This window comes from Shewanella sp. BF02_Schw (assembly GCF_014596695.2).
Lineage (GTDB): Bacteria > Pseudomonadota > Gammaproteobacteria > Enterobacterales > Shewanellaceae > Shewanella.
The window spans coordinates 1,672,471-1,787,813 of sequence record NZ_JABKAW020000001.1 but is presented as its reverse complement, the minus strand read 5'-3'; the positions used below and the strand labels follow the sequence as shown (position 1 = coordinate 1,787,813).

Genomic DNA, 115,343 nt, shown 5'->3' with positions numbered 1-115,343 from the left:
ATGCTAAAACGGTGTAAATGTTAGCGCTTAGGCGTTAACGGTTTGGTGTCGATATTTGAAATAGCAGTTACTAAAAAGGGCTTAGCAATAAATTGCTAAGCCCTTTTTATTACTTCATGAAGCGTAAAACTTATCGGAGGAAGAAACCTCTAGTAAATTACTTAGCTAACGTGGCAAGAACCACTTCATGGTGATCTTTGGTTTTGAATTTATTCAACACATGGCTGATTTTGCCATCAGTACCGACGATAAAACTTAAGCGATGAATGCCATCGTAAATTTTACCCATAAATTTTTTCTCTCCCCATACGCCAAAACCATCAGCAACCGCATGGTCTTCATCACTGAGTAACGTGAAGTTGAGTTGTTGTTTGTCGGCAAATTTGGCCAGTTTAGCCACAGGATCTGGGCTAATGCCGAATACTGTTACCTTCAAACCATCAAGTTGTGTTTTGATATCGCGCAGGCCTTGTGCTTGCACTGTGCAACCAGGAGTTGATGCTTTAGGGTAGAAATACACTAGCACAGGACCTTTAGACAAGGTGTCTTGCAGTGATACCGCTTCACCTGCTTGATTTTGCAGAGTAAAATTTGGTGCAGTATCACCAACGTTTAATGTGTTCATGATTGATCCTTTATCAGATAAATACAGATATTACGTTATCAGCACGTACAAGGTTCACATCAACGAGAGGTGAACTGAGTAGTTATGGCGCGGCAATACCCTGCATGCGCTTGATGCTGCACTCTAGAGACATAGACTCGGCCAGTTCATGAATACCTTGTTCAAGCTTCAATAGGTTGATTTTATCAGGGATATTGATTGCTAATAAAATAGACTGAGTTTTAAGACTATCATTGTCATCCGCATGGGAGCGCACAGCTGCTAAGTCGAGGCCTCTTTCGGCCAAAAACTGGGTAATGCTCTTCATGGTTCCGCGTTGGTCTTCACCATTGAATATCACTTCAATACGAGACACAAAGTTTTTTGGGGTATGTTTGGACGTTCGCTTCATGACCGTCATGAGTTCAAGTTCTACACTCAGCACAGGCAATAAGCTTTCAATTTTTGTTATAGCTGACCAGGAGCCAGATATCATCATAATTAGGGTAAATTCATTACCAAATAATGCCATACGACTGTCGACTATATCGCAATCACAATCACTTGCTAAACGCGCTAAACGACTCACTAATCCTGGGCGGTCTGCGCCCATTGCCGTAACGACCAGATAATTGGTCATGGATTTTCCTCACTTTTTGATATCTTAGAGCGAAAACTTATGCCGAAGCATGTCAGTTTTGGTGCGGGTGCTAATGCTATCATTTTTCACTAAAACACCTCAATATAGTAACCTATATCACTCACATAAATGTGATTATTTTTTAGCGCTATGGCTTCAAAGATGCTAGGTTACGCTGCATTAAATAGCATAAATGACTTATTTCAGATTATGGTTACCGTAGAGCTTGTCATTAGTGGTTGGCATCAGTAACATAGCGAATCCTGAAACCGTGGGGAAGATAGATGATAAACGGAAGCATCGTAGCCTTAATCACACCAATGAATAGTGATGGCACAGTAGATTATGCAAGTCTTGAAAGGCTTGTTGAGTTCCATATTGAACAAGGTACTGATGCCATTGTCGCGGTCGGTACTACAGGCGAGTCTGCAACTCTGCCTATGACAGAGCATGCTGCTGTTGTTAGCCAAACTGTTAAGTTTGCATCAGGTCGTATTCCTGTGATTGGTGGTAATGGCGCCAATGCCACTGCAGAAGCGATTGAGTTAACCAAATCAATGCAAAAATCGGGTGTTGTTGCCATGCTTGGCGTGACTCCTTATTACAATAAACCGTCGCCTAAGGGATTAATTGCCCATTATACGGCGGTTGCTGCAAGTACTGATATTCCTCAAATTCTTTATAATGTACCAGGCCGTACTGCTGTTGATATGAAACCAGAAACTGTGGCTGAATTATCAAGTGTCAGTAATATTATTGGTGTAAAAGAAGCCACCGGTGATTTAAGCCGTGTTGCGCGTTTACGTGAACTTTGTGGTGAAGACTTTTTACTTTATAGCGGCGATGATGCCACAGCACGTGAGTTTTTATTGCTGGGCGGTAATGGCGTGATTTCAGTGGCAAATAATATTGTTCCACATGCGTTTAAAGCCATGTGTGATGCTGCATTAGCCAAAAATGCACAATTAGCTGAATCAATCGATCAACCATTAACGGGTATTTATCGCTCGTTATTTTGTGAAGCCAACCCAATTCCAGTGAAATGGGCTGTTCATCGAATGGGTTTGATAGCTAATGGTCATATTCGTTTACCTTTAACTGAACTTTCTGAGCAGTTTCATGGTCTGTTAATAGAAACAATGAAACAAGCTCATATTGAGGTAAAATAAATTCATGTTAAAGAAAGTCACTCCGTTACTCCTTGTTGCAGCTGTATCAGCTTGCAGTACGCCATTAGATCGCCGTCAGGCCAATGGTAATGATGATTTCGTTAATGCTGAAACTACGCCATTATTGACGATCCCACAGGGCTTGAATACGCCTACTTATAGCAAAGAATATGACATACCTGCTGTTGGTAATAACGTTAACAAGCAGCTTGTAGGCAAGAATCTTGATATCCGTGCGCCATTGCAAGTATTGCCAATGGCTGAAGGCACACACATCGAAGAAAGCAGTGATAGTATTCGTGTGGTGATTGAATCGATTGAAAGTACTACTGATTTAAAACAAGAAATTTTTGATGTCATTGACGGTTATCTAAGCAAAAATAACATCGCTGTTCGTAGCGAAGACCTTAGCGCTGGTTTTATTGAAACAGATTGGATTGAAAATGATGAAATCATTGAATCTAATTGGTGGGGCAGTGACAAGGTTTATCAACTGCGTCAGCGTTATCGTTACCAAGTTGATGTGAAACCACATGGCCGTTCTGGTTCTGTGTCGATTGATTTAGTTGAGCATCAAGAGTTTTACGATGATAAAGATCAGAAAATTTTATTAAGCGGTGAAGACAAACGTCGTTATACCACTGATATGCTAAATAATGCTATTGCTTATATGAGCATTAAACGTGATCAATCTATCCGTGCTGCACGAATTGAGCAAAGCCTTGGTATTAAAGTTGATTTAGTCACTAACGCTACTGAATCTGCTTATTGGTTAGCCGAAGCAAACTATAAGTCGGTATGGGATCGTTTACGCCTAGTATTACCGGAAATGGGTTTTGATGTTGTTGATACTGATAACAGCAAAGGCCTGTTTTATATTAATTTAGAAGAAAGCGGTGGTTTCTGGAGCTCTTTGTGGAGCGAAGAAAAATTGTCATTGAAAAAAGGCAATTATCGTTTACTGCTTAAAGAAACTGATGATGCTAATCAGACTAAAATATTACTGCATGATGTAGAAGACAAACCGTTATCGGATGAGTCTATTACCGAAGTGTACAAAATTATCTCTGATCTAATGCAAGAAGACCGTAAAGTCCGTTAAGGTCTATGGTTTGGTAATTAAGCAGGAAAGAGACGCATCAAGCGTCTCTTTTTATTTTGTTCATTTGTAAGTTACCATTTTTATTCGATTCAATAGGACGCTATTCAGCACCTATCAACCCAGTTTGAATTATCCATTTCAAGTAGTATCCCTAACATACAGGCTTTATTGTTGAGCAATAACAATATTAGGCAGTACAAATTTATAGCCGTTATCCCTGGCAACATATGCCCCGATTGAATCTGAAGCCAAACACGATTTGTCACAGCATGTGTCGAACAGTTTGGATTTTCATTGTTTAAATATTCAAATAATGCGTATAAATAACCAAATATGCATAAATTACGCTAAAAATGTGAATAAAATGCATATTTACCAAGGGTGAACTATTTGTTTAATCTGTTCGTAATTTGTAAGCAAAAGTAAAACAACTTGATGTGGATTTATTGCTAAGTACAATCACATTAAATAGAAAATCATATATATAATTCATGCAACCTTTGATGGTTACGGACTCGAAATGAAAAAGATAATCGTACTGATCGCCATAGTGCTAGCTGCACTGTCGGCTTACTATTTACTGTCTCCTAAAGAAGCGATAGTTCAACGTCCAAGGCCCATACCTAATGTTGTGGTTGCCAAGGTGGCGATTATGCCTATTCGTGATGAAGTCGAAGCATTGGGTACGGGTAAAGCCTATGAGTCTATTATCGTTACATCCAAAATCACTGAAATTGTCACTAGTATTAATTTCAACGATGGCGATTTAGTTGAAAAAGGGGCGTTATTAGTACAACTGAGAAATGATGAACATAAAGCAAAAGTAGCCGTAACCGAAATTAAGTTAGTTGAAAATCTACGTGAATTAGATCGTATTCGTACATTGGTCACCAGCAAAACGATTGCTGAATTAGAGCGTGATCGCTTACAAAGTTTAATTGATACCACTCGTGCAGAAGTTGCGCAGGCTAAAGCTGCGCTAGAAGACCGCGCAATTAAAGCACCATTTTCAGGTAAATTAGGTTTACGCCAAGTGAGTGTGGGTAGCTTAGTGACCCCAGGTGAGCAAATTAGTACCCTAGACGATGTGAGTAAAATTAAATTAGATTTTTCTGTGCCAGAGCGTTTTATTCAAGAATTACAACCAGGAAAACTCGTTGAAGCCAAAGCGGTTGCGTATCCCGACCAGATATTTAAAGGCGTTGTTACTTCGATTGATAGCCGCGTTAACCCAGATACTCGAGCGGTAGTGGTACGCGCGGTAATGCCTAATGATGATTTTAAGATACTGCCCGGCATGTTGATGAAAGTGCGCCTTATTAAGCAAAGTCGTGAAGCATTACTATTACCTGAAGCCGCAATTATTCCTATTCAAAATAAGCATTTTGTTTATGTAGTAAATGCTGAAAATGTTGTTGAACAGCAGCAGGTAACTTTAGGCAGCCGGACTCGTGGCTGGGTTGAAATAACCGACGGGCTTAAGGTTGATCAACAAGTGATTATTCGCGGTATTTTAAAAGTTCGACCAGGAGATAAAGTTCAAGTTGAGCAAGCGGAAAACTTTAAGTTTGCGCAAGTAGAAGGCATGGAGACGTCAGCATGATATTAACTGACTTATCGGTTAAACGGCCTGTTTTTGCATCTGTTATTAGTATCTTATTGATTGTTTTAGGCTTGGTATCATTCGATAAATTACCCTTGCGGGAATATCCAAATATCGATCCGCCAATTGTGTCGGTCGAGACCAGTTACCGTGGCGCCAGTGCTTCTGTGGTTGAAAGTCGAATCACTCAACTTATCGAAGACCGGATAAGTGGTGTTGAAGGCATCCGTCATATAAGTTCGTCAAGCAGTGATGGCCGTTCAAGCGTTACCATTGAATTTGATATTAATCGAGATATCGAAGCCGCGACCAATGATGTTCGTGATCGTATTTCAGGTTTATTAGAACAGCTTCCTGAAGAAGCTGATGCTCCCTCAATTTACAAAGCTAACGGCAGTGATGAAGTCATTATGTGGCTCAATTTGGTGTCCGACCAAATGGATATCTTGCAGCTGACTGATTACGCAAATCGTTATTTAGTAGATAGATTTTCAGTTATCGATGGCGTGTCAACGTTACGTTTAGGTGGCGGCAAAGTGTATGCGCTGCGAATTTGGATCGATCGCCAAGCATTAGCATCGCGCAACCTAACGGTATCTGATGTCGAAGCTGCATTACGTTCTGAAAACGTTGAGTTACCAGCGGGTTCTATTGAATCCAAAGAACGTCATTTTACCGTGCGTCTGGACAGGGTATTTAAAACGGCGGAAGATTTTTCTAACTTGGTGATCATGCAGGGCGATGATGGTTATTTAGTTAAATTAAGCGATGTTGCCAAGGTAGAAATCGGCTCCGAGGAAGAGCGGATTATTTTCCGAGGTAACAAAGAGGCAATGATTGGTTTAGGGGTCAGTAAGCAATCTACCGCTAACACCCTTGAAGTGGCACGCGCTGCTAATGCGTTGGTAGACAAACTTAACCCCACATTGCCAGCAGGCATGGAGATTAAACGCTCATACGACAGCTCGGTGTTTATTGAAGCTTCTATTGATGAGGTTTATCAAACACTGTTTATCGCCATGGTGTTAGTGATTATTGTTATTTACTTGTTTTTAGGCTCGGTGAGGGCGATGTTAATTCCAGCCATCACTGTGCCCGTATCCTTAATGGGGACGTTTATAGTGCTATATGCACTAGGGTATACCATCAACTTACTGACCCTATTAGCGATGATCCTGGCGATTGGTATGGTGGTTGATGATGCCATTGTGATGTTAGAGAATATTCATCGACGGATTGAAGAAGGTGATTCTCCGCTTAAAGCAGCCTTTCTAGGTGCGCGTGAAGTGGGCTTTGCCATTGTGGCAACGACTTTGGTACTGGTAGCTGTATTTATGCCTATTACCTTCTTAGAGGGCGATTTAGGCAAGCTGTTTAAAGAATTTGCGGTCACCATGAGTGCGGCTGTGATTTTTTCCAGTATTGTGGCGTTAACATTAAGCCCGATGATGTGCTCAAAGTTATTAAAGCCTGCAACACAAGATCCTTGGCTGGTTAAACAAATCGATAAAATGATGAGCAAGATATCGGGCTGGTATTTGATAAGCTTGCAAGCAGGGGTTAAGCGACCTATATTAGTGTCATTAATCGTATTAATCTCGTTTGCATTAAGTGGTTTTTTATTGAATAAAATCCCTCAAGAATTTGCTCCACAAGAAGACCGTGGCTCGATGTTTTTAATGGTCAATGGACCTCAAGGTGCCAGCTTTGAATACATCGAAAAATACATGGATGAAGTTGAAGGCCGCTTAATGCCTTTGGTTGAAAGTGGCGATATTAAGCGCTTATTGATCCGCGCTCCTCGTGGCTTTGGCACCGCATCAGACTTTTCTAACGGTATGGCTATTATCGTTTTGGAAGATTGGGCTGAACGTCGCAGTGCCAATGAAATTATTGTCGATATCCGTAATCGTCTATCAGATTTAGCCGGTATTCGTGCATTCCCGATAATGCGCCAAGCCTTTGGTCGCGGTGTGGGTAAACCAGTGCAGTTTGTGATTGGTGGCCCAAGCTACGAAGAACTGGCTGATTGGCGTGACATTATGCTCGAGAAAGCCAAAGAAAATCATAAACTCATTGGTTTAGATCACGATTACCAAGAAACCAAGCCTCAGTTAAGAGTGGTGATTGACCGTGAACGTGCAGCAGATTTAGGGGTATCAATTGCGCATATTGGCCGAACATTAGAGTCGGTGCTTGGATCGCGCTTGGTGACAACCTTTATGCGCGATGGTGAAGAGTATGATGTGATTGTCGAAGGTAATCGTGACAATCAAAGTACTGCTACGGATATGCAGAATCTTTACGTTCGTTCGGATCGTTCGCAAGAACTGATCCCGTTATCGAACTTAGTCTCGATTGAAGAGTTTGCCGATGCCAGCTCGTTAAATCGTTACAATCGTATGCGTGCTATTACCTTAGAGGCCAATTTGGCCGATGATTATACTCTGGGTGAAGCGTTAGATTATCTCAATGATCTTGCTACAACTTATTTGCCTGCAGAAGCGGTGATAAGTTATAAAGGGCCATCGTTAGATTACCAAGAGTCGGGTAACTCGATGAACTTTGTCTTTTTACTCGCATTAGGTATTGTATTTTTGGTGCTTGCAGCTCAGTTTGAAAGCTATATTCATCCTATGGTGATCATGTTAACCGTTCCGTTAGCAACGTTAGGGGCGTTAATTGGGTTATGGTTTACCGGCCAGAGTATTAATATTTACAGTCAAATTGGCATTATCATGCTGGTTGGTTTGGCGGCTAAAAACGGCATTTTAATCGTTGAGTTTGCCAATCAATTACGAGACCGTGGTGTTGAATTCCAACAAGCGATTTTGCAGGCTTCGACTCAACGATTACGACCTATTCTAATGACCGGTATTACGACTGCGGCTGGGGCTATTCCATTAGTGTTATCCAGTGGTGCAGGGGCTGAAACTCGTTTTGTTATTGGAGTCGTGGTGTTATCAGGCATTTTACTGGCAACCTTCTTTACCTTAATCGTTATTCCTGTTGCTTATAGCTTGTTTGCTCGTAATAGTAGCTCACCAGAAGCGGTCGCTAAGCAGTTAGAGATAGAGTTAAAAGAAGGCTAATCACGTTTAACATTGATTCGTAATCCTTGATTCGTAATCACTGATACAACCTGAAATCAGGATATATAAAAAAGCCAGTAATTGAAGTGACTGGCTTTTTTGTTTCAATTATTTACGAGGAGCAAACTTGGCTTTATCGAGGCATTTAAACTGAAAACGGAATGGCAGCGCTGGAGTTAATTACTAATGGAATAAGTATTATTATGCCGTTTCATCTAGCAGTGCAAAGTTCAAAGTGCAAAGTACCGTTTAGCCAACTACCTAAGGGCGCAGAATAAGGCAGGTCGCTGTAGCGGTAGCGAGTAACTTACCTGCTTCAGTGGTTAAAGTGCCTTCAGATATGCCTAACGATTTTGATAAGTTCATTAAGCTCCCTTTGGCGATCAATCGCTGGTTTTGTGGCACAGGCCGAACCATTTTAATGTTCAAATCAATGGTTGAATAACTGACACCTGCTGGGAGTGATGAATGAACCGCGCAGGCTGTTACTGTGTCCATGACTGTCGCTGCAAAGCCACCGTGTACGCCGCCCATCGGGTTTAAATGACGATCATCTGCATGGGCTTCAAACGTTACTGCGCCTTCACTGACCTCGATAGCTTTCATCGGTATGGTTTGCGTTATTGACGGGGCAGGTATGTCGCCATTAAGCATGGCTTGCATCAGTTGTAATCCGGTGAGTTGTTTCATTATTATCCTTGATCGATAGCATCAATTTTTAGCGATAAAAAAGGGTAAAGCTTGCGCTTTACCCTTTTTATTTTAGGTTTTAACCTAGCAGCTAGGCTGCTTTTTCTTGCTTAGCTTTAGGTGCTAGTTGCGCACGAAGCTCATCGGTATCGAAATCATCAACGTTAATTGATTTTAAGCGACCAATTTCAGCTCGTTCAAGTAAAGCGATTTCGCTGTCGCTTAACACACCAAGCGCTTTACCTTCAGCAGCAACTTTATCTAACCACATAAATGGCAGACGCTTACCCGCAGCTTTACAGACTTTGTCGTACAGTGGCTCTGCGGCAAGGATATCTTTAAACGTTTGTTCTTGGATACCTACAGCATTGAACTCAGATGCAGTCCAGAACTGGCCTTTACCTAAACGGTCACGACTAGCACAAGGAGTTTGCATTATCTTAGCCACTTTGTGATCTAATACATCACTAGGGCGCTTAATTGGACGACCGAATGGGAAGATAACGGCGCGAAGTGCAATGCCTAAACCCATTGGGAAGTTGTTCAGTAAGTCATCTAACGAATCTTGTAACTTGTACAACGAATCTTCAACAGCCCATTGAACTAAAGGTAAATCTTCAGTTAAACGACCATCATCTTCATAACGTTTTAGCGTTGCAGAAGTCAGGTATAGCTGGCTCAACAAATCACCTAAACGAGCAGAAATACGTTCTTTACGTTTTAGGTTTCCACCCAGTGTAGCCATCGCTAAGTCAGATAATAATGCTAAGTTAGCACTGAAACGGTTCATCTGTTGATAGTAACGCTTGGTTTTATCTGAGTAAGGGCTATTCGAGAAACGAGATGAGGTTATGCCCATCCAGAAGCTACGAATGAAGTTAGACGTTGCAAAGCCAATATGACCAAAGATAGCCGCGTCGAAGTTAGCTAAACCACGATTTGCATCAGTATCAAAAGCTGACTCCATTTCGGCCAATACATACGGATGACAGCGAATTGCGCCTTGTCCATAAATGATCATTGAGCGAGTTAGAATATTTGCACCTTCTACAGTAATCGCAATCGGTGCAGCTTGATAGCCACGGCCTAAGTAGTTATTCGGCCCTAGACACACACCTTTACCACCGTGTATGTCCATTGCATCAATAACACACTTTTGCATTCTGTCGGTTAAGTGGAATTTAACGATAGCTGAAACAACCGATGGCTTTTCACCTAAATCGATAGCGGTAGTGGTTAATGTTGCCACTGCATCCATTAGATAAGCATTACCGCCTAAACGTGCCATTGGCTCTTCGATGCCTTCTAACTTACCGATAGGTAATTTAAATTGACGACGAATACGTGCATAAGCACCGGTAGCAACAGCGGCCGTTTTAACGCCACCAGCTGAGTTTGACGGTAAGGTAATACCACGACCTACAGATAGACACTCAACCAACATTCTCCAACCTTGACCAGCCATTTCTGGACCACCAATAATGAAGCTTAATGGTACAAACACTTCGTTACCGCGTGTTGGACCATTTTGGAACATACAGTTCAATGGGAAGTGACGACGTCCAGTTTCAACACCTGGAATGTCAGTAGGAATAAGCGCACAAGTAATGCCTAATTCTTCTTTATCACCTAGTAGGTGATCAGGGTCGCGTAGTTTAAACGCAAGCCCAAGTACGGTAGCAACAGGTGCTAAGGTAATGTAGCGCTTGTTCCACGTTAGCTTCATACCAAGAACTTCTTCGCCTTGGAATTCACCTTTACATACAACACCGAAATCTGGGATTGAGCCAGCATCACTGCCTGCTTCAGGGCTAGTAAGTGCAAAACATGGCACTTCTAAACCTTGAGCTAAACGAGGTAGGTAATGATCTTGCTGCTCTTTAGTACCATAGTGCTGTAATAACTCACCAGGGCCTAACGAGTTAGGAACACCGACTGTTGAGGCAAGTTCGCTACTCACACCAGCAAGTTTCTGTAATACACAAGATTGAGCATAAGCAGAATATTCTAAACCGCCATACTTCTTCTTAATGATCATCGCGAAGAAACCGTTATCTTTTAAGAATTGCCATACATCTTGTGGCAAGTCACCTAGCACATGCGACACTTCGTGTTGATTGAGCATTTTACATACTTCTTCAACCGGTCCGTCTATGAATGCTTGCTCATCAGCAGTTAAACGCGCTTTAGGATAGTTGTGTAATTTGCTCCAGTTAGGGTTACCTGCAAATAAATCTGCTTCCCACCACGTTGTACCTGCTTCAATGGCTTCTTTTTCAGTAGAAGACATCTCTGGCATGATACCGCGATACACTTTTATCAGTGGACGACTGATAAAATTCTGTCTGAATGATTTGATGTTTAGTGGCAGTGCAATGACAAGGAAAACAATCCATGTTATTACACTAATAATGTCCAAAGTGCTACCGACAACTAACACAATCGCCGCAGCAATTGTTGTAGATAATAACGATACCCGCAGGTATGCCATGGCGCCGAGCACAAAGATCATCGCGATGATCCAAAGTAGGGTGGTCAATGTACTTCTCCTTAAAGCTATTTATGTAGACAAAATAGCTTATTTATTATTGATCTCATTCACAAGAATGAACGTGGTCAGACCTGTGTCTCGTAAAAGTTAACCTTATGGGGCCTCGAATACAAGTGTTTTTCAAACAATTGTTTAAATATTTGTGTGTCTGAAATGTTCCACTCAATTAGCTTAGTAGTTACAATACGTTCTTCAAAAGTGTTTAGCTCAATATAGCAACATAAAAGGCAAGGCTAATGTGTGAATTACTGGCGATGAGTGCCAATGTGCCAACGGATATTGTTTTTAGTTTTACCGGCTTAGCTGAACGCGGTGGCGTTACTGGTCCTCATGTTGATGGCTGGGGAATTACTTTCTATGAAGGTAAAGGTAACCGTACTTTTAAAGATGCTTGTCCTAGCAGTAAGTCACATATTGCCGAACTTATTAAGTCATATCCGATTAAAAGTGAAATCGTGATAAGTCATATTCGCCAAGCTAATCGAGGTTGTGTGTCCTTGGTCAATACTCACCCATTTAGTCGTGAGCTATGGGGCCGTTATTGGACTTATGCGCACAATGGCCAATTAACCGATTATCAATCCACTTTTTCAGTGTCACGTTTTCAGCCTGTTGGCGATACTGACAGTGAACTGGCTTTTTGCTGGATATTGGAATCAGTGGTTAATAAGTTTGGCGAGTATGAACCTGAAAACATGAATGAAGTGTTTCAGTATATAAGCCTGCTCGCAGATGAAATAAGACAATTAGGTGTGTTTAATATGTTGTTGAGCAATGGCATAGACTTAATGACCTATTGCACTAACAACCTATGTCACATCACTCGCCGTGCTCCATTTGGACAAGCTACCTTGATTGATACCAATGTAGTTATCGATTTTAGTCAAGAAACCACGCCAAATGACGTGGTGACTGTGATTGCGACTAGACCATTAACCAATAATGAAAATTGGGTTGTTTTACAACCAGGTGAGTGGAAGTTGTTCCGTAAAGGCGAGTTAATCAACAGCTAGCTGTTTTATTTCATCTAATTCAGACTCACTAATGCCAGCGTCATTTTCAGCTTCAGAGACTAGTTCATCCACAGTAGTTGAAGCTTCAGGCTTAGGACCGTCGATGACGACGGGCGTCATGGGAGGCAATGGTTTTTCGAATTGGTAGCTGGCTAGCTGAATATCGAGCTGTTTGCTGCCTTTTGAAAAGTGGCTCAAACGAACGGGTAGGTAAGCTAAATCAGGCGCCATCCAGAAAAATGTTTGTCTTTTGGTACTGTCACGCACCACTTCAACTTTGACGGTATCGTAAGTACCACTTTTTATGGTGACTTTTTCTTTGCCGATGACTCTAAATTGATAATCATCGACTTCTTTTTCTTTAACCATTTTATAATCTAATGGTCGTATGTTGGCCGCTAGATCCATTCTGAATTGTAATTGAACCATTAACGGATCAAACACCTTTTCTTCATATGGTAGCTTTAATGCTTCTTGCTTATAAATGGTATGAATAAATTTCTGTGCTTTAGCAAAAGCAGTCTGTTCAGTGTAATCACTGCCAGTACCAGTGCGTTCTTGTATGTATCGAAATGGCACTAATTTACCATTTTCAAGGGTGAATTCGCTGGTAAGATGACGTTGATCAGACAGCATTAATAAACTGACATCGCTGTCGAAATGATAGCTGTAAAAGCCACTGTCGGTTGCGGGTAAACGATAATTTGCTTCACCTAGTTCGAAGCTGCCATAAAACACATTATATTTAGCACTGTGGGCTGTTAATGGCGATAAGATAGCAGCTTGTTGGATTGCATCTAATGAAGCCGGGACATTAATTTGCTCGAGTTTTTCTGTAATCATAGCCGTTTCTGACACAGCCAATTTAGCCGTAGACTCAGTATCTGCAGTGAGTTGTTGAATGTCAGTTGCCTGTACGAAAAACACCGGACAGGTGGACAACATCAGAGTGAATAAGCGAGTTAATTTATTGACCAATGTATAATTACCTTAAAGTTTAGAATTCTGAATAAGCTAAGATTAAAACGGTAATGTCATTACCAGGGTGGCTAGATCGGGTTTCCATTGATATTGAGACAACGAAACCTTGCCTATGTTCACTGTGATACCTTCTAATCTTAGTAATTCTTGCTGTGTTTGAAAAGGTTCGGTATTTTTTGCAAAGGAAATCTTACCTTGACTATTGATAACCCTATGCCATGGGAGCCCAAGTGTTTCAGGCGCTAATTTCAATGCTCTAGAGACATAACGTGCTCGACCAGGTAACCCTGCTAAATCAGCAACAATCCCATAAGGTAGCACAGTGCCTTGAGGGATAATATTTACAATAAACCATATTCGCTCCATTGGCGTCAGTTTAGTCATGTGCTCCCATATAACGTCTTCAAGCAGAGTTTAGTGGTGTATTAGCAACAGATAATAGAAAAATTGCGGCCATAGTACAACCGTAATTTTATGAGATATGATTTTACGTTTAACAGTTATAAAACGGTGAGATAAATACATAAAAAATGGCTGAATGCGCCACCAAGTACAAAAAAATGCCAAATGGCATGATTAAACGGAATGCGTTTTCCAACATAAAAAATCACCCCTAGACTATAAAATAAACCGCCAGCAAGCAGTAAGCTTAAGCCTAAATCGCTCATGTGAGTTTTTAAATCGCCCATTACAGTGACGCATAACCAACCCATTACTAAATAAAGCACTACGCTAAATGCTTTAAAGCGACCGATAAACAATGTTTTAAAGATAACCCCGCCCAAAGCTAAAGACCAAATAGCAGTAAGTACCACCGTGGCTTGTGTGCTTTGTAAACTGATTAGCATCATTGGCGTGTAGGTGCCGGCAATTAACGTGTAAATAGCACAGTGATCTGCCATTTTATAGCGTTTACGCCACAGTGCACTTTTACTTGAGTGATATAATGTAGAGGCAAGAAACAATGCGATTATGCTAATGCCATAAATTGCCACACCAGTAATTTGCACTAAGGTTAAATGATCGGGGGCTTTTATCAGCATTAACATTAAGCCGATGATGCCAGCAATAACACCTAATGCATGTGAAAGGGCATTAGCTTTTTCTTCTGCTTGGCAGTAATCTGATCCGCTCGATACCGCAACTGTTTGCTGAGATGCCAAAGTGTTTGATAATGAATTCATAATATCCTGTAAATCACGCTGATTGGATTTTGAGCAAGGTTAGTCTATCAGCCTCAAAACCAAATAGCTATATTCAGGTGAACACGTGTAAGCTGAAAATATTGTCCATATTTGGGTTACTGATAATTTTATTTTAACGTTTGATTGGGTAAACGTTTATTAATCCAATTCAAACATTAACAGCACAAATAAGGTGCTACTCAATGACGTTGTTGACGTTATACTTAGCCCATCATTCTTGGTGAATTAGTCTTTATGTCTGAAAAAAAACCACAGTCCAGTTCGCTTCAATCTGCGATAACCAATAGCGCTGATCCACGTTGGGATAACAAACTATCACAGCAAGTTGATAGTGCGAGTATTGACAGTGCGAGTATTGAATTTGATAAAGGCGTGACACCTTTTGTTGAGACAGAAGATGAAGTGGTAGATGAAAAACAATTACAACATCATCAACAACAAGTCGCTGATGAAATTCAGTTGCAGTTAACTGGCGCGATGGGATCCGTATCAGATAATAGTGAATTTTTATTGCAGCCCAATCAACCAATCATTAGTGGCAATGCTTGGCAACGTTTTGTGGCTTCAGTGAGTAACAGTCGTTACACCACATTGGTCGTGATTTTAATACATGTGTTCGTTATCACTATCGCGTTGATATTTGGTCGAGTTGATATTAGTGGTATGACAGAAGTCACGGTGACTGATGAACAGACAACAAAACCATTACCTCCGTTAAAAAGTTATCTTATTACTCAAGCTGAATACGATAAGTTAGTTGAACGAGCTCAATCAAATACAGCAATCCAAGATATTGAATCTGAATCAGAAAAAGTTCCTGAATCAGGGATGTCTAAGGAAATGGATGGGCCAGAGATTGAGTCTGAGTCAGCAGAGCCTATAATAAATTAATTCCACATACTGTTTGTCCAGTATGTACAATCAGTATGTGCAATCAGCGTTAAAATAAACACCGTTTGCGTGTAGCGTTAAGGTAAATTGTGGTATTTAAAGCGGTGGGCAATCGTTGACCAGCATAACGCACACAAGATGCCACAAATGAGACCCACCAGATGTGATTCAGTGGCAACTCTGGCATTAATTAACTGGGTGATACTGTTTGTCGCGCCAAATATCTGCTCGTATCCAACCTTAATGATAACACCAAGCAGCAGTAAATAACCTGAACGGTAACCCTTGTGGATATCCATTACTGCACCAAAAGCAAATAATCCATGCAACAAACCACTTAACCCAACATAGGCTTTTAAACTAGGATAAAACAAATATAAACCAATACCTTCCAAAATACACAAACTGATAAACAGCAATGTAAATTTGCCTGGATGACGCTTGTAATGGACTTCATGTAAAAACACAATTACCCATAATCCTGCCAAATTCATCAGTAAATGCCATAAATTAGTATGTAACAGGTTACCGGTGATTAATCGCCATATTTGTCCATCAGTAATGGCGTCATATTGATAACTTAAATACTGATCAATGGGCAAAAATGCAGGCGTTGGTATATCTGCCGCAAAAAGCCCAATACAAATAAGACTTATGGCAACGACAAAGTGATAAAGCCCAACAGTGTTTGATTTATGATTTAGCAAAATATCCTCTTTTCGCACCGTCAAAACAAGCCAATTTAATTTATCTAAAGACACTAAACTTAACTGTAGCGCAAAATTAACGCATGGCGTTAACCTGTGTGTATGTTGGTGTCGTCATCAAAATAGCGCTGCCGCCGAGTTGCATTAATCCGTTGCAGTTAGTGACAGCATGTTATCGATACTATTATAGCTTACTGTTTAATGAGTCCATCACTGATTGACTATTTTGCAAGTAATCATCTAGGCCACGTTGACGTAATACACAAGCGGGGCAATCACCACAACCTTTACCAATAATGCCGTTATAGCAAGTTAACGTTTGATGTTGCACTAAAGCTAATTGCTGATATTTATCAGCCAGCGCCCAGGTTTCAGCTTTATTAAGCCACATTAATGGAGTAATTATCTTGAGGGGTTTATCCATTCCTAGCGCTAATGAGTTTTGCATTGATTGAACAAATTCATTACGACAATCTGGATAGCCAGAAAAGTCGGTCTCACACACGCCGGTAATAATAGCATCGCAACCCAATTGATAAGCGTAGATGCCTGCTAAGGTTAAAAATAAAATATTACGTCCAGGCACAAAAGTATTCGGCAAGCCATTATTCATCAACTCATGTGATACCGGTATAGCATCACGTGTTAATGCTGAAATGGCTAACTCGTTTAATAAGGTGGTGTCCATGACTTTATGGCTAGCTAGTTTCAACTCTGTTGCTAAAGATTTTGCCACTTCGATTTCTTGACGATGGCGTTGACCATAATCAAATGTGATCCCATGCACTTCATCATATTGAGATAAAGCCTGGATAAGGCAAGTAGTTGAATCTTGACCGCCACTGAAAACAACAAGGGCTTTAGTTGGGGTATTTTGCTTTGCATCTGACATGGATATACTCTTAACGTACTGAACTGACTCGCAAGATCGGTGTGATCAACGCCTAGTGGTTCAGGTAAATAGAATTGATATGTTACCTAAGCCAGGCCCAACTGCAAAGCTGTAGGTGTAAATACTTGCAGCTAACGCTAAAATACTCTATAAATGCCGCCCCGTTATAAGCCAGGTAGCCAATACTTGTCAGCAGAAGTAAGGTAAACAATGAAATATCCCGTTAACGAAGTATTTGAAACAATACAAGGTGAGGGCACATATACTGGTGTTCCTGCACTGTTCGTTCGCTTGCAGGGTTGTCCTGTAGGTTGTGCATGGTGTGATACTAAGCAAACGTGGGATGTGTTACCCGAAAATAAAGTGACTGCCGAGCAAGTGATTCAAGTTGATGGCACTATCGGCAGATGGGCTGATCATACTGGTCACACATTAGTGCAAGCATTCCAAGATAAAGGCTTTACTGCTAAGCACATTGTGCTAACCGGTGGTGAGCCGTGTTTGTACGATTTAACAGAATTAACCACGATTTTTATTGAGGCTGGTTATCAGGTACAAATAGAAACCAGTGGTACTTTTGAGGTGAAATGTCATACAGATGTTTGGGTGACTGTATCACCTAAAATCAATATGAAAGGTGGCTATAAGGTACTCGAACAAGCATTAAATCGTGCTAATGAAATTAAGCATCCGATCGCCACTGAACACCATATTGAAGAGTTAGATGAATTATTGCTGAATATTGATGTCACTGATAAAACCATTTGCTTACAACCTATTAGCCAAAAGGCGCGCGCAACAGAACTTGCCATGAAGGTGTGTATTAGCCGTAACTGGCGTTTATCGATTCAAACCCATAAGTATTTGAATATAGACTAAAGTGTTTCTTAGTGAAAATTAAGATTATATCCAGTGGTGAAACGAAAAAGCCGTTGAATCTATATTCAACGGCTTTTTAATTTCAACAGGTTAACCAAGTAAACCAGATTGATTAAACGCGATGAGTTTTTCTCGGTAGTGTTCGAAACAGCCTATATTGTCTTCTATCCATTGCGGGTTGTAATAGGTATCGAGATAGCGCTCACCCGCATCACAAATTAAGGTCACAATAGAGCCTGTTTGACCTTCATTACGCATTTGTGTTGCCAGCAACAACGCCCCATATAAGTTGGTGCCAGTAGATGCACCCGTTTTACGCCCTATGAGTTGTTCTAACCACTGAATCGTTGCGATAGAGGCGGCATCAGGGATCTTAATCATGCAGTCAACAACACCAGCAATAAATGACGGTTCAACACGTGGCCGGCCAATTCCTTCTATTTTACTGCTCTTATCGCTAATAATGCTCGCATCACCACTGTGAAAGTAATCGTAGAATACCGAGTTTTCCGGATCGACTACGCACAGTTGCGTCTGTTGTTGTTGATAACGAATATAGCGACCAATAGTTGCGCTAGTGCCACCGGTACCTGGGCTCATGACAATCCAACTTGGAATAGGATGAGGCTCTTTTTCCATTTGGTTAAAGATTGAATCAGCAATATTGTTATTACCCCGCCAATCGGTGGCGCGTTCAGCATAAGTGAATTGGTCCATATAATGGCCTTGCAACTCAGCGGCTAATTTTTCTGATTCAGCATACATTTGACTGCCATTATCGACAAAGTGACATCGTGCACCGTAAAACTCTATTTGTTGAATCTTCTTTTTTGCGGTCGTTTTTGGCATGACAGCGAAAAACGGTAATCCGAGTAATCTTGCAAAATAGGCTTCAGAAACAGCGGTACTGCCAGATGAAGATTCAATAATGGGCGTGTCTTTTTTTATCCAGCCATTACATAACGCATATAGAAACAGTGATCGAGCTAAGCGATGTTTCAAGCTACCTGTTGGATGAGTACTTTCATCTTTTAAATAAATGTCTATTCCAACAAGTTGTGGAAGATCTAATTTTATTAGATGGGTGTCTGCAGACCGTTGAAAATCGGCTTCTATTTTTGCGATGGCCTGATTGACCCAAGTAGATGACATGCAATGATACTCGTTATTCCAAAAAGGAATAAATAATAACTAAAATATAAAGTTAAGAGTAGTGTTTATCGACATAAGCAAACATATTTAATTAAAAATAGCAGACGAAAGACAGTACCGGAGAATCAACAGATGACAGCACGAGGTAATACAGAAAATAAATAGGTAAGGAATATCAATAAATTGTAACACTGAGATAGGGTAAAACAGAAAGTATTAACGAGACAAAAAATGACAGGAGGAATGATTCTAGCACTTGAACTGATGGTGTTTTTATTGTTATCTGGATTAAAATACAATTAACAATCGCAAAATAACAATCGCAAAATGTAAAATGGTGGAGGGAGAAGGATTCGAACCTTCGAAGGCTGAGCCGTCAGATTTACAGTCTGATCCCTTTGGCCACTCGGGTACCCCTCCACAGCAAGATAAATAGGAATAAAAGAAAGATGGTGGAGGGAGAAGGATTCGAACCTTCGAAGGCTGAGCCGTCAGATTTACAGTCTGATCCCTTTGGCCACTCGGGAACCCCTCCACATATTTTCTTTTTTTCTTACTCTCTTTTTACATTCTAACTCTTTACATCTTTAACACTTTTAGATTTGAACTTTGAAGCAACGCAAATGGTGGAGGGAGAAGGATTCGAACCTTCGAAGGCTGAGCCGTCAGATTTACAGTCTGATCCCTTTGGCCACTCGGGAACCCCTCCTCAATTGCGGTCGCCATAGTAGTCAGAAACCTTTTATATGTAAAGTGGATAATTGAATATTTTACTAAAGTTTATGACTGTTTGGTCGATAAAATAGCATCGAGCAGTGGTAGTGATGTTTTTATATGCAAATTGAGTCAACATTAGTCAATGAGTTACAAATAGGGAGCCGATTAAACGTTGCGATTGAAAACAATCGTCGTGGTGAATTTGGTTTGCTATTGGCTATGTTGTCAGTTGATGCTCGCGATATGGCTCAATTTCAGTTAGATAATGATGTAGAAAGCACACAAAAACTGCGACAACAATTTTCTGTACCTCAACCCCAGTTATTAGTAGATGATATTTCTATTCACCCAGACACTATTGATAACGCGATGTTATTTCAGCAGCAAGGCGCACGGCAGTTTCAACTACAACAAGCATTGACACCTGAAGCGCTAGTGATAAGAGGCGCTCAATCTGATGCGATGGTTGAAGTATTAAGTAACTGTGATTACTTAACTAAGCATAAAGCGATTAATGCTTACCAACAACACACCCCATTAGAAGATATGCATTTTTTAGAACAACTCAGCACGCAACGTAAAATATCTAATACGTTATCTTTACAACTGGCTTAACTGCTGAGATTTCAGGCTAAAATCCTGAGACTATGATTTAATTTTGATAATTGTGAGCATGGCAAATAAAAGCTTGCCAAAACTCAGTTATATTTGCCATTTGACGTGGTTCAAACAGATGGGGTGACATAATGATTAAGCAAATTAAACAGCAGCAAGGAAATGTCAGTGACAGTTGTACTGAATGCGGCAGTTATGTAGATATTGGCGCTGTTGTGGAAGCAGAAGATACGTTATTACTGCTTAGCTTTGTAGGAGACGATGCCTTATTGCAAGCTCAATCTATGCTGCAAGTGGCTCAAGAGCGTTTTCCTGAAACTAAAGCGGACATTATTGATGAAGATAGCACTATTTCTTTAAAGCTTGATTTTGCGTTCAGCGTAGAGAAAATGATTTTTCAACTTGAAAATCAACTGTAGATTTCAGTCGTTTGTATTAGAAATATACACTGTCATATAATTGATGTTAAACACATTTTGTGGGAGTGGGTTTAGCGTGTCAACAATCCAAATAAAGCGTAACAATATATTAGTAAAGGATTGCTGTTTTTGAGTATCGCGTGTAATCTGCTTTACTTAACAAAAAGTATAGTAGCGCATGATAATGTAACGTTATTCATAGCTTTAACGCGAACTTCACTCCCTATGTATTATTGTAACATTATCACTCAAATTCTGATTTTAAGAACTAATAATAACAAGTGTACTGATTAATAATGTAAAAATTTAGGGTTATGAAGCCATTTTTCGGGATGTAAATGAATCGAAAAGAGCAACAGCACTTATTGGAATTAATTGTAAATTCCAGTGCTAAACAACAAGGTGATTTCACAAAAACTGCAGAGTTAGTGTGTCAACTGCTGCGTGAGTATTTCGCTGCGTCATTTGTATCCGTGTGGACTCTCGTAAGTCAATCTGCGAATGATGATTTTACTGCTGATGATGAAGACAATTTTACTTGTCAGCATACTCTAGTAGCCAGTAAGATTGATGAAACATTGAGTCATTTATCTCACCTGAGACACATCACAATAGATCCTCAATATTTTAATGAATTACGATCTCACCGTTATATTTTATCCTCTGATAACTCGCACATAAATCTCGTTGAAACATTTTCAGATTACTACCAACATCATAATATTGTCACCAGTATCGATATTGCCATCCGAATTAATGGACATATTGAAGGTGTGTTATCGGTTGAAAGCTGTGAAAAGGTCAATTGGATAAAATCTGATATTCAGTTTGCTATTCAATGTGCTGACCAATTAGCTTTGACGCTAGCGACTCGTTATACCTATGATAGCAATGAACAAATTTACTTATTGCGCAATGCAACCGAGCAATCCGAACATGTCGTGATGCTGGTGAATACCGATAGTCTAATCATCGAGTATGTTAATAGTGCCCATGAGAAAATGACAGGGTTGCCACGGGAAACTGTTGAGCACCATAGTGCATCGAGTCTCGATATTTTTAGAAATACCCCACAATTACTTGACCATGTAATCAGTAAATTACGTAATAGTGAGATTGTTAAAGGTAACCTTAAGCTCGCGCGGATTGATGGCAGTGAATATTGGTTAAATTACCATATTACCCCGTTTGTAACGGAGCAGGGTAAGCATTATGCGTTAGTGTCTAGTTATGATAATTCGGCAGAATATTTACACAAAGCGGAATTAGAGCGTTTAGCATGGCATTGTTCTTTAACAGGCTTGCACAATCGTAGTCATTTTACTCCTCAATTAGATCGTGCCACTGCTGGGATACTGATTCTGATTGATTTATTAGGCTTCAAGCGCTTTAACGATACCCATGGTCATGTTCAAGGCGATAGCCTTTTAATCGAAATCGCACGGCGCTTAAAACACTTTGCTGTATCTGTTAATGCTATTGATGTTGCCAGAATAGGTAGCGATGAATTTGCTGTGTTATTGCCACCCGTGCACTCTGGAACCGATATTGAACAAATGATCAGCCGGCTATATATGAACCTAGCTGCGCCATCGGTTATCTCGCGTGAGAAAGTTGAGCCCAAACCGGCGCTTGCAGTGGTTGATATTAAGTCTGTTGTTGGGATGTTTGCCCCGTTATCTTGTGCCGATATTACCTTGCAACATGCAAAAAAGAAAAATGGTGCACATTACCAGTTTTTTAATGAAGCACTACTTGAAACGTTTACCACCAACGCTGAAATAGAGCGTGATTTACATAGTGCTATTCGTGGCCGAGAATTTGAGTTGTATTATCAACCCTTAATGGATTTACAACATAATCAGTATATTGGCGCTGAAGCATTAATCCGTTGGAATCACCCTAAAAAAGGCGTGTTATATCCAGGTGCGTTTATCGAAATCGCAGAACAAACCGGGTTGATTAACCAAATTGGCGAATGGGTATTAGAAACGGCCTGTAAGCAACTGAATTTATGGCAGCATAAAAACGTCAATATTACGATGCATGTGAATGTTGCTGCGAGGCAATTTTTTAGTGGAAACTTGTACGAACAAGTTTGGCGCTTAATCACCCGTTATCGTATCAAGCCTAAAACGTTAATTCTTGAAATCACTGAAACTGAACTCATGGGTGACATTCGCTATGCTATCAATCTATGCCATGAGTTGGCAGAGTTAGGCGTCGGTTTAGCGATTGATGACTTTGGGACGGGTTACAGTTCAATGAAGTACTTAAAGCAATTTCCGATATCTAAATTAAAAATTGATCGCTCGTTTATCATGGATATATCTTCTAGCCACGAAAGTCGTGAGATTGTCAGTGCGATTATCGCGATGGCAAAAGCATTGAATATTTCGTTAACTGCTGAAGGGGTTGAAACTAAAGAGCAAGAGGAGTTTTTAACATTAAGTGCTTGTCATCATGCACAAGGATTTTTGTATAGCCCTGCAATCCGTGTTAATGATTTTGCTTTGTTTATTAATGCCCATGAGTCTAAACCGCAGAAGTTAGTATTAATGAGCAATTCATTGGTTTAGTCAGCGTATTCCTTGTTATGCGAATCGGACTTTACTGATGACGATTAAGATTGTGCAACTCGCATCGATTGCTATTTCGTCTCTATTGTTAATTAGTGCCCATTTAAATAATGGTTTTTACGATTGCTCAGTATCTACATCGTCACTCTGCACCAGTATTTATTATCAATAATAAGGGCTAAGCATTATCTATTGATGTTAACTCATGCGCTTAGCACAACATTGTTTAAACTTTTTTCCGCTGTAACAGATACAAGCATCATTTCTGCCGGGTAAACGAGTTTGCATTTGCTGTCCATCGGTGTAAAACCATAAGCCATCTTTTTTGATAAATGACGAACATTCATAAACCGCATCAATATGCTTATTTTCAATAAACCACGCTTTAAATGTCACTTCACCACAGTCAGCCTGTTGATTCGATGATAATACCTGTAAACCTAACCACTGAGTTTTACCTAGGGCAAGCTGTTGTTCAGTCAAACCGTGTAAATAGTCTGGATGATGCGTGGCAATCAAGTAGCTAAACTGACGTAATACAAAAGCACTATAGCGAGAGCGCATTAAACGCTCTGGTATCTCTGCTACAACAAGACCGGCATGATAGGCTTCACAGCACTGGTAGTAGGGCAAACTACTGCCACACGGACAAGATGCCTGCTTTATCGCGGATAAATCACTATTGTTCATTAGGTAATTCTTTTGACGTGGCAGCGATAAATTGTCGGCCGTAATAAAGATTCGGTACTGGTTTAGCGTCATAGTAAAAATGTGGCGCGGCGTGAGTGTTAGAGTCGACACTAATTTTCAACTGTTGTTTACTGTCTTTGGTAAACACAGTCACAAATTTACCGGCAAACTCACTGACCGGTTCGCCAGATTCTTTTCCTGGATGAAAACGGACTAAATAATAACCGATGTCAGTTGCGCTATTTGGCTCGCTATAACGTACAAGTACACGAAAATCGACTTCAAGTTTAGCGTTCTTACGCTTAATTTTATTAAAAAATCGGCTATACAGATTGAGGATATTTTCTTTACCGCTAATAATTCCTCTGTCTTGTGTTTCAGAAATATAAACTGCATCGTCAGTATATATGTTTTCCATAGCGGCTAAATCGAGTTGTTCAAAAGCGTTAGTCAATTTTGTAAAATTGGCATTCAAAACCTGATGAGGGATCGATTCAGTGGCATAAACATTCGAACTGCTAACGCACAGGCTCACTGCAAGAAGCAGTGAAGATAGCCATGGCGTATTCAAAATGGTCAATATTCTTATCAAGGAATTATTCTCTTTTTATCTAATGTAAATCAATAATGGCAAGCGATACCTTTAGCACAACTATAAATTATTGAGCAACTTTGCTAAAGGATAGAATCTTTACAAAGTATGTAGGAGGTGACATATGTCGTTAAGTGATGACGAATTATTTTTACAAGAAATGGCCGATGTGACCCCTCTTAAATATGAACATCAACCACAAACCACCCAAATATGGCTTAATCCATTAAGTTTAACAGATGCGCAACTGGCAAAGCGAGCGGCAGCTGAGCAACATGAGTTGTTACAGTTATTACCCACTGAGGCTTATTTATTTGCACCCCTTAAGCCAGACGATGTGGTTAGTTATAAAATGGATGGCATCCAAGACCAAGTATTTAAACAACTTAGTCTTGGAAAATACCGTTTTCAAACCGTATTAGACTTACATGAATATCGGCTTTTACAGGCTCGTGAAAGCTTACTTAATTGTGTGTTAAGTGCTTATGAGCGCGGCGAACGTAACATACTGGTTATCCATGGAAAGGGGTATAAAAGTAAACCTTATCCAGGATTGCTTAAATCCGCAGTCTGTCATTGGTTACGCTTTATTGACCCCGTAATTGCATACCATTCGGCTACTAAACAGAGTGGTGGCGTTGGCGCTGTATTTGTGATGCTAAAAAAATCACAGCAAAAAAAGATTGAAAATAGTGAGCTGAATAGAAAAGGTCACGGTTTTAGGTAGGTTTTAAGCTGATTAATTATCGGTATAAATAAAAAGGACGCCAATTTATATTGGAGTCCTGTTTAAGAGTGAATTAATTAGATGATAAAATGCGAGTTTCTGAGTGACCATTTATTTGAGTCAGCTACTGATTCAGCCCTATTATTTATTAATTCAACTAATTGCTATAACCCTTTAGTACAGATCATTAGTACAATTGGTCATCACTAGCGTTACCAGCCACACTGACGATTAGCTTGGGTATTTTGCTCATCTAACCACACTTGCAAAGGTGCAAAGTAATCTAATACTGCCTTGGCATCCATTTTATCGGAACCCGTCACTACACTCAGTGCTTCCGGCCAAGGTTTGCTGGCGCCCATTTCGAGCATTTCATTCAACTTAGCCCCCGCTTCTTTATTTCCATAAATGCTACAGCGATGAACTGGGCCGGTATCACCTGCAATATCACACAGTGCTTTGTGGAATTGGAACTGCAAAACATGCGCTAAGAAATAACGCGTATAGGGAACATTACCAGGAACATGGTATTTAGCACCAGGGTCGAAGTCGGCTTCAGTACGTTCAATTGGCGCTTTAACACCTTGGTACTTTTCACGTAAGTCCCACCAGGCTTGGTTATATTGCTCCGGTTTAATGGTGCCGTTAAATACTTGCCAGCGCCATTGGTCGATCATCAAACCGAAAGGCATAAAGGCAATTTTATCTAATGCTTGCTTTAACAATAAGCCGATGTCTTTTGACGCATCGGGTACGGTTTCGAGCAAGCCAATTTTTTGCAAATATTTAGGCGTAATCGATAAGGCAATCGTGTCACCAATGGCTTCATGGAAACCATCGTTGGCAGAGTTTTTAAAGATAAATGGCTGATTTTTATAAGCACGTTGATAAAAGTTATGGCCTAATTCGTGATGAATAACGCTAAAGTCTTCAGCATTTTTCTGAATGCACATCTTGATCCGAAGATCATCTTGGTCATCTAAATCCCATGCAGATGCATGACACACCACATCACGGTCTTGAGGTTGAACAAACATTGAGCGAGTCCAGAATGTTTCTGGTAATGCACCAAAGCCAAGTGAAGTGAAAAAGCCTTCAGCTTGTTTGACCATTTTTGTTTCATCGTAGCCATTCTGGGCTAACAATTCGGTAACGTTGTAACCTGGGTCTGCATCTTTAGGTGCGACACTATTATAAATCGTGCCCCATTGCTGAGCCCACATATTGCCCAATAAATGTGCAGGGATAGGGCCTGTTTTAGGTGCAACGTCGTCACCGTATTGCTCATTTAGTTCACCACGAACATAACAATGTAATGAATCATATAGAGGCTTAATTTGTGCCCATAGACGATCTAATTCGGTAGAGAATGCTTCTGGCTCCATGTCATACTGACTTCGCCATAATTCAGATAAGTCGGCGTAACCTAAATCTTGTGCACCTTGATTAGCTAATTCGACTTCACGTTCAAATAGTGGACGCATTGGTTTGGCTATTTCACGCCAACCTTTCCAAGCTTCTAAAAGCACTGCAGGGTCTTTCGACTCTGCCATTATATTGGAAAGCTCTGGTTGAGTGAGGCAGCGACCGTCGGCAAAGCAGTATTTGCCTTTACCATATAAACCGTTAAGTTCAGATGCGATGCTGGCAAGTTCTGCGTTTTTAGCTGGGTCTAGAGGGGCTGGTAAAACAAGGCTACTGCGTAAGCTGTTAAGTTTTCTGGCATTAACAGCATCAAGCTCTACATTGGCATATTTCGCCGCTTCAGTTGCATAGCGCACAGATGTTGAGGTGACTTTTCCACCCATAGCGGCAGACAACGCCGCGGTGTCATCAGTGATAAAATTGGAATAAATCCATTCAGCCCGATTAGCTTCAATTGATAAATTGGCTAAATCGGCTTCAGCTCTATTGACAAAATCGATAGCCGCAGCGGTATCTATCTTTTCAGTAGGTATCTGAGTGGTCGCATTCGTGTCGCTACAGGCACTTAAGCCTAATGCTATTGAAACAATAAGTGCAATTTGAGACGGTCGTTTTAAAGGCAAGTTCATGTTGTGTGCATCCTTGTTTTTATTATCGGCATCAGTGTACCGAAAAACAGCATGTATTGCATATTAGTTAACAATCTGGTGTGGTTGTTACGATTTTTGTTATTTGTCTTAATAAAGAAAGCTGACAATTTCGATTGACATCTGTGCGCTCAATGATTAATTTAAACGGGTGTTTAAATTAACTTGGGTCTGGGAATGGCAAGCCGTACTGATACAAAAACAAGAATACTCGATGCAGCTGAAAAGTTGTTTGCTGAAAGAGGTTTTTCTGAAACGTCGTTACGACTGATCACCAGCAAAGCTGAAGTCAATTTGGCATCTGTTAATTACCATTTTGGTTCAAAAAAAGAATTAATTCGAGCTGTGTTAGCAAGATACTTAGATGTCTTTATGCCAAGCGCCGCGGTAGAGATTAAACGTATACATCATGCGCCTGAGAATGCGTCACTAAACGAGATTTTTTCTGCTTTAATTAAACCGTTACTTGAACTCAATAAAGTACGCAACGGTGGCACGATTATTTTCTTGCAGCTGTTAGGTCGCGGTTATATTGAAAGCCAAGGTCATTTGCGCTGGTTTATTACCACGCATTATGGTGAGCATTTAGCGACGTTTGTACAAGCGGTATCCGCCAGTGCACCTCACATACCTGCAGCAGAAATGTTTTGGCGTTTGCACTTCACTTTAGGGACTATTGTGTTCACTATGGCTTCTGCAGATGCATTAAATGAAATTGCCACAGCAGATTATGGTGAACATAACAATATTGAAGCCATTATCCGTAAAGTAATCCCCTACATGGCAGCAGGCGTTGCTGTCCCTGTGTTAACAAACTAAGAAGGTATAAAATGAGTATCGTCATATTGCTAGTTATAGCGATCATTGTCCTCTTTGGCGTGCGTAATATCAGGATGCAATTTATTACGCGTCCAGTATTTTCGTTTTTCAAAAAAGTATTGCCTCCTTTGTCGAGTACCGAGAAAGAAGCAATGGAAGCGGGTGATGTTTGGTGGGAAGGTGAGTTATTCCGCGGAAAGCCAAACTGGAATACCTTACACAGCTACGGTAAACCAACGTTAAGCGCTGAAGAACAAGACTTTATTGATAATCAAGTTCAAACCGCATTAACCATGATCGACGATTTTGATATCGTCCATAATCGCAAAGATCTTCCGCCAGAGTTATGGCAATACTTTAAAGAACAAGGTTTCTTTGCGTTAATCATTCCTAAAAAGTACGGTGGACGCGAGTTTTCTGCTTATGCAAACTCAACGATTGTAGCCAAAATAGCCACGCGTAGTGTCAGTGCTGCCGTGACCGTAATGGTACCTAACTCTTTAGGCCCTGGAGAGTTGTTGACCCATTATGGCACTCAAGAGCAAAAGGAGCGTTGGTTACCTTCACTTGCTGTTGGTAAAGACATTCCCTGTTTTGCGCTCACGGGCCCAGAAGCGGGCAGTGATGCTGGTGCGATACCCGATATCGGTGTTGTTTGCCTGCGCGAATTTGAAGGCGAAGAGACATTAGGTTTAAGCCTAACGTGGAACAAACGCTATATTACCTTAGCACCAGTTGCTACCGTGCTCGGTTTAGCGTTCCAAATGCGCGATCCGGACGGTTTACTCGGTGACGTTAAAAACATAGGCATTACGTGTGCGTTGATCCCAACTGACCATAAAGGTGTTGAGATTGGTCGTCGTCATAACCCATTAATGATGGCGTTTATGAACGGTACAACAAGTGGTGAAGATGTATTTATTCCATTAGATTGGATTATTGGTGGACCACAGTTTGCCGGTAAAGGCTGGCGTATGCTGGTTGAATGCTTATCTGCAGGACGTGGTATCTCATTACCTGCTCTGGCAACCGCATCAGGCCATGTCTGTACCAAAACGACCACAGCCTACAGTTACGTTCGTCAGCAGTTTGGTATGCCTATTGGTCTTTTTGAAGGCGTACAAGAAGCGATGGCGCGTATCATCGCCAATACTTACCAGCTGGAAGCTGCACGACGTTTAACCACACAAGGTATCGACTTAAAAGTTAAACCTTCAGTGGTGACTGCAATTGCAAAATACCACATGACAGAGCTAGGCCGTGATGTGTTAGAAGATGCGATGGACATTCAATCAGGTAAAGGTATTCAATTAGGGCCTAAAAACTATTTAGGTCATGCTTATATGGCAACACCTATTTCAATTACGGTAGAAGGTGCAAACATTCTTACTCGTTCATTGATGATTTTTGGTCAAGGTGCAACCCGTTGTCATCCATATGTTTTGGCTGAAATGGAAGCCGCAGCAATGGAAGATGAAACTTCTGCATTAGATCGTTTTGATTCTTTGTTGCTAGGTCACATTGGTTATGCGATGGGTAATGCATTACGTTCATTTGGTAGTGCATTAACAGGCAGCCGTTTTGCCAGTGCACCAGTGAGTGGCCCAACGCAGCAGTATTATCGTGACATGACGCGTATCTCTTCGTCACTGGCCATTATGACTGATTTATCGATGTTAATTATGGGCGGGGACCTTAAGCGTAAAGAAATGCTTTCTGCGCGTATGGGGGATGTGCTAAGTCAGTTATATCTTGCATCTGCAACGTTAAAACTGTTTGAAGACAATGGTCGTCAGCAAGATGATTTACCGGCAGTACATTATGTTATGACTGAGCGTTTACATTTAGCGGCTAAAGCGCTTAATGACGCGATTCGTAATTTCCCGAGTAAAATTGCTGCGGTATTACTACGAGTATTGATTTTCCCATTAGGTAACCACTTCAATGCACCAAGTGATAAATATGCAGTTGATTTAGTCAAAGGTATGCTTAAGCCTGGACCTGCTCGTGATCGCATTACTTTCCTTTGTGGAGAGTTTGAAGGTGACACTAGTGGTATTGCTGAAGTTGAAAATGCGTTCTTAGCTAAATATGCAGCGAAAGATTTGTATAAGAAACTTAAGAAGGCACAACGTAGTGGCCATATAAAATCTAAGCTTCCTATGCTTGAGTTATTTGACGTGGCGTTAGAGAAAGACATTATCACTGAAGCTGAGCATAAACAGCTTGTTGAGGCGGACGTATTACGTTTAGCTGCTATCAACGTGAATGACTTTGAGAAACTATAATCTCAGTTGATTAATTTGATATAGATCTTTGAAACAAATTGGCCCTGACTTTGTCGGGGCTTTTTTTATCCATCACGTTCTGGGGGGAAGCTGTTAAGCGAACAAGCGAATAAGCGAACAAGCGAACAAGCGAACAAGCGAACAAGCGAACAAGCGAACAAGCGAATAAGCGAATAAGCGAATAAGCGAATAAGCGAATAAGCGAACAAGCGAACAAGCGAATAAGCGAATAAGCGAATAAGCGAATAAGCGAATAAGCGAATAAGCGAATAAGCGGTTGCAACGTTTAACGTCACTTTATTGCGCTATGTCGCAAGAGCTCAAAAATAACGGATAAAAAAGCCAATCCGAAGATTGGCTTTATTATTAACGAGTGTATATCACTGCATGTACGTTAGTGAATGTTACTCGTTATGCTCGGCTTGATTAAGCAACGATCAACACTTTGCAAGTGTTAGTGCCACCGATGGTTTCCATCGCGTCACCTTTAGTCATCAGTACCATATCACCACTGACTAAATAACCTCTGTTCACCATGCAATTTAATGCTTCTTTAGCTAGCTCATCGGCAGGGTATGCAGTTGAGTCAAACTCAATTGGTTGTACACCACGGTACATTGCCATGCTGGCTAATGTCTTTTGATGACGAGATAATGCAAAAATAGGTAAACCAGAGCTAATACGTGACATTAATTTAGCTGTCGCGCCAGATTCTGTTAACGAAATAATCGCTTTAACGCCAGGTAAATGGTTAGCCGCATACATGGTTGAAAGGGCAATCGTTTCTTCAACAGAAGAGAAGCGTTGATCCATGCGGTGCTTAGACACATTGACACTTGGGTGTAATTCAGCGCCTAAACAAACGTTAGCCATTGCCATAACGGTTTCTTCAGGGAAGTCACCAGCGGCAGTTTCTGCTGAAAGCATTACCGCATCAGTACCGTCTAACACTGCGTTAGCCACGTCCATTACTTCTGCACGTGTTGGCATTGGGCTGGTAATCATCGACTCCATCATTTGGGTCGCAGTGATCACAGCTTTGTTGAGTTGACGCGAGCGTTCAATTAGGCGTTTTTGTACGGCAACAAGTGCAGCATCACCAATTTCGACACCCAAATCACCACGAGCAACCATGACTACATCTGATGCGCGGATAACATCATCCATTGCTTCATCGCTTTCAACGGCTTCAGCACGTTCAACTTTAGCGACAATTAGCGCTTTACTGCCGGCTTCAAGTGCTAACGCACGTGCTAGATCAAGATCAGCACCAGTACGTGGGAATGATACGGCTAAGAAATCAACATCAATTAAGGCTGCAGTTTTAATATCTGCCATGTCTTTTTCAGTTAGGGCCGGAGCGGTTAAGCCGCCACCTTTCTTATTAATGCCTTTGTTATTAGATAACGGGCCAGCTACAGTAACCGTTGTGAAGACTTTGTGGCCTTCAACACGGTCAACTCTTAACTGCACTCGACCATCATCAAGCATTAGTATATCGCCAATGACTACATCATTAGGCAATTGCTTGTAATCAATACCAACTTGTTTATCATCGCCTTCGCCTTTTGCTAAGTCAGCATCAAGAATAAAGCTATCACCTAAGTTAAGTTTGATTTTTTGGTTATCTTTGAAGGTAGAAATACGTATTTTAGGACCTTGTAAGTCACCTAAAATAGCGACATGCTTGCCCAATTCTTTAGCGATTCTACGTGTATCTGTAGCACGTTTTAAATGATCTTCTGGTGAACCATGTGAGAAGTTAAGTCTAACAACGTTAGCTCCTGCGGCGATAATTTTACGCAAATTGTCATCGCGGTCAGTTGCTGGTCCAAGTGTAGTAACGATTTTAGTTCTGCGGAACATAAGATACTCCGTTAATGATAAGAAAGATTTTTTGTTAAATTGAATTTGGTTATTTAAAGTACTTAAACAATCTTAGCACTTAAATGATGTAACTATATTAACAGACATTCTGGGAAAATGTAGTAAAGTTACCAACAAAATGATCGTTTTTAATATGTAATTTATGTGACAGATTAGCGATTTTTATAATAAAAAAGGCCAAACAGACTAAACCGTTTGGCCTTAAGAACAATATTTGATAGCTGTCGATGAGATTTTACGCGATCAAACATAACTGAATTGTGTAATTATTTACCAGTTATCTTGAAAGCTTCATGCAAAATTATCACTTTATAGAGTATAGACTCTATCTTTATGCAGCCTAAAACAAACAATTTACGCAGTTAAATAATCCATAAGATATGTTTATTTAACCGCCCATCAATTTAGATGGTTAAATCCTTGTTCACACGAGATTCTTTCAACACTTCTTTTACACGTTTTAAATTATCACGGAAACGAGGGCCGCGGCGTAAGGTAAAGCCTGTTGCCAACACATCTATAGTAACCAATTGCGCTAAGCGCGATGCCATCGGTAAATACATGTCGGTGTCTTCGGGCACTTCCATCGTTACAGGCAATGTACACTCATAAGACAATGGTGAGTTACGGGCGGTAATACCAATCACAGCAGCGCCGTTTTCACGTGCAATACGAGCTATTTCAATCAGTGATTTAGTCCGGCCAGTATGCGAAATCAATACGACTACGTCGCCTTCATTACAGTTAATACAGCTCATTCGCTGCATTAACACGTCATCGAAGCATATTACTGGTACATTAAAACGAAAGAACTTGTTTTGCGCATCGTGGGCTACAGACGCTGATGCACCAAGGCCAAAAAACGAAATAGTCTTGGCTTGAGTGAGAATATCGACTGCTTTATTTATCGCTGATGTATCTAAACTTTGACGGGCAGTATCGAGCGATGCCATTGAAGATTCGAAGATTTTTGTTGTGTACGACTCAGGCGTATCATCTTCTTCAACATGTCGACTAACATAAGGTGTACCGTTAGCAAGACTTTGAGCCAAATGTAACTTAAAATCAGGGAACCCTTTTGTGTCTAATCGACGACAAAATCGGTTAACAGTTGGTTCACTAACATCAGCCATTTTGGCTAATGTGGCAATACTTGAATGTATAGCTGTTTGCGGTGAGGCTAATATGACTTCGGCAACTTTACGTTCCGATTTACTAAATTGGGTAAGGCTTTTTTGAACCTTTTCAAGGGTATTCATAAGCAAGCATCCGCTAAAAAGTAGCTAAAAGTAGGTAAAAGTAGGTAATGTAATTTTATATCATAACTTACAGGAATTACGTGATTTAAGTTATTTATTTACCTTTGACAGTAATCTGTAGTTATTTTTCAAGACATAGATCACGGTTGAATGGTTCTCAAGCCTTGTAATTGGTAGAAAATCATAGCAGATAATAGATACACATGACTAGATTAACAACAATAGAATAAATGCAAATTAAAGATGCAATATTTAAATTCTGTTGTTATATTACAACAAAAGTGTGCTTTTATTCATCGACCGAATTCGAACATGACACACACATATTATTAGGAGAGCTTTCAGCAATGGGCAAATCAATTGGAGCCAAGGCTTGCGACTTCGTACTTTTCGGTACAAAAGGCGATTTAGCTAGGCGTAAATTATTACCTTCTCTATATCAGCTAGATAAAGCAGAATTACTTGATAAAGAAACCAAGGTAATCGGTGTAGCAAAAGACGCATTCACTCAAGAAGAGTTTATCGCCCTCGTTACTAAAGCACTAAATACATTTGTTAAAGACGAACTTTGCCCAACAACGTTAGCGCGCTTCCTCAGTCGTTGTCATTATATCGGTACTAATTTTACAGATCCTGAAGGCTACAGTGCCTTCCACGATTTACTTGAACCAAGTAAACGCGTCATGGTGAACTACTTCGCGACACCTCCTTCGATTTTCGGTGCCATCTGCCGTTGTTTACATGCACAAGACCTTATTCAATCTGATACCCGTGTTGTGCTGGAAAAGCCAATTGGTACCGATTTAGAATCATCGCATGTGATTAATGACCAAGTTGCCGAGTTCTTTAATGAGAACCAGGTTTACCGCATAGACCATTACTTAGGTAAAGAAACAGTACAAAACTTGATTGCTTTGCGTTTTGCTAACTCATTGTTTGCCTCTAAGTGGGATAATCGCACGATTGATCATGTCCAGATTACTGTAGCTGAAGAAGTGGGTATTGAAGGGCGCTGGGGCTACTTTGATGGCGCAGGCCAAATGCGTGACATGATCCAAAACCATTTACTACAAGTGTTAACTTTGGTTGCGATGGATCCTCCAGTCAATTTAGACGCTGACAGTATTCGTGATGAAAAAGTAAAAGTACTCAAGTCACTGCGTCCAATTAACCAAGACAATGTGTATGAAAATACCGTTCGTGGTCAATACAGTGCGGGTTTCTTAAAAGGCTCGCCTGTTCCTGGTTATCTCGAAGAAGAAGATGCCAATACACAATCAAATACCGAAACCTTTGTGGCACTTCGTGTTGATATTGATAATTGGCGTTGGGCTGGTGTGCCATTCTATTTACGTAGTGGCAAGCGTATGCCGTTCAAGAGCAGTGAAATTGTGGTGTATTTTAAAAACCCACCGCATAACTTGTACCGAGCAAGCTTACGTAATCTGCCACCAAACAAATTGACCATCCGCTTACAACCTCATGAAGGGGTTGAAATTCAGATGATGAACAAAGTTCCTGGTCTTGAGCAAAAGCAACGTCTACAAACGACCAAGCTTGATTTAAGTTTCAGTGACACTTTTAAAAACGAACGTATTGCAGATGCATATGAACGTTTGTTATTAGAAGCGATGCTTGGTAATCAAGCGCTGTTTGTGCGTCGTGATGAAGTTGAGCAAGCGTGGAAATGGGTCGATGGCATCATTCAGTCTTGGGAACAAAGTGGCGAAAGGCCTAAGCCTTATCCTTGTGGAACATGGGGACCTGTGGCATCGGTTGCATTGATAACCAAAGATGGTCGTTCTTGGGACGAGTAGGGAGCTTACATGATTAAAGATACTGTATTTAAATCGTTCGACACTCCAGCTGATTTAGACGCTAAATTAGCCGACAAAATTGCGAAGCAATTACAAGATGCTGTCGACACTCGTGGCAAAGCCAGCTTAGTGGTATCGGGTGGTTCAACACCGTTGAAATTATTTGAGCTATTAAGCCATAAACTCGTCGACTGGAGTGATGTTTATATCACTTTGGCTGATGAGCGTTGGGTTGGCGCTGATGAAAAAGATTCAAATGAAAGATTGGTTCGCGAGCATTTATTGCAAAACCGCGCTGCCAGTGGAAAGTTTCGTGGTTTAAAAAATATGTTCGCAACCCCTGAAGCCGGTTGCGATATGACCAGCGAATCATTGGCTAATTTCCCGCGTCCTTTTGATGTGGTGATATTGGGGATGGGTACTGATGGGCATACTTGTTCGTGGTTCCCTTGCAGCGCAGAACTTGATAATGCATTAACCACTAAAGCTTTGTGTGTTGCGGTCAATCCGACTACGGCTCCACATGCACGTATCACTTTGTCTAAAGATGCCATTTTAAATAGTCGTCAGATTTATTTGCATCTTGTCGGAGAACCAAAATTAACTGTTTATCATCAGGCTCTTGAGAATGATGATGTTACCCAAATGCCCATTAGAGCCGTATTAGCGCAGCGTAAAACGCCCGTTGATGTGTTCTATAGCGCGTAAGGAGTTTTACCATGCACTCAGTAGTACAAGCCGTCACCGATAGAATTATCGCACGCAGTAAACAGTCTCGTTCAACGTATTTAACGGCCTTAAACGATGCCAAAGCCAAAGGTGTTCATCGTAGCGCCCTAAGTTGTGGCAATTTGGCTCATGGATTCGCGGCCTGTCAGCCAGCGGACAAAGACTCTTTACGTCAACTGACGAAAGCCAATATTGGTATCGTAACCGCATTTAACGACATGTTGTCAGCGCATCAGCCCTACGAAACCTATCCAAATATGCTTAAGCAAGCATGTGTGGACGTAGGCAGTGTGGCGCAGGTTGCTGCCGGTGTTCCTGCTATGTGTGACGGCGTGACCCAAGGTCAGCCGGGCATGGAGTTAAGTCTACTGAGTCGTGAAGTCATTGCGATGTCTACTGCGATAGGTTTATCGCACAACATGTTTGATGGCGCGTTATTGCTGGGTATTTGCGACAAAATCGTCCCGGGTTTATTAATTGGCGCGTTAAGTTTTGGTCATTTGCCGATGTTATTTGTGCCTGCTGGGCCAATGAAGTCGGGTATTCCAAACAAAGAAAAAGCACGTATTCGTCAACAATTTGCTCAAGGGCAAGTTGATCGTGCTGTACTGCTTGAAGCTGAAGCTAAGTCATATCATAGCGCTGGCACTTGTACTTTCTATGGTACGGCTAACTCTAACCAGTTAATGCTTGAAATTATGGGCTTACAATTACCTGGTTCATCGTTTGTTAATCCTGACGATCCATTACGTGATGAATTGAGCAAAATGGCTGCTAAACAAGTTTGTCGTTTAACGTCAATGGGCACTCAGTACACACCAATTGGTGAAGTGGTATCTGAAAAGTCAGTAGTGAACGGCATTGTGGGTATTCTTGCGACAGGTGGTTCAACTAACTTAACCATGCACATTGTCGCAGCAGCTCGCGCCGCTGGCATTATCGTTAATTGGGATGATTTTTCTGATTTATCTGATGCAGTACCATTATTAGCCCGCGTATATCCAAATGGTCATGCCGATATTAATCACTTCCACGCTGCTGGCGGCATGGCATTGTTGATTAAAGAGTTACTTGATGGCGGTTTATTGCATGAAGATGTCAATACCGTTGCTGGTTACGGCTTGCGTCGTTATACCCAAGAACCTCGTTTGCTTGATGGCGAACTTAAGTGGGTTGATGGTGTGACGGAAAGCTTAGACAAAGAAGTATTAACCCACCTTGCTACACCGTTTCAAAGCAATGGCGGCTTGAAATTATTGAAAGGTAATTTAGGCCGTGCGGTGATTAAAGTGTCTGCAGTACCTGATAATAATCGTGTGATTGAAGGTCCTGCGATTGTGATTGATGATCAAAACAAACTCGACGCACTATTTCAGGCAGGCGAGCTTGACAGAGATTGTGTTGTGGTTGTTCGAGGTCAAGGCCCTAAAGCTAATGGTATGCCTGAGCTTCATAAGCTCACACCTTATTTAGGCACCTTACAAGACAAAGGTTTCAAAGTGGCGTTGGTCACCGATGGCCGTATGTCTGGAGCCTCTGGTAAGGTTCCTGCTGCAATTCATTTAACCCCAGAAGCACTTGATGGTGGTCTGATTGCCAAAGTTGAAAACGGCGATGTGATTCGTGTTGATGCGACAACGGGTGAATTAACCCTGTTTGTAGACGAGAAAACACTTGCAAGTCGAACTGCAGGTAAAGTGGATTTGCATCATTCAAGTTATGGCATGGGCCGTGAATTGTTTGGCGCGCTTCGACGTAGTTTAAGCAGCCCTGAAACAGGTGCTCGCAGTACTAACGCTATTGATGAATTATATTAAAAATAAAAGGAAGTCGGTAATATGATTGAGCCTAATAACTGGTTGCTTCAACCACATGACGTGTTTAAACGCAGCCCGGTAGTTCCGGTCATGGTCATTAATAAAATTGAACATGCTGTGCCTTTAGCAAAAGCCTTAGTGGCTGGCGGAATTAGTGTTTTAGAAGTTACTTTACGTACTCCTTGTGCGTTAGAAGCGATTGCTAAAATTGCTAAAGAAGTGCCTGAAGCATTGGTAGGCGCAGGGACTATTTTAAATGAAGCTCAGCTAAACCAAGCGGTTGCTGCTGGTTCACAGTTTATTATCACTCCTGGTGCAACGGTTGATTTACTAAAAGCCGCCAAGAAAGGTACTGTGCCATTGATCCCCGGTGTGGCTAGTATTTCTGAGATCATGGTGGGTATGGAGTTGGGTTACACTCACTTCAAGTTTTTCCCAGCAGAAGCTTCTGGTGGCGTCAATGCACTGAAATCATTCTCTGGCCCATTGTCTGATATTCGTTTCTGTCCAACAGGCGGTATTAGCCCTGCGACTTATAAAGATTACTTAGCACTATCAAATGTTGATTGTATTGGCGGTAGCTGGATAGCACCGACTGATGCAGTAGACAACGAAGAGTGGGATCGCATTACCCAACTGTGTAAAGAAGCACTTGCTGCACTGTAATCTCTTTATTGTGTGATGATTCAAAAACCAGCATCTGCTGGTTTTTTTATATGTATTTACTGGTGTTTTATTAGAAACCGTATAATGTTTAGCACATTGATGCCGCTTACTAAAATACTCACTAATCACTAATCACTAATCACTAATGACTATGATATGTGAGATAAACTTTTCATAGCAGCACCATTCATCGCGATTCCATAAAATGATGATGAATGATTTAACACAAATTTATTGATGCTTTAAGTCGATAACAAAGCAAGTTCATTCATATTAAGAGGTATTCTCCATGCTTTATGATTTAACGGTTGTACAATTTAGTAAAATGCTTAATAACCTAAGTGCAATCCTTGTCAAAGGTGAAAGCTTTGCAGAAGCTAAAAAAATTGAAATGTCGGTGTTACTTAATTCACGTTTAGCGCCTGATCAATTTAACTTAACTCGCCAAGTGCAAATTGCGTGCGATACAGCCAAATTAGCCGTAGCGCGTTTAACTGGCCAAGAAGATAGTGCGCCAAAACATGAAGATAATGAGACGACATTAGCGGAGTTACAAACTCGTATCGCTTCTGTTGTCGATTATTTAGCCACATTTACAGCCGAAGACTTTGCTGGTGCAGAAACGCGTAAAATTACTCATCGTCGTTGGGAAGATAAATATCTTACTGGGCGTGATTTCGCTTTTGAACATGCCATTCCTAATATTTATTTCCATGTGACCACTACCTATGCAATTTTGCGTCATAATGGTGTTGAAGTGGGCAAAAAAGACTACTTAGGTGCAATGCCATTTAAGTCGTAACCAACAAAACACTTATCCATTGATAGCACCATTTTATATGGCTAGAATAAAACCAGCATTAGCTGGTTTTTTGTTATCTACCTAAAAATGAATCTACCACAGTCAGGTATTTATCGTCAGTCATGACACCTTGGAGCCACAAAGCGGTTAATCGACCTAAGCCTGAAATAGACAATATCGATCCGCCATTAAGCTTGTTATCCCACATTATGTTTCTATCATGATAATAATGTCTTTATAGACCTACAGCATTCAGTGACCGGAGTGAGTATGAAAACAATCGGTATGATAGGTGGTATGAGTTGGGAGTCGACACTCAATTACTACAAAGCCATTAATCAAGGCGTGAAGTCTGCCCTAGGCGGACTGCATTCAGCCAAGATTTGTTTATACAGTGTTGATTTTGCTGAAATAGAAACCCTACAACATAAGGGGTTGTGGAATGACACTGCTATTCACTTATCGACTGCAGCGAAAGCGGTTGAAGCTGGCGGGGCAGATTTTTTGTTGATTTGTACCAATACCATGCACAAAGTGGCTGATGAGATCCAAGCACAAATCTCTATACCCATTTTGCATATTGCTGATGCCACTGCTGAGGTGTTGTTAGCCGATGGGATCAGTAAAGTCGGCCTACTCGGCACGCGCTTTACCATGGAACAGGACTTTTATAAGCAGCGGATAAGCGATAACTATCCCATTGAAGTACTAGTACCTTCATCAGACGAGCAAACATTAATCCATGACGTGATATATCAAGAGTTATGTCTGGGCACGATTAATCCGCAATCACGGCAATGCTATCTTGGTATTATTGATAAATTATATGCACAAGGAGCTGAGGCGGTAATTTTAGGTTGTACTGAAATAGCCTTGCTAGTGCAGCAGCAACATACCCATGTTCCTTTGTATGATACGACTCAAATACATGCAAATAAGGCCGTTATGCTGGCATTAGCTCAGTAGACAGTTTTCGAGATAATCAACAGATTGTAAACGACACTTTGCTCCGCTAGCCGTGTTGATTTGAAACAGACTCGTTTTCGGATGCATGTTTAAGACATAAAAAACGCCTTACAATATGGTAAGGCGTAATGTTAAAAGCTTACTGCTTATTATCGAATCGACTAGTCTTTATAAGCTCGGCCATAGAAGCTGTCTAATAACACTTGTTTTAGCTCTTTAATCAACGGGTAACGTGGATTGGCGCCAGTACACTGATCATCAAATGCATCTTCAGCCAGTTCATCCAGTTTGGCGATAAAATCTGCCTCATTAACGCCAGCATCTTGAATTGATGCAGGAATACCAATAGTTGTTTTTAGCTGTTCGATTTTCTCAATCAGTTTTTCAACTTTTTGAGCATCCGTTTTACCGCCTAGCTTTAAATAATCTGCAATGGCCGCATAACGACATAAGGCTTTAGGGCGGTCGTATTGACTAAATGCTGCTTGCTTGGTTGGCATATCTGTCGCGTTAAAGCGGATCACGTTAGAGATTAATAATGCATTAGCCAAACCATGAGCTAAGTGAAACTCAGCACCTAATTTGTGCGCCATTGAGTGACAAACGCCTAAGAATGCATTGGCAAAAGCAATACCGGCTATGGTGGCACCATTATGGACTTTTTCACGAGCAACGGGTGCTTTAGCACCAAATTCATAAGAGTCCGGTAGGTACTTAAATAATAGGTCTAATGCCTGCAGTGCTTGGCCATCACTGTATTCGTTTGCCATCACGCTCACATAAGCTTCTAACGCATGTGTGACAGCATCAATACCACCAAAAGCGGTCAGTGATTTTGGCATGTCCATGACTAAGTTAGGATCGACAATCGCCATATTTGGGGTTAATTGATAGTCCGCAATAGGGTATTTCTTTCCGGTTACTTCATCGGTTACCACGGCAAAAGGAGTCACTTCTGATCCAGTACCTGAGGTTGTCGGAATGGCAACCATTTGAGCTTTAACGCCCATCTTAGGAAATTTATAAATACGTTTGCGAATGTCCATGAAACGCAGCGCTAGATCGGCAAAATCAACTTCAGGATGTTCGTACATAACCCAAATTATTTTAGCAGCATCCATTGGCGAACCACCGCCTAATGCAATAATCACATCAGGTTGGAAGCTTTGCGCAACTTTAGCGCCTTGGCGCACAATGGCTAAGGTTGGGTCAGCTTCTACTTCATAAAAAATTTCGGTTTCAAGCCCCTGTGCTTTAAGGATTTTTAAGGTTTCATTACAGTAACCGTTATTAAATAAAAACTTGTCAGTAATGATCAGCGCACGTTTTTTATCACTTAACTCTTCAAGTGCTATTGGTAAGCTACCGCGACGGAAATAAATAGATGATGGAAGCTTATGCCACAACATGTTTTCAGCCCTCTTAGCGACCATTTTTTTATTGATTAAGTGACTTGGTCCGACGTTCTCAGAAATTGAATTACCGCCCCATGAACCACAACCTAGTGTTAATGATGGGGCTAACTTGAAGTTATATAAGTCACCAATACCACCTTGAGAAGCAGGAGTGTTAATCAAAATACGGGCTGTTTTCATTCTAAAACCAAAGGCTTTAACGCGCTCATCCTGGGTGTCTTGATTGGTATATAAACCAGATGTATGACCAATACCGCCCAAGGTAACTAAGGCTTCCGCTTTGTCCATTGCCTCATTAAAGTCTTTTGCTTTATACATCCCTAATAACGGAGATAATTTCTCGTGAGCAAAGGCTTCAGCATCATCAATATCAGTCACTTCACCAATAAGTACTTTGGTGGTACTAGGCACTTCAAAACCTGCCATTGCGGCTATCGCAACAGCACTCTGGCCAACGATATCGGCGTTAAGGCCACCGTTTTTAAGGATGACACTTTGCATTGCCGCAGTTTCCGCTTTAGACAGAATATGACCACCGTGACTGATAAAACGCTCTTTAACTTGCTTATAAATGCTGTCGACTACAATCACCGCTTGTTCAGAAGCACATACCACACCATTGTCAAAGGTCTTTGACATTAATATAGAGCTTACCGCGCGTTTGATGTCTGCTGTTTCATCGATAACAATAGGTGTATTGCCTGCGCCAACACCAATGGCTGGTTTACCTGATGAATATGCTGCTTTAACCATGCCTGGTCCACCGGTGGCTAAAATCAGGTTAACTTTTGCATGAGTCATTAACTGATTAGACAATGCCACGCTTGGTTGGTCAATCCAGCCAATAATATCTTTAGGTGCACCTGCTGCAACTGCGGCATCTAATACAATTTTAGCCGCTGTAGTCGTTGAGTTTTTAGCTCTTGGGTGTGGTGAGAAAATAATGCCATTACGGGTTTTTAAGCTAATAAGCGCTTTAAAAATAGCAGTAGAAGTAGGGTTAGTTGTGGGGACAATACCGCAAATAATTCCTACCGGCTCTGCAATAGTAATGGTACCGAAGGTTAAGTCCTCAGATAAAATACCGCAGGTTTTTTCATCTTTGTATTTGTTATAAATGTATTCAGATGCGAAGTGGTTTTTAATCACTTTATCTTCTAATACACCCATGCCGGTTTCGGTTACGGCCATTTTTGCTAGAGATATGCGTGCATCTGCTGCAGCTAAAGCAGCCGCTCTAAAGATAGTATCGACTTTTTCTTGGCTAAAGTTTGCAAACTCGGCTTGAGCTTTGGCAACGCGCTCAACTAATAAATCAAGCTCTTGTGTATTGGTAACTGTCATAGTGGTTTCCTTTAAAAATATTCAACAAATCAGTTTTGCAAAATATTCTTTGTAAATAAAATTACAACTTTAATGCTCTATTTGCTGTGATGATGACCACAAATGCATAACGGGATGTAATTTTATTACAGTAATAGCTTGTTTTATGAACGCTATATTTTGTTGAATATTTAACTTCCGTTTGTCTAGGCATGTAAACATCACCCAAATTGGCATTAATTCATAACTAAGACCTGTTTTTAGCACCAAAGTAATGCATATATTGCGTGTTCATTCTTTATCTTGTCGCTTACCTTTAGTACGATTTTCAACTAGAAAAGCGATAATTTACAATTGTTTTACAATAGAAATAGTCTGTTTTTTGAACTTTTACATTGATGAAATAACAAATTGAATCAACTATGTTGAAAATATTCTATTGAATTTAAATAATATTTTATAATTGGGTTGCATGTATAAGCAATCGCTAAAGCTTGTTTTGCTTATTTAATTAGAGAATTGTGATTGACATCAATATTTATAAGAGGGAATATGCTCACTACTAGGGCATATGCTCACTCATGGTGCGAATGTTTACTCTAGTTAGTGTAATGTGGTCACTTATCCACGTTATTTGAGTTTTGTAGAACTCTACAGAATGTGATGTTGGATTTATTATTGTGGTTTCAGGTTCAGCACGCTGTAAAATATGGTTAGTTATCTGACTTGATCTGGTAAGGCGAGCATATGAACATAAATACACAATTAATAATATTCGACTGCGATGGGGTTGTGATCGACAGTGAGGTGATTAGCGCTAATGTGTTAATCGAAAAACTTGCTCAATTAGGCGCCTGCATTGATATGGCTTTTGTACAACAGCATTTTCTAGGTTGTCAATTTGCTACCGTCGCCGACAAAGTAAAGCGTTTGCTGGCACTGACATTACCTGAACAGTTTGAAGCAGAATATCGTCAGCAACTATTGTCTGAGTTTGAGCGTAATTTAACCGTAACAGACGGTATTAGATCGATATTGGCAGATTTGAAAGTACCGTATTGCATAGCAACCAGCAGCAGTTTACCGCGTACAACTAGCGCATTAGAAGTAGTAGGGTTAACGGATGTGTTTGGTTTGAATGTTTTTACGGCCAGCGAAGTCAAACGAGGTAAGCCGGCACCTGATTTGTTTTTGCATGCGGCTAAACGCATGGGGGTCGAACCACAGCATTGTTTGGTGATTGAAGATAGCTTTTTTGGCGTCAGTGCAGCTGTCGCGGCCAAAATGAAAGTGATTCATTATATTGGCGGTGGTCATATAATCGATAACGTTAGCGATGAGTTACACCCAGTGTCACAGGCTTACCCAGAGATTGCTGTACTAAGTCATTGGCAACATTTTAATCGTCTAATGCCAGCGTTAATGCGTTGATACTGAATATAAGGGACAACATGGATAACAAGTCGAATTCAGAACTCGCGCGATTAGAGCAAGCGGCAAGAGCTGCGTGGTTATATTACGTCGCGAAGAATACTCAAGATGAAATTGCCCAAAAATTAGAAGTATCAAGACAGTCAGCGCAACGTTTAGTCGCATTAGCGGTTAGTGAAGGGTTAATTAAAGTCCGTTTAGATCACCCCATTGGTAAGTGTATGGAGTTGGGCCAACAGTTAACCCAAGCTTTTAATTTATTGGAATGCGAAATTGTACCAAGCGATCCTGCTGATGACAGTTCCGTGCACGGTTTAGCGCAATGTGGTGCAGGCGTGTTAGAGCGGTACTTAAAGTCTGAACAACCTAAAACTTTAGCCTTTGGTACCGGACGAGCACTCAAAGCTTGTATCGATGAGTTACCTTCGATGCAATGTCCACAGCATAAAATAGTATCGTTATTAGGCAATATGATGTTAGACGGTTCTGCATCAGCATTTGATATCGTAGTCAGCATGGCTAATCGAGTGCAGGCTAAGCATTACCCTATGCCATTACCCGTTATTGCGACTTCAGTAGCGGAAAAGCAGTTATTGCATGACTTAGCGCCGGTAAAAAGTATTTTTGAATTAGTTAAACAAGCAGATGCCACTTTTGTTGGTATTGGGCATATGGGCGCAGAGTCACCATTATTGCTCGATGGTTTCATTAATCAGTCACAGTTAACCGAGTTAATTAATGACAATGCCACTGGTGAAATCATCAGTTGGGTGTATAACCAGCAAGGGCAGTTACTCGAGCATTCAATGAATCAATTGGTGATGAGCTCACCGTTGAGAATTGATTCAAATAAACCTGTTTATGGCATTGCTGCTGGTCAACATAAAGTTGATGCAATATTTTCAGCATTGCAAGGTCGGTTAATTAATTCATTGATAACCAATGAATATACAGCTGAAAGAATATTAGCAAAGCTAAAGTAAATGATTAAATAAAATGATGTTTAACATTGAAATTAGATCAATAACGCGTGAATAATTTATAAAAATAATGTGAATATGAATGGGGTTATTATTTCAACTCAATAGAAATAATAAATAGTCAGTAAAGGAAATATAGTATCACTTTATCATCGATTTTTGGTGAGGATTTTACTTATTCCCTAAATAGGAATATAAAAATAATGACAATAAGTCAACATGAGGCTTCATTCAAACAAATGAATGAAGAGCAGCTGCCTGTAGCTAAAAATAAATTACATGGTTGGAAACACTTTGCAGGTTTATATGCTGGGGAGCATGTTGCCGCGACGGAGTTTGTTATTGGTGCCACTTTTGTTGCTCTAGGTGCCTCAACTATTGATATATTACTTGGACTATTAATTGGTAATCTATTAGCGATGTGTTCGTGGTGGTTATTAACCAGGGGCTGATTACACTTTTTGACCAGCGCCAAAAATAATCTCTTCCCTGAAATCATCACTCCAACAAGCCCTATTGAATTTCTGATTCTGGCTTGTTTTAGCGGGATGTAGCTTCACTAGATTTAATGCCCAACGCCTTAAAATAGCCAGAATACTGGCACCATCTTCATCATACATCTTCTGCTTATCTTCTTGAAATAGTGTATCTAAAAGCCAATGCTGATTATTTTCCGTTTGCCAGTGAGCCCTAATCGCTGTACCAAAGGCTTCTGATGTCAATACTGCACTGCTGACATAAAAGTGTGTATCTATACTGGTTTTGTTACCCACTTTTCGATGACGCTCTACTGCGATTAATGTTGTTAATTGAGACCATTTCATCTTTATCTCAGCGGGTAAATTCAATGGACACTGAAACGTTATCCGTTTTTCAACTCGACCATGGCCTTTATCATCTTGCGTAAAGCATTCGGCATCTGGGGTATTTGTAATGTAATCAGCAAATTGTGCCTGTACTGCCTCGAACAGCTTGGGCTGATTACCTTTGACTTGCAAAATACAATGCCCACCTTCTTTGACGATATAATCAAGTGTTTGTGTCTGGCAATGCAGCGCATCAAATGTCAGTAACTCAGACTTCAAATCAAGACACGTCAGTAATTCTTGAACGAGTTTGAGTTCACTCTTTTTGCTTGCACCTGATTTAGCGCTGAAGACTAAACCAGAGCCGGTATCATATGCAGTGACCATATGTAATGCAGCGCTCGAGGCTGATGCTTTAGCACCTTTAAGCACTTTCCCATCAATCGCAATAGAAGAAAGTCCTGTGCTAAGCCGATGCTCGTTAACCCAACTCAACAAGGCATCTAGCAAGGATTGCTTTGACACTCCTCTGAAGATTCGACCAATACTCTGCTGGCTGGGAATACCATTAGCGAAGGGGCGATATTTACGCAGCCACATGAGTTTTAATGTCCCGAACTCGTGGCAATCGGCCCAACTTTGCGCACCTGATATCACTGCGCTCAGGACGAGAAAGCAGATATCAATGACATCATGTTCTTGATTTATATGGGAACGGCAATCAGTAATCTTATCGAGATGTTTAAGCATATTAAGTATAAAGACAAAGAAAAAGAGCGCTATTTGATCACACTGGCGAGATCAATCAAGCTATTTTTTATCTCTTTGTTTTTAAAAAGTATGTATGAAAAGCGATCGAGTATGATCAGCCCCTGGTTATTAACGGCGCCTATTGCTGTTGAAACTCGACTCAGTTTATATAATTATTTAAATAAGATTGCCGGCGACTCAATGACAAAGCTCTATAACTGGGCAAATGTCGTTATCTTCTCGGTGATATCCGCAGCGATGATCACAGTATCGTCGACGGCCGTCCGTTTCTTATTCGACATTCCGGCACAATTAAATTGGTACCCTAGCAGTCTATGGTTTGTGATGATTGTATTAGCGGTAGGATCTATCGTCGTTGTCGTCGCCATGTATGGTTTCTCTACCGTGGCTGACTTTTCTAAAATTTGTGCGCCGTGGTTATTTGTTATTTTTATTGCGGGTTCATTTACCTTATTTCCAGTGTTATCAAATCATGTGATTGGCAGTACCACATTAACGGGCTGGCAAGACTTCATGACCATAGGTGACAGTTCAATTTGGACTGGATTAAATGACAAAGGTGAACCCGGTATTGGTTTACTTGAAGTGATAGGCTTTGCGTGGGCAGCTAACTCAATTACTCACTTCGGTTTGATAGACATGGCTATTTTCCGCTTCGCAAAGCGTAAAAGTTATGGTTTGATTTCAGGTGTTGGCATGTTCTTCGGCCACTACTTAGCATGGATCTCTGCTGGTATTATGGGGGCAGGTACTGCTGTACTATTAAAAACTACTATTACTCAACTCGATCCAGGTGATGTTGCTTACCATGCTTTAGGTTTTTCAGGCTTTGTGATTATCATTATCGCTGGTTGGACAACGGCTAACGCGAATTTATACCGTGCAGGCCTAGCCGCGCAGTCAATCTTTGTTAATCAATCTCGTGAACGTACTACCGCCATTGTGGGTTTAGTCACTGTAGTGATAGCGTGTTTCCCATTTGTGTTTTCGCAGATGTTACCGTTACTGACGTATGCAGGTCTATTAGTTGTACCAGTGGGGGGGATTGTATTTGCTGAGCACGTGTTGTTCCCTAAAATTGGCTTAACCCGCTATTGGGCTAAGTATCAAAACCTGTCTAAAAGTACACCGGCAATTGCATCTTGGGCATTAGCGTTAGTATTTGGGTTTGGTTTAAATAGTCTTGATATTATTTCATTCTATTACTTATTTATTCCAACATGGATATTCACCATTATTATTTATACTGTATTAGCTAAAAAATATGGTGCCGATTTAGATTATACAGACGCTATATTATTAGATGAGAAAGAACAGCAACAAATTGCCGAATACCAAGATGAAATGGCTAAAGATGATAAGCCTCATGTTGAAGACTGCAGTCAGTTCACCAAGGTGTTAAATAGCTTTGCGGTTGTTTCTTTAGTTGTTATTAGCATACTGGCTGCGAAAGTGATGTTTTATAGCCCAACAATGACAATCTATGCAGAGAATAAATCTTTATTTGAAACAGTTTGTTTTGTCTGTACGATAATTTATTTTAGTTGTTCATATGTTGCTCTTAAACGACATAAAAAAATAAACTCGTAATCGCAGTATTAATAACTCAAGGCTAACGGCTGATCTTAATAGCTTAAGGTTAATGATGTTAATAAAACATTAGTCTTGAGTTAGCCGTGTTATTTCATTAGATAACACAACCATCCATATTGTTTAATTATTTTATGAGGCACAATCCACATGGATCATACTCAAGATTCAAATGTTCAACTGAACACGTTAAACCTACAAAGTTTGTCAACATTACCTGCTAATGTTGATGTGCCGAAATACGATCGTAGCCAGTTAACCGCTGGGATTGTGCATATTGGTGTCGGTGGCTTTCATCGTGCTCATCAAGCAATGTATATCAATGACTTATTGAAGCAACCTGGTTCTGAGTCTTGGGCGATTTGTGGTGTCGGTTTGTTAGATGCTAACCGCAGTCTACGTGATGTGTTGGTGAAACAAGACTATCTGTACAGTTTAACGGTACGTCACCCGAATGGTCAGATTGATCATCAAGTGATGGGCTCGATGATTGACTTTTTATTTGCACCAGAAAACAAACAACAGGTCATTGATAAACTGATTCACTCAGACACTAAAATTGTGTCATTGACCATCACAGAAGGCGGTTATAACTTTAATCCTGCAACCGGTGAGTTTGATTTCAACAATCCAGACATAATCCATGATATGGCGAATCCTAATGACCCAATCACCGCGTTTGGTTATTTAACTGCAGCACTTAAACAGCGTAAAGCCAAGGGCATGAAGCCTTTTACCATTCAGTCTTGTGACAACATTCAGCATAACGGCGACATGACCCGTAAAATGCTACTGGCGTTTGTGAATAAAAATGACGCTGGTTTAGGCCAATGGATTGAAACGAATGTAGCGTTTCCAAACGCAATGGTTGACCGTATTACCCCAGTGACAACCAAAGCAGACATCGAATATGTGGCTAACACATTACACATTAACGATGAATGGCCAATCACGTGCGAAGCCTTCACTCAATGGGTCATAGAAGACAACTTTAGTGATGGCCGTCCGGCGTTAGATACCGTTGGTGCACAATTTGTCAGTGACGTGACTCCGTTTGAAAAAATGAAGATCCGTTTGTTAAACGCAGGCCATTCAGTATTAGGTTTATTAGGTTCTATACATGGTTTTGCGACGATTGATGAATCGGTATCTGATCCTTTATTTGCAACATATCTGCGTAAATTTATGGACGATGAAGTCACGCCGTTAATTGAGCAACTTGAAGGCATTGATTTAACTCAATACAAAGATACCCTAATTGAACGTTTTTCCAATCCGAACATTAAAGACAGCTTGGCGCGAATTTGTCTCGAAAGCTCAGCCAAGTTACCAAAATTTATCATTGCGTCTATTAATGAAAATATCGAATTAGGCCGTGATACTTCACTGGCCACATTGGTCATTGCTACCTGGTGTTTATACAGTGACAAACGTGTTGATCAGCAAGGGCAAGCGTTAGACATTAACGACCAAATGTCAGCACAGTTACATGAGTTTGCTAGCAGAACAGCACAAGATCCGTTAGCGTTTTTACAGCTAACCGACTTATTTGGTGATCTAAATAATCAAGCAAGCTTTTGTAAAGATTATCGTCAAGCGATTACGGCCTTATATGCACCGGGCAGTGACATTAAATCGATTATGCAAGCAAGATTACAAGCGAAAGGTTAAGCCGTATGAATAGCATATTAATTAATCATAAAGCTAAGGCCGACATTAACATCAGTTGTTTTGGCGAAGTATTGTGGGATTGTTTCCCTGATGGCAAGCGGGTTGGCGGGGCACCTTTAAATGTGTGCGTCAGACTTAATGCCTTGGGCATTAAAGGTTCGATGATCAGTGCCGTTGGCGATGATTTATTAGGTCGCGAGTTACTGAGTTTTATTGACGATCGCGGCGTTAATCGCGACTGTATCTCCATAGATCCCGTTAAAAGCACCAGCACAGTTCAAGTCACTTTAGACAAAAATGGGTCAGCGTCTTATGACATTGTCGCCGATACTGCGTGGGATAATATCGCATTAACGGAAGATATTATTGAGCAAGTTAATCGTGCTGACGTGTTGGTTTTTGGCAGTTTAATTGGTCGCAATAATGTGTCTCTCAGTACCTTAACCGCCGTAGTTGAATTGGCTTCGTTTTCGGTATTTGACGTTAACTTACGTGCACCGCATTACCAGATTGATAGTGTGGTTAGTTTGATGAAAAAAGCAGATTTTATCAAATTAAATGATGATGAACTGTATGAAATTGCTAAAGCCATGGGCTCGCCATTTAATTCATTGGAACAAAACTTGGATTATATTGCTGAGCAAACCCAAACCAAATACTTGTGTGTCACCAAAGGCAGTCATGGTGCATTACTGAGTGTTGCAGGGCAGAAGTTTTATAATTCAGGTTATTTAGTCAAGGTAGTTGATACCGTCGGCGCCGGAGATTCATTTTTAGGCTCGTTACTGTATCAATTATGCAGTGATAGTAATCCGCAGTATGCGATTGATTTTGCTTGCGCTGTGGGTGCTATGGTTGCTCAGTCTCATGGCGCTACGCCAGTGCTCACGTTAAATGAAATACAAGCGTTTATGCACCCGGTATAAATTGATTGGTGTTTTTGTGTGTTTTGTTTTGTTTTGTTTTGTTTTATTTTTTTGTGAAGTGTGAAGTGTGAAGTGTGAAGTGTGAAATTTGGGTTATTTCCCCTTTATATAACCCGTTAGCGCTTGGTTGTTATAACCAAGCGCTTTTTTTATCGAAAATCAACAGAGGCAATAAATGTTATTGCTCGCGACTTAACTCCATAATGCCTGCGGTTTTTGAACCAAATAATTGCTGATGTAAGCGACCGGCAAATTCATCGGTCATCCCAGAAATATAATCAGCAATCACCCGCATTGGATTATTATTGTCATTACGCTCTGCTAACCATCGGTCTCGAGTATTAAGCGGTAACAGACGTTCAGGATCCGAGGCAAACGCTTCAAACAATTCCATCACAATCTGTTGGCCCTTATATTCCAGCATCTGGATTTCAGGTTTACGAATAACATACTTGAAAACTAATTGTTTCAGTACATGTAATGCTGCTGCAAAGTCTGGCTCTAATTCGGCATTATATTTTAATAAGTCTTCGTCAAATTGTGGGTTGGTACTAATGCCAATAGCGGTGACGAAACCGTTGACTAAGGTACCGATAGCATCTTTGCGTAAATGATGTTCATGAGAGAATAGCTTGTCACCAATTTTAGCGATTTCCGATATCAGCCATTGATCTTTGATTTCAGTTAACTGCCCAACGACATCGCGTTGCCACTGATGTTGGTTGACAATTCCCATTACAATAGAATCCTCGAGATCGTGTACCGCATAGGCAATGTCATCTGCCAATTCCATAATCGAGCAATCAAATGACTTATAGCGCGTTTTTAAATGGGGATAATCTACATGTGTATGGCTTTGTTCACTGCTAATAAACAACTGCCTATCCGATTCTGATAATGCCGCTAATACCCAATCAATAATGGGTATATCATCATCAAATAATCCTTTTACGGGTGGCCATTCTGAGGGTTTTAGTTGGCGGTGGTTGGCAATGTCGGGCCGATGTTGATCGATATACAATTGCGAATACGTTGCTGGGTATTTCATTACCCCAAGTAAAGTACGCCGAGTAAGGTTCATTCCCCATGAAGGGGTATAGGGTTCTAAACGAGTTAAAATTCGAAAGGTTTGGCCGTTGCCTTCAAAACCACCATGATGGCGCATCATGTAATTTAATGCGACTTCACCGCCGTGGCCAAAAGGTGGATGACCGATGTCGTGAGCCAAACAAATCGATTCAATGAGGCTCATTGAATTGAGTAAATACCTAAGGTCCGGATATTTTCGACGTAGTTGAGCAGTAATGCCAGTACCAATTTGTGACACTTCTAATGAATGTGTTAGCCGAGTACGGTAAAAGTCATTCATGCCAACGCCAAGCACTTGCGTTTTGGCTTGAAGCCGACGAAATGCTGCTGAATGCAGAATACGTGCACGATCTCGTTGATATGGGCTGCGATGATCATTACGGCGCTGTTTATCTTCACCGAGTAAACGTTGCTGCCAACGACTGTTCTGTTCTGTATTACTGGACTCGATGGTGTTATCAGGCATAAGATTCCTTTACAACATTTGATTAATTTCGTCTAAATTCAATGTAAAACTTGGAATAAAACAATCACGGAAATAAGCTACGGCAGGGTTAGGGTTGTCGTCTAACATTTGTTCTAAACGTTTACGGGCACTATTAAATTCACTGTTACCGGCTTTTTGTTCTTCTAAGCACTTTAAATATGCGCAGAGAGTATCAGCTGCTTTCACAATGGCTTTGTATTGTGGATCCGCTGCTTCACTGATAAACAGGCTGCGGTAATCGTCTTTAAATTCATCTGGTACCATTTCTAACATTCTCTGTTCAGCTATGGCTTCAATCTTTTTATATTCGGCTTCGATTTCTTTATTAAAGTATTTTACTGGTGTGGGTAAATCGCCAGTTAAAATTTCGCTAGCATCATGATAGATGGCAATGGTTGCCGCTTTATTGGCGTCTAAGTCGGTAGCAAATTTTTTATTGCTGATAATCACTAAAGCGTGAGCGACCATCGCCACTTGTAGTGAATGCTCTTGAACGTTTTCGCGGCGCACGTTATGCATTAACGGCCAACGTTGGATCAGTTTCATCCGAGATAAATGGGCAAATAAATGACTCATGAGACTCCTTACTGCGCTCAATAGTTTGTCTCAGCTTACAGGAGCTTATCAATAAAAAAAAGCGACTGTTCAGTCGCTTAGTGTTTTATTGAACAGATATCTCGTTAAGGTGCTATTGGCGATAGTCTTCCAAGAAATCACCAAACTCGGTGAGTGCTTTAGCCAAGTCTTCTTTATAGGGTAAAAAAACCACTCTAAGGTGATCTGGCTCAGGCCAGTTAAAGGCAGTTCCTTGTACTAACAGAATTTTTTTGGTTTTTAACAAATCAAGCACCAAACGTTCATCATCACGTAAATTAAACTTCTTCATGTCTAATTTCGGGAATGCGTACAAGGCACCTTTAGGTTTTTTACAGCTGACCCCAGGAATTTGATTAAGCAATTCGTACACCGCATCGCGTTGTATGGTTAAGCGGCCGTTAGGTAATATCAGCTCATTAATTGACTGATAACCGCCTAATGCGGTTTGAATAGCATGTTGATTGGGTACATTGGCACACAGACGCATAGACGCCAGCATTTCTAGGCCTTCAATGTAACTTTTGGCAGCTTTTAAATTACCCGATAACATCATCCAACCCACACGGAAACCTGCGGCGCGATAGGCTTTAGATAAGCCATTAAAGGTGATAGTCAGAATGTCATCAGATAAACCAGCGGCAGGGATGTGCTTGGCCTCGTCGTATAAAATTTTATCGTAAATTTCATCGGCGAATAATATCAAATCGTGTTGACGACATAGCTCAACAACCTCTAGCAGCAATTCTTTACTGTAAACCGCACCGGTAGGGTTGTTTGGGTTGATCATCACAATCGCACGTGTGCGGCTGCTGATTTTACTCTTTATGTCATCTAAATCAGGAAACCAATCGGCTTCTTCATCGCAGCGATAATGTACTGCTTTACCACCAGCGAGGTTTGCCGCTGCAGTCCATAATGGATAATCAGGTGATGGGATCAGTACTTCATCATCGGTGTTAAGCAGGCCTTGCATGGCCATTACGATCAATTCAGAGACACCATTGCCTATGTAGATATCTTCAATATCGACGCCAAAAATACCTTGAGCTTGGTAATGCTGCACAATGGCTTTACGCGCAGAGAATAAGCCTTTTGACTCGCAGTAACCTTGGGCACTGGGTAAGTTTAAAATAACGTCTCGAACGATTTCTTCTGGGGCTTCAAATCCAAAGGGGGCAGGGTTGCCGATATTAAGCTTTAAAATACGATGACCTTCGTCTTCTAACCGACGGGCCTCTTTATGTACTGGTCCGCGGATGTCATAACAAACGGAATCAAGCTTATTGGATTTGATAATGGGTCGCATACTACTACTCTCGATAACTAAATACGGCTTAAGTTAGCGAACCATAACGAATTTATTGGCATTGTGAAAGAGGCAAACAAGCAAAATGAATAATAATATTAGTGTTAAATGCTGATTCTGTCAGTAAATTAGCTATCGCTTCAGTGTTAAATGCTGTTTTTAGGTTGTGAATCAGTATGTGTATAGTGTTTGACAACAAAAAAGCCAGCACTTAGTGCTGGCTTTTGCTGAGTTGACTTGTGTTATTACTATTTTACTAATAACTCAAATTAACTGACGCTTAAACGCGCTTCTTGAACTCGCCTGTACGAGTATCAATTTCAATCTTGTCACCGACTTTAACAAAATCAGCAACGGTAACAGTACCACCACCAGTAATGGTAGCTGGCTTCATTACTTTGCCTGAAGTGTCACCACGAGCAGAAGGCTCGGTGTAGATAACTTCACGGACAATGTGAACGGGTAATTCAACAGAAATAGCCTTGCCTTCATAGAAGGTGACTTGGCAAACGTCTTCCATACCATCAATGATATAGTCAGCAGCATCACCTAAGTTGTCAGCTTCTACATCATACTGGTTGTATTCTTCATCCATGAATACATACATAGGGTCAGCGAAGTATGAGTAAGTACAATCAAGACGTTCTAGAATGATATCGTCTAATTTGTCTTCACCTTTGAAGGTTTGTTCAGTGCCAGAATCTAGCAATACGTTCTTTAATTTTAACTTAACGATTGCAGCGTTACGGCCAGAACGAGTTGTTTCAGTCTTCTGAACAACCCATGGGCTGCCATCTAACATGATCACGTTACCAGGACGGATTTCATGAGCAGTTTTCATTTCACTATTTCCTATATATTTAGACTTTTTTTATTTATAGAGCAGTATCTTAGCTATTTTTAACGAATTGAACTAGTCGACTCGCAAGATCTGCTTCATTTAACGCGTTAATTGGCCATTCAATAGCATGTTGCATTAAAGACAAATTAACAGAATGTAATTGTTGCCAGTGCATTACTACCGCGTTTGTATTCCCCTGGTTGAAGGCCAAATTCACCTCAGACCAAGTGGCAGCAATTTCTGGAGCAAGATTATCGCAGTAAATTTGCATAAAAGCTTGTAATTTTACCAAGTGATAATCATCTTCTTGAGGATAAATGTGCCATATGAAGGGTTTTGCAGCCCATTGAGCACGTAAAAACGAATCTTCACCCCGCACAATATTAAAATCACAGCTCCATAGCAAGCGATCAAAAGCATTTTGATCAGTCATGGGTAATATATGTAGGGTTAAGTTACCTATTGTAAATTGTTGACCGGGCATCAAATCTTTAATGTCACAGGGCAATATGCTCGTTAAGCTATGTAAACTGCGTCCTTTAGGGATTAGTGCATGAATTGGGCTTGGCGATGTTTGCCATAATTCACACAAAGCAGCTAAGGCTGGCGTTTCATAACTAAAGACACTGATAACCGTGTCTTTAGCATCTATTCCCTGTAACCCCAGTTTGTTGAACAATGCTAATTTATGTTTTGAGTCAGCTTGCCATTCGTCACGTTGATTAAATAATTCCCGCTCACAGATAAGCCCGCCTGTCTTAGGGGTAAAACCTGGAAAATAGAACCACTTTTTAACCCCACTAGGCTGTGAAGAGGGCAACCCGTGACAACCCTCTATCCAATCTTCAGCACTGAGATATTCAAGGTTTAACCATGTAGGGGCTCGAGAAAGAGGGGGTTGATGTAATTGATTTATTGTGGATTTTATTTGTGATGGTAATTCACAGGCAAATGCTTCAATAACGACATTACCAGCAATAAACTCTATATCTATTGGGTTATTCCATTGAAATATATTCACACCATTGAATATTTGCTTCGATTTATGTGGATCTAGCATGGGTAATATATGCGAAAAACTCAGTAAGTCATCGACCCATAAATTGATGGGAATATCATATTCAGCCACCAGTTGCTTAGCCAAACGCCAGGTGACACCTATGTCACCATAGTTATCGACCACGACACAAAAAATATCCCAATGAGGGTGTAATGGGTTGAAATTATTGACTGACATATTGGTGGTTACTTAACCGTTAAACCAAACTATAGACATAAAAAAGCGGCAATAAAGCCGCTTTCAATCACAAAACTAATCTGATGATGTGGGTTAGTCTTCTAACTCAGCTAGACACATTTCTTCATAAACTAGCTTCACCCAGCCGTCAACACGTTCTTCAGTTAGCTCAGGTTGACGATCTTCATCAATCCCTAAACCGACAAAGTGCTTGTCGTCTGCCATGCCCTTAGAGGCTTCGAAATTGTAGCTTTCAGATGGCCAATTACCAATGATAATACCGCCTCGAGCTTCAACGATGTCACGTATCATGCCCATCGCATCAAGGAAATATTCAGCATAATCTTCTTGGTCACCACAACCAAAAATAGCGACTAGCTTATCGGTAAAGTCAATTTGCTCAAGCTCTGGGAAAAAGTCATCCCAATCACACTGTGCTTCGCCGTAATACCATGTTGGAATACCAAACATAAGCAAATCGTATTCAGCAATTTGCTCCTTGGTACTCTTTGCGATGTCTTTAACATCGAGCATGCTTTTACCCAGTTTTTTCTGGATCATTTTGGCTACAGCTTCGGTGTTGCCAGTGTCGCTACCGAAAAAAAGACCTACAGTTGCCATTGTCTATCCTTTAAATATCTAGTTCGCGTTGTGCGATTTTCTAAAAACGTCTCAGTTGTCGAGTTGCTGTTGCAGAATAAATTCGATTAACTGGCTACGGCTGATGTTACTGTTCAAAGCTTGTTGGTTCAAGGCGTCATACAAATCTTGTGACACCTTTAACTCTATTCGCTTTAAACCGTTAGCGCGATCGCGCTGAATTTGGTTACGTTTATTGATCTTTAATTGCTGCTCCCGAGAAAGAGGGTTACTTCTCGGACGCCCACGGCGAGTTTCAGCGGCAAAAAGGTCAATAGTCGTTCTATCTGTTGTTTCTTTTGCCATTGTACTCTTTAACCGATCCCAGAGCCTTCCCAGGTCATCTGAATGATACCTTTTGCAATAAACCCGGCGCAGCCGAGGAATAACACTGCCCAAACAATATATCGACCAAATTTAGGGACTTCACCTTGTTTAAGCACATCATGGATAGCCATGCCGATAAAAAAGAATATCGATGCAAAAAACAAGTTCAAGCCTACTGCTTCAATTTGTTCCATGTATTGGTTTAACATACTTCTACCTTCGCTATTGAGTGTCTGGCGAAAAGAGGGCGCGAATATATCACATCACGATACAATCGGCTATGTTCAAAAAGGTAAATATTAAAAATTTACCCTTGGTTTTGTTCAATAAACTCAGACACGATGCGATTAAAGATCTCAGGCTTTTGTGCATGTAACCAATGGCCTGTACCGTTCAATGTTTTTGCACTGGCATGTGGAAATTGACGCATGATTTCATCACGATGCTCAGCAGTGACATAATTTGACTCACCGCCACGGATAAATAGTGCTGGTTTATCAAAATGATCGTTATCGGTTAAAGGCAAATTCCAACCTATAATACGGTCGTAAGATTCGATTAGCCCAGTTAAATTCATTTTCCACTCAAAGCCGCTGTCTGTGCGTTGTAGATTCTTGAGTAAGAATTGAGATGTCTGCTCATCAATACCGGCGTTGATTAAGTGTGCTATGGCCGACTTTCGAGTGGTATCGCTGTTTAATACTAAACTGGTTAAGCCTGCAAATACGGTTTGATGTCTTGGGCTATATGCTACCGGTGCGATATCTGCAATCACTAAGCTTTTGACACGCTCTGGGTGTAAAAGAGCCATTGCCATCGCAATTTTTCCGCCCATAGAATGGCCGACCACATGGGCTTGTTCAATCTGCAAATCATCGAGTACATCAATCATGGCATCAGCCAGTTGAGAGTAATCCATGTTGTCCCAATGCTCGCTTAAGCCATGATTGGGTACATCAACCCTTATGACTTGATGTTGTTGCTCAAGCACACTGGCGAGGTTTTTTAGATTATCAAGATTACCAAACAGCCCATGAATAAGCAGGACGGCTTCACCTTGACCAGAAGATACATAATGCATAATTCAATAAACTCATTGGACATTTAATGCGGAAGATTCTGCTGCAATGAGCCGGTCAAATCAAGTTTTGCTGACACATGTTGCCATAGTTGCTGATATTTTAAACTGCTTTCAAAAAAATATGAGTAATATAGGCCATTAAATGATTTTGTCACTTTATTAGTAGGTTAAGCATGGCTTACACTGAAGCAATATTTTTTTGATCGCATTATTATTAATTCGATCTGCGATCCCGACTTAATCTGATGCCAATGTAATCTTGGCAACAGTAATAGACTGATAGAAAAAGGATGACTCTGATGAAATACATTGAAATTGACGAAGAACTTTATCGCTTTATTGCCAGTAAAACTGAACGCATCGGCGAAAGCGCTTCCGATATTTTGCGTCGTTTATTGAACTTGTCAGTCGAAAATGTCGATATAAGCTTACCCACAGACATTAGTCATCCAAGTTTAGAGTCGCAATCGCCAGTAAATCGTCATCCAGTTTTTGATCAAGCCAAAGCAGCTGTTGAAAAAGTGATCGCTGAGCAAAAGAGTGCCATTCAGCACGTTCCATTAGACGAAGACATTGCAACGTCAACAACTATTGATTTTGATGCCATTGTAAGCCAACACTTATTAAGTCAGCAGAAAGGTGCCGTTGGGCGTTTTATGCATTTATTATCCAGCCTTGAATCCACTGCTCGTAGTGACTTTGACAAAGTGCTTAATGTGCAAGGCAAAGGACGTTTGTATTTTGCCCGCTCTAAACAGGCGTTATTAACGTCAAGTAAATCTTCTAATCCAAAAGAAATCGCATCAAGTGGATTTTGGGTCACCACCAATAACAATACCGCCAAAAAACAAACTATTCTAACAGAGGTATTGGAACATTTAGGTTGTGACAGTGAAAGAGCGAAGAGCATCGCCGAACACATTTAACCTTTGAGTTTTGTCGAAGATTCATTTTTTATTTACTAACTAGGAGACCACTCGTGGCCATTCATCAACGCGCAGGACAGCAAGCTTTACAAACGGATTTAGTGAATATTCCTAAATTGATGAGTCATTATTATCGCATTATTCCTAATGTGGAAGACGTGCAACAAAAAGTGACATTTGGTACATCGGGTCATCGAGGCAGTGCGTTTTCATCGAGTTTCAATCAAAACCACATTTGGGCTATCACCCAAGCAGTTGTCGATTATCGTCATTCCGCCAATATAAGCGGGCCAATGATTGTGGGTTTTGACACCCATGCATTGTCTTATGCAGCATTTATGTCGGTGGTCGAAGTATTAACTGCAAACCAAGTTAAAATGCTAATTCAACAGCATGATGGGTTTACCCCAACACCAGTGGTGTCTCAAGCGATTGTTCGTGCAAATTCGTCAGCACCTGCTGCGTTAATCGATGGGTTAATTATTACTCCTTCGCACAATCCTCCACAAGATGGTGGCATTAAGTACAATCCACCTCATGGCGGTCCTGCTGAAGGTGAAATTACTAAAATCATCGAAACAAAAGCCAATGAATATCTTGCCAATCAACTCTCAGGGGTTAAAAAAGTTAATTACGGTGTCGCGGTTAAGTCGGGTTGGATTGATGAAGTCGATTTTATTGCACCTTATGTTGAATCTCTTGCTGAAGTCATTGATATGGATGCCATTAAAAAAGCCAACATTCGTATAGGTGTTGATCCTTTAGGTGGGTCGGGTATTTACTACTGGGAGCAAATTGCCGCTCACTATGGTGTAGATATTACCTTAGTCAATGATAAAGTTGATCCCACATTTGGCTTTATGCCATTAGATAAAGACGGCAAAATCCGGATGGATTGCTCGTCTCCTTATGCCATGGCAGGTTTGTTAGCGTACAGCGAAGATTATGATTTGTGCGTCGGTAATGACCCGGATTATGACCGTCACGGTATTGTGTGCCCTGGCTTTGGACTGATGAACCCTAACCATTATTTGGCGGTGGCGATAGACTATTTAATGACTCATCGTCCACAATGGGCTGAGTCACTCGCAGTGGGTAAAACCTTAGTATCAAGTGCAATGATTGATCGTGTTTGTAATGCGTTAGGTCGACAATGCTTAGAAGTGCCTGTGGGCTTTAAATGGTTTGTTGATGGCTTAGCAAATAGCACCATTGCATTTGGTGGCGAAGAAAGTGCTGGTGCAGCGTTTTTAAAACGTGATGGCAGTACCTGGTGTACTGATAAAGACGGCTTTATTTTAGCATTACTAGCGGCTGAGATTTTAGCAGTAACAGGCAAAACACCTGCACAACGCTATAAAGAGTTAACCGATCAATTTGGTGAAAGTTTTTACACTCGTATCGATAGCCCAATTAGTCTTAAGAAAAAAGCTAAGTTTGAACAGTTAAATCGTGACAGCTTTACCGACACAGAATTAGCGGGTGAGGCGATTACAGCAATATTAAGTCATGCGCCTGGTAATAATGCGGCGATTGGCGGGATTAAAGTCACTACCGAAAATGGCTGGTTTGCTGCGCGTCCATCAGGTACTGAAGCCTTGTTTAAAATCTACGCCGAAAGCTTTATTAGTCAGCAGCATTTGGATGACATTATTACTCAAGCACAGACTATGATTGATCAAGCTTTGAAAGGCTAAGTTAACTGTTAGTTGTTTAATAAAAATAAAAAGCACTGATTTTCAGTGTTTTTTTTTGCTTCTATTGATGCGATTTTTTGTCAGTATGGCTTAACTGTTCGTTGTTAATAATTAATGTTAAGTCATTTCAAGGAAGATATTAATGAATAAATATATGTCACTACTTTTTTTACCGGCGATTATGTTAACGGCTTGCCAAACTCAACTTGAAACCATTCAAGTACCTCAAGCCGTGTTTAATACAAAGGTAATCACTATTGAAAATTCTCAACTCAATCAATATTGGTCATTGGAGCAGATTAAACCTGTAATGTTAAACAAACGTCCTGATTGGTTACCAAGAGGTGCAGGTAAGGGCGAATATTATATTACGATTGACTCAAACGGTAACGAAGTCAGCAAAGAGCTTATTAGCTCGCAGCCAGAGGGCTGGATGACGCAAGCATTAGTCAATAAGATGCCAAAACAGCAGTATGTGCCAGCGGCATCGAATATTAAGCGAGTACCAGTGAAAGTGAAAATGGATTTTGAAGTAAAGCGTATGAATTGATCTTGAGGTTACTTAACCTGTATTGAGCGATTTAACCAAATATAATTCGAGGGCAGAATAATACATCCCGCCCTCGATATTATTTTACAAACTATACATTATGACTAACCGTCGTCACTAGGCTAGGTCAAACCTGTCTGCATTCATTACTTTAGTCCACGTTTTAACAAAGTCGTTAACAAACTTCTCTTTTGCGTCGTCTTGTGCATAAATCTCTGCATACGAACGTAAAATAGAGTTTGAGCCAAAGACTAAATCAACACGAGTTGCAGTCCATTTCACTTTATCAGTGCTGCGCTCCACAATGTGATACAGATTTTTACCTGCAGGCTTCCAGTTGTACGACATATCAGTTAAGTTGACAAAAAAGTCATTTGATAACACGCCAACATTGTCAGTAAATACACCGTGTTGACTGTTGTCGTAGTTGGTCCCTAATACTCGCATACCACCAACCAATACTGTCATTTCATGCGCGGTTAGCCCCATTAATTGAGTACGGTCGAGCATCATTTCTTCTGGCTGAACGATATAGTCTTTCTTTTGCCAGTTTCTAAATGCATCGTGTAGAGGCTCTAACACATCAAAAGACTCAACATCAGTTTGAGCTTGCGTTGCATCGCCACGTCCGGCAACAAAAGGCACCGATATCTTAACGCCAGCAGCATGAGCAGCTTGCTCTACTGCGGCTGATCCTCCGAGCACAATTAAATCTGCAATACTGACCGGCTTAGTTAGGCCTGCTTGAATAGTGGTTAACACCGCTAATACTTTTTGTAACCTTGTCGGCTCGTTACCTTGCCAGTCTTTTTGTGGGGCTAAACGAATACGTGCACCGTTGGCTCCGCCACGAAAATCTGAACCACGGAAAGTGCGGGCACTGTCCCAAGCCGTAGCCACAAGTTCAGCAATACTTAATCCACTGGCCAGAATCTTAGCTTTAGTGTCGGTAACTTCTTGTTCGGTTAAGCTGTAATCAACTTGTGGAACTGGATCTTGCCATATTAACTCTTCAGCAGGTACATCCGTGCCTAAATAACGACTTTTAGGACCCAAATCTCTGTGGGTAAGCTTAAACCAAGCACGAGCAAACACATCCGAGAAATAAGCTGGATCTTGATAAAAACGCTCTGAAATTTTTCTATACTCTGGGTCCATCTTCATCGCCATATCAGCGTCGGTCATGATAGGACTTAGGCGAATCGATGGATCTTCAACATCAACAGGCTTATGCTCTTCTTTGATGTCGATAGGCTGCCATTGCCATGCACCAGCAGGGCTCTTTTTAAGTTCCCACTCGTAGTTAAGCAATAACTCAAAGTAGCCATTGTCCCACTGAGTTGGGTTGGTTGTCCAAGCGCCTTCAATACCGCTTGTTACCGTGTCACGGCCAATACCGCGGCTTGTTTTGTTTAACCAGCCTAAACCTTGGTCTTCGAGTTCAGCCCCTTCAGGAGCGGCTTCGAGCTTTTCTGCACGACCATTGCCGTGACATTTACCGACAGTGTGACCACCAGCAGTAAGCGCGACGGTTTCTTCGTCATTCATTGCCATGCGTTCAAAGGTGACACGAATGTCTTGTGCGGTTCTCAGTGGGTCTGGCTTGCCATCAGGACCTTCAGGATTGACATAAATTAATCCCATCATTACGGCGGCTAATGGATTTTCGAGATCTCGTTCGCCTGAATAGCGGCTATTGGGTGTATCGCTTGTTGCCAGCCATTCTTTTTCTGAACCCCAGTATATGTCTTTCTCTGGATGCCAGATGTCAGCACGGCCGCCAGCAAACCCAAAGGTTTTTAGGCCCATAGATTCATAAGCAATGGTGCCAGCGAGAATGATCAAATCAGCCCAAGACAACTTATTGCCATATTTCTTTTTAATTGGCCACAGTAATCTACGTGCTTTGTCTAAATTGGCGTTATCTGGCCAGCTGTTGAGTGGCGCAAAACGTTGGTTACCTGTTCCTGCACCGCCGCGACCGTCTGCTATACGATAAGTACCAGCAGAGTGCCAAGCCATACGGATCATCAGTCCACCATAATGGCCCCAGTCGGCTGGCCACCAATCTTTGCTATCAGTCATGAGTGCGTGGAGATCTTGTTTTACCGCAGACAAGTCGAGGCTTTTAAACGCCTCGCGGTAATCGAAGTTAGGATCCATTGGATCGGTTTTATTGTCATGCTGATGAAGAATATCGAGATTAAGTGCATTAGGCCACCACTCCATAACGTCGCTCGCGACTGTGGTATTGCCGCCGTGGTTTACTGGGCATTTGCCTTGGGTTTGTTGTGCTTTGTCCATGATAGGTTCCTTTATCACTAAAAATAGCATAAATTTTATGCATCACTGGATTTCTATAACAGGCTAACTGACTGTGACTACGAATGAAAGCGACTTTTTTCGGTCCGGCTAATCGATTTTATTGATGAATAAGATTAGTCATGCTGACTGTTAAAAATCGTTCGATAATAGAACAGTATGTTGATAGAGATTAGGCCAATAATTTGGTGTAAGTCATGATCCAAGTCATTAAAGACTATGATGCTAGACTGCGGTGCTCATTGATTGTTGTACTTGAATATAGTGGGCAAAAGATGACATGGGCATAGGTTTACTATAGTAGTAACCTTGGGCGAGATCGCAACCGAGTGATGCTTGTAATGTCGCCGTTTCACTGTTCTCTACGCCTTCTGCTACAACATTACAATTTAAGTGTTGGGACAGAAAAATGACTGATTTTACTATTGCCAAGTCTGCATCGCTATGATGGATACTGTTGATAAATGAACCATCAATTTTAATTTGGGTAACAGGAAGGTCACGCAGTAGTTCTAGCGAAGAAAACCCCGTTCCAAAATCATCAATACTGAATGCTCCCCCCGCAGCGGTAATCTGTGTCATCGCATCTTTAGCTTGTGCAACATTGGTCATCATTGCACTTTCGGTTATTTCAAACATTATCTTCTGCGATGAGTGATTGCCGTTAACAAGTGACACACTTTTATTGATTAGGGTTGGATCTTGTAAATCTTTAGCGGACAAATTGAGGTGGATACACAAAGACAACCCCAAGGATTCAAAATGCTCAACGTCTTTTGCAACTTGTTGCATTACCCAACCGGTTATTTGGTTTATAAGGGTAGTTTGTTCGGCAATATTAATAAACACACTTGGGGGCGTGTAACTGCCATCTGGACGAGGCCAGCGAATAAGCGCTTCGACGCCGTAAAGGCTGTTGTCGCGAAGATTAATGATAGGTTGATACCAGAGTTCAAACTCCTGTTGTTCAATCGCGCGTTTTAATAAAGCACTGATATTCACTTTTTCGGCGGCATTGGTTTCAAGGCTATGATCATAGGTGGTATATAACGTGGCTAGTTTTTTACTTGAGTACATAGCAATATCGGCTTGCTGTAACAATTGACCTATTTCACTTGCGTAGCTGGGATAGTGAGATAATCCTACGCTAGCGCCCACTAATAAATCATAACTCTCAATGCAAAATGCCTTTTCAAGCGCCTGGTGTATAGCGTTAATGGTGTGTTGAACCTGAGCTAATTCTACTTGAGTGACAATGACAGCAAATTCGTCTCCGCCAAGTCTAAATAACGCTGCATCATCGGGTAAGTGTTCAGAAACACTCTTACCGACTTCAATTAAGAGTAAGTCACCATAATAATGGCCTAAAGCATCATTGACTTGTTTAAAACGGTTTAAATCAATCAGCAACAGGCTGAATGGCAGTCCAACATCGACATGATGACTTAACGAGTTCATTAAATGTTGTCGATTAGGTAGACCTGTTAAGCTATCGTGCAGCGCATTACTGCGCTCATTGATGACTAATTTTTCGACTTTAAGCAAACTCATTAAACTCAGTCGAGTGACCAACACAACAAATCCGCCACCAAAAAACATGATGATGCAAAAAATGACATCTGATATTGCCAAGTCAGATTGTTTACACAGGTAATAAAAAACCCCTGTATAGCCCAGCACGAAAAAGATGATCAATCCTCTAAGCACTCGCCAGCCAGTATTATTGTCCTTAACACAAATTTTGCTTACTGCTCTTAAACTAAAGACCAGCATACAGAGTCCTAAAATAAGCATTGATAAAGCCAATATCTGCAACAATCGCTATTTCCTGTGGTAAGAGGGGAAGGATAATCGATAAAACGAGCGAGCTGTTGTTAAAGATTGCTGTAAAATGTTGTTGTGAAGGTGTGTTGTTCGTGTAGATTTATTAAGGACAGTGTATTTAAAATAGCGTTAAAAAGGTGTCTGTTAAGAAAATGGCTAACCCAAGATAGGTTAACCATTTAAATACTAGTGTACTAATGTTGTTTTTGCGTACTCAAAGTAGAAAATGAAATCAATTATTTAACGACGATTCTCATCATATTTAGTCATTGCACGTTGAGGTTCAAACATCTAACCGCGCAATGACATCTTGCCTTATACAGAATCAATATGTATTCATTAGCCGCGGTAACCAAATAATTTTTGTTCCATGATGGCTTTACTGACGGCTTCGGGTACGGCGTTAACCCATTCCCCTTGACCGCGACAAATTTGTTGTAAAATTTCTCGAGAAAAAATATTAAATAAATCAAGATTGCTTGATTCAATACTGGTGATAAAGCCGTTATCAAGCACGTGGCGGAATAAATAACGCAAGTTATTAGGCACACTGACATTGGTTAAGTCATTTAGCTCGCCTTTTTCATCCCGTTCTGGGTAGACAAACAAACGCGTATTATCAGGAAATAACTTACCAAAAGCTTCAAGAATGCCGCCTTCCATGCCACGATAATATTCTTCATCAAAAATTTGTTTAATGTTAACAATACCCACCACAATGCCAATTTGTAATTGGGTGTACTGACGAAAATAAGCACGTAATGAAAAATAGCGGGTGTAATCAGAAATCATTACGTTATAGCCTAATAAGTTAAGCAATTTAACCCGTTCCATAATGTCCTTCTCGGTCATATTGGCATCTTTACCGTGTAAGTCATTCAGTGATATTTCTGCGATTAACACGGTATTTTTATCGGTTACCCCTTCTAATGTCGAAAAGGCTTTGTAGCCTTGCTCAATCATATCGACATTAAGGTTGGTAATGGGTTTAAATGAACCACGAATGGTTAACACGTTCTTTTTGTACAGCATATCGGCAGGTACCGCGACACTGCCATCGGCTTTGAACATAATCGCGCGAGTTTTCCAGCTGCGAATAAGATGAATATTCTTGGCTTGATTGTCGACATCTTCAAAGTAGGGACCTTGAAAGTCGATACAATCAATTTCAATCCGATTGGCTTTTAGGCTGTCGGTTAACGAATCGATAATCATTTTTGGATCTTCAAAATAATAATAGCTGGCGTAAATAAGGTTAACCCCTAAAATACCCAGCGCTTGTTGTTGTGCTTCAGCGCTGTCATCGAACATGCGTACATGGACAATAATATTAGACGGCTCAGCACCAGGGTACATTTGAATACGCACCCCGCACCATGCATGGCATTCGTTTTTACGATTAAAGCTCTTGGCTGAGACAGTAGCTGCATAGGTAAAATATCGTGAAGACTTAGAGCGAATGGCTCCAACACGATCGACCACTAAATCAAACTCTTGCTCCATCATCGCTAGCACACGAGCTTTACTGACATAACGGCCATCTTCTTGGACACCATAGATGGCATCTGAAAATTTCATATCGTAGGCCGACATGGTTTTCGCTATCGTACCCGCAGCAGCGCCAGCCACAAAAAAGTTACGTGCGACTTCTTGTCCTGCACCAATTTCAACAATGGTGCCGTACTTTTTTTCGTCTAGATTTAAACGAAGGGCTTTTTCTTTTGTGCCACGCGAACTGACTTGCTTATCCATATTATCTCCACACGATAAAATATTCATATCTTAAGGTTACGGCTAACAATGTTATAGCAAGTTGAAATATGCGCTAGTGCTGAAAGGAAAAATGTGTCGATATAATGATGATTTTACGTTAATTGTTACTTTATTGATGTTTATAGTGGCATTTTTACTCAGGTCGTCGATGCAGATGGCCAGAATCATTATTTTTAGATTAAACAGAAGATAGCCGCCACAGTTTTAACAAAATGTGGTGGCTATGGAAATGTTATCTCGAGTCCAGGCTATCTCTCGTACTGGTTATCTTGGGACATCCATCATGGTTTGCAAAAACACCGCCGAAAAAGGCGCTTTTTGTTGTTTTTTAATCTGTGGACTTAACCCATTTTCAAATAAAACAAATAAATAATCATGACCATTACTGACATTCACTCTGCCAGCTAGGTTTGCAATGCCCAACATACTGCCTGTTTTAGCAAACACATGGTTTTTCAACGGTGATTTATTGAAATAGCGTTTATAGCGTAAAGTGCCACTAACACCAGATTCTGGTAACAACGCGAGTAAAAAGTGGTACTCAGGTTGTTGGTATAAGGTGGTGAGTACACTTAATACGTGTTCAGGCGTGAGTAAGTTATAACGCGACAAACCAGAGCCATCGGCGATGTTTGCATTTGATAAATCGATGCCAATAGAATACAGAATGGTTTTTAATGCTTGGCCACTTCGGGCAAAATCACTGGGTGCTTGATAATAAACCTCACCCAATTTTTTTAATAAACTGTCGGCAATTAAATTATCTGATTTAAGCAACATGGTTTCGAGCAATTTAGGCAATGCTGCAGATTGGTGGCTGGCGATCACTTGTCTTTGAGCCATAAACTGCGGTTCTGTATTCATTTTTTGTGCTGTAATGGGTTGCTGATGCACAATGCCTAAAGAAGCCAATTGTTTGGCTACGATCTGTTGCGCGTACAGTTGTGGTTCGGTAATGGCTATTGCCAAAGGCAATGATTTAGCGCCGACATGGCAGCCAGTAAGATGATAGCGATTATTATCGAAACGACTTAACGTTAACTGACACTGTGGTACTGATTCTGTTAGATATGCAGGAAGAACAACCGCATCGGTTAATGTCTTCACTGTGGGCTTAGCAACAGGTCGGTTGATGATTGGGGTGACAAAATAAGCATCATTGGTGATTTCAATGGGCCGATTTCCCATCATGGTGATGTTGGCCACTTTATTGTAGCCGGTTGTTGCTAATCGACCATAGACACAATTTTTATCAATGATGAAAGGCGATATTGGCGCTGCGTAGCAAATCCCTAAATCATCCCATACCCAGCCAGGTGCCTGCAGTTGGCTATCTTGCTCACTGGTTAATACAATATTGCCTGTCAGTTCAGTGATACCTAGCAGACTTAAAGAGGCGAGTAACTGTCGCAAATCTTGATATTTTAAGGTTGGGTCGCCACTAAATTCTATGTAAATGTCGCCAGAATATATGCCATTATCAATTTGGCTTTTATCTAAAGGTTGCTCTGCTAACGTAGTTAAACGGGTTTGATAGGTAAAGTCTTTACCGAGTTGTTTAGTTGCAGCCAATGCGGTTAACAGTTTTTGAACGCTGGCAGGTTGCATTAACGATTGGTTGTTGTACTCAAAGACTGTTTGTTGAGTCGTCATGTCCCACACTGTGATGCCGAGCTGTGAATGTGTTGGTTTTAGTAACTGGAGCATATTATCAAGATACAATGCTGCAGGTTGCTGGGTAGTACTATCCCTATGAATTGTTTGTGGCTGACTGAGTGCTACTTGGTCGGGTGTTTCTGCTGCGATTGCAACATTCAACAGGCTTGTGATAATCAATGCTCCTAGCAGACATAAGGCTTGCGTGAACCGCAAAGAAGGTTGTTCATAAAAGAAACGAGGCTGGGGGAGACAAAAAAGAAGGGAATTCATAAAAGCCTATTGTGAGAGTTCAGTAACGATAGGTTATGTTAGCTGATGATATCCTTAGCTGATATGCATTTGATGTTTTTTTGGTTATATTTCCTCATTTATGATAATTAGAATTAATGTTTAACTCATTATCATTGACGCTTTAGTTGACTAGTTAGCAAGCAATCTCGCTTTATTACGCAAATTATCAACAAAAAAGCGTACTAAAACCGCCGCTAAGTAAGAAAAATCTTGCTCATCACCTTGTTAGTCGGTAATTTCTATCAGCTTAACAGAACGCCAAGCTCACTAATCTTCAGAATTAGATGCCTCAGAGCTGCAATAGTTCTATTTTGCAGCATATTGTGGTGTGATATAAGTTGATTAGAGCGGATAGACAGACCACGATAGACCATTCAGCAATGATATTTATAATTGTAAAGGTTATCTCGTTAGCACTATCGATATTGCGTTAAAAGAAACATCATCAATTGAGGTTGACGTTACTTATTCTGAAGTCACTTATTCCCTCAATTTATCTGTAAGCATGGCATGTATTACTTGCTAAACAGTTGAACAGCGTACTTACAATTACAATATATCGCTGTGATGTTTTTTAAATTTGATCCCATTACTGATTATGGTAATGGTCACCTATTTTAAGGAGGATGCCTTGCTGGATAAGCTAGGTGGTATTGCCCTAAATGCAGATGCTGTGTCTTGGTTGCTTAAGCCAAAAGATTTTAAGCAAGCCTTACTAACTAAAATTGCATCGGCAACATCTTCAATTTACATCGCAGCATTATATGTTGAAGATGATGAAGCTGGCCGTGAGGTATTGCAGGCGTTATTAGACGCAAAGAACCAAAACCCACAATTAGATATCAAAGTGTTAGTGGATTATCATCGTGCACGCCGAGGCCTAATAGGTCAAAAGGGCGACAGTGGTAATTATATTTTATATCGCCAATTAATGGACCAAGCAACGCATCCGTTTGATATTGTCGGTGTGCCGGTGAAGTCTCGCGAATTTATGGGTGTACTGCATCTTAAAGGCTTTATCATCGACGACACTGTTATTTACAGTGGCGCGAGCATTAACAACATTTATTTACAACAGCAAGAAAAATACCGTTTCGATAGATACCATGTTATCGATTGTCCTGAGCTGGCTCGCAGTATGCGTGACATGATAAAGCAGAATATCGTTAGCGATCCTGCCGTAAGTGTATTAAGTCAAGCTGCAGACAATGAAGATAACCCTGAAAAGAACGATGTAAAAAGTTTTAAACATCGTCTATCTCAGGCCCGTTATCAGTATACCTCTACCACAGTGGGTAACCGTGTTACGCCATTGATCGGTTTAGGCAGAAAAAACAACGGATTAAATGACACTATTGTTAAGTTAGTCGATGAATCAACTAAAGAGTTGTTTATTTGTACGCCTTATTTCAACCCGCCAACGATTTTAACTCGTGCATTGGCAAGACATCTGCGTGATGGCAAAAAAATAGATATTGTCGTTGGTGACAAAACGGCGAATGACTTCTACATTCCGCCGGATCAAGATTTTTCAACGATTGGTGCGTTGCCGTACATGTACGAGCAATCACTGCGTAAATTTGCCAAAAACCAGCAATGGGCTATTGAGAACGGACAACTGAATATTCATTTATGGAAAGATGGTATTAACAGTTTTCATTTGAAGGGCATCAGTGCCGATAATCGAAAGCATCTGATAACGGGTTCGAACCTAAACCCACGAGCGTGGGCATTGGATTTAGAAAATGGCTTATTATTGCATGATGAGTCAGGATCTTGGAAAGAGTCGTTTATTCAAGAGCAGCAATATATCTTGCTACACACTGAGCGATTATTCCATTACAGCCAAATTGATACTTTGCAGAAATACCCTAAACCGGTGAAGAAAATAATGAATCGAATTCGCCGTTTAAAAGCAGACTTTTTATTACGCCGTATTCTATAATTTCCTCATAATGCGTTTATCAGTTCATCACCAGCATTGGTGATGAACTTTTTTCATCTTAGAGTTGCAGAATGTCAGAATTACCGACTAAACCCACTAAAGCGCCAATTCATGCGGTTCACCGTTTGCATGAGTATCGAAAATCCTTGTCGACAAAGCCCTTTGGCGCGCGAGGAAAGAAACTTATTAGATGTAATTTGTGCCTCTTGGGTGAATTATTTTGCACCTGTAAACATCGTCAATACTTGAATACCAACACCAGCTTTATGTTGATTATGTATAACGATGAAGTATTAAAACCAACCAATAGTGGTAGGCTGATTGCCGACTTAATTCCTGATACCCATGCGTTTTTGTGGACTCGAACCGAGACCGATACTGCAATGTTGGCTTTATTGTCTAATCCAACTTATCAACCATTTTTAGTCTTCCCACAACAATATATTGAGAACGATCAAGCCGTCGTTGAGCAAATAACGGCCACTTCGTTGACGACTGAGCAGGGCATAACCAAAATACCTTTGTTAGTTATGCTTGATGGCAGTTGGCGTGAAGCCATTAAAATGTATCGTAAAAGCCCGTATTTACAACAAATGCCAGTGCTTTCATTTGCACCTGAAACCTTAGCAACCTACGCTCTGCGTAAAGGCAGCCATGATTTTCAACTGGGCACAGCAGAAGTCGCGGCAATGGCATTAACCGCAGCTCAAGAGCCTCAAAATGGGTTAGCATTATCGACTTGGTTTGATTTATTCGTAGAATCTTCCTTGCTTGGGCGTAACCGTCGGGCAAAAGAAACCTTAACGCCAATTTCTGAGTTTATTGATGCTTTTAAACATGCATTACAGGCTAGTCATGAGGGCGGTAAAAAATAGCTTAATCGGCGCCAAACGGTTGCATATTGTGTTAAATTACGTGATGCTAACTGAACGTTAATGGTGTTAGTTATCGCTATTAGGTTATCAATTTTACCTAAGCAACATTCTAATCTGCAGGATTTTATTAAGGATCGTTTCGTACACATTATGGAAGAGTTGATAAACAGTGCTAGAGAGATAAATACTAAAAAATTAGTTGTTTTGTGTCGTCTTGAACCCGGTTGTTTGGGACCAGATGGTGCTGAGCATATCAACACTTTTTGCCAGGTGGCCGAGCGAGCATTAGTAAACTTAAATGCTGATGTGTGTCATTGGTTTCTTGCGCCTCGCTTAGACAAAAGCTTAATAGAAATTCAATACAGCCTTGCAGGTAAGGTGTTGTCTCGTGATAAAGCGGTTAAGTTTATTAGCTCGTTTGATCAAGACCTTGATGACATAGAAGAACGTTTTGAAGATAAATTGACCCAATTAATTAATCAATATATTGCCCGTAAACGGTAAATGTAGCTCATGTGTTTTAGATTCCTTTCATAGCACTTTAGCCTGTACTTTAACTCTCCCCATAGTGCTAAGGCTTACCGTTTTATCAATTATCGTATAATCCTATGTTGTTTGGGGTTAATAACAGGATTTTATATGACTCCCTCAGCATATAGTGACGCAGCAACTTCTGACGCCGCTCCAACATTTTTCGATCAACAGACGCTACACCAATTGTTGCAGCAACAATTTGGTTTTACTGAGTTCAGAGAAGGCCAACAAGCCGTTATTGAAACCATTTTGGCCGGTCATTCTGCGTTAGCTATATTTCCTACGGGTTCAGGTAAGTCCTTGTGTTATCAGTTTTGTGCCCAACAGTTACCCAACCTAACCTTAGTTATTTCGCCTTTGCTGGCTTTAATGAAAGATCAGCTGGCATTTTTAGCCAGTAAAGGCATCGCCGCCGCCAGTATTGATTCAAGTTTAACTTATGAACAAACGCAACAAGTGATGCGCGATGTACGAGATCAACGTACACGAATTTTAATGGTGTCAGTTGAGCGTTTTAAAAATGAGCGTTTTAGGCAATTTCTTAAGTCAGTCCCTATTTCGTTGCTGGTGGTTGATGAAGCGCATTGTATTTCAGAATGGGGACACAATTTCAGGCCTGATTACTTAAAAATCCCTCAATATTGCCAAGAATTTTCAATCCCTCAAAGTTTGTTATTAACAGCGACGGCAACTGAGCAAGTTAAATTGGATATGGCTAAACGTTTTGGTTTGATACCAGAGCAGGTGGTGCAAACCGGTTTTTATCGGCCGAATTTAGATTTGTCTGTTGTCGCGGTTAATCAGCAACAAAAGCTCACTCAGCTCGCGTATACCGTTAAAAACTATCAAGGTGCTGGCATAGTATATGTAACCCTACAGAAAACCGCTGAGGACGTTGCTGCGCATTTAATCAGTCAAGGGATCAATGCTGCTGCGTACCATGCAGGTATGGATCAAACTGTTCGACAACATATTCAACAACAATTTATGCAGAACCACATTCAAGTGATAGTGGCGACTATCGCTTTTGGCATGGGCATTGATAAATCCGATATTCGATTTGTTATCCATTTTGATTTACCTAAGTCGATTGAAAATTACAGCCAAGAAATCGGTCGAGCAGGGCGTGATGGTTTGCTAGCCCATTGTGTGACGTTAGCAAATTTAGACGGATTAAATACTGTTGAAAATTTTGTTTACGGTGATACACCTGAAGCAGATAATATAGGTCAATTATTAGGCATTATTGCAGCTGAAACCGAAAGTGGTCGCTGGGAAGTACAAGAAACGCCATTGTCCACAGCATGTAATATTCGTTCATTGCCGTTGAAAACATTATTTGTGCAGTTAGAACTTTTAGGCGTGATCCGCCCAAGCTATGCTTATTTTGCTGAATTTAAATATCGGTTTGTGGAAGACCAGCAAGCCATCCTCAGTCGGTTTAACGATCAGCGCCAGCAATTCTTGAGTCAGGTATTTGCCCATACGCAGTTTAAAAAGGTGTGGGGACAACTTGATTTTGACAGTTTATATCAACAACATGGTTGTGAACGACAACGAGTTGTTGCGGCATTAGACTATTTAGCTGAACAGAATTTGATAATTCTTGAGACAAAAAAAATCACTCAAGTGTATGATGTACAACAGCAGGCATTAGCGACACCGCAGCAATTACAACAATTGACCCAGCAACTCAGTCAATATTTTAGTGAGAATGAACATAAAGAGATTGTGCGGATTGGTAAGCTAGTCGATTTTTTTGAACTTGATCGTTGTTTAAGTGCAAATTTAGCTCACTATTTTGATGACCACTCGGTGCCACAAGTATGTGGTCACTGCAGCGTTTGTCGTGGGCAAATTGCCGTCTTATCCAAACAGGCTGTGGCTCCGTTACCAGACTCGGCCACAGTGACAACATTGCTTGAACCGTTAATTTTAGTGGCTCGAGCAAAATCGTTACCCACTCCAACCATTGCCACGCAGGCTAAATTTCTTGCTGGTATGATAATGCCAATGTTTAGTCGTTTGAAAGTTAAACAACTAGATGGCTTTGGACGTTTTAGTGCTTATCGATATCAAGATATTCTGGATACTGTTAAGAAGGTAAATTCATGAAACCGGTTCCTAAAATACTGTTAGAGCGACACGGTGAGTTAATACAAAGTGAAGGCGTGACGGTGGTGTCCCATATTCAACGGCAAGTTGGAGAATGGGTGGTTCAAACGTTAATGATTAAAGATTGCGATGTGCCATTTAAATACAAGCGACCTCAGCGTTTCAAGAGTTTGTTAGATCATAAAGTCAATTTAATTTACTACCCGGCAAAAGAAGTCGTAGGTGGATTTGAAATTGAAATAATGCAAGTGGTTAGGGTTCGCCGTTACTAATTCTAATCGATTAAGCTCAGCACACGATTGTCTCGGTGTGCTGAGTATTAAGAGTGGATCATTTGAGCTTTTCTCAATGTGATTCAACAATTGATGTGCCATTTTCATATCACGTTTCCAAGCATGGCAATATCGTCGCTTAGCCATTGTACAAGTGTAGTATCATCTCCCGCATCAATCTGCTCGACTAACGTCATTGCGCTTGCCACCGCCAACCACATTGGCCGTTAGGCAGGGTTCAAGTAACCCAAATCAAATACCCATAAATCGTCAACAGATTAACAAGGTAGCCCGAGAATAAAGATAAACTCTTTGCGTCTAATCATTATTGGCCACTAAACACAAACTCGCTCGCAGTTTTCCACACTCTATATCGTAAGTCGGTGCCTTCGGGTAAATAAAACACTTTAGGTTGACGGCTGTCATAGCGTAATGTCAGTGCTTCATTAAGCACGATAAACTCAGCTGATTTAGCGTTAGTGCACATCATTTTGGTTGTCGGACCTTGCATCACTTTTTCGACTAGGTAATAGACATATCCCCAGCCGGCTAATGATACTTTGTCAATGTCACCGATGAGCTTGGTCTTATTACAATCGACGATTTGATTTTGACCTATTTGCACTTCAAACATGTAATCTTGCTCATTTTTCAGTTCAGGCAAGGTCAGTACATGTTGTACCATGCCCTCAGTGGGGGCAGGATACATTTTACTGGCTCGTTGCGGCTGATATTGACTGACATCCATAACCGTAGTGTTAATTTTCAGGGTGTTCAGATAATGATTGTCAACGGGACTGGTAGCTCGCGATCCAAACGAGATGACACCGGCACAGATGACCGTAACCGTCATCACGAATTTTATGGTATCAGTAACACTGATTCGTTTCATATTCTGTCCTTTTAAAATACATGTAATACCATCTCGCATAAAACGGCATTGTATTGTTCGTATGCACACACAAACGCTAAGGTATAGTGTGTACTTCTCACAATTAATCCCAGAAAAAGAGGCCAAATCGTCTTTTACTTACCAATTGCCTTGTGCATATAATTCATAGCAGGTTTGGCATCAAACAATCCAGCTTAACCTTATTTACTCGCTCTTTCGTCAGAGTTGTATGAGTTAGTTAGTGTAAACGCTGCTTGGCATGAAAAGGGTTAAAATGATTATTTTTTATTTACGCTTGTTTATTGGACAACATCAATAATTGAGTTTAGTTCATAAGTATGACATAACATACTGATAACCTTTGACACATTGTATTTATTAATAAGGTATCGCCTTCGATGCATAATACCCAAAATCTTGAACAAACCTCGCATATACTGCATTTAGCGTTACCTAAAATGGCAGACTTAGCTATTCCTGTCACGCCAGAAAACTATGCTATTTGGTTTGATTATTTTGCTGAGAGTAACCTTAATCTAAAACGCGCAATTGACGGTTTAATTGCTAATGGTGTTCAATTTACTCCCGAAGTTAATTTAGGTTTATACAATCGATTTATTGAAGAACAATCACCAGAAATTATTGAAAACGTCCAAATCGAAACTCAAATTCTGATTAACAGCTTACTTAATAAGATTGAGCAGTTAAATGTTGGCACGGAATCTTTTTCATCTAACCTCAATCAATTTGGCGAAAAGCTGCAAACAAATCCTAATGCTGATGAGCTCAATCTTATCGTTGGTTCCATTGCCGCCGAAGTTGATCAAGTCATTGCTAATAATCGCCAAATGTCTGCGAGTCTCGAGTCATTATCTGAAGAAGTTGCTAACCTTAAAGACGAAATGGAAAATTTGAGTAAAGTGGCTATGACGGATGAACTTACATCGTTAAAGAACCGCCGCTCTTATGAGCTGTTTGCCGCAGAGCAGATGACCAAGTTTGTCGACACTCAAACGGTATGCAGTTTGTTGATGATTGATATTGATAATTTTAAGATGTTTAATGATACTTTTGGCCACTTAATTGGCGATAAAGTGTTGGCTTATGTGGCTTTAGCCATGAAAAATACTGTTAAAGGCGATGATTTGGTTGCTCGCTATGGTGGTGAAGAGTTTGTGGTAATGTTACCCAATGCCAAGCTTATCGATGCCGTAAACGTGGCGGAAAAAATACGTGAAAGAATTGCATTAAAACAGCTTTCTATCGGTAAAGAAAAGAAACAAAACCTGGGGCATATTACCGTTTCTATTGGAGTAGCCACTATTCAAACGGGTGATGATGTAGATACCTTATTATCGCGGGCTGACGAACAACTTTATATTGCAAAAGCTGCCGGCAAAAATTGCGTCAAATTTGGTTAACATTAATCGGTGGTTTTACGGTGTGATGCTCTTTTAATTTGCTTGTTTACTGTAACAAATGTTTGCAGTAACCAATGTTTCGGTAACCAATGTTTGATTTAAAAACGTTAAGCCCACAACGAATCAACTTTTTAGCGGTTGACCCATGTGGGCTTATGTTTATCTGCTGTTGATTACATTTAACACAACCAAAATGTTATTGCGCTTTAGGTTGTAAATCCATGTGCATCTTTATCAAATGTTCTTCCATATCAAATGATACGGTAAACCCAAGTGACTTGGCGAGGTTGGCCATACTGCGGTTTTCAAACATGGTAAAGCCCGTTAAATACAGTGTATTGTTGGTTTTATAGTAAGCAATCAGTTTTTCCAGTAATAACTTGCCTAAGCCAATCCCTTGATAATTACTGCGAACCGCCATAGCAAACTCGGCTTCGGTATTATCTGGGTCGATAGACGCTCTCACAGCCCCTAACGTTAGCTCTTCACCATCCTCTGTCATTGTCGTCGCAATAAATGCCATCTCACGCGAATAATCAATTTGCGTTAATACTGCCATTTCTTCATGGGTCATGCGTGATCGCACTCCAAAATAGCGCTTGTATCTGTCTTCATCACTTAACGAATTATCAAAATCTAAGTGTTTAGGCTCATCTTCTGGCAAAATAGGCCGTAACATTATCTCAAGACCATTTTTTAACGTGGTAGTTTGTTCTAATTCTTTTGGATAGGGCAAAATCGCTAAACGGTTAATGTTGTCTTGCGGGGTGGCATGAAGCCGCATATTGACATCTAACAAGGTTATTTTCTCACCCGCGGCCAAAACAGGATTAATGTCTACTTCGGCAATTTCAGGACAATCAATAATTAAGTGAGATATTTGAGTCAGCATCACGCATAAAGCATTCATGTCTAGACCGAGTGGCAAATGACGGTCTCGCAGCTTATGGGTTTTAAGTGCTTGAATCACCATATAACGAGCCAGTGCCATGTTTAACGGTGGCAGTGCAACCGCAGCGTCGCGTGTTGGGTCCCATTCGGATCCACCTTCACCTAAACAGATTGCCGGACCAAATACTGGGTCATTAATTACCGACACCCTAATTTCTTGTGCACCTGCGGTTAATGCCATTTTTTGAATAATTAATCCGTCAATTTTGGCTGAAGGATTAGTTTGATGCACCCGGTCAATAATAGAGTGGGCGGCGTGACTGACATCTTCATCAGAGGCTAAATTTAGCACTACACCGTGCACATCAGATTTATACAACAAGTCTGGTGATTGCACTTTTAACGCCACAGGATAACCGACCTGGTTGGCGACATTAACCGCTTCATCAACATCTTTTACAAATCGAGTTTCAATAGTGTTGAGTCCGTAAGCCCGCAAAATATCCACGGCTTGATGGGTTTCAACCACTGTTTGACCATTATCCAAAGCGCGTTGTAATAATAGTCGTGCCGCTTTGCTGTCAGTCGGAATATTATCAGGTATCGACTGCGGTACTTCTTGGAGTAGCTTTTGGTTACGACGGTATTCGACCATGTGCATAAATGCTCTTACGGCACCTTCAGGGGTTCGATAGGTCGGAATGCCAGCTTTGGTAAACCGTTTACGGGCCAAATAAGCTGAGTCTTCACCGCTCCAATTGGTGAGCATATTGATTCTATTGCGGTTAGGGTGTTGATTGATTGTGTCGATAATACTGTTAGCAATATCAACACTTTCACCTAATACCGATGGTGAATGTAGCACCAAGATAGTGTCAGTATCGTTACTGCTCATAAGTACTTTTAATGTATCTGCATAGCGTTGGCTGTCTGAATCACCAATCATGTCGATAGGATTTTGTTGTGACCAAGTATTGGGTAAAATAGCATTCAGTTCAGCGACGGTTTTTTCTGACAATTGTGCCAGTTTGCCACCTTTAATAATCAACTCATCCGCGGCCAATACAGCAGGGCCGCCGCCATTACTCATAATGACTAATCGTTCACCTTTTAATGGGGTCGAATGAGCAAGGCTTTCTACCGCAGCAAATAATTCAATTAAATCATTTACTCTTAACATACCGGCACGTCTAAAAGCGGCTTCATAAACGGCATCGTTGCCACCAATACCACCAGTATGGAGCATTGCGGCTTGCACACCTTCACGGCTGCGACCTGATTTAATCACAAAGATGGGTTTATTGCGTGAGGCAGCGCGAGCGGCAGATAAAAAGTGACGTTTTTCGTTAATGGAATCGATATACAGCATGATAGCGCTGGTTTTACTGTCGCGGCCTAAATAATCGAGTAATTCATCAAAGTCGATATCGGTGGCATCACCGAGTGAAATAAACGACGAAAAGCCAATACCTTTGTTGTTGGCCCAATCGAGTACCGTGGTGCAAATGGCTGCTGATTGCGACACAAATGCAATTTTGCCTACGTTGGCTCCTGCGTGCGCTAAACTGGCATTGAGTCCAATAGGCGGTAAAATCATTCCCAAACTATTGGGGCCTAATAAGCGCATTCCGTATCGTTTAGCATATTGTTTGGTGAGTTCAAGTAAATTATTACCTTGCTCGTCAGTTTGCGATGCCATGCCAGAGGCCATAATAATCGCAACTTTACAGCCAAATTGAGCCAAACGTTCAACAATACTGGGCACTCTTAAGGCGTTGGTGCAAATAATGGCTAAATCAGGTTTGATCGGTAATGCTTCAATATTGGGGTACGCCAATACACCCATTACTGCGGTGTATTTGGGTGTGACAGGCATTATTGGCCCAGAAAAACCGCCTGATAGCAGGTTTTTCATGATTGCTTTACCTGCACGCTTATTGCCGTTAGATGCGCCAATGACTGCCACCGAAGTGGGTTTAAAGAGTGCATTAATGCTGCGTTGACTCATAAAATGTGACCTTAGCTGGCTGGCAATAAACACGGTTGTTAACACTAGATTAGCATAATATTTTATCGAATAACGATAAAGAGATTATTTTAACAGACGGGCCATTTTATGAATAAAACCAATTACTCACTTAATCATTGGTAATCAATTATCTCATCAAAAAAAACATCGATAGACTCGATTTCAGAGCATTGTCTCGGCCATAAAAATGCAATAAAAAAGGGCCATTTAGGCCCTTTGTCATTGTCGGTGTTATTGCTGCTTTAATGCTGTTCGGATACAGATATCGTAGACGAAGGAGCAGGGACGTAAATATTGATGACCTTGCGGATCAATGCTTTACCGTCTTCAATAGCAATATACAAACATGGAATGAGACATAAAGTTACCACAGTCGCAAACAACACCCCAAACGCTAATGAAACAGCCATTGGGATTACCATTTGAGCTTGCATACTGGTCTCAGCCATAATCGGCACTAGACCAATGAATGTTGTCAATGAGGTAAGCATGATAGCTCTAAAGCGTCGGCAACCTGCATTGAGCACGGCTTGTTTCATCGGCACACCCGCTTTGCGGGAGTTATTGACATAATCCACCATCACTAGTGAGTCATTCACCACAACACCAGCAGCGGCAATAATACCAAACATCGATAGCACACTTAAATCGATGCCTAAAATGATGTGTCCCATTACGGAACCGATAACCCCAAACGGAATCACCGACATAATCATAATAGGTTGAATATATGAGCGCAGTGGAATAGCCAACAAGCTATAAATCAGCAACAGCGATAAAATAAAGTCACGCATTTGTGTATCGGCGCTGTCTAATTGCTCTTGAATACTACCAGACACTTCACTGTGGACGCGTGGATACTTAATCAGCAACTCTGGCATAAAGTTATCACGGATATCTTTAGCCAATTTAAACGGTTCAGTTTGATCTGCATCTACATTGGCCCACACGTTAATGGTTCGGTTACCATTTTCGCGGCGGATACTGTTTACGCCTTGCACGACCTTGATTTCCGCAACTTCAGATAAGGGTAACTCTGCACCTTGTGGGGTGTTAATCATCACATCTTGTACCAATGCAATTGAGTTACGCTGCTCTTCAGGGTAGCGCAGCATCACTTTGATTTCTTCGCCATTACGAATGATACGTTGTGCTTCAAGACCGTAAAAACTATTACCCACCTGTGAGGCGATATTGGCTAAGGTTAAGCCCAATGCATTGGCCAATGGCTTTAATTGGAACTGCACTTCTTTGGCACTTGACTGGCGGCTGTCGTTTACGTCGCTGACGCCTTTAAGTGAATTTAGTTTGGCTTTTAGAGCTAATGACGCTGCAACCAACTGACTTTCATCTTTACCTTCAAGCCTAAAGCTAATGTCACCGTCTTCACGACCGCCACCCATTAAACTGTCTTGAACGCTAAACGATTTAACCCCAGGAATTTGTGGCATTGCTTTGCGCCATAAGTCTGCTAAAGCAAAGGTATCCATTGGTCTGAGTGATGGATCGACCAATTTAGTCATCACTTCAGCCGTTGTTTGCCCTTTAAGATCGACCTGCATGTCAGAAATCATTTTCTGGCCATATTGCTGCTCAATCTTTTTATCAACATCATATAATGTCTGCTCTATGGCCAGTGCGGCCGCGAGCGTCGATTTTTCTGATGCATCAACGTTCATTTCAACGGTGACTCGAGGAAAGTCGTGTGGAATTTTTGGTTGACCGATAAAACGAACCAAACCGCCCATATAGAGCCCAACACATACTAAGATCAAGCTAATAAACAACATGATGACTGCGTAACGATACTCAACCGCTAATTCAAGGGAAGGGCGATAGATAGACTTAATAAATTTCGTTAAACCGCGATCAATTTTACCTTGAACAAAATTAACCCCATTACGTAACCAATCTAATGGATTTTTTGAACCAGGTTTAACAATGGTTGGTTTTTTCATGTGCGCCAAATGCGCAGGCAAAATCAACTTTGATTCTATTAATGAAAACAATAAACATAAAATAACGATAAAACCGATTGCTTGCCCAAATGCTGATGATGGGCCATCGTCCATGGTTATCGGTAGGAAAGCGGCAATCGTGGTCAGTACCCCGAATGTAGCTGGCATAGCGACTTTTTTAACGCCACGGATAACGCTGTCAATACTTTGGCCGTGTTCTTCTGACTCACTGTGGGCACTTTCGCCCATCACAATGGCATCGTCGACCACGATCCCCAGCACTAAGATAAAGGCGAACAAGCTGATAACGTTAATGGTCACATCAATAAATGCCATTGGCATAAACAATAGGGTACCGAGGAAACATACAGGCAGCCCCATCATCACCCAAAAAGCCAATCGAACTCGCAAGAACAAAGCCAGCATGATAAACACTAATATCGCACCACTTTTCATGCTGTCGAGCATCAGTTGTAAACGGCCATCCAAGTAGTAAGTCATGTCTACCCAAGGTTCAAGTTTTACACCTTGTGGTAATATTTTTTGCTGTTTATCGACAAAGCTATTAATGGTATCTGCCACATCAGTAATACTTTGATTTTTACCCGCGCCAATGAAAAAGGTAACTGAATTTTTACCATTAAATTTAGAGTATTGAATACCTTCTTCAAAGCCATCATTTACGGTGGCAATATCACCTAATAATATTTTGGTACCATCATCTAGTGTCAATAAAGGCAGCTGTTCAAACTCGTAACCCACATAGGCTTGATTCTGAACGCGTAAATTGATGTAACCATTTTCTGCTTTGATTTGGCCTGCAGACATATTGCGTGAATAGCCGCGAACAGCCTCAGCCACATCATTAAACGTTATCCCAAACTCACGTAAACGGTCTTTACTGACTTCAATACCAATTTCATAACTTAAGCCGCTATAATATTCGCTAATGTTGACCCCAGGCAATTGCATGATTTCATCATTAATGCGCTCGCCTAAATCTTTGAGTTGTTTTTGATTTAAGTCACCATAAAGGCTTAAATACATTACTTCTTGGCGAAACTTAATCCGTTCAACTTTTGGAGGCTCCATGCCGCCTGGAAAGGTTGAGATGGAGTCAATTTCAGACTTAACCTCTTCAAGTACGACTTGTGGATCGTATGAGTCTTCAACCTGAAAATATCCCTGCGCTATATTACGATTCGAATAGGTAATAACCCTTTTTAAGCCTTGAACGCTTTCTAAAGCTTGTTCAATTTTAATGGTAATGCCTTCTTCCACTTCTTGTGGTGCAGTACCTGGGTAAACGGCGCTAAATTGAATCCAGTTAACTTCAACGGCAGGGAAGAACTGTTTACGGATTGTATTGGCGGTCAACAGACCACCGAGTATGATAATGATCATCAACAAGTTTGCCGCAACGCTATTGCGGGCAAACCAGGCGATAATTCCTTTATTAGTATCGTCCATGATGTTTATTTACCTTCCATCGCAAGTTCAGTTTGTTCTGTTTCTACTGACTCATCTTGTAAGATTTTATCTTCAGGCAGAGCAAGTTGCATACCTTCTAACGGGTAATCAAGCGCTGATGTTATTACTTGCATTCCTGATTCAAGACCTTCGGAAATCACGACATTCGCGCCTTCTTGGCGAATAATGTTAACAGGTTTATAGCGTAAGGTTTTGTCGCTATCCATCACAGCAACTAAACCATTTACAATCAAATGACGCGGAATAATGGCCACATTACCGGCATTACTGCCTTCAACATAGGCGGTAACATAGGTGCCAAATCGTAATTCATTTTTATCGCTATTGAGTCCGTATGGATCGTCTATTTCGGCAACCAGGTATGTCATCCGGCTTTTGCTGTCTACCACGCCTTCACTGCGAACAATTTTTCCTATCCACTCTTGTTTGCTTCCGGCAAAGTTGCCCGCTAATCGTACTTCAGCATGAGTGCCTTTTTTATCCAAATATTGCATTTCTTTATCGGCTAGCGGTAAGCGAATTTCTGCTGTATCAGTATTGTAAACATGACCAATTTTGCTGCCAGTGGTGACGTATGCGCCTAAACCGATTTCACGGCTGGATATGAGTGCATCATACGGCGCGCGGATAACCGTACGCTCTAAATCGCGTTGTGCACGTAATAAACCCGCTTCAGCACTTTTTAGTTTGGCTAATTCTTGTGCTAATTGCGGCTTGCGCAAACTAAGATCAGTTGGCTTACTGCTGGTTATTTCGGCCCATTCACGTAAGGCAACTTCAGCATTGGCTCGTTCTTGTACCATGTTGGCTTTAGACGAGGCGATGTTTGCTTGAGCATCTAATAATCCAGCTTCATAGTCACTGGGATCAATTTTAGCTAAAACATCACCTTTTTTAACAAAGCCACCTTTGACGAATTTATCGGCTAAATAAATAATTTCACCACTGACTTGTGCGACGAGTTCGGTGTCGTATTTTGCCGCGACAACACCGTATGAACTGACAGAAAAAGTCATCGGTTTATATTCAAGTGCTTCAACCGACACTAAAGGGGTGGTATCAACTGCAGGCTTTTCTTCAGGCGGTTTTTTTAGTGCAGCAATGCCAACTAAACCGGCTATTCCAATACCTAATACTATGATGGGTAATATTATTTGTTTTTTAGTAGCCACAATGCTTCCTTTTTATAATCCGATATTTTTGCAGTAAGTTCATTTCATACCGCCAATAGTCTTTTTTCTACTGTATATGTTAATCGATATGTTTAGTGTTTGTTGTTTCATTGTGTAAACTTGTGTGTCAACTACTTGCATGTGATCTCATGACATAAAACCTTTAGGGAACAGATATTGTGCAGATTGAAAACACCTCTAGATTACAACTGTCATTAATGACTCTTAATGACAGCGCACTATTATTTGAACTAGACCAAGATGAACGAGTCATGCACTTTCTTAATGGCGGCAATAAAACCACTCAGCATCAGATAGATACGATCATGTTACCTAGATTGGCTCAATATTTAAATCCGCCAAAAGGTTGGGGATTATGGAAAGTCCATGCGCTCGATTGTGACGCCAATGACCAACACGGGTTAAGCGGCGAGTATTTAGGCTGGGTATTAGTCAGACCGATGCACTTTTTTACCCAAGCACAACCGCATAACTTAGAGTTAGGTTGGCGGTTTAAGCATATTTGTTGGGGTAAAGGGTATGCTACAGAAGCTGCCAAAGCGGTCATGGATGCTGTCAGTGAGCCTGATGACGTGACTCATGTGAGTGCGATAGCAGTAGAGGAAAATATTGCCTCAATTGCGATTATGAAAAAACTCGGTATGACGTTTCAACATAAAAGTATTCACCGCGATCCTTTAGGCGATACTGAAGCAGTGTTTTATCAAAAAGCGGTGTAATGTTTTTTAAGGCAATAAAAAAAGCAGCCTGAGCTGCTCTTTTGTTGTATTACATACTGTCGATTACTTTTTAGCGTCTAAATAACGCTCAGCATCAAGTGCAGCCATACAACCCGTACCGGCAGAAGTGATGGCTTGACGGTAATGTTGATCCATCACGTCGCCACAAGCATAAACACCTTCAATACTGGTTTGAGTCGCATTGCCTTGTAAACCACTGTTTACTTGTAAGTAACCGTGATTCATTTCTAATTGACCAGCAAAAATACCAGTATTAGGGCTGTGACCAATCGCAATAAACACACCAGCGACTTCTAAATCGGTCACTGAACCATCTTTAGTGCTTTTCTTCTTAAGCCCAGTCACACCCATCTCGTTACCAGTGACTTCTTCAAGTGTTTGGTCTAGGTGTAAAATGATATTACCGTTCGCAACTTTATCCATTAAACGATTGATCAGAATTTTTTCTGAACGGAAGCTGTCACGACGGTGAATTAAGTGAACTTCAGAAGCTATATTACTTAAGTAAAGTGCTTCTTCAACTGCAGTGTTACCACCACCAACCACCGCAACTTTTTGGTTACGATAGAAGAAACCATCACATGTTGCGCAGGCAGAAACACCACGGCCCATGAATGCTTCTTCAGACGGGAGGCCTAAATATTTAGCCGATGCGCCAGTAGCAATAATGAGTGCATCACACGTAAACTCGCCGTTGTCACCTTTTAAGCGGAAAGGTCGCTCAGTTAGGGTCACTTCGTTGATGTGATCAAAAATAATTTCAGTATCAAACTTCTCAGCGTGCTTTTGCATGCGTTCCATTAATGCTGGACCAGTTAAGTCTTCAGCATCGCCTGGCCAGTTTTCTACTTCAGTCGTAGTGGTTAATTGACCACCTTGCTGCATGCCTGTGATCATCACAGGATTTAAATTTGCACGCGCAGCATAAACAGCAGCGGTATAGCCAGCAGGGCCAGAACCTAAAATTAGTAGGTTAACGTGACGAGCTTCACTCATGATTTTGTTCTCCGATAACATGCCTTAAGCAATTTGCATGGGATTGTATGGAATTTACTACTGCGGGTAAAGTGAAGTTGAGTGCAGGAAATCGATTGAGCTAATCTATTGTGTAAATATTCCGTTTCAGGTGAGGTAATGATACACATTAACTCGCTTGAAACGGTTACTTGTCGTTCAACGAACGATTGATTTTTTGTTAGGTTTAGTAAACCAAGTGACAGGTTGGTAAATTATTTTTTTCTAAATAATTCTGGTGGTATTCCTCGGCAATGTGGAATGTTTGTATCGGTACAATTTCAGTCACAATATGACGCTGTCCCCATTTACCGCTTCGTGCTAATGCCAGCTTTGAGCTTTCAGCTTGGGCTTTTTGCTCTTTATCGTGAAAAAAAATCGTGCTGCGATATTGAGTACCAATGTCACCGCCCTGCATATTCAGCATGGTTGGGTTGTGATTTTTCCAAAAAGTGTCCAACAAGTCGTCGTAACTGACGATTTCTGGATCAAACTCAACTTGAACCACTTCTGCGTGACCAGTTGAACCCGTTTTCACTTCTTTATATGTGGTCGCACTGTCTTTGCCACCCATGTAGCCACACGTTGCGTTACTGACGCCGTTAATTTCACGGAAAAAATATTCAACACCCCAAAAACAGCCTGCACCAAATGTTGCTAACGCCATGACATACCCTTAAAACAAATTATAGAAGTCTAGATGGCTACAATTGTGTTGAATATTGTGTAGTTTTGCAAGCAAACTTTTATTAATAAATAAATCTAACATATGCCACCAATAAAATAGCGTTTGGCTATGATAGAATCCGCGACAATAGGCAGTAATAGTTAACATCGTTTTACGTCAAAGTTAACTACGCCATATAATAATGAGACAAGGAGTTGATAGTGTTATCTGACCTGATGATAAACCATGATTTTTTAGCCTATACCTTAGCCAATCCAAATCAATTACCTGAAGCATCTGATTTTATGTTGGCAGATCATACCCGTGTAGATGTATGGGATACGGGAGTGATTGTATTTACTCCGGCTAATGCAACCAAAGATATCGTGCTGTCTTGTGCTGTGCACGGTAATGAAACTGCGCCGATTGAAATCTGTAATCAACTCATTAAAGATTTGCTCAGCCAACGCATTATTGCCAAGCAGCGTGTGATGTTTTTAATTGGTAATCCGGCCGCGATTATCAATAAAACCCGTTTTATTGATGAAAACATGAATCGTCTATTTAGTGGCGCGCATTCTAAAGGCGAGGGCTTAAGCCATCCAGAGCGTCATCGTGCAAAAGCGTTAGAGCAATACGTGGCAGACTTTTTCAATGCCAATAATGACAATCAACGTATTCATTACGACTTACATACTGCTATTCGTGCTTCTAAGCATGAAAAGTTTGCCATATACCCATACCGTCCTGGCCGTGCTTTTAGCGGTGAACAAATTATGTTTTTGGCGGCATGTGGCGTTGATACTATGTTGTTTCACCACGAACCAACAACAACGTTTAGTTACTATTCGTCAGAGCAATTCCAAGCAGATGCTTTTACAGTGGAATTAGGTAAAGTGATGCCATTTGGCCAAAACGACATGAGTCGTTTTGCACAAACTCAAACTATGCTTGAAATGTTGATTACTGAAACTGAGTTAGCACCTGTTGAGTTCGACCCTAGCAAGGTCAACTTGTATAAAGTATCGCGCTCTATTAACAAGCACTTTGATGATTTTGAATTTAGCTTTGCTGGTGATGCAGAAAACTTCAGTGCCTTTAGTCAGGGCGAGGTGTTAGCGACAGAAGGCGGTAATTCAATCACTGTTGAATACCCACAAGAAGCCATTGTATTTCCCAATGCAAATGTGCCCATTGGGCAACGCACAGTGTTATGTTTAGTACCCGCGTTGAACGAAACTATTATCTAGTCGTAAAGCAATATATACATGTCAATCGCGAGTAAAATGCGTTTACAGTGAGAGTAAGTATTGATAGGTAGTTTACGTTAACGTAATGTCTACTCGCATAGTATAAATAGAGCCATGTTTATGTTGAACATGGCTCAACAATAACAAGAGCATAATATGAGCAACGCACCACTGACCAATGAAACAGTGCACCGTGTCAGCTTCTTAGACAAAGCGTCATTGCACATCCCCATTTTGCGTATTTTGCAAGCTGATGGCACCACTTATGAAAGTGCGGTTCTACCAGTAATCGACAAGGCTCTGGCCGAAAAAATCTTTGATACCTGTGTTTTTACACGCGTATTAGACGAGCGTATGTTGGGTGCCCAGCGTCAAGGACGGATTAGTTTTTACATGACCTGTACCGGTGAAGAAGCCTCAATTATTGGCAGCACAGCCGCGCTTGATAAAGACGACGTCATTTTGGCTCAATATCGTGAGCACGCCTCATTGCGTTATCGCGGCTTTACGACTGAACAATTTATGAATCAAATGTTCAGTAACGAGAAAGATCTAGGTAAAGGTCGCCAAATGCCGATTCATTACGGCAGCCGTGAACTCAACTACCAAACTATTTCATCACCTTTGGCAACTCAAATTCCACAAGCCACAGGTGTTGCTTATGGCATGAAATTACAAGGCAAGCGTAACGTCGCCATTTGTTATTTTGGTGAAGGCGCAGCATCAGAAGGTGACTTCCATGCTGGTTTGAACATGGCTGCAGTGCTTAAGTCTCCGACCATCTTTTTCTGTCGTAACAATGGTTATGCTATTTCAACCCCTACAGAAGAGCAATTTGCCGGTAACGGTATTGCGAGTCGTGGAGTTGGGTACGGTATGCATACCATTCGTGTAGACGGTAACGACATGCTAGCGGTGTTAGCTGCCACGCAACAAGCTCGTGCCCACGCACTTGAACATAATGCTCCAGTATTGATTGAAGCGATGACGTATCGTTTGGGCGCGCATTCTTCATCAGACGATCCATCTGGTTATCGTTCAAAAGAAGAAGAAGCCAAATGGCAGCAACACGATCCAGTAAAACGTTTTAAGTTATGGATGGTCAATAAAGGCTGGATAACTGAAGCCGATGAAGCCAAGTTATTTGAACGTTATCGCGAAGAAGTGCTAGCAGCAGTTAAAGTGGCTGAAAAGTTACCTATTCCGAAACTAGATGAAATTATTGAAGATGTGCTTGATAAACCGACCCCAGCATTGAGAAAACAGCTTAAAGAGCTGAAAGAACACATTGCTAAGTATCCAAAAGCCTATCCAAAAAGCGCAGGGAGACTCTAAACCGTGGCTCAAATGAATATGTTACACGCCATCAATGAGGCGTTATCAATAGCCATGACTGCCGACGAGCGCATGGTGATTTTTGGTGAAGACGTTGGCCACTTCGGTGGGGTTTTTCGCGCGACTTCTGGTTTACAAGAGCAGTTTGGTCGCGACCGTTGTTTTAACACGCCGCTAACTGAACAAGGTATTGCTGGTTTTGCTAATGGCCTAGCATCTTATGGCATGACTGCTGTTGCAGAAATTCAGTTTGCTGATTATATTTTTCCGGCATTCGATCAAATCGTTAATGAATCGGCAAAATTTAGATACCGCAGTGGTAATCAATTTGATGTGGGTGGGTTAACCTTCCGCACACCATACGGTGGTGGTATTGCCGGTGGACATTACCACTCTCAATCACCTGAAGCCTATTTTACCCAAACGCCTGGTTTAAAAGTGGTCATTCCGCGTAATCCAGAACAAGCTAAAGGGTTGTTGCTGGCGTCTATTCGCGATCCAAACCCGGTGATTTTCTTTGAACCTAAACGTTTGTACCGCGCATCTGTTGGCGAGGTTCCAGCCGGTGACTACGTTATCGAATTAGGCAAAGCACAAGTGGTTAAGCAGGGCAGTGATATTACTGTTCTGGCTTGGGGCGCACAGATGGAAATCGTCGAAAAAGCCTGCGAACGTGCCGAGAAAGAAGGTATTTCATGTGAAATTATCGACTTACGCACTATCGCGCCATGGGATGTTGAAACTATCGCAAAATCAGTGACCAAAACAGGTCGTTTACTGATTAACCATGAAGCGCCATTAACCGGTGGTTTTGCTGGTGAAATTGCGGCAACCATTCAGCAAGAATGTTTCTTATCGCTTGAATCACCGATCAGTCGTGTGTGTGGATTAGATACGCCTTATCCATTGGTGCATGAAAAAGAATACATGCCAGATGAGTTAAAGACCTTCGAAGCCATCAAGGCCACAGTGTCGTTTTAGGAGTAAGGTATGATTAAAGATTTTATTTTACCCGACATCGGCGAAGGTGTGGTGGAATGTGAATTAGTTGATTGGTTAGTTAGCGAAGGTGACATTGTCACTGAAGATCAACCGATTGCAGATGTAATGACAGATAAAGCCTTAGTGCAAATTCCGGCGCCGCATGCTGGAAAAATTACCAAGCTTTACTACGCCAAAGGTGAAATCGCCATTGTGCATCAACCATTGTACGCAGTAGAAATGGATGGAGATGACAACGATAGCGTCATTGAAGCCCCTGTAGCTGCCATGACACCGGTTAACGATTCAGCTGTTAACAACAGTAATGCTGTTACGGCCACAACCAGCAGTCAGTCAAACATTGAAGAGTTCTTATTGCCTGATATCGGTGAAGGGATTGTTGAATGTGAATTGGTTGATTGGTTAGTCGAAGAAGGCGATATCGTCGTTGAAGATCAACCCATCGCTGATGTGATGACCGATAAAGCCTTAGTGCAAATCCCGGCCATGAAAGCCGGTAAAATTGTCAAACTGCATTATCGTAAAGGTCAGCTTGCTAAAGTGCACTCACCTTTATTTGCCATTGAAGTAGAAGCTGAAGTTAATGCTCCGTCAGCTCCTGTTGAAGTGGTTGAACAAGCACAAGCAGCTGCGCCACAAGTTAACCTTGAACCTGTTGCACAAGGTAAAGCTTTAGCTAGCCCAGCCGTTCGCCGCATGGCACGCGTACTGGACATTAATATCGCTATGGTTGTTGGCACAGGCAAAAATGGCCGAGTTTACAAAGAAGATATTGAACGTCATCAGCAAGGTGGTCATGCCACTCAAGCTGCAGCAAGCACAACGCCAGTGTCGTCAACGAGTCAAGATAATGCTCAAGCTGGCAGTTCTGTGAATAGCGGCATAGTGAGTAATGTAACGGCGAACGATCGGGTTGAACCTATCAAAGGCGTCAAAGCTATTATGGCGAAAATGATGGTTGAGTCAGTATCGACTATCCCTCATTTTACTTACTGTGAAGAGTTTGACCTTACCGAACTCGTTGCCTTACGTGAAAGCATGAAGCAACGCTATTCAACTGACGAAGTGAAGCTGACCATGATGCCATTCTTTATGAAGGCCATGTCATTAGCGATCACAGAATTTCCGATATTAAATAGCCAAGTTAATGCAGATTGTACCGAACTCACTTACAAGTCTCGTCATAACATTGGTATGGCCGTTGATTCAAAAATGGGTTTATTGGTACCGAATGTTAAAGACGTACAAAGTAAGTCTATTTTGGATATTGCTGCTGAAATTTCACGCTTAACCACCGCCGCACGCAGTGGCCGTGTGTCGCCAGCAGATTTGAAAGACGGTACCATTTCGATTTCTAATATCGGCGCATTAGGCGGTACCATAGCAACGCCGATTATTAACAAGCCGGAAGTGGCCATTGTGGCGTTAGGTAAATTACAAATACTGCCACGCTTTAATGCTAAAGGTGAAGTTGAAGCGCGTAAAATTATGCAAGTAAGTTGGTCTGGCGATCACCGCGTTATTGATGGTGGCACCATTGCTCGCTTCTGTAATTTGTGGAAACACTACCTAGAGCAACCACAAGAAATGTTATTAGCCATGCGCTAATGATGATTAGTGTTAATTGCACTATCTTATCCAAAAGGACGCTAACACGTCCTTTTGTTTTAAGTGGCTTTTTCGTATAATACTCGAACAATGTAAATCGATTGGAACCTGTATGAGTCTGTCGGCACCTAAAATTGAAATGATTGAATATCCGTTTCCGCCAAAACCTGCCGTGTTGTCTGACACTGAAAAAGCACAGTATAAAGCACGTATTAAACAGTTATTGATTGATCAAAATGCAGTACTTGTTGCCCATTATTATACCGATCCTGAAATTCAAGCATTAGCTGAAGAGACGGGCGGTTGTGTGTCTGATTCATTAGAAATGGCCCGCTTTGGTCGTGATCACCCAGCCAAGACATTAATTGTTGCTGGCGTTAAGTTTATGGGCGAAACCGCTAAAATCTTAAGCCCAGAAAAAACCATTTTAATGCCAACTCTTGAAGCAACCTGTTCATTAGATTTAGGTTGCCCGATTGAGCAATTCAGTGAGTTTTGCGATGCCCATCCCGACCATACGGTTGTGGTATATGCTAATACCTCTGCCGCAGTAAAAGCACGTGCGGATTGGGTCGTAACCTCAAGCATCGCACTTGAAATTGTCGAGCATTTAGACAGCCAAGATAAAAAAATTATCTGGGCACCCGATCGTCACCTAGGCGCTTACATCAACAAACAAACTGGCGCCGACATGCTGTTATGGCAAGGCGATTGTATTGTGCATGATGAGTTTCAAGCCAAAGCACTTCGTGAGCTTAAAAAACAGCATCCTACGGCGGCGATTCTAGTACACCCAGAATCACCTGCCAGTGTAGTAGAACTTGCTGATGCTGTAGGCTCTACTAGCCAGCTGATTAAAGCTGCACAAACCATGCCAAACGACAAGTTTATCGTCGCTACCGATCGCGGCATTTTTTATAAAATGCAGCAAGCGGCTCCTGGTAAAATATTACTTGAAGCACCAACCGGCGGCAATGGAGCAACCTGTAAAAGCTGCGCCCACTGTCCATGGATGGCCATGAACGGTTTACCCGCTATCGAAGCTTCATTAGTCGATGCCGATAAAACCAATCATGAAATATTTGTGGGTGAAGAACTTCGCATTAAAGCACTCATCCCACTCACCCGCATGCTCGATTTTGCCAAAGAATTGAACATGAAAGTGAAGGGCAACGCTTAAACGTTTAGGTTTAGGTTTAATGTCCATGAAAACAGAAAGCCGACATTTAGTCGGCTTTTTTGTTTTTATAAAAAGTCATTTATTTCTGCAAATACACTTATATAGAGTCCATTGAAACAACGCCGTGAGCATGGCATGGATGTCATATTAGCTTTCGCTGGTCAGAGTCACTCCTTGATATTCCATTACCATGGCATTCGTAAATCCATTGACATCAGATTGCTATCGGAAGCGCTAGGGATTTTTGACAATGGGCGAGGGCGTGACTAGCGAAGTTAAACGCTGAATTAGTCTCGATCTAAATATTCTGCTTATCAAAAGATTTAGTTGGAGCGATGAGGAGATCAATCGCTTTACCCTTTGACTTAGGTGTGAGCGAAACGCCACTAGTTTCTCGACCGAAGGCCGCATAGATCAAAAGAAAGTTAATAAACCGAAATCAACACTGCATCGAAACAATAAGAGAAGGGGATGTTGCTTACCCAGCAGCCAAAACAAAAAGCCCCGCATATATGCGAGGCTCTTAAGCTAACTAGATTTCTATCAAGTATTAAATAATATTTGTAGATTACTTAGCGTTCATTAGTGCAACAGCGTTGTCTAACATGCGGTTACTGAAACCCCATTCGTTATCATACCAAGACATCACTTTCACTAAACGACCATTAACACGAGTTTGTGTTGCGTCGAAATTCGAAGAGAAAGGATTATGGTTAAAGTCGATAGACACCAATGGTTCTACATTAATCGCTAAAACTTCAGACATTGGAGACTGTAGTGAAGCACGAGTAATGATGGCATTAACTTCTTCAACAGTAGTGTCGCGAGACGCTAAGAAGGTTAAGTCAACTAAAGATACGTTAATTGTTGGTACACGTACCGCTAAACCGTCAAATTTGCCTTGAAGCTCAGGAACCACTAAACCTACTGCAGCAGCTGCACCGGTTTGGGTAGGGATCATAGACATTGCCGCAGCACGAGCACGACGTAAATCTGTGTGATACACATCAGATAAACGCTGATCGTTAGTGTAAGAGTGGATAGTGGTCATTAAACCAGACTCAATCCCAAGCTCATCATTTAACGGCTTAGCAATAGGCGCTAAACAGTTAGTAGTACAAGAAGCATTTGAAACTACTGTCATATCAGCAGTTAATACTTCGTTGTTTACGCCGTAAACAACAGTGGCATCAACATTCTTACCTGGTGCAGAAATAAGTACTTTCTTAGCGCCAGCAATAAGGTGCGGTTGCACAGATTCTTTAGAAGTGAAAATACCAGTACATTCGAAAACGATGTCAATTTTCAACTCAGCCCAAGGTAACTTTGATGGGTCACGTTCTTGGAAAGTTAAGATCTTGTCGCCATTAACATAGATAGCTTCATCGTCGTGATCAACTTTTGCGTTGAAACGACCATGTACAGTATCGTACTTAGTTAAGTGAGCATTAATTGATGCATCACCTAAATCGTTTAATGCAACGATTTCGATTTGGTAATTTTTTTCGCTTTCGTATAGAGCACGTAAAACATTTCTACCGATACGGCCATAGCCGTTAATTGCTACACGGATAGTCATCTCATATCCCTCAAGTTAAAATAATTTGGTGGCATGTAAATCGCCTGGTTGTAAAATTACCAAATTGGCTGTAATAATCAAGCTAAATCACCTAAATATGCCGAATTAAGCCAATAATTTTGTATTTTTTTTACATTAAGCTCATTTTGAATATAAATTAAGCACAGTTTTGTAAGTTGTACACTAACGTAAGCGAGATAATATTGGCCGATTAGTGAGGTGATTTATGCTTACTTTAGTAACATCTCGCTGCGACTCTGTGCAAATTGTTTACTCATTACCGCAGAGATTAATTCAAGTGCTTGTTTATCGAGTTCTGTCGCTAATATTTTATTGCCTTTAATAATGGCCAATAACTTTTCTTCATCGGCATGGTTGTCACTCATTAACAAATTTGCTCGAGTTAACAGGTATTCTTTTTCAGCATTTTGTTGTTGCCGATATATTGATGCTAACGCTAAAAACCAATCAGCATCGATTTTGGCTGGTTCTGTTGTGGCTAACAAATGCAAATAAAGCGTTTTAGCGTCGTTAGGTAAGACTCGCACATAATAAGCTGCTAGTTGGGTAATAATGTCATTGTCGGTGAGTTGACCTTGCTTATAGGTGCGTTCAACAATGGCGAATGCGTCTTGATCGTTGAAACGCGTCCAACGATAAAATGCCAAATGCACCTCATTATTAGTGCGGGTAAATTCTTGAAGTTCAGATAATGTTTGAGTACTTACCGCAAATGCTCGCTCGCGATCTCGTGTACGGTCGGTATTCAACTTATGTTGAACCCCTGCGGCTAATTCGATGCACTTACTGTAATTTTCTAGATAAACCAACTGCTGATAAAGTTGTTTTCCCGTGGGTGTCGAACTCTGTTTTAACGCGTATCGATGACGGATCAAGTCGCCTTTTTCAAATCGGCACCAACTATCTTTGTGTAAATCGCTACAAAGTTCGGGATTATTTTTACAAATGAGGTCGCTATTACGGTCATTATCGCAGCCAAAAAGGCCAAATAATGCCCCAATGACTGTAAATGATGTAATTAATACAAAATTTTTGCTCAAAATCGTCTCCGAGAGGTAAATTGTCTAATAAAATTACACATTTACCGAAAATTTGTTACTAGCGAAATAACCTGTATTTCATTACAATGTCGGCGACCAACAGGGGCCACCCCCATACAATATACTAAATTATTGGTCTTTTCTTTTTGTTACTCAAACCTTTCTGAAAAAACGAGAAAAGTGAGATAAAGGATCCCTACATGAGCGCAGATAAACATTTACAGAGCTGGCAAGAACGTTTCGAAATGGCAGAAGCAATGCAACCGTTGCTTGGCAAGTTGTATCGTAACCAAGGCATTGAAGTAATGGTATATGGTAAACCATTGCTTAATGCATCAACCATCGAAATCATTAAGTCACACCGTTTAGTACGTCGTCATGTCGGTGAAAAATTACGTCTTCGTGAAAGTTTCCCATTTGTTGTAGCACTTAGCAAATTAGCGATTAAACATTGCAGAGTGGATATTGGTAAATTAGCGATTAATTACTGGCGTAATAACAAGGATGCGAGCGGTATTGAAGCTTATATGACACAAGAATTGTCAGAAGCGGTTAATCACGGTGATGATACCCCGGCTCGTGATGTTGTACTTTATGGTTTTGGTCGTATCGGCCGTTTGCTGGCACGTTTATTAATTGAACGTACCGGTAAAAGCAACAAATTGCGTCTGCGTGCCATTGTGTTGCGCGGTGGTAAAAAGGGTGATTTAGAGAAACGTGCTAGCTTATTGCGTCGTGACTCGGTACACGGACCATTTAATGGCTCTGTCGAAGTTGATGAAGAAAACAACGCAATCATCGCTAACGGCACTTATATTCAGATTATTTACGCAAATTCTCCTGATCAAGTTGATTACACTCAGTATGATATTAAAGATGCATTAATTGTCGATAATACTGGTATTTGGAAAGATGAAGAGGGTTTAGGTTTACACCTTAAAAGCCCAGGAGCTTCAAAAGTATTGTTAACGGCACCTGCTAAAGGCGCTATTAAAAATATCGTCTATGGTGTGAATGAAAACGATATTCTTGATGAAGACACAATTGTTTCAGCGGCAAGCTGCACTACAAACGCTATTACGCCAGTGTTGAAAGCGGTTAATGACAAATACGTTATTGAGAATGGCCACGTAGAAACGATTCACTCGTATACGAATGATCAAAATCTAATCGATAATTACCATAGTGCCGACCGTCGTGGTCGCAGTGCACCGTTAAACATGGTGATTACTGAAACGGGTGCCGCTAAAGCTGTTGCTAAAGCATTGCCTGTATTAGCGGGTAAGCTAACCGGTAACGCAATCCGAGTTCCAACACCTAACGTATCAATGGCGATTATTAGTGTTAATTTACAACATGAAACTAATCGTGATGAACTGAATGAATATTTAAAAGATGTCGCATTACAGTCTGGATTACAAAATCAAATTGATTTTACTGAATCGACTGAAATAGTATCTAGCGATTTAGTCGGTTCACGTTATGCCGGAGTTGTTGATTCGCAAGCGACGATAGCAGAGGGTAAACGTGCCATTTTATACGTATGGTATGACAACGAATTTGGCTATAGCTGCCAGGTTGTTGGCGTTATGCAAAAAATGCTTGGTTTAACCACATTATCATTACCAAAAAGCTAATGTGTTATAAAAACTAACCATTCATGGTGGTGAATACTCGAAAGGCGTACAAGCTTAATATCGCTGTTTATTGAGTACTTACCGTCATATTTATGATAAAGCATCTCTTTGGAGGTGCTTTTTTATGCGCGTTGTAATTTATTTAATCATAATGATGATTTATGCATCAAACAGTCATTATGTTGCAATAAATGTGTTTTTATTGATTGACTATCGGGGCTAAAACGGTAGAATGCCATTCCGCAGTCAGGGGAAACTTCTTCAGCTGTTAAGTTTGAAAGGCATTATTGTTCTTACAAATTTAGTAAAGGTTATAGGCGATACAAATGCGACATTAGCTCAGTTGGTAGAGCTATACCTTGCCAAGGTATAGGTCATCGGTTCGAACCCGATATGTCGCTCCAATTTCTTATCTTATCCGATGGATTTGAATTTGGTTAAAGCATGGCGCGATGGCAGAATGGCTATGCTACGGATTGCAAATCCGTCGATCTCGGTTCGACTCCGGGTCGCGCCTCCACGAAATTGCGTTTGATGGTTACTTTTAGTAACGGTTAAAACAACACTTTGCCCGAGTGGTGGAATCGGTAGACACAAGGGATTTAAAATCCCTCGCTGAATAAGCGTGCCGGTTCAAGTCCGGCCTCGGGTACCATTATAATCTCTAGTAATAGAGAGTGGTGTAAAAAAGCCTCAACATTAGTTGGGGCTTTTTTACGTCTGAAATTTGTGAATTAGATCGAAAGAATAAAATCCCTCGCGCTCTGGTTGAACATCAGGCGTACAGGCACAAGTCCGGCCTCGGGTACCATTATAATCTCTAGTAATAGAGAGTGGTGTAAAAAAGCCTCAACATTAGTTGGGGCTTTTTTACGTCTGAAATTTGTGAATTAGATTGAAAGAATAAAATCCCTCGCGCTCTGGTTGAATATCAGGCGTGCCGCTCTTTATTAATAACAATCGTCAGAAAATTGAGCTGAATATTAAGTGTTATTGAATTGGTGGGGAGACTTTACAATAGAGGAGGATGCTGATGATAAGATCTTTGGGTTAGTCACACTTTGGAATCAAATGTTAGCTTGAAGCTAGGCTTGTCTAGGAATGAAACATAACGTGAGAGGCCTGTAACTCTATGAACCATCACGTTATGAATAGAAAAGGGTGTTGACTAAGACTGATCGTCTAGTTGAATTTGGCCTACATATAAAACAGGGGCAGCATCAATTTCATTGGCATCCATCATGGTAGCTATCCGCTCAACGGCAGACAATAATTGACTTTGTTCCCATTCTTCAAGGTTTTGGTAACGCATAATAAAATGTTCTTGCAGTGGTTTAGGTGCGCTATTTAATAACGTTTTACCTGCGTCACTTAACGATAAATGAACTTTCCGTTTGTCGGTTTCGCTGCGCGTTCTAATCACCATGCCACGATTTTCTAATCGATCAATAATGGTCGTCACTGTCGCTGCACTCAAATTAATTTCTTGAGCTATTTGTTTGGCCAGTGGAGCGTCAAGTTGATCAATTTTCTGTATGACCATTAATTGTGGTCCAGTTAGACCCGATAGTTTATTTAATTGACGTGAGTGTATATCAATAGCTCTGATCACCCGGCGCAATGAAATTAATAGTTGTTCGTATTTTTCCATAATCCCCTCATAATTCACCATGCACCTTAGCAGAATTCGGCTTATTACTCATGTCCAATATCAAAAAAAGCAGAATAATGTCATAGACATTATTCTGCTTAGCTATTTTATCAGCAATTACAACTTATAGACTGAAAGTACGTGATACCGATAATACTGCGCGGGTATCGCTTAAGTCTGTGTCCATGCTCGTGTCTTCAACGGCAACGTTGAAGTCAAAACCTTCCCAGCTGGTTAAGTACTCTGCGCGATAATGGTTGTAAGACTTGTCACCGTCCCATGCCCATTTGTCTTCGTCTTGCGAAGTAGAGCGGTCAAAACTAACACGGATGTCATGACCTTCTGCAATGGTAAAGGTATGAGCAACCATCATGATGTAATGGTCAGCATCAACACCAAAGTAATCCCATGAATACCAAAAGTTTAATTCACTTTGACCAAGCGATGAAGCATAGCCAAACTTAGTGTAAATCTCTGGGTAGTAATACTCATCAGAGGCATCATCACCATGGTAAGTGTAATATGCAATACCCGCATCTACAGACACTCTGTCTGTTAGTTCAAAATATTTACCTGCGTAAAAATCAAGTTCTAGCCAAGTGTCATCAGCACTGCCAAAGTCAACATTCGATGCCCAAGCTCCAACGTACCAACCGTCATCGGCAGCATAGTCTAGGCTAGCTTGTAAGGCAGGATCATTGTCTGTTTGGCTAACACCATTAAAGGTATAGTCAGAGGTTGCATTAACGGTTGTGCTTAACTCACCAGCCATTACTGAAGTCGGTAAAGCAAATAAGCTTAATAAGGCTAATTTTTTCATTGTGGTGTTCATCATTATTCCTTGGATCATTATTATTGTTTAGTCTGCTAATTCGATTTTAGTAAAATCGATTTTATTTTCTTTTGGAGAACGTTCTATATCAGTCACTTTACGGTAGTGCGATTTTAAAATGTATCCGAAACAACTTAATATCAAGGCAATAGCGAGAGCGCCAACCCATTGAATTTGTAAAAAGTCTAGTTTGAATAACAAGGTTAAGCCACTCAGTACCACTACATTACCGATGATATAAGGTACTTTACCAAAACGTTCAACGGTAAGGTTTAAGTTATCTGTATATAAACGAACCAGTGAATCGAGTGAGTTAATAACAAACATTACCCCTACAATCACCATTGCTAGATTATAAAAACCTGACGTATCAATACCATTTGCGCTGTAGTAGTACAGAACCGTGAACCAAATCGCGATTGGGATTGAAGGGAATACCATCATGGCTATTAATACTTGATAGGTTTTCATTCCACCCACAAAACGAGCGGTAAATTGACCAATCATAATGCTCCATGCAAACCACCAGAATAGGTAAAATTCGTGGTAATCGTTTATTGGAAGTACAAAGTTATGGATGTTGCCAAAATAGTCACCAATTAATGCAAATGTAGTAAAGAACTCACCCACACTAGAATCGTCTGATAAAAATGCGCCCGCCCACATGATGGCGATTAAACCAAAGAACAACCAGGTACTGCCTAAACTAAGATAACGAACATAGCGAATACTGGTGCTTGAATACACTGCGGCGGCAATAACCATAAACACGATTAAATAGAAGCTGCTAACAACGGTTTCACCATCACCTAATTGCGGTAAATACCACGGTAAGTTAGTTAATAATAAATAAGCGGTAAAGGCACATGTACCAATGATCACTACGTTATTAATAAACTTTATCAATGGAATTTCAAAATACTTAACTCTTGGTTCAATAACACAAAAGTAGAAGCAGGTTAAAAAGTAAAACGCCCAAATTAAGCAGGCCCAAAAACCAAACTCTATGGCTAACGGATTACTAAATCCATATTCTGGACTGGTTGCTAAATCTGCATAACCAGCAAATTCAGTTAACGGAAACATGATTAAGCCAACATCAAGCCCTGAAGTGAACAAAATGGCAATAAAGGTAAATTTACGCACCGGTGTCACACCAATGCACTGCATGTTACCCCAACGATAAATAACAAATGCGATAGCGGCAAAAGTGAATAAAATGCCTATTGATAACCAGGTCGTCATTATTTAACTCCCGGGTGAATAGTGTGTGCGAACATAATGTTGGCTCCTTGTTGTATGTTTTTTATGCCATAGAACAATTTTTAAAGGCAAAACGCCCTCAAGCCTTAAGTATCGTGATGACGATAGTTAAACCCTGATAGATTGAACTTGGCTAAATAGGCCATTTACAAAAATGTAGGTTGGCCATCAACCTGTTGTCGATGTGTGTAAATGAATACACATCGACGAATGGGTGTTAATCAATTTGTCGTTTAGGCGCTTGTAATCGTTGTGATGTTTGCCATTGCTCAGCAATAGTCACTTTTGCCAAACTTGGCGCAAGAGGTTTGTTGCCTAAAATGATGTCGGCAGCGCGCTCGGCGACCATAATAGTAGGGGAGTTTAAGTTACCATTTGGAATGGTCGGGAAAATTGACGAGTCAACCACTCGCAAACCATGAATACCGTGAACTTTTGTTTCAGAGTCGACAACCGCCATCTCATCTTCACCCATTTTGCATGAACAAGAAGGGTGGTAAGCACTTTCTACTGAGCTTCTTACAAAGCGGTCTATTTCTTCATCGGTCTGTATTGATAAGCCTGGTTGAATTTCTTCACCACGATACTCATCTAAACCCGGTTGATTAATAATTTCACGGGTTAAACGCACACACGCTCTAAAGCCTTCAATATCATCTTGATGCGATAAATAATTGAACTGAATTTGTGGCGCAACCTTGGCATCATTTGATACAACCGTTACGGCGCCACGGCTTTTAGGTTTATTGTGGCCAATATGAACTTGGAAACCATGGCCAGCAAATGCTTCTTTACCGTCGTAACGCATAGCAGCAGGTAAAAAATGGTACTGTAGATCCGGCCACTCTAAACCCGCTTTTGAGCGGATAAATCCACATGATTCGAAATGGTTAGTTGCGCCCAAACCTGATTTATTAAAAATCCAGCGAGCACCAATAAACAATTTGTTTAACGGGTCAATTTTGCCATTGAGCGAAATAGGCTTTAAGCACTTAAATTGGAAGTAAAACTCTAAGTGGTCTTGCAGATTCTGACCAACACCGGGTAATTGATGTACTTGTTCAATGCCTGCGCTAGCTAACGTGCTTGAATCACCAATACCCGACAGTTGTAAAATATGCGGTGAACCAATAGAACCTGCAGATAAAATCACTTCTTTATTGCAGTTAACATCTATTAGCTCGCCTTTACGTTCGTAACGAACGCCGACAGCCGTTTTGCCTTGCATAATCACTTTATGTACAAGCGCATGAGTGACCACGGTTAAATTCGGACGTTTCATCGCAGGGCGAAGGTACGCATTTGCCGTAGACCAACGCACACCATTTTTAACGGTCATGTGCATTGGGCCAAAGCCTTCTTGCTGACTAGCATTGTAATCATCAGTGGCTAGATAGCCGGCATCGACACCTGCATCCACAAAAGCTTGATATAACGGGTTTTTCATTTCATTACCGTTATTAACCGCTAATGGACCTTTATCACCGCGATAAACATTACCGCCAAAAGACCATGTTTCAGCTTTTTTAAAGTAAGGCAGACAGTGAGCGTAATCCCAGTCTTTTGCACCTTGTTGCTGCCACTCGTCAAAATCACGCGCATGACCACGTACGTAGACCATGCCATTAATTGATGATGAACCGCCTAACACTTTGCCACGCGGGCAATGCATACGGCGATTGTCCAAATGTGGTTCGGCTTCGGTTTCAAACTGCCATGCATACTTTTTAGTATTCATAGGGATAGATAGTGCCGTAGGCATTTGAATAAAAATGCTCTTGTCGCTACCACCGGTTTCAAGTATCAGGACTTTATTGTCTGGATTTTCCGTTAAGCGGTTGGCTAATACACAACCTGCGCTACCGGCACCAACAATAATATAATCGTATTCATGAGATATTTGCGTAGACATTAATGGGTCACTCCTAAAATGGGCTTTCAAGTGACTGCATACCAACGTAAACAGCTTTTATTTGGGTGTATGCTTTTAATGTTTCAGAGCCATTCTCACGACCAATACCAGACATCTTGTAACCACCAACCGGCATTTCTGCAGGAGAGGCACCATAAGCATTTATCCAACAAATACCGGCTTGCATTTGATGAATAACACGATGTGCACGGGTAATGTCTTGCGTAAATACACCTGCCGCTAAGCCTAGGTGAGTACTATTGGCACGCTTAACGACTTCATCTTCATCAGTAAAGGTAAATACTGACATCACAGGGCCAAATATTTCTTCTTTTGAAATCGTCATCTCATCAGTGCAATCTGTAAATACCGTCGGTGCCACAAAGAAACCATTCGGTGCATTGTCAGGCGTTAATGCTGTTCCGCCTGTTAATAAGGTGGCACCTTCTTTTTTACCGATTTCAATGTAGTCGAGTACTTTTTGCTGATGGTCGCGTGAAATCAATGCACCAAAATTGGTGTCAGGGTGCATTGGGTCTCCGCAAACGATGTTTTGTTCAGTACGTTCTTTTAAACGTTGGATAAAGCGCGGATAAATATCTTGCTGCACAAACACACGAGTACCGTTGGTACACACTTCACCTTGAGTATAGAAATTCGCTAACATTGCTGCTGATACCGCATTTTCAACATCGGCATCGTTAAAGATAATCAATGGCGACTTTCCGCCTAGCTCCATAGTCACGTCTTTTAGTGAACCCGCAGCAGCGGCCATGACTTTTTTACCGGTTCCGACTTCGCCCGTAAATGACACTTTAGCGATATCTTCATTGGTGGTTAGCCATGCGCCAACTCTACCGTCACCTTGAACAACGTTAAACACGCCATCTGGTACACCCGCTTGAGTGAATATTTCTGCTAAACGCATTGCGCCACGAGGTGTTTCTTCTGAAGGTTTAAAAATCATTACGTTGCCGCAAGCCAATGCAGGGGCTGCTTTCCAACAAGCAATTTGTAACGGGTAGTTCCATGCGCCAATACCAGCACAAATACCTAACGGCTCACGGCGAGTATAATAAAAGTCAGCGCCAACAGGCTGTTGATTGCCTTCAATACTTGGGGCGAGTCCGGCAAAGAACTCTATAGAGTCAGCGCCAGTAACGATATCGACAACCGAGGCTTCTTGCCATGGCTTACCGGTATCCAATACTTCACCTGCAGCAAGCTCATCATTTTGCTCACGGAGTAGGGTAACGGCTTTTAATAAAATGCGGCTACGTTCTATCGGCATCATCGCTGACCAAACTGCAAAACCTGCTTTGGCACTCTCTATGGCGGCTTTTTGCACAGACTCGGTTGCTACTTCAACTAAATAGCTGACTTCTCCAGTAGCAGGATTGATCACTTCAAATGTTTCGCCTGTACCGTTTGATTGGTATTTTCCATGGATATAATTTTGATAAATAATTAACGATGACATTATTCTACTCCGTTGTGCACGATCACAGCCTTGATAAAGGCTTTAGATAAAATTTGGGCTTGTTTAAAATCTTCTATTGGGGTGGTACTCAACGCACTGCGTAACCAAAAACCATCAATTACTGCCGCTGTTTGCTTGGCTGCATTAACAGCTGCTGCATTGGGTAATAATTGTTTAAACGAAAAAAGCAGGTTGCTGTATAACCGCTGACTATTAATGTTTTGCAATCTTGCTAACCCAGGATCGTGCATCGCTTGGGACCAGAAGCTTAACCATGTTTTTGTCGCGGCTGTTGAACGTTGTAATTCGGTAAAGTTTGCTTCCACGATCATTGAAAGCCGATCTATTGGGGTTAATGTTTTGCCTGACGTTCTTGTCAGTAATGCTTGCTTCAATTCCTCTAACAGAAATTTCTGCGTGGCTTCAATTAACCCTTGTTTACCACCAAAATAGTGGCTGATGATCCCTGATGACATTCCCGCCAATCCACTAATGGTATTAATAGTAGTGTTTTGTAACCCATGACGTTCGATTGACATTAACGTGGCATCTATCAGCTGTTGTTGTCTGACGTTTTTCATTGTAGGTCTTGACATAAAAGGGGTCCGTTATCTGTATTAAGAGTTGTTAATTGAACGCTCAATTAATAACGATACTAATGATTAGTGCTGTAATTATCAAGTTATAACTTGATATAGATCACAACATTCCAGTGACAAAATAAGATAGGAAACTAATTATAAAAAATAAGACACTGTTCTGTATGGGTTAAATGTTATCTGGCTTTGGTTGATGGTTTGTTGTAAAAAACGAAGAGATTTTACATGAAATCATTACAGCTGCAGTTATTTTTAGGTTTTTGATTGATAAAATATCATTTTAAAATGGGCCTTTGTCCCTAAATAGCCTAATTCGTGCAGATATAGATTGTAGAGCCATGAGCTCGATATTGATTGAAAAACGGCAGAGTCATTGAGCACATAGCGTGAGCTATATTGATTAAATCTGTTTGTTTTAGCCAATTTCACCAGTATTTTTTTGGAGTGTGTCACTCTACAACCACAGCCTTATTCTCTCCGACTAATGTTAGGTATTAATGTTATTCATATGGGTGATGTATTCTGCTAAGTGTTCAGTGTTCAGTGTTCAGTGTTCAGTGTTCAAGGATTAAGGATTGGTTATTAAGGATTGGGGAGGGCAGTTTGATTAACTCTACTGCCTGAATAATGTCACCAACGATGATCTGGATTTATCATAGAGACGTGATAGAAAAACAATAACCATGCTATAACCTTATTTAAAGGTTCAAATAGCAAGATGATTAGATAAGAGGAACACAGATGGGCAGTGCATCAATGATCATGTGGAGTGTGCTATTTGGCGCTATAGGCATGGGGTATTTTGTTTATGGTAAGCGCCAAAGGGCGATTGTTCCCTTGTGTGTAGGAATGGCATTAATCGTGTTTCCTTATTTTGTTGCCAGCGTGACCACTTTGCTGATTATGGGAATAATCTTAGTTGCGATACCGTACTTTATCCGGCTTTAGTTGCTGTAGGCATTATTGTTTATCCGTTTATCACTCTGATTCATGTATGGCCTAAGTTAATTTTGAATATGGCCTGCGGCCACTAACGTCGTGGCGCTTCACCCACACCAGACCAAAAGGAAACCAGCGGCTGTTCCCTCTTTATTCTTTATAAAAGAATTAGCCCAGCTACCCGGCAACATTTTCCCCATTGACTTAAATATTAAATGCGAAAAGATCGCCATGGCGATTTATCCAGCGTTGAACTTCGTTTGTAGCCTCACTTCGGCCCATCTTGTATTAAGGAGTGAAAATACTAACGCTTCCGATGGTACATCTGATGTGAATGGATTCACGAATGTCGTGATGGCTGGACGCCAAGAAACGACCTGTACCTCGAAAGCTAAGCTCACATCTGATAGGCAGGATGCCTGAATGCCTTGTAGCACATGGATGTGCGAGAAAGGCCATGTGAGCTTCACGCAATTTTCTTCAACGTCCTCAAGTTCAGAGTTGAATCACGCCAATTGCAAGCAAGGTATGCAAATCATTTATGCCCCATTGTATTTTAGTTACGCCATTAGGATTAACTCAACTTTGAGTATATTAAATTTTTAATACTACCGAGTGTTTAGAGGCATCAGGCCTTATTATTATTCAAGTGATAAATGAACGTTAAATAAAGTCCGGTACAGAACTTGAAGTACAAAAATTAAGCATGTGGTCGTTTTAATTAATGGGAAGATTATTTTTAATAAATTTAACTAGAAAACACAAATGATACGTTGTAACATATCTCAATTCTTGTTTTCGAGAAAATTTTTAATGACACAAATAAAAAAACTCCCTGTTACAGTACTTTCTGGCTTTTTAGGCGCAGGTAAAACGACGGTGTTGAGTCATATTCTTAATAATCGTCAAGGTAAAAAAGTGGCTGTTATTGTTAATGATATGAGTGAAATTAACATCGATGTGGCGGTTGTTAAAAACGAGATATCTCTTAATCGCAGTGATGAAAAACTGATTGAAATGAGTAATGGTTGTATCTGTTGTACTTTACGTGAAGATTTATTGATTGAAGTTGGCCTGCTAGCAAAAGAGGGACGATTTGATTATTTGATTATTGAATCTACTGGGATCTCTGAGCCTTTGCCGGTGGCTGAAACATTTTCTTTTGCAGATGAAAATGGTGTGTCTCTGTCTGAGGTTGCAACGTTAGATACCATGGTAACGGTTGTTGATGCGGTTAATTTTTTAAAAGATTACGATGAGGCGCAAGACTTACAAGAAACTGGCGAATCTCTTGGCGATGAAGATGAGCGAAGCATTACGGATTTGCTCATTGAACAAGTTGAATTTGCAGATGTTTTATTGATCAGTAAAACTGACTTGGTTGATAGCTCCTCGCTTAATCGATTAATTGTTATTCTCAAGGTTCTCAACACAAATGCTAAAATTATTCCTATTGTAGCAGGCAACATAAATATTGATGCAGTGTTAAATACAGGCTTATTTAATTTTGAACGGGCGCAACAAGCACCAGGTTGGCTCAAAGAAATGCGTGGAGAACATATTCCGGAAACCGAGGAGTATGGGATTAGCAGCTTCAACTTTGTCGCAAGACGTCCATTTCATCCGCAAAAATTTCACCACTTTCTACACAATACTGAACCATTTGGAAAATTAATCCGCTCAAAAGGGTATTTCTGGCTTGCAACTCAACCCGAGTTTGTTGGGCAATGGAATCAAGCCGGTGGCATTGCCCGTTATAATATTTCTGGGATGTTTTGGAAAGCGGTACCTGCGGATGAGTGGCCAACGGATGAAGAATCGTTAGCGGCAATAAATGAACAATGGCAGGAGCCCTATGGTGACATGCGTCAGGAGTTGGTGTTCATTGGTCAACAATTAGATATAACAGCGATGAAACAAGCGCTCAATGACTGTTTATTGTCCAATGAAGAGTTTGTTAAAGGGCAAGACTATTGGCAAACGCTTAGCGATCCCTTTCCTCAATGGGGAGATATTGTATGAGTATGGTTGAATCGCTAGATACGTTTAATTTGCACAATACGATTATTCGCAATTCTGTACAGGGAAAGTCGTTGGAAGTATTTCCATCGATTTACCAACAAGAGACAAATATTGCCATTTGGCACCGTGTGATGCCTGATGAGTTAACATCGGCAGTGGGCGAATTTCTGAAAACGTCTACTAAGAAGCAAGCAATTTTAAAAGTGACCGAACAAGACGCCCATGAACAGTTATTTAGCGCATTTGAGCCAACCGCTGCCATGACTGTAATTGCGGATGATATAGCACAATTAGTGAGTATGTTTTGTTGTTTATTTGGTATTGAACACGCAGGGCTTCGGTTAACTATTTTAGAACATGCAATGTGCCCCCGCTTTCATGTTGACCGTATTCCTTGTCGATTGATCACTACTTATCAAGGCGCCGCAACTCAATGGTTGGAACACGCTGGGGTCAATAGAAGTAAATTAGGCGCAGGGAATAAAGGTTTACCTGATGAACAATCGGGACTGATTTCTAAACCCCACAACATTCAGCAACTTAATTGTGGTGATGTCGCATTGTTAAAAGGTGAAATGTGGGATGAACAACAAGAGGCTGGTTTGGTCCATCGTTCGCCACCGTTAGCTGTGGGGGAGTCTCGTTTATTGTTAACCTTAGACTTTATTCAATAACATCAAATGTTAGGCGAGTTTTTATGCTTGTTTATCCTATAAAACGGAGAATGAAAGATGGAAATATCAATAGATGATGCTAAACGATTACAAGCTCGCTTAATTCGATTTACTTGTTTTAAGTTGATTTGTTTTGTTAGTTTGTTGGTGAGTTTGAGTAGTTCATACGTTTACGCGGCAAATGTTCATACCCATGGGGTATCGACGATGACTATTGCTGTTGATAACAACATTGTTGATATCACCTTAACGACTCCCACATCTGATCTCGTTGGGTTTGAGCATCCTGCTAACTCTGAATCAAATAAACGTGCATTTAAAGAGATGAATACTGTGCTGAGTGAAGTAGATGAATTGTTTGTGCTTAATGGCGGAGGTTGCACGTTGGTATCTCATAGTGTGGAAGCTTTTGAGCTGTCTCAGAGCCAGAATAGTGATGATACAACTAAATCTCAAATAGATGAACATAGCGCACATGAACGGCATAATGATGTGACGGCTTACTATCGGTATAATTGTGAAAACATGTCAGAGCTTTCGAGTATTGCTGTTACAGTATTTGCACTTTTTCCTAGTATTCATCATATTCGTTCTATGTGGATTACCGACACCCATCAGGGGGCGGTTACACTGAGCGGTAAAAACAACATGATTAGTTTGAGATAACCCAATGAATAACGTCAACACGATTATCGAACATGCGGAACAAAATTGTAAAAGTCATGGTGCACGTTTAACCATTAAGAGAAAACAAATATTGTCGTCGCTAGTCCAGTCGAGTAAAGCGTTGTCGGCGTACGAATTAATTGATTTGTTTTTACAACAAAGTGGCGAAAAAATTCCGGCAATGTCGGTATATCGTATCCTCGACTTTTTAGAAGCAGAGAATTTAGTTCATAAGCTTAAGTTAGCCAACAAGTATATTGCTTGCTCTCACATTACTTGTAAGCATGAACATGGTGTTCCACAGTTTTTAATCTGCAGTACTTGTCATATCGTTAAAGAAATTACTATCAATAAGTCGACGATTACTGAACTTCAGAGTACTGTAAAAAATGCAGGTTTTCAGCTTGTTAGTCCTCAATTGGAAATCAATTGCATCTGTAATGAATGTCTAGCCTCTGCGGCATGACCATTATCATTGTTTTGTAGAAGAATTGATTTTTTCAACGCGTCGCATGTTATAGCCAGTACCCAATCAAAATACGAAATTAGCCTAAATAGAGGAAAAAGTCTTAATGAGAACAATGCAAGTAATCATGGATAAATGTGCCATTACGCTCTCATCTTTATGTGTTATTCATTGTTTATTATTGCCATTATTATTAGTTTTATTACCCAGTTTGGGCGTATGGCAACTTGATAATGAAGCCTTTCATACTTGGCTATTAATTGCGGTTATCCCTATTAGTTTATACGCATTGGCGGCCGGTTTTAAAAAGCATCGTCAATATCGATTTTTATTGATTGGGGCTACAGGAATAATGTTGTTAATGTTTGCTGCGTTATTAGGACATGATTTAATCGGTGAGTCTGGTGAGAAAGTATTAACATTATTGGGTGCGACCTTAGTTGTCATTGCACATTGGGCTAACTTTGCTCGCTGCAAACATAATAATAGTTGTATCAAGAGGATGGATGCTCAATGTGATTGAGCTAGCGCACTAACGTTGCTCAGGCGATGTAGGCTCCTCTCAATAAATCAAACATCCTATTGGCACATTAATGAACGTGATGATGGAATATTGTGTTTCACTATCATCACGTTTTATTGAGGATGTTAAATCAAGACTTTGCTTATTCCTCTTCAGTATACGGTTCAATAGTGGTGATATGCATAGTATAGGCTGCTGTGCCCAGTTCATTTTCGTTAATGGCTGTTTTCAATATGCCGGTAATCCAAAAAGGCTCATAAAGATTATTTGATGAAATGCCGAGTGATGAGCTGACAAAGATCATTTGATTGGGTGGCGGTGGCGGCATATGGATGCAGGCGCCAAAGTAAGGTACTAAAAAGAATTGGGTTATATTTTGCTGGTCATCAAATTCTAATGGAACAATAAATCCTGGAATTCTAATCGGTTGATCTACCATTTCCTTGATGATGTTAGTTGAAATTAATGCTTGTTGATAGCGATCATCGTTAGCAGAGGTAAGGGCATTGAATACTTGATTACTAATAACATCTTCAAATGAGCCGTCTTCAATATTATCAAGATATTCCGGTGGATTTAGTAATGCATCTAAGTCACTTTTCGGCATTAGGTCAGTCCACTCTACTGTTTTATACGTCGGAGCCACATCATGAATTACTGCATCATCAATTACACTGTGCTCGATTTCACTCTTAGACGCACTGCTATTATTACAACCCACTAACAACCCCATCAGTATTGCTACACTGCTTAATATCATCGTTCGTAACATTTTTTGTTTACCGTATAAATAAGTGTAATATCGAAATGATACAGTGTATCATTTCGATATTACACTTATTTTTGCGAGAAGATAAACCATGAGTATTGTGCTCAGTGATGTAACGTTTCATTATCCACAACAAAAGTCCCCTGTTTTGGGTATTTCTTCTTGGTCATTACCCCAAGCTGAACAAGCGTTTATATATGGTCCTTCTGGATGTGGTAAATCTACACTTTTAGGCTTATTAAGTGGTGTTTTACCTGTTTCTTCTGGTGAATTAACAATACTTGATCAACGTATAGATCATATGAATGGTCGTCAACGCAACCAATTTAGAGCAAAACACATCGGCTATGTGTTTCAACAGTTCAATTTAATTCCGTATCTCAGCGCAATCGATAATATCCGTCTAGCCAGCTATTTTGCGAATAAATTATCTAACCATCACCTTAACAATAACATTAACATCCTACTGACAACCTTAAATATGCCTAAGCGGGATTGGAGTATTCCAGTTAATCAGTTGAGTTTAGGACAACAACAAAGAGTGGCAATTGCTCGAGCGTTAATCAATAAACCATCACTATTGATTGCAGATGAGCCAACTTCATCATTAGATCATGAAAATCGTGATGCTTTCATGGCATTGTTAATGTCGATTGTCGCAGAAAGTCACATCAGCTTGTTATTTGTTAGTCATGACATGTCGTTATCACAATACTTCAATCGCGTTGAAGCATTAAGTGATATAAATCAACGCTAGGATCATCTTTCATGTTTGTAAAACTTGCTTTGAAAAGCATTGCGGTTCGTAAAGGGTCTGTATTGCTTTCTGTGTTGGCCATGACAATCAGTATCATGGTGTTATTGGGCGTTGAACATGTACGGCATCAAGCAAAATTGAGTTTTGCTAATACGGTATCTGGAGTCGATTTAATCGTGGGAGCCAGAACGAGTAACCTTAATTTATTACTTTATTCTGTATTTCGAATTGGATCACCGACAAATAATATCAGTTGGCATTCCTTTGAAATGATTGCTGCAAACCCCAAAGTAAAATGGGCTGTGCCTCTTTCTCTTGGAGATTCCCATAAAGGTTTTCGTGTGTTGGGAACTAATCAAGACTTTTTCAAATATGTTGAGTATGGACAAAAACATTCGTTAGTATTTTGCCAAGGCCATATATTTTCTGACGTGTATGAAGTTGTGCTGGGATCTACTGTGGCGGCTAAATTACATTATCAGTTAGGTGATGAGTTAGTGTTAGCCCATGGTATTGTTGCGACTAGTTTTAGTTTACACAAAGATAAACCGTTTACTGTGGTGGGTATTTTATCTCCCACAGGTACGCCAGTCGATCATACTCTTCATGTGAGTCTACAAAGTATCGAAGCGATACATACTGACATGTCAGGGTCGGTTAATCAGCAAGCTCTGTTGCAACCAAGTCACATCACCGCATTTATGTTAGGACTTGAATCAAAAATCACCACTTTTACGATACAGCGTGATATTAATCAGTTTCCATCAGAGCCATTAATCGCCATTTTACCCGGTGTGGTATTGTCGGAGTTGTGGCAAATGATGGGCGTGCTGGAAAATACCCTGCTTATAGTGTCGTTATTGGTATTTCTTTCAGCTTGTTTAGGCGTATGTGCCATGTTATTGGCTTCGGTGCGTGAAAGGCATTATGAAATTCGATTACTGCAAGTTATTGGTGCTCCGGCTCACTTTCTGTTTTTACTGATTGCTGTCGAAGCTTTATTCATTACGCTATCAAGCATCATTGCGGCTGGATTGATATTAACCATTACTTTAATGGTGTCTCAAGATTATTTAATGACTCAATACGGATTAAACATTAGCACCAATATTTTCACTATTAATAGTGTTTACATCATCACGATAATGATGATTATCTCAATGGTTATTGCGATAATTCCGTCGTTAAATATTTCAAATCGGCAGTATTAAATATTATGTCTAACGCACATTTGTCCAAAAATGAGTTGGTTTTAATTAAAAATAGATGACCTTAACTCTGATTTTAAAGCCTGTTTTGGTTGATTTTGAATGTAAGACAGTACGGCGTTCAAATTATTCAAATGATTTAGCCACTACAAGATGGTACATGACCATGGTTCAAAGAAAAGTTAAAATGCTATTATTGGGTACAATTTATCCTCAAGGATATTGGTGTGATGAACGACATTTTATAAATAAAGGCTTCTTGGATTGACGCGCTAACGCGTTCTGTTTTTTTAGGTTTTAGTTCAATATATACGTACAAATATTAATAATATTAGGAAGATAAATGCGTACATCAAAAATAATATATTTCACAATTTTTATACTCGTCATGTTTTCTTCTTGTATTGCAGTTTGGGTATATTATCTTAAAGAGGGCAAAGATTTACTGAGTTTTACAATATCGACAGTTGGCTTCTGCATTGCACTATTAGCTCTATTTATAGCTGTCAGGACGTATACATCAATCGATAGTGTGAACAATATAAGCAAAATGGAAGGTAACATTCTTGATAATGAGCACTATGTAACTTCTCTTCCTGAGTTAATCAATCAATTTAAGTCTAAAGACGAAAAAACACTAGACAAAGAACTATTTGATTCAGTTGAGTATAAGTTGAAAAAAGAATCCGGTACTGCCGTACT

95 protein-coding genes, 6 tRNA genes and 1 pseudogene (1 of these 102 running past the window's edge) are annotated in these 115,343 nt (G+C 40.8%); 53 read left to right on the top strand and 49 right to left on the bottom strand.

Annotated elements, in window-relative coordinates:
* Window positions 1-157: 157 nt before the first annotated feature.
* Together bcp and HNW13_RS07880 are read right to left on the bottom strand one after the other, a co-directional pair.
* Entirely contained in the window at window positions 158-625 is a 468-nt protein-coding gene (gene bcp, locus HNW13_RS07885; protein ID WP_101088417.1) for a thioredoxin-dependent thiol peroxidase, read from the bottom strand.
* 82 nt (window positions 626-707) lie between these two features.
* Window positions 708-1,244, bottom strand: coding sequence for an ACT domain-containing protein (locus HNW13_RS07880; protein WP_101088416.1), 537 nt, complete (start codon window positions 1,242-1,244; stop codon window positions 708-710).
* A gap of 284 nt (window positions 1,245-1,528) precedes the next feature.
* Between HNW13_RS07880 and dapA the strand changes: the two genes are divergently transcribed.
* The 4 genes from dapA (at window position 1,529) to HNW13_RS07860 (ending at window position 8,210) form a co-directional block, all read left to right on the top strand.
* The gene (dapA, locus tag HNW13_RS07875; RefSeq protein ID WP_101088415.1) at window positions 1,529-2,413 is read left to right on the top strand and encodes a 4-hydroxy-tetrahydrodipicolinate synthase; all 885 of its coding nucleotides are present in this window, start codon (window positions 1,529-1,531) and stop codon (window positions 2,411-2,413) included.
* Between the two features lie 4 nt (window positions 2,414-2,417).
* Entirely contained in the window at window positions 2,418-3,515 is a 1,098-nt protein-coding gene (bamC, locus tag HNW13_RS07870) for an outer membrane protein assembly factor BamC (protein WP_101088414.1), read from the top strand.
* A 520-nt stretch (window positions 3,516-4,035) separates the two neighbouring features.
* The gene (locus HNW13_RS07865) at window positions 4,036-5,118 is read left to right on the top strand and encodes an efflux RND transporter periplasmic adaptor subunit (RefSeq protein ID WP_101088413.1); all 1,083 of its coding nucleotides are present in this window, start codon (window positions 4,036-4,038) and stop codon (window positions 5,116-5,118) included.
* A complete protein-coding gene (locus HNW13_RS07860) occupies window positions 5,115-8,210 on the top strand; it encodes an efflux RND transporter permease subunit (protein ID WP_192114832.1) in 3,096 nt (1,031 codons plus the stop codon). The genes HNW13_RS07865 and HNW13_RS07860 overlap by 4 nt, the downstream gene beginning before the upstream one ends.
* Window positions 8,211-8,471: 261 nt before the next feature.
* Here HNW13_RS07860 and HNW13_RS07855 read toward each other — a convergent pair whose 3' ends face one another.
* Together HNW13_RS07855 and fadE are read right to left on the bottom strand one after the other, a co-directional pair.
* On the bottom strand, window positions 8,472-8,906 hold the full coding sequence (locus tag HNW13_RS07855) for a PaaI family thioesterase (RefSeq protein ID WP_208062823.1): 435 nt from the start codon (window positions 8,904-8,906) through the stop codon (window positions 8,472-8,474).
* 85 nt (window positions 8,907-8,991) lie between these two features.
* Window positions 8,992-11,439 carry an acyl-CoA dehydrogenase FadE gene (gene fadE / locus HNW13_RS07850; RefSeq protein WP_192114833.1) on the bottom strand — a complete coding sequence of 816 codons (2,448 nt, stop codon included), beginning with the start codon at window positions 11,437-11,439 and terminating at the stop codon, window positions 8,992-8,994.
* 248 nt (window positions 11,440-11,687) lie between these two features.
* Between fadE and HNW13_RS07845 the strand changes: the two genes are divergently transcribed.
* On the top strand, window positions 11,688-12,464 hold the full coding sequence (locus HNW13_RS07845) for a class II glutamine amidotransferase (protein WP_101088409.1): 777 nt from the start codon (window positions 11,688-11,690) through the stop codon (window positions 12,462-12,464).
* Here the strand turns inward: HNW13_RS07845 and HNW13_RS07840 are convergent.
* From HNW13_RS07840 to HNW13_RS07830, 3 genes are all read right to left on the bottom strand, one after another.
* Window positions 12,450-13,409, bottom strand: coding sequence for a DUF3108 domain-containing protein (locus tag HNW13_RS07840; protein WP_192115157.1), 960 nt, complete (start codon window positions 13,407-13,409; stop codon window positions 12,450-12,452). The genes HNW13_RS07845 and HNW13_RS07840 overlap by 15 nt on opposite strands.
* A 75-nt stretch (window positions 13,410-13,484) precedes the next feature.
* Window positions 13,485-13,829, bottom strand: coding sequence for an MGMT family protein (locus tag HNW13_RS07835; protein WP_101088408.1), 345 nt, complete (start codon window positions 13,827-13,829; stop codon window positions 13,485-13,487).
* 116 nt (window positions 13,830-13,945) lie between these two features.
* On the bottom strand, window positions 13,946-14,629 hold the full coding sequence (locus HNW13_RS07830; RefSeq protein ID WP_101088407.1) for a hemolysin III family protein: 684 nt from the start codon (window positions 14,627-14,629) through the stop codon (window positions 13,946-13,948).
* Between the two features lie 255 nt (window positions 14,630-14,884).
* Between HNW13_RS07830 and HNW13_RS07825 the strand changes: the two genes are divergently transcribed.
* Entirely contained in the window at window positions 14,885-15,541 is a 657-nt protein-coding gene (locus tag HNW13_RS07825; protein WP_192114834.1) for a hypothetical protein, read from the top strand.
* 77 nt (window positions 15,542-15,618) lie between these two features.
* Here the strand turns inward: HNW13_RS07825 and rrtA are convergent, their stop codons facing one another.
* Both rrtA and queC read right to left on the bottom strand, forming a co-directional pair.
* Window positions 15,619-16,248 carry a rhombosortase gene (gene rrtA / locus HNW13_RS07820; RefSeq protein WP_101088405.1) on the bottom strand — a complete coding sequence of 210 codons (630 nt, stop codon included), beginning with the start codon at window positions 16,246-16,248 and terminating at the stop codon, window positions 15,619-15,621.
* Window positions 16,249-16,432: 184 nt separating this feature from the next.
* Window positions 16,433-17,140: a 7-cyano-7-deazaguanine synthase QueC gene (gene queC, locus HNW13_RS07815; protein ID WP_162023023.1), complete on the bottom strand. Its 708-nt coding sequence runs from the start codon at window positions 17,138-17,140 to the stop codon at window positions 16,433-16,435.
* Window positions 17,141-17,350: 210 nt separating this feature from the next.
* Between queC and queE the strand changes: the two genes are divergently transcribed.
* Window positions 17,351-18,019 carry a 7-carboxy-7-deazaguanine synthase QueE gene (gene queE, locus HNW13_RS07810; protein WP_101088403.1) on the top strand — a complete coding sequence of 223 codons (669 nt, stop codon included), beginning with the start codon at window positions 17,351-17,353 and terminating at the stop codon, window positions 18,017-18,019.
* 90 nt (window positions 18,020-18,109) lie between these two features.
* Here the strand turns inward: queE and HNW13_RS07805 are convergent, their stop codons facing one another.
* From HNW13_RS07805 to HNW13_RS07790, 4 genes are all read right to left on the bottom strand, one after another.
* Window positions 18,110-19,171: a PLP-dependent cysteine synthase family protein gene (locus HNW13_RS07805; RefSeq protein WP_192114835.1), complete on the bottom strand. Its 1,062-nt coding sequence runs from the start codon at window positions 19,169-19,171 to the stop codon at window positions 18,110-18,112.
* Between the two features lie 335 nt (window positions 19,172-19,506).
* Window positions 19,507-19,591, bottom strand: a tRNA-Tyr gene (locus tag HNW13_RS07800).
* A gap of 30 nt (window positions 19,592-19,621) precedes the next feature.
* Window positions 19,622-19,706 (bottom strand) — tRNA-Tyr (locus tag HNW13_RS07795).
* Window positions 19,707-19,795: 89 nt separating this feature from the next.
* Window positions 19,796-19,880: transfer RNA gene (locus HNW13_RS07790), tRNA-Tyr, on the bottom strand.
* Window positions 19,881-20,005: 125 nt separating this feature from the next.
* Between HNW13_RS07790 and HNW13_RS07785 the strand changes: the two genes are divergently transcribed.
* The 3 genes from HNW13_RS07785 (at window position 20,006) to HNW13_RS07775 (ending at window position 23,501) form a co-directional block, all read left to right on the top strand.
* Window positions 20,006-20,503, top strand: a complete 498-nt coding sequence (locus tag HNW13_RS07785; protein ID WP_101088401.1) for a VC2046/SO_2500 family protein — start codon at window positions 20,006-20,008, stop codon at window positions 20,501-20,503.
* 131 nt (window positions 20,504-20,634) lie between these two features.
* The gene (locus tag HNW13_RS07780; protein ID WP_192114836.1) at window positions 20,635-20,922 is read left to right on the top strand and encodes a DUF406 family protein; all 288 of its coding nucleotides are present in this window, start codon (window positions 20,635-20,637) and stop codon (window positions 20,920-20,922) included.
* A gap of 338 nt (window positions 20,923-21,260) precedes the next feature.
* Window positions 21,261-23,501, top strand: a complete 2,241-nt coding sequence (locus HNW13_RS07775; RefSeq protein ID WP_192114837.1) for an EAL domain-containing protein — start codon at window positions 21,261-21,263, stop codon at window positions 23,499-23,501.
* Window positions 23,502-23,699: 198 nt separating this feature from the next.
* Here HNW13_RS07775 and HNW13_RS07770 read toward each other — a convergent pair whose 3' ends face one another.
* Window positions 23,700-24,191, bottom strand: a complete 492-nt coding sequence (locus HNW13_RS07770) for a YchJ family metal-binding protein (protein ID WP_192114838.1) — start codon at window positions 24,189-24,191, stop codon at window positions 23,700-23,702.
* Window positions 24,181-24,783, bottom strand: coding sequence for a nuclear transport factor 2 family protein (locus HNW13_RS07765; protein ID WP_243756190.1), 603 nt, complete (start codon window positions 24,781-24,783; stop codon window positions 24,181-24,183). The genes HNW13_RS07770 and HNW13_RS07765 overlap by 11 nt, the downstream gene beginning before the upstream one ends.
* Window positions 24,784-24,907: 124 nt before the next feature.
* Here HNW13_RS07765 and smrA point away from each other — a divergent pair, with 124 nt between their 5' ends.
* A complete protein-coding gene (gene smrA / locus HNW13_RS07760) occupies window positions 24,908-25,510 on the top strand; it encodes a DNA endonuclease SmrA (RefSeq protein WP_192114839.1) in 603 nt (200 codons plus the stop codon).
* 212 nt (window positions 25,511-25,722) lie between these two features.
* Here smrA and HNW13_RS07755 read toward each other — a convergent pair whose 3' ends face one another.
* Window positions 25,723-27,564, bottom strand: a complete 1,842-nt coding sequence (locus tag HNW13_RS07755) for a M2 family metallopeptidase (protein WP_192114840.1) — start codon at window positions 27,562-27,564, stop codon at window positions 25,723-25,725.
* Between the two features lie 195 nt (window positions 27,565-27,759).
* Here HNW13_RS07755 and HNW13_RS07750 point away from each other — a divergent pair, with 195 nt between their 5' ends.
* Together HNW13_RS07750 and HNW13_RS07745 are read left to right on the top strand one after the other, a co-directional pair.
* Complete coding sequence (locus HNW13_RS07750; protein ID WP_101088395.1) at window positions 27,760-28,401, top strand: TetR/AcrR family transcriptional regulator; 642 nt, start codon at window positions 27,760-27,762, stop codon at window positions 28,399-28,401.
* An 11-nt stretch (window positions 28,402-28,412) separates the two neighbouring features.
* Window positions 28,413-30,689: an acyl-CoA dehydrogenase gene (locus tag HNW13_RS07745; RefSeq protein ID WP_162023030.1), complete on the top strand. Its 2,277-nt coding sequence runs from the start codon at window positions 28,413-28,415 to the stop codon at window positions 30,687-30,689.
* Window positions 30,690-31,115: 426 nt separating this feature from the next.
* Here the strand turns inward: HNW13_RS07745 and pyk are convergent, their stop codons facing one another.
* Both pyk and HNW13_RS07735 read right to left on the bottom strand, forming a co-directional pair.
* Entirely contained in the window at window positions 31,116-32,555 is a 1,440-nt protein-coding gene (pyk, locus tag HNW13_RS07740) for a pyruvate kinase (protein WP_101088393.1), read from the bottom strand.
* 425 nt (window positions 32,556-32,980) lie between these two features.
* Entirely contained in the window at window positions 32,981-33,835 is an 855-nt protein-coding gene (locus HNW13_RS07735; RefSeq protein WP_011637353.1) for a MurR/RpiR family transcriptional regulator, read from the bottom strand.
* 347 nt (window positions 33,836-34,182) lie between these two features.
* Between HNW13_RS07735 and zwf the strand changes: the two genes are divergently transcribed.
* The 5 genes from zwf (at window position 34,183) to HNW13_RS07710 (ending at window position 39,666) form a co-directional block, all read left to right on the top strand.
* Complete coding sequence (gene zwf / locus HNW13_RS07730) at window positions 34,183-35,652, top strand: glucose-6-phosphate dehydrogenase (RefSeq protein WP_101088392.1); 1,470 nt, start codon at window positions 34,183-34,185, stop codon at window positions 35,650-35,652.
* A 9-nt stretch (window positions 35,653-35,661) separates the two neighbouring features.
* Window positions 35,662-36,360: a 6-phosphogluconolactonase gene (pgl, locus tag HNW13_RS07725; RefSeq protein WP_192114841.1), complete on the top strand. Its 699-nt coding sequence runs from the start codon at window positions 35,662-35,664 to the stop codon at window positions 36,358-36,360.
* Between the two features lie 11 nt (window positions 36,361-36,371).
* Window positions 36,372-38,198: a phosphogluconate dehydratase gene (edd, locus tag HNW13_RS07720; protein ID WP_162023032.1), complete on the top strand. Its 1,827-nt coding sequence runs from the start codon at window positions 36,372-36,374 to the stop codon at window positions 38,196-38,198.
* 21 nt (window positions 38,199-38,219) lie between these two features.
* Window positions 38,220-38,864, top strand: a complete 645-nt coding sequence (locus HNW13_RS07715; RefSeq protein WP_101088389.1) for a bifunctional 4-hydroxy-2-oxoglutarate aldolase/2-dehydro-3-deoxy-phosphogluconate aldolase — start codon at window positions 38,220-38,222, stop codon at window positions 38,862-38,864.
* A gap of 289 nt (window positions 38,865-39,153) precedes the next feature.
* Window positions 39,154-39,666, top strand: coding sequence for a DUF1993 domain-containing protein (locus HNW13_RS07710; RefSeq protein ID WP_192114842.1), 513 nt, complete (start codon window positions 39,154-39,156; stop codon window positions 39,664-39,666).
* Between the two features lie 73 nt (window positions 39,667-39,739).
* Here HNW13_RS07710 and HNW13_RS23625 read toward each other — a convergent pair whose 3' ends face one another.
* On the bottom strand, window positions 39,740-39,874 hold the full coding sequence (locus HNW13_RS23625) for a hypothetical protein (RefSeq protein ID WP_277949099.1): 135 nt from the start codon (window positions 39,872-39,874) through the stop codon (window positions 39,740-39,742).
* A gap of 62 nt (window positions 39,875-39,936) precedes the next feature.
* On the opposite strand from HNW13_RS23625, the gene HNW13_RS07705 reads away from it, so the two are divergent.
* The gene (locus tag HNW13_RS07705) at window positions 39,937-40,632 is read left to right on the top strand and encodes an aspartate/glutamate racemase family protein (RefSeq protein WP_182744329.1); all 696 of its coding nucleotides are present in this window, start codon (window positions 39,937-39,939) and stop codon (window positions 40,630-40,632) included.
* A gap of 161 nt (window positions 40,633-40,793) precedes the next feature.
* Here HNW13_RS07705 and adhE read toward each other — a convergent pair whose 3' ends face one another.
* Entirely contained in the window at window positions 40,794-43,391 is a 2,598-nt protein-coding gene (gene adhE, locus HNW13_RS07700; RefSeq protein WP_101088386.1) for a bifunctional acetaldehyde-CoA/alcohol dehydrogenase, read from the bottom strand.
* A gap of 726 nt (window positions 43,392-44,117) precedes the next feature.
* On the opposite strand from adhE, the gene HNW13_RS07695 reads away from it, so the two are divergent.
* From HNW13_RS07695 to HNW13_RS07685, 3 genes and pseudogenes are all read left to right on the top strand, one after another.
* Window positions 44,118-44,801 carry an HAD family hydrolase gene (locus tag HNW13_RS07695; protein WP_192114843.1) on the top strand — a complete coding sequence of 228 codons (684 nt, stop codon included), beginning with the start codon at window positions 44,118-44,120 and terminating at the stop codon, window positions 44,799-44,801.
* Between the two features lie 20 nt (window positions 44,802-44,821).
* On the top strand, window positions 44,822-45,784 hold the full coding sequence (locus tag HNW13_RS07690; RefSeq protein WP_101088384.1) for a sugar-binding transcriptional regulator: 963 nt from the start codon (window positions 44,822-44,824) through the stop codon (window positions 45,782-45,784).
* 200 nt (window positions 45,785-45,984) lie between these two features.
* Window positions 45,985-46,224, top strand: a pseudogene (locus HNW13_RS07685) (hypothetical protein); the annotation flags it as partial.
* 9 nt (window positions 46,225-46,233) lie between these two features.
* On the opposite strand, the gene HNW13_RS07680 reads toward HNW13_RS07685, so the two are convergent.
* A complete protein-coding gene (locus HNW13_RS07680) occupies window positions 46,234-47,337 on the bottom strand; it encodes an ISAs1 family transposase (protein WP_192114844.1) in 1,104 nt (367 codons plus the stop codon).
* A 111-nt stretch (window positions 47,338-47,448) separates the two neighbouring features.
* Between HNW13_RS07680 and HNW13_RS07675 the strand changes: the two genes are divergently transcribed.
* From HNW13_RS07675 to HNW13_RS07665, 3 genes are all read left to right on the top strand, one after another.
* On the top strand, window positions 47,449-48,948 hold the full coding sequence (locus HNW13_RS07675) for a hypothetical protein (protein WP_243756189.1): 1,500 nt from the start codon (window positions 47,449-47,451) through the stop codon (window positions 48,946-48,948).
* Window positions 48,949-49,098: 150 nt separating this feature from the next.
* On the top strand, window positions 49,099-50,619 hold the full coding sequence (locus HNW13_RS07670; protein WP_192114845.1) for a mannitol dehydrogenase family protein: 1,521 nt from the start codon (window positions 49,099-49,101) through the stop codon (window positions 50,617-50,619).
* Window positions 50,620-50,624: 5 nt separating this feature from the next.
* Window positions 50,625-51,545, top strand: a complete 921-nt coding sequence (locus HNW13_RS07665; protein WP_192114846.1) for a carbohydrate kinase — start codon at window positions 50,625-50,627, stop codon at window positions 51,543-51,545.
* Between the two features lie 178 nt (window positions 51,546-51,723).
* Here the strand turns inward: HNW13_RS07665 and HNW13_RS07660 are convergent, their stop codons facing one another.
* From HNW13_RS07660 to HNW13_RS07620, 9 genes are all read right to left on the bottom strand, one after another.
* Window positions 51,724-53,100: an anti-phage deoxyguanosine triphosphatase gene (locus tag HNW13_RS07660; RefSeq protein ID WP_192114847.1), complete on the bottom strand. Its 1,377-nt coding sequence runs from the start codon at window positions 53,098-53,100 to the stop codon at window positions 51,724-51,726.
* A 9-nt stretch (window positions 53,101-53,109) separates the two neighbouring features.
* Window positions 53,110-53,697, bottom strand: coding sequence for a 5'-deoxynucleotidase (yfbR, locus tag HNW13_RS07655; RefSeq protein ID WP_101088379.1), 588 nt, complete (start codon window positions 53,695-53,697; stop codon window positions 53,110-53,112).
* Between the two features lie 112 nt (window positions 53,698-53,809).
* Window positions 53,810-55,024, bottom strand: coding sequence for a pyridoxal phosphate-dependent aminotransferase (locus tag HNW13_RS07650; RefSeq protein ID WP_101088378.1), 1,215 nt, complete (start codon window positions 55,022-55,024; stop codon window positions 53,810-53,812).
* Between the two features lie 280 nt (window positions 55,025-55,304).
* Window positions 55,305-55,865 carry an elongation factor P gene (gene efp, locus HNW13_RS07645; protein ID WP_011637369.1) on the bottom strand — a complete coding sequence of 187 codons (561 nt, stop codon included), beginning with the start codon at window positions 55,863-55,865 and terminating at the stop codon, window positions 55,305-55,307.
* 49 nt (window positions 55,866-55,914) lie between these two features.
* Window positions 55,915-57,102 carry an elongation factor P maturation arginine rhamnosyltransferase EarP gene (gene earP / locus HNW13_RS07640; protein ID WP_192114848.1) on the bottom strand — a complete coding sequence of 396 codons (1,188 nt, stop codon included), beginning with the start codon at window positions 57,100-57,102 and terminating at the stop codon, window positions 55,915-55,917.
* Window positions 57,103-57,195: 93 nt separating this feature from the next.
* Window positions 57,196-57,723 (bottom strand): flavodoxin FldA, encoded by a 528-nt coding sequence (gene fldA, locus HNW13_RS07635; protein ID WP_101088376.1) that lies wholly within the window; start codon window positions 57,721-57,723, stop codon window positions 57,196-57,198.
* A 51-nt stretch (window positions 57,724-57,774) separates the two neighbouring features.
* A complete protein-coding gene (gene ybfE, locus HNW13_RS07630; RefSeq protein ID WP_011637372.1) occupies window positions 57,775-58,047 on the bottom strand; it encodes a LexA regulated protein in 273 nt (90 codons plus the stop codon).
* Between the two features lie 8 nt (window positions 58,048-58,055).
* Complete coding sequence (locus tag HNW13_RS07625; protein ID WP_059744892.1) at window positions 58,056-58,277, bottom strand: DUF2788 domain-containing protein; 222 nt, start codon at window positions 58,275-58,277, stop codon at window positions 58,056-58,058.
* Window positions 58,278-58,375: 98 nt separating this feature from the next.
* Entirely contained in the window at window positions 58,376-59,149 is a 774-nt protein-coding gene (locus HNW13_RS07620) for an alpha/beta fold hydrolase (protein ID WP_192114849.1), read from the bottom strand.
* A 299-nt stretch (window positions 59,150-59,448) separates the two neighbouring features.
* Between HNW13_RS07620 and seqA the strand changes: the two genes are divergently transcribed.
* From seqA to HNW13_RS07605, 3 genes are all read left to right on the top strand, one after another.
* Window positions 59,449-60,075, top strand: a complete 627-nt coding sequence (gene seqA, locus HNW13_RS07615; RefSeq protein WP_101088374.1) for a replication initiation negative regulator SeqA — start codon at window positions 59,449-59,451, stop codon at window positions 60,073-60,075.
* A 53-nt stretch (window positions 60,076-60,128) separates the two neighbouring features.
* Window positions 60,129-61,772 (top strand): phosphoglucomutase (alpha-D-glucose-1,6-bisphosphate-dependent), encoded by a 1,644-nt coding sequence (gene pgm, locus HNW13_RS07610; RefSeq protein ID WP_192114850.1) that lies wholly within the window; start codon window positions 60,129-60,131, stop codon window positions 61,770-61,772.
* Window positions 61,773-61,914: 142 nt separating this feature from the next.
* Window positions 61,915-62,322 carry a hypothetical protein gene (locus HNW13_RS07605; RefSeq protein WP_192114851.1) on the top strand — a complete coding sequence of 136 codons (408 nt, stop codon included), beginning with the start codon at window positions 61,915-61,917 and terminating at the stop codon, window positions 62,320-62,322.
* Between the two features lie 117 nt (window positions 62,323-62,439).
* On the opposite strand, the gene katG is transcribed toward HNW13_RS07605, so the two are convergent.
* The 4 genes from katG to dacB all read right to left on the bottom strand — a co-directional run bounded on the left by katG (window position 62,440) and on the right by dacB (window position 70,077).
* A complete protein-coding gene (gene katG / locus HNW13_RS07600; protein ID WP_192114852.1) occupies window positions 62,440-64,626 on the bottom strand; it encodes a catalase/peroxidase HPI in 2,187 nt (728 codons plus the stop codon).
* A gap of 243 nt (window positions 64,627-64,869) precedes the next feature.
* The gene (locus HNW13_RS07595; protein WP_192114853.1) at window positions 64,870-66,417 is read right to left on the bottom strand and encodes an EAL domain-containing protein; all 1,548 of its coding nucleotides are present in this window, start codon (window positions 66,415-66,417) and stop codon (window positions 64,870-64,872) included.
* A 390-nt stretch (window positions 66,418-66,807) separates the two neighbouring features.
* Window positions 66,808-68,220: a TonB-dependent receptor gene (locus HNW13_RS07590; RefSeq protein ID WP_162023044.1), complete on the bottom strand. Its 1,413-nt coding sequence runs from the start codon at window positions 68,218-68,220 to the stop codon at window positions 66,808-66,810.
* A gap of 285 nt (window positions 68,221-68,505) precedes the next feature.
* A complete protein-coding gene (gene dacB / locus HNW13_RS07585) occupies window positions 68,506-70,077 on the bottom strand; it encodes a D-alanyl-D-alanine carboxypeptidase/D-alanyl-D-alanine-endopeptidase (RefSeq protein WP_192114854.1) in 1,572 nt (523 codons plus the stop codon).
* 718 nt (window positions 70,078-70,795) lie between these two features.
* Between dacB and pssA the strand changes: the two genes are divergently transcribed.
* The 5 genes from pssA (at window position 70,796) to HNW13_RS07560 (ending at window position 75,932) form a co-directional block, all read left to right on the top strand.
* Complete coding sequence (pssA, locus tag HNW13_RS07580) at window positions 70,796-72,136, top strand: CDP-diacylglycerol--serine O-phosphatidyltransferase (RefSeq protein ID WP_192114855.1); 1,341 nt, start codon at window positions 70,796-70,798, stop codon at window positions 72,134-72,136.
* Window positions 72,137-72,207: 71 nt separating this feature from the next.
* Entirely contained in the window at window positions 72,208-73,011 is an 804-nt protein-coding gene (locus HNW13_RS07575) for a DTW domain-containing protein (RefSeq protein WP_192114856.1), read from the top strand.
* Window positions 73,012-73,161: 150 nt separating this feature from the next.
* The gene (locus HNW13_RS07570; RefSeq protein WP_101088488.1) at window positions 73,162-73,515 is read left to right on the top strand and encodes a hypothetical protein; all 354 of its coding nucleotides are present in this window, start codon (window positions 73,162-73,164) and stop codon (window positions 73,513-73,515) included.
* 135 nt (window positions 73,516-73,650) lie between these two features.
* Window positions 73,651-75,660 carry a RecQ family ATP-dependent DNA helicase gene (locus HNW13_RS07565; protein WP_192114857.1) on the top strand — a complete coding sequence of 670 codons (2,010 nt, stop codon included), beginning with the start codon at window positions 73,651-73,653 and terminating at the stop codon, window positions 75,658-75,660.
* The gene (locus HNW13_RS07560; protein ID WP_011637386.1) at window positions 75,657-75,932 is read left to right on the top strand and encodes a hypothetical protein; all 276 of its coding nucleotides are present in this window, start codon (window positions 75,657-75,659) and stop codon (window positions 75,930-75,932) included. Before HNW13_RS07565 ends, HNW13_RS07560 begins: the two co-directional genes overlap by 4 nt.
* 325 nt (window positions 75,933-76,257) lie before the next feature.
* Here HNW13_RS07560 and eco read toward each other — a convergent pair whose 3' ends face one another.
* Complete coding sequence (gene eco, locus HNW13_RS07555) at window positions 76,258-76,824, bottom strand: serine protease inhibitor ecotin (RefSeq protein WP_192114858.1); 567 nt, start codon at window positions 76,822-76,824, stop codon at window positions 76,258-76,260.
* 398 nt (window positions 76,825-77,222) lie between these two features.
* Here eco and HNW13_RS07550 point away from each other — a divergent pair, with 398 nt between their 5' ends.
* Window positions 77,223-78,245, top strand: a complete 1,023-nt coding sequence (locus HNW13_RS07550) for a GGDEF domain-containing protein (protein ID WP_192114859.1) — start codon at window positions 77,223-77,225, stop codon at window positions 78,243-78,245.
* Between the two features lie 196 nt (window positions 78,246-78,441).
* On the opposite strand, the gene HNW13_RS07545 is transcribed toward HNW13_RS07550, so the two are convergent.
* The 3 genes from HNW13_RS07545 to HNW13_RS07535 all read right to left on the bottom strand — a co-directional run bounded on the left by HNW13_RS07545 (window position 78,442) and on the right by HNW13_RS07535 (window position 85,786).
* Window positions 78,442-81,144, bottom strand: a complete 2,703-nt coding sequence (locus HNW13_RS07545) for an acetate--CoA ligase family protein (protein WP_101088362.1) — start codon at window positions 81,142-81,144, stop codon at window positions 78,442-78,444.
* 263 nt (window positions 81,145-81,407) lie between these two features.
* Window positions 81,408-84,593, bottom strand: a complete 3,186-nt coding sequence (locus tag HNW13_RS07540; RefSeq protein WP_192114860.1) for an efflux RND transporter permease subunit — start codon at window positions 84,591-84,593, stop codon at window positions 81,408-81,410.
* Window positions 84,594-84,598: 5 nt separating this feature from the next.
* A complete protein-coding gene (locus HNW13_RS07535; protein WP_059744931.1) occupies window positions 84,599-85,786 on the bottom strand; it encodes an efflux RND transporter periplasmic adaptor subunit in 1,188 nt (395 codons plus the stop codon).
* A gap of 179 nt (window positions 85,787-85,965) precedes the next feature.
* Between HNW13_RS07535 and HNW13_RS07530 the strand changes: the two genes are divergently transcribed.
* On the top strand, window positions 85,966-86,526 hold the full coding sequence (locus HNW13_RS07530) for a GNAT family N-acetyltransferase (protein WP_162023052.1): 561 nt from the start codon (window positions 85,966-85,968) through the stop codon (window positions 86,524-86,526).
* A 63-nt stretch (window positions 86,527-86,589) separates the two neighbouring features.
* On the opposite strand, the gene trxB is transcribed toward HNW13_RS07530, so the two are convergent.
* Window positions 86,590-87,543: a thioredoxin-disulfide reductase gene (gene trxB, locus HNW13_RS07525; RefSeq protein ID WP_101088358.1), complete on the bottom strand. Its 954-nt coding sequence runs from the start codon at window positions 87,541-87,543 to the stop codon at window positions 86,590-86,592.
* A gap of 205 nt (window positions 87,544-87,748) precedes the next feature.
* Complete coding sequence (gene msrA, locus HNW13_RS07520; protein ID WP_101088353.1) at window positions 87,749-88,228, bottom strand: peptide-methionine (S)-S-oxide reductase MsrA; 480 nt, start codon at window positions 88,226-88,228, stop codon at window positions 87,749-87,751.
* Window positions 88,229-88,449: 221 nt separating this feature from the next.
* On the opposite strand from msrA, the gene astE reads away from it, so the two are divergent.
* The 5 genes from astE to nadA all read left to right on the top strand — a co-directional run bounded on the left by astE (window position 88,450) and on the right by nadA (window position 94,603).
* Entirely contained in the window at window positions 88,450-89,478 is a 1,029-nt protein-coding gene (astE, locus tag HNW13_RS07515; protein ID WP_192114861.1) for a succinylglutamate desuccinylase, read from the top strand.
* A gap of 156 nt (window positions 89,479-89,634) precedes the next feature.
* On the top strand, window positions 89,635-90,813 hold the full coding sequence (locus tag HNW13_RS07510) for a thiamine pyrophosphate-dependent dehydrogenase E1 component subunit alpha (protein WP_162023054.1): 1,179 nt from the start codon (window positions 89,635-89,637) through the stop codon (window positions 90,811-90,813).
* A gap of 3 nt (window positions 90,814-90,816) precedes the next feature.
* Entirely contained in the window at window positions 90,817-91,794 is a 978-nt protein-coding gene (locus HNW13_RS07505) for a transketolase C-terminal domain-containing protein (protein ID WP_011637397.1), read from the top strand.
* A gap of 9 nt (window positions 91,795-91,803) precedes the next feature.
* Window positions 91,804-93,423: a dihydrolipoyllysine-residue acetyltransferase gene (locus HNW13_RS07500; RefSeq protein WP_101088349.1), complete on the top strand. Its 1,620-nt coding sequence runs from the start codon at window positions 91,804-91,806 to the stop codon at window positions 93,421-93,423.
* Between the two features lie 112 nt (window positions 93,424-93,535).
* A complete protein-coding gene (gene nadA / locus HNW13_RS07495; RefSeq protein ID WP_162023056.1) occupies window positions 93,536-94,603 on the top strand; it encodes a quinolinate synthase NadA in 1,068 nt (355 codons plus the stop codon).
* Window positions 94,604-95,171: 568 nt separating this feature from the next.
* On the opposite strand, the gene gap is transcribed toward nadA, so the two are convergent.
* Both gap and HNW13_RS07485 read right to left on the bottom strand, forming a co-directional pair.
* Complete coding sequence (gene gap / locus HNW13_RS07490) at window positions 95,172-96,182, bottom strand: type I glyceraldehyde-3-phosphate dehydrogenase (RefSeq protein WP_192114862.1); 1,011 nt, start codon at window positions 96,180-96,182, stop codon at window positions 95,172-95,174.
* Between the two features lie 230 nt (window positions 96,183-96,412).
* Window positions 96,413-97,243, bottom strand: coding sequence for a DUF2989 domain-containing protein (locus HNW13_RS07485; RefSeq protein WP_192114863.1), 831 nt, complete (start codon window positions 97,241-97,243; stop codon window positions 96,413-96,415).
* A 200-nt stretch (window positions 97,244-97,443) separates the two neighbouring features.
* On the opposite strand from HNW13_RS07485, the gene HNW13_RS07480 reads away from it, so the two are divergent.
* From HNW13_RS07480 to HNW13_RS07465, 4 genes are all read left to right on the top strand, one after another.
* Complete coding sequence (locus HNW13_RS07480; protein ID WP_011637403.1) at window positions 97,444-98,880, top strand: glyceraldehyde-3-phosphate dehydrogenase; 1,437 nt, start codon at window positions 97,444-97,446, stop codon at window positions 98,878-98,880.
* 328 nt (window positions 98,881-99,208) lie between these two features.
* Window positions 99,209-99,284 (top strand) — tRNA-Gly (locus HNW13_RS07475).
* Between the two features lie 42 nt (window positions 99,285-99,326).
* Window positions 99,327-99,400, top strand: a tRNA-Cys gene (locus HNW13_RS07470).
* A 49-nt stretch (window positions 99,401-99,449) separates the two neighbouring features.
* Window positions 99,450-99,535 (top strand) — tRNA-Leu (locus tag HNW13_RS07465).
* 513 nt (window positions 99,536-100,048) lie between these two features.
* Here HNW13_RS07465 and HNW13_RS07460 read toward each other — a convergent pair.
* The 6 genes from HNW13_RS07460 to betI all read right to left on the bottom strand — a co-directional run bounded on the left by HNW13_RS07460 (window position 100,049) and on the right by betI (window position 106,614).
* Window positions 100,049-100,531, bottom strand: coding sequence for a MarR family transcriptional regulator (locus tag HNW13_RS07460; protein WP_101088345.1), 483 nt, complete (start codon window positions 100,529-100,531; stop codon window positions 100,049-100,051).
* 124 nt (window positions 100,532-100,655) lie between these two features.
* The gene (locus HNW13_RS07455; RefSeq protein ID WP_101088344.1) at window positions 100,656-101,363 is read right to left on the bottom strand and encodes a TorF family putative porin; all 708 of its coding nucleotides are present in this window, start codon (window positions 101,361-101,363) and stop codon (window positions 100,656-100,658) included.
* Between the two features lie 27 nt (window positions 101,364-101,390).
* The gene (locus HNW13_RS07450; protein WP_101088343.1) at window positions 101,391-102,608 is read right to left on the bottom strand and encodes a choline transporter; all 1,218 of its coding nucleotides are present in this window, start codon (window positions 102,606-102,608) and stop codon (window positions 101,391-101,393) included.
* A gap of 235 nt (window positions 102,609-102,843) precedes the next feature.
* On the bottom strand, window positions 102,844-104,538 hold the full coding sequence (gene betA, locus HNW13_RS07445) for a choline dehydrogenase (protein ID WP_182744768.1): 1,695 nt from the start codon (window positions 104,536-104,538) through the stop codon (window positions 102,844-102,846).
* 13 nt (window positions 104,539-104,551) lie between these two features.
* On the bottom strand, window positions 104,552-106,018 hold the full coding sequence (gene betB, locus HNW13_RS07440; RefSeq protein ID WP_192114864.1) for a betaine-aldehyde dehydrogenase: 1,467 nt from the start codon (window positions 106,016-106,018) through the stop codon (window positions 104,552-104,554).
* Complete coding sequence (betI, locus tag HNW13_RS07435) at window positions 106,018-106,614, bottom strand: transcriptional regulator BetI (protein ID WP_101088340.1); 597 nt, start codon at window positions 106,612-106,614, stop codon at window positions 106,018-106,020. Before betI ends, betB begins: the two co-directional genes overlap by 1 nt.
* Window positions 106,615-107,358: 744 nt before the next feature.
* Between betI and HNW13_RS07430 the strand changes: the two genes are divergently transcribed.
* From HNW13_RS07430 to HNW13_RS07405, 6 genes are all read left to right on the top strand, one after another.
* Window positions 107,359-107,565, top strand: a complete 207-nt coding sequence (locus tag HNW13_RS07430; RefSeq protein WP_101088339.1) for a hypothetical protein — start codon at window positions 107,359-107,361, stop codon at window positions 107,563-107,565.
* A gap of 804 nt (window positions 107,566-108,369) precedes the next feature.
* Window positions 108,370-109,578 carry a zinc metallochaperone GTPase ZigA gene (zigA, locus tag HNW13_RS07425; protein WP_194956082.1) on the top strand — a complete coding sequence of 403 codons (1,209 nt, stop codon included), beginning with the start codon at window positions 108,370-108,372 and terminating at the stop codon, window positions 109,576-109,578.
* Window positions 109,575-110,252 (top strand): DUF1826 domain-containing protein, encoded by a 678-nt coding sequence (locus HNW13_RS07420; protein ID WP_192114865.1) that lies wholly within the window; start codon window positions 109,575-109,577, stop codon window positions 110,250-110,252. Before zigA ends, HNW13_RS07420 begins: the two co-directional genes overlap by 4 nt.
* Before the next feature lie 57 nt (window positions 110,253-110,309).
* Window positions 110,310-110,918, top strand: a complete 609-nt coding sequence (locus HNW13_RS07415) for a DUF2796 domain-containing protein (protein WP_192114866.1) — start codon at window positions 110,310-110,312, stop codon at window positions 110,916-110,918.
* A 4-nt stretch (window positions 110,919-110,922) separates the two neighbouring features.
* Window positions 110,923-111,384 (top strand): transcriptional repressor, encoded by a 462-nt coding sequence (locus HNW13_RS07410; protein ID WP_192114867.1) that lies wholly within the window; start codon window positions 110,923-110,925, stop codon window positions 111,382-111,384.
* Between the two features lie 106 nt (window positions 111,385-111,490).
* Window positions 111,491-111,907: a MerC domain-containing protein gene (locus HNW13_RS07405; protein WP_192114868.1), complete on the top strand. Its 417-nt coding sequence runs from the start codon at window positions 111,491-111,493 to the stop codon at window positions 111,905-111,907.
* A gap of 142 nt (window positions 111,908-112,049) precedes the next feature.
* On the opposite strand, the gene HNW13_RS07400 is transcribed toward HNW13_RS07405, so the two are convergent.
* Window positions 112,050-112,667, bottom strand: coding sequence for a DUF3299 domain-containing protein (locus HNW13_RS07400; protein WP_243756188.1), 618 nt, complete (start codon window positions 112,665-112,667; stop codon window positions 112,050-112,052).
* 100 nt (window positions 112,668-112,767) lie between these two features.
* Between HNW13_RS07400 and HNW13_RS07395 the strand changes: the two genes are divergently transcribed.
* From HNW13_RS07395 to HNW13_RS07385, 3 genes are all read left to right on the top strand, one after another.
* Window positions 112,768-113,433, top strand: coding sequence for an ATP-binding cassette domain-containing protein (locus tag HNW13_RS07395; protein WP_192114869.1), 666 nt, complete (start codon window positions 112,768-112,770; stop codon window positions 113,431-113,433).
* Window positions 113,434-113,444: 11 nt separating this feature from the next.
* Complete coding sequence (locus tag HNW13_RS07390; RefSeq protein WP_192114870.1) at window positions 113,445-114,644, top strand: ABC transporter permease; 1,200 nt, start codon at window positions 113,445-113,447, stop codon at window positions 114,642-114,644.
* Window positions 114,645-114,984: 340 nt separating this feature from the next.
* On the top strand, window positions 114,985-115,343 hold the beginning of the coding sequence (locus HNW13_RS07385; protein WP_192114871.1) for a hypothetical protein. Its footprint extends 967 nt past the window's final position; the window shows 359 of its 1,326 coding nt (coding positions 1-359); its start codon is at window positions 114,985-114,987; its stop codon lies beyond the right edge, outside the window.

What these genes read in the sequence shown, in the direction of transcription:
- bcp (WP_101088417.1), bottom strand. Translation starts at nt 625, where the DNA reads ATGAACACATTAAACGTTGGTGATACTGCACCAAATTTTACTCTGCAA.
- HNW13_RS07880 (WP_101088416.1), bottom strand. Translation starts at nt 1,244, where the DNA reads ATGACCAATTATCTGGTCGTTACGGCAATGGGCGCAGACCGCCCAGGA.
- dapA (WP_101088415.1), top strand. Translation starts at nt 1,529, where the DNA reads ATGATAAACGGAAGCATCGTAGCCTTAATCACACCAATGAATAGTGAT.
- bamC (WP_101088414.1), top strand. Translation starts at nt 2,418, where the DNA reads ATGTTAAAGAAAGTCACTCCGTTACTCCTTGTTGCAGCTGTATCAGCT.
- HNW13_RS07865 (WP_101088413.1), top strand. Translation starts at nt 4,036, where the DNA reads ATGAAAAAGATAATCGTACTGATCGCCATAGTGCTAGCTGCACTGTCG.
- HNW13_RS07860 (WP_192114832.1), top strand. Translation starts at nt 5,115, where the DNA reads ATGATATTAACTGACTTATCGGTTAAACGGCCTGTTTTTGCATCTGTT.
- HNW13_RS07845 (WP_101088409.1), top strand. Translation starts at nt 11,688, where the DNA reads ATGTGTGAATTACTGGCGATGAGTGCCAATGTGCCAACGGATATTGTT.
- HNW13_RS07840 (WP_192115157.1), bottom strand. Translation starts at nt 13,409, where the DNA reads ATGTTGTCCACCTGTCCGGTGTTTTTCGTACAGGCAACTGACATTCAA.
- HNW13_RS07835 (WP_101088408.1), bottom strand. Translation starts at nt 13,829, where the DNA reads ATGACTAAACTGACGCCAATGGAGCGAATATGGTTTATTGTAAATATT.
- HNW13_RS07830 (WP_101088407.1), bottom strand. Translation starts at nt 14,629, where the DNA reads ATGAATTCATTATCAAACACTTTGGCATCTCAGCAAACAGTTGCGGTA.
- HNW13_RS07825 (WP_192114834.1), top strand. Translation starts at nt 14,885, where the DNA reads ATGTCTGAAAAAAAACCACAGTCCAGTTCGCTTCAATCTGCGATAACC.
- queC (WP_162023023.1), bottom strand. Translation starts at nt 17,140, where the DNA reads ATGTCAGATGCAAAGCAAAATACCCCAACTAAAGCCCTTGTTGTTTTC.
- queE (WP_101088403.1), top strand. Translation starts at nt 17,351, where the DNA reads ATGAAATATCCCGTTAACGAAGTATTTGAAACAATACAAGGTGAGGGC.
- HNW13_RS07805 (WP_192114835.1), bottom strand. Translation starts at nt 19,171, where the DNA reads ATGTCATCTACTTGGGTCAATCAGGCCATCGCAAAAATAGAAGCCGAT.
- HNW13_RS07785 (WP_101088401.1), top strand. Translation starts at nt 20,006, where the DNA reads ATGCAAATTGAGTCAACATTAGTCAATGAGTTACAAATAGGGAGCCGA.
- HNW13_RS07780 (WP_192114836.1), top strand. Translation starts at nt 20,635, where the DNA reads ATGATTAAGCAAATTAAACAGCAGCAAGGAAATGTCAGTGACAGTTGT.
- HNW13_RS07775 (WP_192114837.1), top strand. Translation starts at nt 21,261, where the DNA reads ATGAATCGAAAAGAGCAACAGCACTTATTGGAATTAATTGTAAATTCC.
- HNW13_RS07770 (WP_192114838.1), bottom strand. Translation starts at nt 24,191, where the DNA reads ATGAACAATAGTGATTTATCCGCGATAAAGCAGGCATCTTGTCCGTGT.
- smrA (WP_192114839.1), top strand. Translation starts at nt 24,908, where the DNA reads ATGTCGTTAAGTGATGACGAATTATTTTTACAAGAAATGGCCGATGTG.
- HNW13_RS07755 (WP_192114840.1), bottom strand. Translation starts at nt 27,564, where the DNA reads ATGAACTTGCCTTTAAAACGACCGTCTCAAATTGCACTTATTGTTTCA.
- HNW13_RS07750 (WP_101088395.1), top strand. Translation starts at nt 27,760, where the DNA reads ATGGCAAGCCGTACTGATACAAAAACAAGAATACTCGATGCAGCTGAA.
- HNW13_RS07745 (WP_162023030.1), top strand. Translation starts at nt 28,413, where the DNA reads ATGAGTATCGTCATATTGCTAGTTATAGCGATCATTGTCCTCTTTGGC.
- pyk (WP_101088393.1), bottom strand. Translation starts at nt 32,555, where the DNA reads ATGTTCCGCAGAACTAAAATCGTTACTACACTTGGACCAGCAACTGAC.
- HNW13_RS07735 (WP_011637353.1), bottom strand. Translation starts at nt 33,835, where the DNA reads ATGAATACCCTTGAAAAGGTTCAAAAAAGCCTTACCCAATTTAGTAAA.
- zwf (WP_101088392.1), top strand. Translation starts at nt 34,183, where the DNA reads ATGGGCAAATCAATTGGAGCCAAGGCTTGCGACTTCGTACTTTTCGGT.
- pgl (WP_192114841.1), top strand. Translation starts at nt 35,662, where the DNA reads ATGATTAAAGATACTGTATTTAAATCGTTCGACACTCCAGCTGATTTA.
- edd (WP_162023032.1), top strand. Translation starts at nt 36,372, where the DNA reads ATGCACTCAGTAGTACAAGCCGTCACCGATAGAATTATCGCACGCAGT.
- HNW13_RS07715 (WP_101088389.1), top strand. Translation starts at nt 38,220, where the DNA reads ATGATTGAGCCTAATAACTGGTTGCTTCAACCACATGACGTGTTTAAA.
- HNW13_RS07710 (WP_192114842.1), top strand. Translation starts at nt 39,154, where the DNA reads ATGCTTTATGATTTAACGGTTGTACAATTTAGTAAAATGCTTAATAAC.
- HNW13_RS23625 (WP_277949099.1), bottom strand. Translation starts at nt 39,874, where the DNA reads ATGTGGGATAACAAGCTTAATGGCGGATCGATATTGTCTATTTCAGGC.
- HNW13_RS07705 (WP_182744329.1), top strand. Translation starts at nt 39,937, where the DNA reads ATGAAAACAATCGGTATGATAGGTGGTATGAGTTGGGAGTCGACACTC.
- adhE (WP_101088386.1), bottom strand. Translation starts at nt 43,391, where the DNA reads ATGACAGTTACCAATACACAAGAGCTTGATTTATTAGTTGAGCGCGTT.
- HNW13_RS07695 (WP_192114843.1), top strand. Translation starts at nt 44,118, where the DNA reads ATGAACATAAATACACAATTAATAATATTCGACTGCGATGGGGTTGTG.
- HNW13_RS07690 (WP_101088384.1), top strand. Translation starts at nt 44,822, where the DNA reads ATGGATAACAAGTCGAATTCAGAACTCGCGCGATTAGAGCAAGCGGCA.
- HNW13_RS07680 (WP_192114844.1), bottom strand. Translation starts at nt 47,337, where the DNA reads ATGCTTAAACATCTCGATAAGATTACTGATTGCCGTTCCCATATAAAT.
- HNW13_RS07675 (WP_243756189.1), top strand. Translation starts at nt 47,449, where the DNA reads ATGATCAGCCCCTGGTTATTAACGGCGCCTATTGCTGTTGAAACTCGA.
- HNW13_RS07670 (WP_192114845.1), top strand. Translation starts at nt 49,099, where the DNA reads ATGGATCATACTCAAGATTCAAATGTTCAACTGAACACGTTAAACCTA.
- HNW13_RS07665 (WP_192114846.1), top strand. Translation starts at nt 50,625, where the DNA reads ATGAATAGCATATTAATTAATCATAAAGCTAAGGCCGACATTAACATC.
- HNW13_RS07660 (WP_192114847.1), bottom strand. Translation starts at nt 53,100, where the DNA reads ATGCCTGATAACACCATCGAGTCCAGTAATACAGAACAGAACAGTCGT.
- yfbR (WP_101088379.1), bottom strand. Translation starts at nt 53,697, where the DNA reads ATGAGTCATTTATTTGCCCATTTATCTCGGATGAAACTGATCCAACGT.
- HNW13_RS07650 (WP_101088378.1), bottom strand. Translation starts at nt 55,024, where the DNA reads ATGCGACCCATTATCAAATCCAATAAGCTTGATTCCGTTTGTTATGAC.
- efp (WP_011637369.1), bottom strand. Translation starts at nt 55,865, where the DNA reads ATGAAAACTGCTCATGAAATCCGTCCTGGTAACGTGATCATGTTAGAT.
- earP (WP_192114848.1), bottom strand. Translation starts at nt 57,102, where the DNA reads ATGTCAGTCAATAATTTCAACCCATTACACCCTCATTGGGATATTTTT.
- fldA (WP_101088376.1), bottom strand. Translation starts at nt 57,723, where the DNA reads ATGGCAACTGTAGGTCTTTTTTTCGGTAGCGACACTGGCAACACCGAA.
- ybfE (WP_011637372.1), bottom strand. Translation starts at nt 58,047, where the DNA reads ATGGCAAAAGAAACAACAGATAGAACGACTATTGACCTTTTTGCCGCT.
- HNW13_RS07625 (WP_059744892.1), bottom strand. Translation starts at nt 58,277, where the DNA reads ATGTTAAACCAATACATGGAACAAATTGAAGCAGTAGGCTTGAACTTG.
- HNW13_RS07620 (WP_192114849.1), bottom strand. Translation starts at nt 59,149, where the DNA reads ATGCATTATGTATCTTCTGGTCAAGGTGAAGCCGTCCTGCTTATTCAT.
- seqA (WP_101088374.1), top strand. Translation starts at nt 59,449, where the DNA reads ATGAAATACATTGAAATTGACGAAGAACTTTATCGCTTTATTGCCAGT.
- HNW13_RS07605 (WP_192114851.1), top strand. Translation starts at nt 61,915, where the DNA reads ATGAATAAATATATGTCACTACTTTTTTTACCGGCGATTATGTTAACG.
- katG (WP_192114852.1), bottom strand. Translation starts at nt 64,626, where the DNA reads ATGGACAAAGCACAACAAACCCAAGGCAAATGCCCAGTAAACCACGGC.
- HNW13_RS07595 (WP_192114853.1), bottom strand. Translation starts at nt 66,417, where the DNA reads ATGCTGGTCTTTAGTTTAAGAGCAGTAAGCAAAATTTGTGTTAAGGAC.
- HNW13_RS07590 (WP_162023044.1), bottom strand. Translation starts at nt 68,220, where the DNA reads ATGGATAAGCAAGTCAGTTCGCGTGGCACAAAAGAAAAAGCCCTTCGT.
- pssA (WP_192114855.1), top strand. Translation starts at nt 70,796, where the DNA reads ATGGTCACCTATTTTAAGGAGGATGCCTTGCTGGATAAGCTAGGTGGT.
- HNW13_RS07575 (WP_192114856.1), top strand. Translation starts at nt 72,208, where the DNA reads ATGTCAGAATTACCGACTAAACCCACTAAAGCGCCAATTCATGCGGTT.
- HNW13_RS07570 (WP_101088488.1), top strand. Translation starts at nt 73,162, where the DNA reads ATGGAAGAGTTGATAAACAGTGCTAGAGAGATAAATACTAAAAAATTA.
- HNW13_RS07565 (WP_192114857.1), top strand. Translation starts at nt 73,651, where the DNA reads ATGACTCCCTCAGCATATAGTGACGCAGCAACTTCTGACGCCGCTCCA.
- HNW13_RS07560 (WP_011637386.1), top strand. Translation starts at nt 75,657, where the DNA reads ATGAAACCGGTTCCTAAAATACTGTTAGAGCGACACGGTGAGTTAATA.
- eco (WP_192114858.1), bottom strand. Translation starts at nt 76,824, where the DNA reads ATGAAACGAATCAGTGTTACTGATACCATAAAATTCGTGATGACGGTT.
- HNW13_RS07550 (WP_192114859.1), top strand. Translation starts at nt 77,223, where the DNA reads ATGCATAATACCCAAAATCTTGAACAAACCTCGCATATACTGCATTTA.
- HNW13_RS07545 (WP_101088362.1), bottom strand. Translation starts at nt 81,144, where the DNA reads ATGAGTCAACGCAGCATTAATGCACTCTTTAAACCCACTTCGGTGGCA.
- HNW13_RS07540 (WP_192114860.1), bottom strand. Translation starts at nt 84,593, where the DNA reads ATGGACGATACTAATAAAGGAATTATCGCCTGGTTTGCCCGCAATAGC.
- trxB (WP_101088358.1), bottom strand. Translation starts at nt 87,543, where the DNA reads ATGAGTGAAGCTCGTCACGTTAACCTACTAATTTTAGGTTCTGGCCCT.
- msrA (WP_101088353.1), bottom strand. Translation starts at nt 88,228, where the DNA reads ATGGCGTTAGCAACATTTGGTGCAGGCTGTTTTTGGGGTGTTGAATAT.
- HNW13_RS07510 (WP_162023054.1), top strand. Translation starts at nt 89,635, where the DNA reads ATGAGCAACGCACCACTGACCAATGAAACAGTGCACCGTGTCAGCTTC.
- HNW13_RS07500 (WP_101088349.1), top strand. Translation starts at nt 91,804, where the DNA reads ATGATTAAAGATTTTATTTTACCCGACATCGGCGAAGGTGTGGTGGAA.
- nadA (WP_162023056.1), top strand. Translation starts at nt 93,536, where the DNA reads ATGAGTCTGTCGGCACCTAAAATTGAAATGATTGAATATCCGTTTCCG.
- gap (WP_192114862.1), bottom strand. Translation starts at nt 96,182, where the DNA reads ATGACTATCCGTGTAGCAATTAACGGCTATGGCCGTATCGGTAGAAAT.
- HNW13_RS07480 (WP_011637403.1), top strand. Translation starts at nt 97,444, where the DNA reads ATGAGCGCAGATAAACATTTACAGAGCTGGCAAGAACGTTTCGAAATG.
- HNW13_RS07460 (WP_101088345.1), bottom strand. Translation starts at nt 100,531, where the DNA reads ATGGAAAAATACGAACAACTATTAATTTCATTGCGCCGGGTGATCAGA.
- HNW13_RS07455 (WP_101088344.1), bottom strand. Translation starts at nt 101,363, where the DNA reads ATGAACACCACAATGAAAAAATTAGCCTTATTAAGCTTATTTGCTTTA.
- HNW13_RS07450 (WP_101088343.1), bottom strand. Translation starts at nt 102,608, where the DNA reads ATGACGACCTGGTTATCAATAGGCATTTTATTCACTTTTGCCGCTATC.
- betA (WP_182744768.1), bottom strand. Translation starts at nt 104,538, where the DNA reads ATGTCTACGCAAATATCTCATGAATACGATTATATTATTGTTGGTGCC.
- betB (WP_192114864.1), bottom strand. Translation starts at nt 106,018, where the DNA reads ATGTCATCGTTAATTATTTATCAAAATTATATCCATGGAAAATACCAA.
- betI (WP_101088340.1), bottom strand. Translation starts at nt 106,614, where the DNA reads ATGTCAAGACCTACAATGAAAAACGTCAGACAACAACAGCTGATAGAT.
- HNW13_RS07430 (WP_101088339.1), top strand. Translation starts at nt 107,359, where the DNA reads ATGGGCAGTGCATCAATGATCATGTGGAGTGTGCTATTTGGCGCTATA.
- zigA (WP_194956082.1), top strand. Translation starts at nt 108,370, where the DNA reads ATGACACAAATAAAAAAACTCCCTGTTACAGTACTTTCTGGCTTTTTA.
- HNW13_RS07420 (WP_192114865.1), top strand. Translation starts at nt 109,575, where the DNA reads ATGAGTATGGTTGAATCGCTAGATACGTTTAATTTGCACAATACGATT.
- HNW13_RS07415 (WP_192114866.1), top strand. Translation starts at nt 110,310, where the DNA reads ATGGAAATATCAATAGATGATGCTAAACGATTACAAGCTCGCTTAATT.
- HNW13_RS07410 (WP_192114867.1), top strand. Translation starts at nt 110,923, where the DNA reads ATGAATAACGTCAACACGATTATCGAACATGCGGAACAAAATTGTAAA.
- HNW13_RS07405 (WP_192114868.1), top strand. Translation starts at nt 111,491, where the DNA reads ATGAGAACAATGCAAGTAATCATGGATAAATGTGCCATTACGCTCTCA.
- HNW13_RS07400 (WP_243756188.1), bottom strand. Translation starts at nt 112,667, where the DNA reads ATGATATTAAGCAGTGTAGCAATACTGATGGGGTTGTTAGTGGGTTGT.
- HNW13_RS07395 (WP_192114869.1), top strand. Translation starts at nt 112,768, where the DNA reads ATGAGTATTGTGCTCAGTGATGTAACGTTTCATTATCCACAACAAAAG.
- HNW13_RS07390 (WP_192114870.1), top strand. Translation starts at nt 113,445, where the DNA reads ATGTTTGTAAAACTTGCTTTGAAAAGCATTGCGGTTCGTAAAGGGTCT.